Annotated in this window: 116 protein-coding genes, 1 tRNA gene, 6 pseudogenes and 2 riboswitches (1 of these 125 running past the window's edge); of the genes and pseudogenes, 87 read left to right on the top strand and 36 right to left on the bottom strand. The window is 42.2% G+C overall.

All coding sequences use genetic code 11. From position 1 onward, the window contains the following. The 21 genes and pseudogenes from mobQ to CK1_RS13115 all read left to right on the top strand — a co-directional run. A protein-coding gene (gene mobQ / locus CK1_RS13225; protein ID WP_015526707.1) for a MobQ family relaxase crosses the window boundary here: on the top strand, positions 1-1,291 show its 3' portion. Its footprint begins 74 nt before the window's first position; 1,291 of the gene's 1,365 nt are visible here — the last part of the coding sequence; its start codon lies beyond the left edge, outside the window; its stop codon occupies positions 1,289-1,291. Next, entirely contained in the window at positions 1,291-1,560 is a 270-nt protein-coding gene (locus tag CK1_RS13220) for a hypothetical protein (protein WP_306288924.1), read from the top strand. Before mobQ ends, CK1_RS13220 begins: the two co-directional genes overlap by 1 nt. A gap of 45 nt (positions 1,561-1,605) precedes the next feature. Then, positions 1,606-3,480, top strand: a complete 1,875-nt coding sequence (locus CK1_RS13215; RefSeq protein ID WP_015526705.1) for an AAA family ATPase — start codon at positions 1,606-1,608, stop codon at positions 3,478-3,480. A 140-nt stretch (positions 3,481-3,620) separates the two neighbouring features. Next, positions 3,621-4,088, top strand: coding sequence for a helix-turn-helix domain-containing protein (locus CK1_RS13210; RefSeq protein ID WP_044961321.1), 468 nt, complete (start codon positions 3,621-3,623; stop codon positions 4,086-4,088). Positions 4,089-4,142: 54 nt separating this feature from the next. Then, positions 4,143-4,454 carry a hypothetical protein gene (locus CK1_RS13205; protein ID WP_306288923.1) on the top strand — a complete coding sequence of 104 codons (312 nt, stop codon included), beginning with the start codon at positions 4,143-4,145 and terminating at the stop codon, positions 4,452-4,454. A 526-nt stretch (positions 4,455-4,980) separates the two neighbouring features. After that, the gene (locus tag CK1_RS13195) at positions 4,981-5,316 is read left to right on the top strand and encodes a hypothetical protein (RefSeq protein WP_243151962.1); all 336 of its coding nucleotides are present in this window, start codon (positions 4,981-4,983) and stop codon (positions 5,314-5,316) included. Between the two features lie 91 nt (positions 5,317-5,407). Continuing rightward, complete coding sequence (locus tag CK1_RS13190) at positions 5,408-5,617, top strand: DUF6462 family protein (RefSeq protein ID WP_005609464.1); 210 nt, start codon at positions 5,408-5,410, stop codon at positions 5,615-5,617. Positions 5,618-5,710: 93 nt separating this feature from the next. After that, positions 5,711-5,881 (top strand): hypothetical protein, encoded by a 171-nt coding sequence (locus CK1_RS13185; RefSeq protein WP_015526701.1) that lies wholly within the window; start codon positions 5,711-5,713, stop codon positions 5,879-5,881. A 35-nt stretch (positions 5,882-5,916) separates the two neighbouring features. Next, a complete protein-coding gene (locus CK1_RS13180; RefSeq protein WP_015526700.1) occupies positions 5,917-7,152 on the top strand; it encodes a site-specific integrase in 1,236 nt (411 codons plus the stop codon). A gap of 140 nt (positions 7,153-7,292) precedes the next feature. Further along, complete coding sequence (locus CK1_RS13175; RefSeq protein ID WP_227574222.1) at positions 7,293-7,796, top strand: methionine--tRNA ligase subunit beta; 504 nt, start codon at positions 7,293-7,295, stop codon at positions 7,794-7,796. Positions 7,797-8,110: 314 nt separating this feature from the next. After that, positions 8,111-8,593, top strand: a complete 483-nt coding sequence (locus CK1_RS13170) for a helix-turn-helix domain-containing protein (protein WP_015526698.1) — start codon at positions 8,111-8,113, stop codon at positions 8,591-8,593. A gap of 438 nt (positions 8,594-9,031) precedes the next feature. After that, positions 9,032-9,241, top strand: a complete 210-nt coding sequence (locus tag CK1_RS13165; protein WP_176815408.1) for a DUF6061 family protein — start codon at positions 9,032-9,034, stop codon at positions 9,239-9,241. 749 nt (positions 9,242-9,990) lie between these two features. After that, positions 9,991-10,377, top strand: coding sequence for a hypothetical protein (locus CK1_RS13160; RefSeq protein WP_242999646.1), 387 nt, complete (start codon positions 9,991-9,993; stop codon positions 10,375-10,377). Positions 10,378-10,582: 205 nt separating this feature from the next. After that, entirely contained in the window at positions 10,583-10,933 is a 351-nt protein-coding gene (locus CK1_RS13155) for a hypothetical protein (RefSeq protein ID WP_306288922.1), read from the top strand. Positions 10,934-10,956: 23 nt separating this feature from the next. Next, positions 10,957-11,121 carry a hypothetical protein gene (locus CK1_RS13150; protein WP_015526696.1) on the top strand — a complete coding sequence of 55 codons (165 nt, stop codon included), beginning with the start codon at positions 10,957-10,959 and terminating at the stop codon, positions 11,119-11,121. 143 nt (positions 11,122-11,264) lie between these two features. Beyond that, positions 11,265-11,594, top strand: coding sequence for a hypothetical protein (locus tag CK1_RS13145; RefSeq protein WP_306288921.1), 330 nt, complete (start codon positions 11,265-11,267; stop codon positions 11,592-11,594). Then, positions 11,563-12,443, top strand: a pseudogene (locus tag CK1_RS18440) (DUF6560 family protein). The gene CK1_RS13145 and the pseudogene CK1_RS18440 overlap by 32 nt, the downstream one beginning before the upstream one ends. Before the next feature lie 31 nt (positions 12,444-12,474). Beyond that, positions 12,475-13,041 (top strand): hypothetical protein, encoded by a 567-nt coding sequence (locus CK1_RS13130; protein ID WP_015526695.1) that lies wholly within the window; start codon positions 12,475-12,477, stop codon positions 13,039-13,041. 184 nt (positions 13,042-13,225) lie between these two features. After that, a complete protein-coding gene (locus tag CK1_RS13125; RefSeq protein WP_015526694.1) occupies positions 13,226-13,675 on the top strand; it encodes a hypothetical protein in 450 nt (149 codons plus the stop codon). A 33-nt stretch (positions 13,676-13,708) separates the two neighbouring features. Continuing rightward, a complete protein-coding gene (locus tag CK1_RS13120) occupies positions 13,709-13,915 on the top strand; it encodes a hypothetical protein (protein ID WP_015526693.1) in 207 nt (68 codons plus the stop codon). Positions 13,916-14,302: 387 nt separating this feature from the next. Beyond that, the gene (locus CK1_RS13115; RefSeq protein ID WP_005334769.1) at positions 14,303-15,034 is read left to right on the top strand and encodes a hypothetical protein; all 732 of its coding nucleotides are present in this window, start codon (positions 14,303-14,305) and stop codon (positions 15,032-15,034) included. Between the two features lie 219 nt (positions 15,035-15,253). Here the strand turns inward: CK1_RS13115 and CK1_RS13110 are convergent, their stop codons facing one another. From CK1_RS13110 to CK1_RS13090, 5 genes are all read right to left on the bottom strand, one after another. Further along, the gene (locus CK1_RS13110; RefSeq protein ID WP_008369915.1) at positions 15,254-15,964 is read right to left on the bottom strand and encodes a DUF6040 family protein; all 711 of its coding nucleotides are present in this window, start codon (positions 15,962-15,964) and stop codon (positions 15,254-15,256) included. Beyond that, positions 15,942-17,345 carry a MobA/MobL family protein gene (locus CK1_RS13105; RefSeq protein WP_502685109.1) on the bottom strand — a complete coding sequence of 468 codons (1,404 nt, stop codon included), beginning with the start codon at positions 17,343-17,345 and terminating at the stop codon, positions 15,942-15,944. The genes CK1_RS13110 and CK1_RS13105 overlap by 23 nt, the downstream gene beginning before the upstream one ends. Beyond that, the gene (locus CK1_RS18910; protein ID WP_502685108.1) at positions 17,342-17,662 is read right to left on the bottom strand and encodes a MobA/MobL family protein; all 321 of its coding nucleotides are present in this window, start codon (positions 17,660-17,662) and stop codon (positions 17,342-17,344) included. The genes CK1_RS13105 and CK1_RS18910 overlap by 4 nt, the downstream gene beginning before the upstream one ends. A gap of 416 nt (positions 17,663-18,078) precedes the next feature. Then, complete coding sequence (locus CK1_RS13095; RefSeq protein ID WP_015526691.1) at positions 18,079-18,303, bottom strand: hypothetical protein; 225 nt, start codon at positions 18,301-18,303, stop codon at positions 18,079-18,081. A gap of 140 nt (positions 18,304-18,443) precedes the next feature. Next, complete coding sequence (locus CK1_RS13090; protein WP_004843519.1) at positions 18,444-18,674, bottom strand: helix-turn-helix domain-containing protein; 231 nt, start codon at positions 18,672-18,674, stop codon at positions 18,444-18,446. Positions 18,675-18,845: 171 nt separating this feature from the next. Between CK1_RS13090 and CK1_RS18905 the strand changes: the two genes are divergently transcribed. The 27 genes and pseudogenes from CK1_RS18905 to CK1_RS12965 all read left to right on the top strand — a co-directional run bounded on the left by CK1_RS18905 (position 18,846) and on the right by CK1_RS12965 (position 42,568). Then, complete coding sequence (locus tag CK1_RS18905) at positions 18,846-19,196, top strand: helix-turn-helix domain-containing protein (protein ID WP_502685107.1); 351 nt, start codon at positions 18,846-18,848, stop codon at positions 19,194-19,196. Then, entirely contained in the window at positions 19,082-19,474 is a 393-nt protein-coding gene (locus tag CK1_RS18900; protein ID WP_502685136.1) for a hypothetical protein, read from the top strand. Before CK1_RS18905 ends, CK1_RS18900 begins: the two co-directional genes overlap by 115 nt. Before the next feature lie 86 nt (positions 19,475-19,560). Then, a complete protein-coding gene (locus CK1_RS18895) occupies positions 19,561-20,220 on the top strand; it encodes a site-specific integrase (RefSeq protein WP_015526689.1) in 660 nt (219 codons plus the stop codon). 38 nt (positions 20,221-20,258) lie between these two features. Beyond that, positions 20,259-20,855, top strand: a complete 597-nt coding sequence (locus CK1_RS18890; protein ID WP_502685106.1) for a site-specific integrase — start codon at positions 20,259-20,261, stop codon at positions 20,853-20,855. Between the two features lie 557 nt (positions 20,856-21,412). Beyond that, positions 21,413-21,619, top strand: a complete 207-nt coding sequence (locus CK1_RS13075) for a helix-turn-helix domain-containing protein (protein WP_008789334.1) — start codon at positions 21,413-21,415, stop codon at positions 21,617-21,619. Between the two features lie 17 nt (positions 21,620-21,636). Beyond that, positions 21,637-24,033: a type I restriction endonuclease subunit R gene (locus CK1_RS13070; protein ID WP_015526687.1), complete on the top strand. Its 2,397-nt coding sequence runs from the start codon at positions 21,637-21,639 to the stop codon at positions 24,031-24,033. Positions 24,034-24,074: 41 nt separating this feature from the next. After that, positions 24,075-24,821 carry a hypothetical protein gene (locus CK1_RS13065; RefSeq protein ID WP_015526686.1) on the top strand — a complete coding sequence of 249 codons (747 nt, stop codon included), beginning with the start codon at positions 24,075-24,077 and terminating at the stop codon, positions 24,819-24,821. An 11-nt stretch (positions 24,822-24,832) separates the two neighbouring features. Further along, positions 24,833-26,467: an HsdM family class I SAM-dependent methyltransferase gene (locus CK1_RS13060; RefSeq protein WP_015526685.1), complete on the top strand. Its 1,635-nt coding sequence runs from the start codon at positions 24,833-24,835 to the stop codon at positions 26,465-26,467. Then, a complete protein-coding gene (locus tag CK1_RS13055; RefSeq protein WP_015526684.1) occupies positions 26,460-27,704 on the top strand; it encodes a restriction endonuclease subunit S in 1,245 nt (414 codons plus the stop codon). The genes CK1_RS13060 and CK1_RS13055 overlap by 8 nt, the downstream gene beginning before the upstream one ends. Before the next feature lie 38 nt (positions 27,705-27,742). Then, entirely contained in the window at positions 27,743-28,537 is a 795-nt protein-coding gene (locus CK1_RS13050) for a hypothetical protein (protein ID WP_015526683.1), read from the top strand. A gap of 43 nt (positions 28,538-28,580) precedes the next feature. Beyond that, positions 28,581-29,213 (top strand): GyrI-like domain-containing protein, encoded by a 633-nt coding sequence (locus CK1_RS13045; protein ID WP_015526682.1) that lies wholly within the window; start codon positions 28,581-28,583, stop codon positions 29,211-29,213. Positions 29,214-29,248: 35 nt separating this feature from the next. Beyond that, positions 29,249-29,569, top strand: a complete 321-nt coding sequence (locus tag CK1_RS13040) for a TfoX/Sxy family protein (protein ID WP_015526681.1) — start codon at positions 29,249-29,251, stop codon at positions 29,567-29,569. Between the two features lie 38 nt (positions 29,570-29,607). Next, on the top strand, positions 29,608-30,591 hold the full coding sequence (locus tag CK1_RS13035) for a helix-turn-helix transcriptional regulator (RefSeq protein ID WP_015526680.1): 984 nt from the start codon (positions 29,608-29,610) through the stop codon (positions 30,589-30,591). Positions 30,592-30,622: 31 nt separating this feature from the next. Then, positions 30,623-31,741, top strand: a complete 1,119-nt coding sequence (locus CK1_RS13030) for a PDDEXK nuclease domain-containing protein (protein WP_110103191.1) — start codon at positions 30,623-30,625, stop codon at positions 31,739-31,741. Positions 31,742-31,776: 35 nt separating this feature from the next. Then, complete coding sequence (locus CK1_RS13025; RefSeq protein ID WP_015526678.1) at positions 31,777-31,908, top strand: hypothetical protein; 132 nt, start codon at positions 31,777-31,779, stop codon at positions 31,906-31,908. 167 nt (positions 31,909-32,075) lie between these two features. After that, on the top strand, positions 32,076-32,450 hold the full coding sequence (locus CK1_RS13020; protein WP_015526677.1) for a GntR family transcriptional regulator: 375 nt from the start codon (positions 32,076-32,078) through the stop codon (positions 32,448-32,450). Between the two features lie 2 nt (positions 32,451-32,452). Then, positions 32,453-33,301, top strand: a complete 849-nt coding sequence (locus CK1_RS13015) for an ABC transporter ATP-binding protein (RefSeq protein ID WP_147603685.1) — start codon at positions 32,453-32,455, stop codon at positions 33,299-33,301. Positions 33,302-33,371: 70 nt separating this feature from the next. Further along, positions 33,372-33,969, top strand: a pseudogene (locus CK1_RS13010) (ABC-2 transporter permease). Between the two features lie 155 nt (positions 33,970-34,124). Further along, positions 34,125-35,483, top strand: coding sequence for an MATE family efflux transporter (locus CK1_RS13005; RefSeq protein ID WP_015526673.1), 1,359 nt, complete (start codon positions 34,125-34,127; stop codon positions 35,481-35,483). A 147-nt stretch (positions 35,484-35,630) separates the two neighbouring features. Further along, positions 35,631-35,804, top strand: a riboswitch (cobalamin riboswitch). A gap of 136 nt (positions 35,805-35,940) precedes the next feature. Continuing rightward, the gene (locus CK1_RS13000) at positions 35,941-36,870 is read left to right on the top strand and encodes an ABC transporter permease (protein ID WP_015526672.1); all 930 of its coding nucleotides are present in this window, start codon (positions 35,941-35,943) and stop codon (positions 36,868-36,870) included. Positions 36,871-36,885: 15 nt separating this feature from the next. Continuing rightward, entirely contained in the window at positions 36,886-37,434 is a 549-nt protein-coding gene (locus tag CK1_RS12995; RefSeq protein WP_015526671.1) for an ABC transporter permease, read from the top strand. After that, the gene (locus CK1_RS12990; RefSeq protein ID WP_015526670.1) at positions 37,431-37,748 is read left to right on the top strand and encodes an ABC transporter permease subunit; all 318 of its coding nucleotides are present in this window, start codon (positions 37,431-37,433) and stop codon (positions 37,746-37,748) included. The genes CK1_RS12995 and CK1_RS12990 overlap by 4 nt, the downstream gene beginning before the upstream one ends. Continuing rightward, positions 37,729-38,520, top strand: a complete 792-nt coding sequence (locus tag CK1_RS12985) for an ABC transporter ATP-binding protein (RefSeq protein WP_015526669.1) — start codon at positions 37,729-37,731, stop codon at positions 38,518-38,520. Before CK1_RS12990 ends, CK1_RS12985 begins: the two co-directional genes overlap by 20 nt. A 65-nt stretch (positions 38,521-38,585) precedes the next feature. Continuing rightward, on the top strand, positions 38,586-39,467 hold the full coding sequence (locus tag CK1_RS12980; protein ID WP_306288917.1) for an oligopeptide/dipeptide ABC transporter ATP-binding protein: 882 nt from the start codon (positions 38,586-38,588) through the stop codon (positions 39,465-39,467). A 29-nt stretch (positions 39,468-39,496) separates the two neighbouring features. After that, positions 39,497-41,065, top strand: coding sequence for a nickel ABC transporter substrate-binding protein (locus tag CK1_RS12975; protein ID WP_110103192.1), 1,569 nt, complete (start codon positions 39,497-39,499; stop codon positions 41,063-41,065). Positions 41,066-41,068: 3 nt separating this feature from the next. Further along, the gene (locus tag CK1_RS12970; protein WP_015526667.1) at positions 41,069-41,797 is read left to right on the top strand and encodes a class I SAM-dependent methyltransferase; all 729 of its coding nucleotides are present in this window, start codon (positions 41,069-41,071) and stop codon (positions 41,795-41,797) included. A 24-nt stretch (positions 41,798-41,821) separates the two neighbouring features. Beyond that, complete coding sequence (locus CK1_RS12965; RefSeq protein ID WP_015526666.1) at positions 41,822-42,568, top strand: class I SAM-dependent methyltransferase; 747 nt, start codon at positions 41,822-41,824, stop codon at positions 42,566-42,568. A gap of 11 nt (positions 42,569-42,579) precedes the next feature. Here CK1_RS12965 and CK1_RS12960 read toward each other — a convergent pair whose 3' ends face one another. Continuing rightward, entirely contained in the window at positions 42,580-43,353 is a 774-nt protein-coding gene (locus tag CK1_RS12960; RefSeq protein WP_015526665.1) for an alpha/beta hydrolase, read from the bottom strand. A gap of 171 nt (positions 43,354-43,524) precedes the next feature. On the opposite strand from CK1_RS12960, the gene CK1_RS12955 reads away from it, so the two are divergent. The 5 genes from CK1_RS12955 to CK1_RS12935 all read left to right on the top strand — a co-directional run bounded on the left by CK1_RS12955 (position 43,525) and on the right by CK1_RS12935 (position 47,550). Then, a complete protein-coding gene (locus tag CK1_RS12955; RefSeq protein WP_015526664.1) occupies positions 43,525-44,400 on the top strand; it encodes an FKBP-type peptidyl-prolyl cis-trans isomerase in 876 nt (291 codons plus the stop codon). Positions 44,401-44,486: 86 nt separating this feature from the next. Beyond that, complete coding sequence (locus CK1_RS12950) at positions 44,487-45,869, top strand: hypothetical protein (RefSeq protein WP_173722995.1); 1,383 nt, start codon at positions 44,487-44,489, stop codon at positions 45,867-45,869. A 23-nt stretch (positions 45,870-45,892) separates the two neighbouring features. After that, entirely contained in the window at positions 45,893-46,246 is a 354-nt protein-coding gene (locus tag CK1_RS12945; RefSeq protein WP_306288916.1) for a hypothetical protein, read from the top strand. Further along, positions 46,180-46,959 (top strand): U32 family peptidase, encoded by a 780-nt coding sequence (locus CK1_RS12940; RefSeq protein ID WP_502685105.1) that lies wholly within the window; start codon positions 46,180-46,182, stop codon positions 46,957-46,959. Before CK1_RS12945 ends, CK1_RS12940 begins: the two co-directional genes overlap by 67 nt. A gap of 108 nt (positions 46,960-47,067) precedes the next feature. Further along, on the top strand, positions 47,068-47,550 hold the full coding sequence (locus tag CK1_RS12935; RefSeq protein WP_015526660.1) for a GNAT family N-acetyltransferase: 483 nt from the start codon (positions 47,068-47,070) through the stop codon (positions 47,548-47,550). A gap of 118 nt (positions 47,551-47,668) precedes the next feature. On the opposite strand, the gene CK1_RS12930 is transcribed toward CK1_RS12935, so the two are convergent. After that, positions 47,669-48,688 carry a LacI family DNA-binding transcriptional regulator gene (locus CK1_RS12930; protein WP_015526659.1) on the bottom strand — a complete coding sequence of 340 codons (1,020 nt, stop codon included), beginning with the start codon at positions 48,686-48,688 and terminating at the stop codon, positions 47,669-47,671. A gap of 393 nt (positions 48,689-49,081) precedes the next feature. Here CK1_RS12930 and malQ point away from each other — a divergent pair, with 393 nt between their 5' ends. Then, entirely contained in the window at positions 49,082-50,590 is a 1,509-nt protein-coding gene (gene malQ, locus CK1_RS12925; protein WP_015526658.1) for a 4-alpha-glucanotransferase, read from the top strand. A 276-nt stretch (positions 50,591-50,866) separates the two neighbouring features. Further along, on the top strand, positions 50,867-51,496 hold the full coding sequence (locus CK1_RS12920) for a metal-dependent hydrolase (RefSeq protein ID WP_015526657.1): 630 nt from the start codon (positions 50,867-50,869) through the stop codon (positions 51,494-51,496). Between the two features lie 8 nt (positions 51,497-51,504). Here the strand turns inward: CK1_RS12920 and CK1_RS18430 are convergent. Continuing rightward, a pseudogene (locus tag CK1_RS18430) lies at positions 51,505-51,693 on the bottom strand (DUF6783 domain-containing protein). Between CK1_RS18430 and CK1_RS18425 the strand changes: the two are divergent. Continuing rightward, positions 51,631-51,774 (top strand): annotated as a pseudogene (locus CK1_RS18425) (DUF6783 domain-containing protein); the annotation flags it as partial. The pseudogenes CK1_RS18430 and CK1_RS18425 overlap by 63 nt on opposite strands. Positions 51,775-51,865: 91 nt before the next feature. Here the strand turns inward: CK1_RS18425 and sstT are convergent. From sstT to CK1_RS18415, 3 genes are all read right to left on the bottom strand, one after another. Then, a complete protein-coding gene (gene sstT / locus CK1_RS12915; RefSeq protein WP_015526656.1) occupies positions 51,866-53,074 on the bottom strand; it encodes a serine/threonine transporter SstT in 1,209 nt (402 codons plus the stop codon). 235 nt (positions 53,075-53,309) lie between these two features. Next, positions 53,310-53,714 carry an MATE family efflux transporter gene (locus CK1_RS18420; protein ID WP_015526655.1) on the bottom strand — a complete coding sequence of 135 codons (405 nt, stop codon included), beginning with the start codon at positions 53,712-53,714 and terminating at the stop codon, positions 53,310-53,312. Continuing rightward, a complete protein-coding gene (locus tag CK1_RS18415; protein ID WP_015526654.1) occupies positions 53,708-54,502 on the bottom strand; it encodes an MATE family efflux transporter in 795 nt (264 codons plus the stop codon). Before CK1_RS18415 ends, CK1_RS18420 begins: the two co-directional genes overlap by 7 nt. A 400-nt stretch (positions 54,503-54,902) precedes the next feature. On the opposite strand from CK1_RS18415, the gene CK1_RS12905 reads away from it, so the two are divergent. After that, on the top strand, positions 54,903-56,060 hold the full coding sequence (locus tag CK1_RS12905; RefSeq protein ID WP_015526653.1) for an FprA family A-type flavoprotein: 1,158 nt from the start codon (positions 54,903-54,905) through the stop codon (positions 56,058-56,060). A 96-nt stretch (positions 56,061-56,156) separates the two neighbouring features. On the opposite strand, the gene CK1_RS12900 is transcribed toward CK1_RS12905, so the two are convergent. The 3 genes from CK1_RS12900 to CK1_RS12895 all read right to left on the bottom strand — a co-directional run bounded on the left by CK1_RS12900 (position 56,157) and on the right by CK1_RS12895 (position 59,181). Continuing rightward, entirely contained in the window at positions 56,157-57,776 is a 1,620-nt protein-coding gene (locus CK1_RS12900) for an amylosucrase (protein ID WP_015526652.1), read from the bottom strand. Further along, a complete protein-coding gene (locus tag CK1_RS18410; protein WP_015526651.1) occupies positions 57,773-57,991 on the bottom strand; it encodes a hypothetical protein in 219 nt (72 codons plus the stop codon). Before CK1_RS18410 ends, CK1_RS12900 begins: the two co-directional genes overlap by 4 nt. 161 nt (positions 57,992-58,152) lie before the next feature. Then, entirely contained in the window at positions 58,153-59,181 is a 1,029-nt protein-coding gene (locus CK1_RS12895) for a LacI family DNA-binding transcriptional regulator (RefSeq protein ID WP_015526650.1), read from the bottom strand. A 296-nt stretch (positions 59,182-59,477) separates the two neighbouring features. Here CK1_RS12895 and CK1_RS12890 point away from each other — a divergent pair, with 296 nt between their 5' ends. The 9 genes and pseudogenes from CK1_RS12890 (at position 59,478) to queF (ending at position 69,122) form a co-directional block, all read left to right on the top strand. Beyond that, entirely contained in the window at positions 59,478-60,416 is a 939-nt protein-coding gene (locus tag CK1_RS12890; RefSeq protein ID WP_015526649.1) for an ABC transporter permease, read from the top strand. An 11-nt stretch (positions 60,417-60,427) separates the two neighbouring features. Next, positions 60,428-61,324 (top strand): carbohydrate ABC transporter permease, encoded by an 897-nt coding sequence (locus tag CK1_RS12885; RefSeq protein ID WP_015526648.1) that lies wholly within the window; start codon positions 60,428-60,430, stop codon positions 61,322-61,324. A gap of 107 nt (positions 61,325-61,431) precedes the next feature. Continuing rightward, the gene (locus CK1_RS12880) at positions 61,432-63,024 is read left to right on the top strand and encodes a type 2 periplasmic-binding domain-containing protein (protein ID WP_015526646.1); all 1,593 of its coding nucleotides are present in this window, start codon (positions 61,432-61,434) and stop codon (positions 63,022-63,024) included. Positions 63,025-63,076: 52 nt separating this feature from the next. Then, entirely contained in the window at positions 63,077-64,600 is a 1,524-nt protein-coding gene (locus CK1_RS12875; protein ID WP_015526645.1) for a glycoside hydrolase family 32 protein, read from the top strand. 122 nt (positions 64,601-64,722) lie between these two features. Beyond that, complete coding sequence (locus tag CK1_RS12870) at positions 64,723-66,378, top strand: YecA family protein (protein WP_015526644.1); 1,656 nt, start codon at positions 64,723-64,725, stop codon at positions 66,376-66,378. 307 nt (positions 66,379-66,685) lie between these two features. After that, complete coding sequence (gene queD, locus CK1_RS12865) at positions 66,686-67,162, top strand: 6-carboxytetrahydropterin synthase QueD (RefSeq protein WP_306288915.1); 477 nt, start codon at positions 66,686-66,688, stop codon at positions 67,160-67,162. Further along, positions 67,159-67,826, top strand: a pseudogene (queE, locus tag CK1_RS12860) (putative 7-carboxy-7-deazaguanine synthase QueE). Before queD ends, queE begins: the two are co-directional and overlap by 4 nt. Positions 67,827-67,845: 19 nt before the next feature. Next, positions 67,846-68,562 (top strand): 7-cyano-7-deazaguanine synthase QueC, encoded by a 717-nt coding sequence (gene queC, locus CK1_RS12855; protein WP_226844513.1) that lies wholly within the window; start codon positions 67,846-67,848, stop codon positions 68,560-68,562. A 65-nt stretch (positions 68,563-68,627) separates the two neighbouring features. Continuing rightward, positions 68,628-69,122, top strand: a complete 495-nt coding sequence (gene queF, locus CK1_RS12850; protein WP_015526640.1) for a preQ(1) synthase — start codon at positions 68,628-68,630, stop codon at positions 69,120-69,122. An 86-nt stretch (positions 69,123-69,208) separates the two neighbouring features. Here the strand turns inward: queF and CK1_RS12845 are convergent, their stop codons facing one another. Both CK1_RS12845 and CK1_RS12840 read right to left on the bottom strand, forming a co-directional pair. After that, positions 69,209-70,288 (bottom strand): NAD(P)H-dependent flavin oxidoreductase, encoded by a 1,080-nt coding sequence (locus CK1_RS12845; protein ID WP_015526639.1) that lies wholly within the window; start codon positions 70,286-70,288, stop codon positions 69,209-69,211. A gap of 268 nt (positions 70,289-70,556) precedes the next feature. Further along, positions 70,557-70,976 (bottom strand): PPC domain-containing DNA-binding protein, encoded by a 420-nt coding sequence (locus tag CK1_RS12840; protein ID WP_015526638.1) that lies wholly within the window; start codon positions 70,974-70,976, stop codon positions 70,557-70,559. Between the two features lie 353 nt (positions 70,977-71,329). Here CK1_RS12840 and CK1_RS12835 point away from each other — a divergent pair, with 353 nt between their 5' ends. From CK1_RS12835 to CK1_RS12820, 4 genes are all read left to right on the top strand, one after another. Further along, positions 71,330-71,635, top strand: a complete 306-nt coding sequence (locus CK1_RS12835) for an L-rhamnose mutarotase (RefSeq protein ID WP_015526636.1) — start codon at positions 71,330-71,332, stop codon at positions 71,633-71,635. Between the two features lie 34 nt (positions 71,636-71,669). Beyond that, the gene (locus tag CK1_RS12830) at positions 71,670-72,719 is read left to right on the top strand and encodes a uroporphyrinogen decarboxylase family protein (RefSeq protein ID WP_015526635.1); all 1,050 of its coding nucleotides are present in this window, start codon (positions 71,670-71,672) and stop codon (positions 72,717-72,719) included. A 14-nt stretch (positions 72,720-72,733) separates the two neighbouring features. Continuing rightward, positions 72,734-73,549, top strand: coding sequence for a methyltetrahydrofolate cobalamin methyltransferase (locus tag CK1_RS12825; RefSeq protein ID WP_015526634.1), 816 nt, complete (start codon positions 72,734-72,736; stop codon positions 73,547-73,549). Between the two features lie 146 nt (positions 73,550-73,695). After that, entirely contained in the window at positions 73,696-74,334 is a 639-nt protein-coding gene (locus CK1_RS12820) for a cobalamin B12-binding domain-containing protein (RefSeq protein ID WP_015526633.1), read from the top strand. 120 nt (positions 74,335-74,454) lie between these two features. Here CK1_RS12820 and CK1_RS12815 read toward each other — a convergent pair whose 3' ends face one another. Next, positions 74,455-75,702, bottom strand: a complete 1,248-nt coding sequence (locus tag CK1_RS12815; protein ID WP_015526632.1) for a uroporphyrinogen decarboxylase family protein — start codon at positions 75,700-75,702, stop codon at positions 74,455-74,457. Between the two features lie 219 nt (positions 75,703-75,921). On the opposite strand from CK1_RS12815, the gene CK1_RS12810 reads away from it, so the two are divergent. The 12 genes and pseudogenes from CK1_RS12810 (at position 75,922) to CK1_RS12760 (ending at position 90,396) form a co-directional block, all read left to right on the top strand. Continuing rightward, positions 75,922-76,107 (top strand): LacI family DNA-binding transcriptional regulator, encoded by a 186-nt coding sequence (locus tag CK1_RS12810; RefSeq protein ID WP_015526631.1) that lies wholly within the window; start codon positions 75,922-75,924, stop codon positions 76,105-76,107. After that, entirely contained in the window at positions 76,101-78,224 is a 2,124-nt protein-coding gene (locus tag CK1_RS12805) for an extracellular solute-binding protein (protein ID WP_015526630.1), read from the top strand. The genes CK1_RS12810 and CK1_RS12805 overlap by 7 nt, the downstream gene beginning before the upstream one ends. A gap of 167 nt (positions 78,225-78,391) precedes the next feature. Continuing rightward, positions 78,392-79,984, top strand: a complete 1,593-nt coding sequence (locus CK1_RS12800) for a response regulator (RefSeq protein ID WP_015526629.1) — start codon at positions 78,392-78,394, stop codon at positions 79,982-79,984. 3 nt (positions 79,985-79,987) lie between these two features. Further along, positions 79,988-81,796, top strand: a complete 1,809-nt coding sequence (locus tag CK1_RS12795) for a cache domain-containing sensor histidine kinase (protein WP_015526628.1) — start codon at positions 79,988-79,990, stop codon at positions 81,794-81,796. 255 nt (positions 81,797-82,051) lie between these two features. Then, positions 82,052-82,300, top strand: a pseudogene (locus tag CK1_RS18405) (substrate-binding domain-containing protein); the annotation flags it as partial. 17 nt (positions 82,301-82,317) lie between these two features. Continuing rightward, a complete protein-coding gene (locus tag CK1_RS12790; RefSeq protein WP_353611171.1) occupies positions 82,318-82,797 on the top strand; it encodes a sugar ABC transporter substrate-binding protein in 480 nt (159 codons plus the stop codon). A gap of 155 nt (positions 82,798-82,952) precedes the next feature. Beyond that, positions 82,953-84,509 carry a sugar ABC transporter ATP-binding protein gene (locus CK1_RS12785; RefSeq protein WP_015526626.1) on the top strand — a complete coding sequence of 519 codons (1,557 nt, stop codon included), beginning with the start codon at positions 82,953-82,955 and terminating at the stop codon, positions 84,507-84,509. Continuing rightward, positions 84,497-85,537, top strand: coding sequence for an ABC transporter permease (locus CK1_RS12780; protein ID WP_015526625.1), 1,041 nt, complete (start codon positions 84,497-84,499; stop codon positions 85,535-85,537). Before CK1_RS12785 ends, CK1_RS12780 begins: the two co-directional genes overlap by 13 nt. Beyond that, positions 85,534-86,559: an ABC transporter permease gene (locus tag CK1_RS12775; RefSeq protein WP_015526624.1), complete on the top strand. Its 1,026-nt coding sequence runs from the start codon at positions 85,534-85,536 to the stop codon at positions 86,557-86,559. Before CK1_RS12780 ends, CK1_RS12775 begins: the two co-directional genes overlap by 4 nt. An 82-nt stretch (positions 86,560-86,641) precedes the next feature. Continuing rightward, positions 86,642-87,898: a sugar ABC transporter substrate-binding protein gene (locus tag CK1_RS12770; protein WP_015526623.1), complete on the top strand. Its 1,257-nt coding sequence runs from the start codon at positions 86,642-86,644 to the stop codon at positions 87,896-87,898. 138 nt (positions 87,899-88,036) lie between these two features. Beyond that, complete coding sequence (locus CK1_RS12765; RefSeq protein ID WP_015526622.1) at positions 88,037-88,786, top strand: alpha/beta hydrolase family protein; 750 nt, start codon at positions 88,037-88,039, stop codon at positions 88,784-88,786. Between the two features lie 239 nt (positions 88,787-89,025). Further along, on the top strand, positions 89,026-90,396 hold the full coding sequence (locus CK1_RS12760; protein WP_015526621.1) for a putrescine aminotransferase: 1,371 nt from the start codon (positions 89,026-89,028) through the stop codon (positions 90,394-90,396). Between the two features lie 473 nt (positions 90,397-90,869). Here CK1_RS12760 and CK1_RS12755 read toward each other — a convergent pair. From CK1_RS12755 to CK1_RS12705, 11 genes are all read right to left on the bottom strand, one after another. Beyond that, a tRNA-Ser gene (locus CK1_RS12755) sits at positions 90,870-90,957 on the bottom strand. Between the two features lie 796 nt (positions 90,958-91,753). Beyond that, positions 91,754-93,439 carry a sulfate adenylyltransferase subunit 1 gene (locus CK1_RS12750; RefSeq protein ID WP_015526619.1) on the bottom strand — a complete coding sequence of 562 codons (1,686 nt, stop codon included), beginning with the start codon at positions 93,437-93,439 and terminating at the stop codon, positions 91,754-91,756. A 1-nt stretch (position 93,440) separates the two neighbouring features. After that, positions 93,441-94,355: a sulfate adenylyltransferase subunit CysD gene (gene cysD, locus CK1_RS12745; protein ID WP_330383055.1), complete on the bottom strand. Its 915-nt coding sequence runs from the start codon at positions 94,353-94,355 to the stop codon at positions 93,441-93,443. Between the two features lie 44 nt (positions 94,356-94,399). Continuing rightward, entirely contained in the window at positions 94,400-94,711 is a 312-nt protein-coding gene (locus CK1_RS12740) for a 4Fe-4S dicluster domain-containing protein (RefSeq protein WP_015526617.1), read from the bottom strand. Beyond that, positions 94,695-96,401 carry an adenylyl-sulfate reductase subunit alpha gene (locus CK1_RS12735; RefSeq protein WP_015526616.1) on the bottom strand — a complete coding sequence of 569 codons (1,707 nt, stop codon included), beginning with the start codon at positions 96,399-96,401 and terminating at the stop codon, positions 94,695-94,697. Before CK1_RS12735 ends, CK1_RS12740 begins: the two co-directional genes overlap by 17 nt. Positions 96,402-96,406: 5 nt before the next feature. After that, entirely contained in the window at positions 96,407-96,814 is a 408-nt protein-coding gene (locus CK1_RS12730; RefSeq protein ID WP_306289104.1) for a M67 family metallopeptidase, read from the bottom strand. A gap of 72 nt (positions 96,815-96,886) precedes the next feature. Next, entirely contained in the window at positions 96,887-97,693 is an 807-nt protein-coding gene (thiF, locus tag CK1_RS12725) for a thiazole biosynthesis adenylyltransferase ThiF (protein WP_015526615.1), read from the bottom strand. Further along, positions 97,693-97,824 carry a sulfur carrier protein ThiS gene (gene thiS / locus CK1_RS18400; RefSeq protein WP_353611252.1) on the bottom strand — a complete coding sequence of 44 codons (132 nt, stop codon included), beginning with the start codon at positions 97,822-97,824 and terminating at the stop codon, positions 97,693-97,695. Before thiS (CK1_RS18400) ends, thiF begins: the two co-directional genes overlap by 1 nt. An 89-nt stretch (positions 97,825-97,913) precedes the next feature. Continuing rightward, complete coding sequence (locus CK1_RS12715; protein WP_015526613.1) at positions 97,914-98,159, bottom strand: sulfurtransferase TusA family protein; 246 nt, start codon at positions 98,157-98,159, stop codon at positions 97,914-97,916. Beyond that, complete coding sequence (locus CK1_RS12710; protein ID WP_015526612.1) at positions 98,152-99,015, bottom strand: ferredoxin-like domain-containing protein; 864 nt, start codon at positions 99,013-99,015, stop codon at positions 98,152-98,154. The genes CK1_RS12715 and CK1_RS12710 overlap by 8 nt, the downstream gene beginning before the upstream one ends. A 40-nt stretch (positions 99,016-99,055) precedes the next feature. After that, complete coding sequence (locus CK1_RS12705) at positions 99,056-100,321, bottom strand: O-acetylhomoserine aminocarboxypropyltransferase/cysteine synthase family protein (protein ID WP_353611170.1); 1,266 nt, start codon at positions 100,319-100,321, stop codon at positions 99,056-99,058. Between the two features lie 277 nt (positions 100,322-100,598). On the opposite strand from CK1_RS12705, the gene CK1_RS12700 reads away from it, so the two are divergent. From CK1_RS12700 to CK1_RS12685, 4 genes are all read left to right on the top strand, one after another. After that, positions 100,599-101,789 (top strand): sensor histidine kinase, encoded by a 1,191-nt coding sequence (locus tag CK1_RS12700; protein WP_288161968.1) that lies wholly within the window; start codon positions 100,599-100,601, stop codon positions 101,787-101,789. Then, on the top strand, positions 101,790-102,503 hold the full coding sequence (locus CK1_RS12695; protein ID WP_015526611.1) for a response regulator transcription factor: 714 nt from the start codon (positions 101,790-101,792) through the stop codon (positions 102,501-102,503). It begins immediately after the preceding gene. A 199-nt stretch (positions 102,504-102,702) separates the two neighbouring features. Beyond that, positions 102,703-103,506, top strand: coding sequence for a hypothetical protein (locus tag CK1_RS12690; protein WP_015526610.1), 804 nt, complete (start codon positions 102,703-102,705; stop codon positions 103,504-103,506). Positions 103,507-103,646: 140 nt separating this feature from the next. After that, a complete protein-coding gene (locus tag CK1_RS12685) occupies positions 103,647-104,012 on the top strand; it encodes a hypothetical protein (protein WP_015526609.1) in 366 nt (121 codons plus the stop codon). A 211-nt stretch (positions 104,013-104,223) separates the two neighbouring features. Here CK1_RS12685 and CK1_RS12680 read toward each other — a convergent pair whose 3' ends face one another. Continuing rightward, a complete protein-coding gene (locus CK1_RS12680) occupies positions 104,224-105,240 on the bottom strand; it encodes a sulfate ABC transporter substrate-binding protein (RefSeq protein ID WP_015526608.1) in 1,017 nt (338 codons plus the stop codon). Positions 105,241-105,710: 470 nt separating this feature from the next. Here CK1_RS12680 and CK1_RS12675 point away from each other — a divergent pair, with 470 nt between their 5' ends. Next, positions 105,711-109,511, top strand: a complete 3,801-nt coding sequence (locus CK1_RS12675; RefSeq protein WP_015526607.1) for a leucine-rich repeat protein — start codon at positions 105,711-105,713, stop codon at positions 109,509-109,511. Between the two features lie 50 nt (positions 109,512-109,561). On the opposite strand, the gene CK1_RS12670 is transcribed toward CK1_RS12675, so the two are convergent. From CK1_RS12670 to CK1_RS12640, 7 genes are all read right to left on the bottom strand, one after another. Next, complete coding sequence (locus CK1_RS12670; RefSeq protein ID WP_015526606.1) at positions 109,562-110,410, bottom strand: RpnC/YadD family protein; 849 nt, start codon at positions 110,408-110,410, stop codon at positions 109,562-109,564. A gap of 335 nt (positions 110,411-110,745) precedes the next feature. After that, entirely contained in the window at positions 110,746-111,909 is a 1,164-nt protein-coding gene (gene thiH, locus CK1_RS12665; RefSeq protein WP_353611251.1) for a 2-iminoacetate synthase ThiH, read from the bottom strand. Positions 111,910-112,153: 244 nt separating this feature from the next. Continuing rightward, positions 112,154-112,939 (bottom strand): thiazole synthase, encoded by a 786-nt coding sequence (locus tag CK1_RS12660; protein WP_015526604.1) that lies wholly within the window; start codon positions 112,937-112,939, stop codon positions 112,154-112,156. A gap of 163 nt (positions 112,940-113,102) precedes the next feature. Next, a complete protein-coding gene (gene thiS / locus CK1_RS12655) occupies positions 113,103-113,306 on the bottom strand; it encodes a sulfur carrier protein ThiS (protein ID WP_015526603.1) in 204 nt (67 codons plus the stop codon). 246 nt (positions 113,307-113,552) lie between these two features. Further along, positions 113,553-113,660, bottom strand: a riboswitch (TPP riboswitch). A gap of 413 nt (positions 113,661-114,073) precedes the next feature. After that, a complete protein-coding gene (locus CK1_RS12650; RefSeq protein ID WP_015526602.1) occupies positions 114,074-114,196 on the bottom strand; it encodes a hypothetical protein in 123 nt (40 codons plus the stop codon). Next, complete coding sequence (locus CK1_RS12645) at positions 114,193-114,519, bottom strand: hypothetical protein (RefSeq protein WP_306288913.1); 327 nt, start codon at positions 114,517-114,519, stop codon at positions 114,193-114,195. The genes CK1_RS12650 and CK1_RS12645 overlap by 4 nt, the downstream gene beginning before the upstream one ends. A gap of 203 nt (positions 114,520-114,722) precedes the next feature. Next, positions 114,723-115,190 (bottom strand): fibronectin type III domain-containing protein, encoded by a 468-nt coding sequence (locus tag CK1_RS12640; protein ID WP_306288912.1) that lies wholly within the window; start codon positions 115,188-115,190, stop codon positions 114,723-114,725. Between the last annotated feature and the right edge of the window lie 153 nt (positions 115,191-115,343).

The raw sequence follows: 115,343 nt of genomic DNA, 5'->3' as shown, positions 1-115,343 counted from the left end.
TATTTCCGGGCAAAAATTGTATAACGATTATTATGGACAAGTCCATGATTACACGAGGAAATCCGGTGTGATGTTTACAGAAATCCTCAAACCGGATTATGTGCCGGAACGATTATCAGACAGGGAAACATTATGGAACGAGGTAGAGAGAGCAGAAAAGGGCAAGCGGGCACAGCTTGCCTATTCTTTTGACATTGCATTGCAGAATGAACTGACGTTAGAGGAGAATATCCAACTGGCGAGAGAATTTTGCCAGGAACAATTTGTGGCACGTGGCATGATTGTGGATCTGGCAGTTCATGAGGGAAAATCAAAAGATGGAGATGAACCGGATAATCCTCATTTTCATGTACTTGCTCCAATTCGTCCTTTTACAGAAGAAGGAATTTGGGGAAATAAACAGAAACGGGAATATGTTTTAGACGAAGAAGGAAACAGGATAAAAGATGCCAAAGGAAAGTATGTCTTCAATGCTGTTTCTACTACCGGTTGGAACGATCCTGAACTTTTAAAGGAATGGAGAAAGGCATGGACCGAGAAAGTGAATGATAAATTCCGGGAGTGTCATATGGCAGCAAGAATCGACCATCGTTCCTATAAAGAACAGGGAATTGATCTGATCCCGACAATTCATGAAGGGTACGAAGTCAGAGCAATGGAGAAGAAGGGAATCAAAACAATCATTGGAGAGTTGAATCGGGCGATCCGGCAATTCAATCAGATGTTCATTTCCTTAAAAGAATCTATCCAGTGGATGAAAACAGCCTATGAAGAAATGAAAATGGAACTGGATCGAAGGCAGCAGAACCCGACGCTTTTGGAGAGTCTGCAAGATTATTATGATAAAAAAACGCAGAATAGCCCGAAACTTTCAAATTTTTATGCGGAGATGGAACGAAGGGGAAAGAAAATTTCAAACTTACAGGAGTTTGCAAAATCCATCAATTATCTTCAGGTACACAACATTGAGACAATGGACGATTTACAAACACGAATTCAGGAACTGAATGGAATTATTTCTGCCAGCAAAGCTGAAATCAGTGAAAAGAGAGAACAACTGAAAAACCTGGAAGATTTGGAAAAGAAGATGCAGGTATTGAAGCAGAATCAGCCGTTGATAGATGAATACAACCACTTCTTTTTCCAGAAAAGACGGGAAAAGTTTTATACGGAGCATAAAAAAGCGATCAATTATTATCGTAAATGTGAGCGTGAACTAAAACCATACCGGGATAAAAAGGGACGGCTGCCAGAATCCAGATGGAAAAAGAAAAAGAAGATCTCCGTATAATGATTGAAGAATTAAAAGCTGATAATCAGCCCTATCAGGATGAGCTTGCCTTTGTGAAAAAGGTACAGAGATGTGCTGATATTGCCAGGCGAGATCGTGAAATGCCAGAAACAGATACTTCCGGGCTTTCAGAAGAAAAAAGAGAAATGCCGGAGCAGGAATCGAAACAGAAATCTTCTATTCATGGCAGACTGGCGGAGAACCAGAAACTGATTGAGGAAGAAAAAGTGAAAAATCGACAAATGAAGAAAAACGAAGTAATGAGATAAGTTTATAAAAATCTGTTGCAGGACAGACGGGAAAGGATGATGAAAATGCAGTATACAGAAGAACAGATCGCAAGAGCAAACCAGACAGATCTTGCTTCTTTTCTGAATGCACGGGGAGAACAGTTGGTAAAAAGTGGCAGAGAATACCGTTGGAAAAAGCATGACAGTGTAACGGTATCAGGAAATCGCTGGTATCGTCATAGCCAGAATAAGGGTGGCTATCCGGTGGATTTTGTGATGGAATTTTATCATGCCACATTTCCGGAAGCGGTGAAGATGTTGATCGATGAAGAAGGCGAAGGCAGGCAGAAGTCCTGCCTCGCCCCGTCACCTGACTTCCGGTTACCGGAGAAAAGTGAAACGAATGAGACGGTCATAAAATATCTGACAGAAATCAGGAGGCTTGAGAAAGATCTGGTGGAGGAATGGATTGCCGGTGGGAATATTTACGAAGAAAAGAAACACCATAATGTTGTATTTGTCGGCAGAGATGCAGACGGTATTCCGAGATATGCGCACTGCAGGGGAACTGGCGGGATAAAATATCGGGGAGATGTAGCTGGTTCGGATAAATCTTATGGATTCTGTCACAGAGGAGAGGATAATCAACTGTTTGTATTTGAAGCAGCCATTGATCTGCTGTCATTTATCCAGTTATTTCCAAAAGACTGGAAGAAACGTAGCTACCTGAGCCTGGGCGGAGTCTCCAGTGTGGCACTGATGACTTTTCTTTCTGAACGCCCTCAGATTACTTCGGTTTTCCTGTGCCTGGATAATGATCACGCAGGAAATGAAGCTTGTGAAAAATTGGCAGGAGAAATTCCGGATGGATATCGTGTGATCCGGTTGAAACCTGCCAGAAAAGACTGGAATGAAATTCTCTGTGACGAAAATGCTGACAGAAAGAAAGTGATACAGGAAACCGTTACAATGAAAATGCAGGAGAAAGAAGCACTGGTGCCGATGTTATGTTATAAAGATATTGAACAGACCAGTGTGGAATGGCTGTGGTTCCCTTATATTCCATTTGGAAAACTAACAATCATTCAGGGCAATCCGGGAGAGGGAAAAACCTATTTTGCCATGATGCTGACAGCAGCGTGCACGAACCGTAAGTTGTTTCCAAACATGGAAGATATTGAGCCATTCAATGTGATTTACCAGACAGCAGAGGATGGCATGGGCGATACTATTAAGCCAAGACTGGTGGAAGCAGGAGCAGATCTGAGCCGGGTTATGGTAATTGATGATTCGGAAGAAGTATTGACCTTATCCGATGATCGGATTGAAAAAGCGGTCAGACAGAATCATGTCCGGCTTGTAATCATTGATCCGGTACAGGCATTTATCGGAGCAGATGTGGACATGAACCGGGCAAATGAAGTTCGTCCGGTATTTCGCAAATTGGGTATGATTGCAGAGAAAACCAGTTGTGCTATCGTACTGATTGGTCATTTGAACAAATCTTCTGGGACACAGAGTACTTACCGGGGGCTTGGCTCTATTGATATCATGGCAGCAGTAAGAAGCTTGATTTTTATTGGAAAAGTGAGAAAAGATCCGACAACGAGAGTGTTGATTCATGAAAAAAGTTCTCTTGCACCGCCAGGGGAGACAATGGCTTTTAAACTGGGAGATGAAGAAGGTTTCCGATGGGTGGGAGCTTATGAAATTTCGGCAGATGAATTGTTAGATGGAAAAGAAGGAAAAGCAACCGAAACAAAGCTGGAACGAGGAGCAAAGCTGATTCAGGAACTGCTTGTTGATAAAAACGAAATTTCAATCAGGGAATTAGACGACAAAGCAAAGGAACAGGGAATATCCGGGAGGACAATGCGTGATGTAAGAAGCCGGATGAAGAATGAACTGGAGTATTGGATAAATGAGAAGCAGGAAAACTGTATTCGGTTAAAAGTGTGATTAATATTAAAGAATAATCCAACCAATCAGAACCGTTTAACAATTGTATAGATCGTTGAATTTAATGCTACATTTTAATGCTATAAAAATTGACAAATGTAGCATTAAAATGTATGCTTGATTTTAGGAGGTGAGATTCTTTGGACACGTACACAGTAAAAGAAGTTGCCAAAATGATGAATACGTCTGAAGAAACTGTTAGAAGATGGATTCGCTCAGGGAAATTAAAGGCTAATATGGATTCGCGGAAGAAGGGGAGTGTTATCACTGATGCAATGTTGAGAGAATTCACAAGGAATACGCCTAAATATGCTGCTGCATTGGCTAATCCGATAGGAGGAATTGTTGCTGCCTCGACATTGTTGTTAGGAACTTTTGTAGCAAAGAATATTGAAAAAGGTGAAGCAATAAAGAATTCTACTGTTGATTCGGAGGAAATAAAAAAGATATTGAAAGAGAATCTTGTAACGGTTAATGCAAATATAAAAAATAAGAAGAAGGCTATTGCCCAGCTTGAACAGGAAATAGTTGATGAAGAAACAAAGGTAAAAAGCCTGGAATATTTATTGAAAAACATTGAGAATGTAAAGGGGGATGCAAATGAGTGATCTTAGTAAAAAATAACAGAGTTATTGTCTAATGAATGTAAAGCTGCACCGGATATGACGCATGGTCTGAAAAATATCGGTGATGGGGATATGAAAGAGGGAATGAAAATTATGGTAGATTTTTTTGAAGAAAACGGTATGAGAAAAGGCGCATTGCTTGGTGCAACAGCAACTCTTGCTGGGGTAGGACTAATAGTTGGAGCAAAAAAACTTTATTCAATGAAAAAAGTTCATAAAGAAAAAGGTGAGAAAATTCTTAATGGATTAAAACAGGGAATAGAGAATGAACTGACGGAAAGCATTGAAGATTATGAGTGTACTAAAGAAAGTGAAAAAGCAGAAAACATTCAGGCAGATAATGTGTGATGTAAGAGACCGAATGAAGAATAAACAGGAATATCTGATTAAAAAACGGATGGTGGCAGACAGATTAAGAAGGTACAGCGTTTTATAGATACCTTATCTGCCGTCTGCCACCTGCCGGCGTATGGATATTTTTAAGTGTATAGGAATAAGTAAATTTGGATTGACAGAAAATATAGAAAAGCGTATTATAATAGCAAGAGGTGGGATTTCCCACACAAATGCTTGCGTAGGAGGTGTTGATAATGGAAGCAATGAAAGATTATGTTGCTCATCTGGACAATAAAAAAGGATTACCCTCAGAGGAGCTGCTTATCAGTATTATAATGTAAAAGAATATGGAAATGGCTGCATTATTCTGGAACCTCGGGAACTGGCAGTGCCAGAGAGCATTTCAGCCAGAACCCTGGCAGATATGGATCGTGCAGTAAGTAACTTTAAAAGAGGAGATGTTTCTCCGGCTATTGACCTGTCAGATTTTTAAAAGGAACAAAGAATGAACTTTAATATACGAATGGGAATCCCTGAAATGCAGGAACTTTGGCTAGATCTGCAGGAGAAATATCGTTCTGGGAATATAAAAAAGAAGGAAGAACAGTTGTATAAAAAATGGGGAAAGGCTTTAAAGCTGTTATCGGCAGATCCAGGGTATCCAAGTCTTCAAACCCATGAGATAGAGCCATTGTCCAGACGTTATGGAATGAAAGTGTGGCAGTCTTATCTGGAAAACAAAACCAGTGGCGCAATGAGAATGTACTGGGTTTATGGACCAGACCAGAAAGACATTACGATTATCGGACTGGAACCACACCCGGAAGATAAGAAAAATGGCGCATATGACCGAATTTCACTGTCGGATTTATAGAATAAAACTGAATATGGAACTTAACACGAGCAGTTAGTCTATGAAAAAATAGGGTAGCTGCTTTTTTCATGCCCAAAAGGAGGTGTCGTGTATGGGATATGCACGTAAAGATGTAGAAAAGACAAAGAAAATAGCCAAGAAATTTGTCCGTTATCAGGAAGGGGCAGAACTTTACAGCATTGGGCTGACAAAATTCCAAGAGCTGGCAAAAGAGGCGAAAGCAGTGTACAAGATTGATAAAGTTGCGCTTGTAAATTGTGAGATCTTTGAGAAATATCTGGAGACATTTCGGATTGCGTAGAAAACAGAAGAAACTTGCGGAAGGACGAAAAACAGGGATTGACTTTTTGTCATACGAAAATTATAATGTGGATGTGGAGGAATAAGAACAGATATGGCGAGAACAGGGAGACCAAAATCGGAAAATGTAAAAAAGAAAGTATTGAGTATCCGGGTGGAAGATTCTATGTATAAGCGTATCTGTGATTATGCCGGAAAACACAAAATGACTGTGACAGAAGTTGTCTTGCAGGGACTGGAGAAAGTTTTGAACAGACCTGAATAATATGGAGTCCTTCCTTTATTTGAAGGAGGATTTATATGGCACAGACAAGAAAAGATCTGCGGGGCAGAGTCCTGCGGAAAGGTGAATCACAGAGACGTTCCGATGAGAGGTATGTATATACTTATACGGACCCACTTGGAAGACGTAAATATGTTTATGCACAAGACCTTGTAACGCTTCGGGAAAAAGAAGCACAACTCTTGAAAGATCAGATGGACGGTCTGGATATCTATGTTGCCGGAAAGGCTACTGTAAATTTTGTATTTGACCGTTACATGAGTCTCAAAAACAATCTGAAACCGACGACCAAGAGCAATTATCTGTATATGTATGACCGCTTTGTGCGAGATACATTTGGAAAGCGGAATATAGCAGAGATCAAGTATTCAGATGTAGTGCAATTCTATAATTACCTGGTTGAGAAACAAGAATTGCAGATCAATACACTGGAAACAGTTCATACGTTACTGCATCCGACTTTTCAACTGGCAGTGAGGGATGACATTATCAGAAAAAATCCTTCGGATGGTGTCATGGCAGAGTTAAAGAAAAATTTGGGTATGAAAACCGGTGTGAGACATGCACTGACAATTCCACAGCAGAGAGCATTTATTGAATATATTGCCACGCATCCGATTTATTATCACTGGTGGCCAATCTTTACCGTTTTTCTTGGAACTGGCTGTCGTATCGGTGAAGTGTTGGGATTGAGATGGGAAGACATCAATTATAAGAAGCGGATTATCTGCGTTAATCATAATCTGACGTATTATCCGGTAGGTGAGGATCGTGCCTCAGAAAATCACATTTCAACACCGAAAACAGAAGCTGGGATGCGGACGATTCCTATGCTGGATGCGGTAAAAGATGCTTTTGAAATGATCTGGGAAGAACAGAAAGAGAAAGGCTGGACGGATGCAGAGATTGATGGAATGACAGGATTTATTTTCTGTAACCGTTATGGAAATATAATGAATGCACAGTCAGTCAATCGGGCAATCAAGAGGATATCTTCTTCCTACAATGCGACGGAAGAAGTAGAAGCAAGAAAAGAGCATCGAGAGCCAGTGCTGCTCCCCAACTTTTCGGCACACAATCTGAGACACACTTTTTGTACAAGACTTTGTGAAAGAGAAACCAATCTGAAGGTTATCCAGTCGATCATGGGGCATAAGGATATTCAGACTACTATGGATATCTATGCGGAAGCGACCGAGGAGAAAAAACAGGAAACATTTGAACATTTGGCTGCAACAATGGATGTATTTTAAGAAGGGCTTATGAAGACTTCCATCTGACAACAGAAAGAACCAAATGACATCAAATTGACAACAAATATAATTTGACAATGGTTCATCATGAATAATGATGAAGAGAAGACAATTTAATAGAAACAGCCCAGCGAAGCGTTATGAAGAATAACGAAGAAATGCTAAAAAAATTCCCGACAATGAAGTCCCTGGACGCTGATAAGAAAGCTTCCAAGACTTCCGAAGCAGCTCCGGCAGCTGCAGAAGTGAAAGCTGAGCCTGAAAAGATTGATTTTTCTAAGGTAAAGATTGAGCCTTTGTTTGAGGAAGCAGTTGATTTTGACACATTCAGCAAGTCAGATTTCCGTGCAGTAAAGGTTAAAGAGTGTGTTGCAGTACCGAAGTCAAAGAAACTCTTACAGTTCACTCTTGATGACGGAACAGGCACAGACAGAACTATTTTAAGCGGTATTCACGCTTATTATGAGCCTGAAGAACTGGTTGGAAAGACGCTTATCGCTATCACAAATCTTCCACCGAGAGCTATGATGGGCATTGACTCTTGCGGTATGCTCCTCAGTGCTATCCACGAAGAAGAAGGCGAAGAAAAGCTCCATCTTCTGATGGTTGATGACCATATTCCAGCAGGTGCAAAGCTCTATTAAGATGATGTAAAGATGTACCGTTTTACCGAATAGACGGGACGTACTTCATTTGATAAAAAACTAAAAACAGCGATTTACATCAAACTTACATCATTTGATGCAGAAATCGGTGCAAGCAAGAAAAAATCGCATAATTAGTACAATGAGTGGGCAATTCCAATCGGAGTTGCCCATTTTTAAAACAAATAGAAATACAAATCGGAAGTTTACGGTCTGTAAAAGACCTTTGACACACGGAAAACATAGATGTCAATGCACTTTGATAGCGAAAATAAGACCTTTCGATTAGTATGAGTATGCAAGGAGGTGACGAGATGGAACTTGGAAAGCAAATAAAAATGCATCGTCAGGAAGCACATTTATCCCAAGAGGAGTTAGCCAATCGTGTTTATGTTTCAAGGCAAACAATCTCAAATTGGGAAAATGATAAAAGCTATCCAGATGTGAATAGTTTGGTATTACTGAGTGAAATCTTTCAAATTTCCCTTGACAATCTAATCAAAGGAGATATTGAAGTTATGAAAGATGTAATTCAAAAAGAAGAAATTGAAAAGATGAATCGCTATGGAAAATCCTACACTATAATGCTAATTGCAACTGCTGTTTCTGCAGTTCCGCTATTTATGTGGCTTGGTGTTTGGGCATTCATTCCTTGGGGAATCATTTGGGCAATCTCTATGTACTTTGCCTTTAAGGTTGAAAAGGTAAAAAAGATAATGATGTTCAAACCTATAAAGAAATTGTCGCATTTTCTGAGGGAAAACTTTTGGATGATATTCATAAGCAACGAGAAATAGGCAAACGTCCTTATCAAAAAATTCTTTTAGTTATAGGTACTGCGTTGACAACATTTGTTGTTTGCGTTTTAATTGGTTTTCTGATGCACATCCTTTTGAACTAATAGTGATGGAACGCCAAATTCCAGTTGATATTGCACTTATTTTAGGAAATTTAATAACTGTTATATTTGATTATCAAATTCTTCGCAAACCCTTGAAAATACTAAGTTTGTAGCAAGTGAGCTTTCCCTTACTCTTTCCTTTGTGTTATATTCTCCCATTAGCTTTCATGAATCTTAATATGGGAAAAAATAAGGGAAAGAAAATTTCATAACACAGTATAACAATAACGACATGGTGAACTGATTGAAATGTTTTCGATATTTAACTCTATAACTGATTATTAAAAGAAAATAGAGATAAGATACGATGAGAACAATTTATGCATAATACAACATAAAACACGATAGTATTGATGTTTACACAAGTGTTGGATATATGCTTCGCATTGATTGCTGGGGAGCTGAAAAAGATTTAAAAACCACATATGGATCAGAATGTGCGCTTACTTCATTGGCTGTGGATGAGCCTTTAGAATATGCAAGATTATATCTCGATGGCAATTTACAGATGTGGATAGATTCAGAAGATTCACTTGAATTATAGAACAAGAATAACGGGTAGAAAACTTCTGATGCCCATTTTACAAGGGGGTCGAGTTTTTTATGTCTGCTGGAGTACTATTTTCGGGATAATGGCGAAAGGCTTTAGCGGTATAGTTAGAAGCACCGTTTCCATATTTTGTATTGGTTATGGTTTTTATATAATCGCTGGAATAATAGTCAATTGTAGAGCAAATGAAATAGACACAGGGGATTAAGGAAGAGTTGAAGGCAGATAAACAGATGGAATGGGTAGCAAATAAATACTATACAAGAGTGTGAAAAGGGAATTTTGAATAAGGAGATGATTTGGCAATAAGGTGCAGTAATCTGGTGGAAAGCAAGTCTGAAAATGGCTTGCTTTTTGCTTTACAATGTGGTTAGTTGATGTATATAATTATGATAAAGAGATAAAATTGATTTTTATATTTTGGTTCGATATTGTGATGCAGTTTTTCTATATTAAAAAATATACGAGGTTATAATGAAGAATAAAAGTTATGATTATATCTTTGGAAATGGAAAATTTAATACTTGGTTCAACATTATAGTTAGTATTATTAGTTGTTCAGCAATATCGTTTTGTTTAACCGAACTTTTGTTTTCCTTTGATTTTAAAGTGAGTTTTCAAAAAGCACTGATTTTTACCATACTTTTTGTGATTTTTTATTATTGTTTTATTACTTTATAAAACAACGTACTTATAAACTATTCGATCAAAAAATAACATATGGATTTAGGGAACGAAAAATTTTGTATGCGGATATCCATTCATTAGTTTTTACACTATCCTCCAGACCTAAAGGAATATATGATATTGGACTGGGAGAACCATACCTATACATAAAAGAAAATGGGAAGAAAAAATATATATGCAATATTACAATTTATTTGGCATATCCAAGTGTTATACAAAAAAGATATGATATCAATATAAGCAATGGGCAGATAGGAATGTCTCCTGCCTACAGTTTTAACTGTTATGATATAAAAAGTATTTTCAATTTAATACATCATTCAAAAGCAAATATTTATGTGACGAAGAGTTTTCTTCTCTTTAATAATTGGACAATAAACAGATTTTGCAAAGAATACAATATCTCTATGGAAATGGTTCAGCTTATAAATGATGGAAACTAATGTAAAAAATTTGTATTGTATTGAACTTTAGAAAACCTTTTTATGAGAAAGGAAAGCATATGCAAGAATATTATAAAATATATTTTCCTTATTCCAAAGAATATTTATTGGAACAGATTAAGAAGACTACAAAACCATTATGTATTTCAAACCAGGCTTATAGAGATATGGCACTTGCAGCCTACAAAGAAGAGGATAATACCTTATGTATCGGATATGCAGCAGGAAGTATGACAGGCGGTGGCTGGGAAATGCTCCAGACACATATAAAAAGCTATGGGGGAGATGTAATGCTGGAAGGTACGTTTGTGCTTTTGCCATACATAAAAAAGCTGCACTATTTTTTCTGCTCATAGTGATTTTATTTGCATTGTTTTTTTCTCAGGGAGATTTATTGATTTTAACAGAATGTTTGATTTTATTTATGTTTCCATTATATCTGCTGTATAGGAATATTTCTAAGATAGGAAAATGTGAAGAAGGGCGACGGCTTGTTTTATTATATCTGGAAAAGGTGCTTCATGCAAATGTGGAAATATCCGTAGAGGAAGAATAAAGAAATGATAGGGGAAAACGAGAATGAAAAAGATTAATGAACAAACAAAAAGTTTTTTACTATACGGTATAGAAGATGTGATTAAGCTGAAAGAAATCTACAAATTAGATGGAGCAATCTTGTTTCTAGTATTTTATTTTCTTTTATCTGAATCAGCTCCATCACCGTTTTTTCAAAAGTATTTTTAGTTATTGTTTATCTTGGATTCGTGATTCTTAGTTTTTCAAGAACAGAAGTGACAGGGAAAAAGGTTTTTTGGATCATTGGAATACAAAGTCTGACGTTTTCTATTTTGTTCTGTTGGGCAGCAACTATCCTCATGCTGACAACTATGAAAGAAGAATATTATAAGAGGTATCTAACCATACTCGTTATCATTTACATACTGGTAATCGCTGCATACATTTTTCTTATAATAACTTTGATTAAAAAAGATATCTACAATCCATCTTCTTCCAAAAAGCTGGCTGGAGGATGGTGTATTACTAGTTTTGTATTGCTTGGAATGGGTGTCGCAAAAGTACTTAGTAGCAGCGTTGAATATACAGCCATGATTAGAATTGCAAGCCTTTGTTCCTATTTTTGTTCTTTGGGTTCTATCTTAGGAGTTTTTCACCTGGTAAAGTATTTTGCTGTCAAAAAATGGGAGGTTGAAAAATGAATATTTTTATGAAAAGAATATAGATGAAAATAATTATAGCATCCAGGAAGAAGGATGGCTGGGAATTTTATTTTTGGTTGGAACTATATTTTTCTCAGGATTACTTTTGTATGGTTTTATAGACGGACAGGCGGATTTTTCAGTTATAGTGGCGTATGGAATATTGATTGCTTTTTCTGGAATCTGTACCCTGCATTTGTTCCTGTGGAGAGTCAAGATAAATCATGATGTAATTGAATACCGGTCGTTTTTTGGAAAAAATATTATAAATTTTCAGATATAACAAGAAGTGTACATAAAGAAAATGGTACATTGGAAATATATGCAGGGGACAAAATAATATTCAAATTTGATGAAAACATAAGCGCATCATTGTTTGCAAATAGTCTGTCTAAGCATAAAATTTCACAAGAAACATGGTTGAGTTGTAGAGATAAAAAGTGCATCATAAGACCAAAAGAAAGCCACTATGTTCTGCCAGGCATTTTCTTTTTATATTTGGTTTACAATAGTGTGATACTTGTATTCAATGCAAAAGAAACAGCTTTTGTTTTCCTTTTATTCTCTCTTGTACCGGGAGGTATATTTTTCTATTTTTTAATGGACAAAACAATTGTCAAGGATGGATGGCTATATAGAAATGGATTTTTAAGGAAGAACTGTAAAATAAGATTAACGGATATTACCCAGATGAAAAGAAAAAAGAATTTATTTGGAGAAGCTCTTATTTTATATAAAAATCAGAAAAAAATCGCTAAAATTTCTGCCCGAAATAGAAATGTGGACTGGCTGCAAGTAAAGATTGCAGAAATAAAAAAGGATAAGAAGAAATTAGAACGTAAAAAATGAAAAATGTGAATCATATAGGGAGATTGAGTTTATGGATAATGTCATTAGATTAAGTAAATTTGTAAAAAATTTAGGAATAGTAACAACAGTTCTTTTTTTAATAATCGTACTGGTAACATTTGTTACAGGAAATATGGGGGTTGCGATATGTTTTATGCCTTTTGTATTTTTAGGTATTGCTTTAATTTTGGCATACAAGAAACAAATAATTGTAGTAAATGAAGATGAAATTGTATTTAGCTATCTGGTTAAGAAAACTCAGCATATAAAATATAATGATATTCGTTGTATTTTAATGATTCCATTAAATGGTAGAACAGATGTCATATTAATTGATAAGATGTACAATAGACTTGTTACTCTGGAGCAAGTGTATGTAAATTATGATATTTTATATGATACACTTATAAAACATGAAATAGATCTTGTGGATTTTGGTGAGTTAGTTGAACAGAACAAAGATGTATCAAAGTATGTACCTGCTTTAAACTGGATAGAAAAGAATTTCTATAAATCTATATGTAATGAGAATACAACTATCAAAAATATGTCAAAAACAATAGAAAAAGAAAAGCGTAAAAAACAAAGCAATTTTTAAAAGCTTTAGGTTGGATTCTAATAATTGCTGATGCGGTAGCATTTTTTATTGGTGGCAAAACAATGTTAGTTATATTTATAATGGTTTTGATGATTACATATGCAGTGTATATAAAATATTATCCATATATATTTATAGAAGTCACCACAAAAAAGGACAAGAACTGGCGTATCAATTACCATTTATGGGTGCAGCAATAGCAATGCTTTTATCCCTGAATACGAGTAAACTCTTTAATTATGAATTTGGAAACTATATGAAGATTACGGCAATTATTACTGCTTTACTTGCACTGCCATTTATTATTAAATCTTTAAAAACAGATGTACCACAGAAATTTGGACGTAAACTTTCAGTTGTATTTGCTGCTTTTATAATCGCATTTACAATTAGCTTCCCAATAAATTTTTTATTTACATTTGATGGGGCAACTCATGAAATTGCAATTGTAACAGACAAAAAGATTAGCAGTGGTAAAACTAGAGATAGAGAGTTATATGTAAGTTGTAATGGTAAAAGAGAAATATATACTGTTTCAAACAGTGAATATGAAAATACATCAATAGGCGATAGTAAAAGAATTTGTAGAAGAAAAAGTGCATTAGGATTGGAATATAGTACGATACATGATTAATATTTATTTAAAGATAAGGAAGGAATATATAAGATGAAAATATTGTTAGCAGTAGTTGGAGGATTATTATTACTGATATTCCCTTTTATAGTTATGAAAAAAGCAAAAGTAACAAAAGAAGAAAATACTGATGAAGCAAGGAAAAAATTTAATGTGTTTCTCATTTGTATGATACCTGTTCCTCTAATAGGCTTCATATTTCTTTTAATAGGGCTTAGAAGTTTTTATAAAATTAAATAAAGGAGAAAAATGTTAAAAACAATGATATATCAATACCAGAAGCCTGCTATGCAGATTTATGTAAGGTGGGTTTTTTTGAAAGAAAACAGGTTAAATTAACAATTATATGGAATGAAAAAATAAGCAGAAATAAACAAATACTTACACTTAAGAAGTTATATCCTGAATTAAATAAAGTGTCTACAGTTGAAATCTATAAAATTACAAAAAAACGAAGAAATGGCAATTTGCAGAGATGGGATGGGGATTTGCTGTTGACTTTTCGCATAAAGCAGAAAAAGCGGGGATAAAAATATTGTTAGAAGAATAACTAAAAATCTTGCTAATGTATAAGTTAAGTAAAAAATAGAATGAAAAATAATCATATAGCAGAGGAGATTGGGTAATATGAAGGAACAAAAGAAATCTTCTTGGGGAGCGGTTCTGGTGTCATTTTTAAAGGAATTTCTATTAAACTCATTCGAAGCCCCAGGTCATCTTTATTATGATGAAAATTTAACTAATGAAGGAAAAAGAAAGAAAAATTATATTTGGAGGGTGCTTCTACTGGTGACTGCGGTAGGAGTAGCTTTGCTTCCTGTTATAGCTTGGAACATGTTTGTTCCAGATGTGCTATGGGCAAAAATAGTTACCGTTGTAGTGTGTGAAGGCTATGTTGTTTTTATAGTAAGTATGGAGATTATCCAAATAAAGGATGAGCTAAAGGAAGATATGTTAAAAATAGGGGGATATAAAATTACTCCCAAAGGAAGTATTTCCCTATTTAAAGAAATTGATTTTAAGATTGCTCAAACAGAGTATTCTTATACAATATTGATTTCTAAGAAACCTTTAAAATGGCTTTATAAGAAGTTTTATGTTACAATCTATGGAAGACATGGAAAAGTAAAAAAGATTGAATTGGTTCGAGCAGACAAAAAGTATTCTACGAAATATGAGACAATGAATGGTACAGTCTTAGAAAAGTTGCAAGAAGAAAATAATAGGTTTTTAAGGAAATGCTTAGGTACTCCCAGTAAAAAGAGTATGACAGGCGTCGAATATTATTATGAGTGGGGACAAATACAATCCTTCTATGATGATCGTTCTTGTCAAACAGGAATTGTAATTATGTTTTAAAATAAGGAATATTGTATCTCTTGCTTCCGTATGCAGAAAGATTACATCGGTACAGAGAAATGTGGTAGTGATACACCAAAGAACACAGGCGAAACCTTATATCTCGGTTCCACAAGTAGCGAATCTTTCAAAAGAGAGAGATGGGTAAAACTTCGCTGTTTATATAATAGTAGGGGACGATGTTTTATCCCCTGCTATTATACGTTTTTTAGCATGTTTTCACCAATATTGCTTGGTACCTAACCGATTTTTCAAATAACATCTGATTCCAAGATATACTCCCTGAGAAAGTACGAAAAGCAATAGAAGATTTACGGAAAGTGCTTTTTTAATTGCTTCTCCAAAATAAATGATGACAGCAGTACTTGTCAGTATCATCAGTAGAGTAATAACATCCCAACAGTTTTTCTTATATAATTCTATAACCTTTATTTCTATCAGTATCGCCAGTATCCCTGTCCCTGCCACACATATTCCGACAACCAATATCAGAAATAACCAATATACCATTCCGGCTATAAAAGGATTTGGAATTTTTGTGCTAATCTGTGCCACAGATTGCCCGGCATCAATTGTCCAACCGATAAAAGTTTGTAGGAATGACGCTGCATCATGGAAGAATGATTTACAATCGGAAAGGAACACATCGGACTGTACTGCCTGAAAAAGAGTGGTTGTCAGCGAATACCATGCAAGAAGGAACAAGGTTGTTTGGAACATTACCGTTTTTGCTTTATACTGTCCGGCAAGTCGCTCTTTTTGTGTTCCGTATTTCGCTTTTTCATTCTGATAGGCTGTCCGGTCACAGGATTCACATTTTTCATAGAGTACCGGCTTTTCTACCGGTATCTCTACGATTTTCTGATGTGTCCGGGCATAATCCCGTTGTTGTGTTAAACAGCGTATTTTATTTTGATATTCCCCGATCATGACGTTTGCGCTTCGCAGCTTCTCTTTCTCGTTCCGCAATGCTCTGTCTGCCAGCTTCAAGTCGTTCTTTAATGCTTGAATATTCCCGGCTCTGTTCTCTTTGTTTAATTTCTCGTTCAAGATCAGAGATTCGTTGAGCTGCGTCTTCAGTTCCACGATAAGCTGGTCTTTCTGTTCCAGTTCTTCTTGTATCTCCTCGGTCAGGAGCAGAAGCTCTTCCAACTGTTCGGCGTTCTTTAATTCTCTGGATTCGTTCATCTATATCACGTCCTTTCTCTATCTGCTGTTCCAGTTCAGCAATTCGGTGTTCTGTTTCAGTAATAAACTGTTTTCGCTGTTCAGCTTCTGTGCCAATTTCTGCCATTGCTGATTTTCGTTTTCCAAAAGTTCTATCTTCGTTTTCTGTTCTTCCATCTTGGAAAGCAGTTCCTCGGTATTTGGCAAAATGTTGAGCAGCCCGGATAACTCGCTGTTTAATTTTTGCAATTTCTGATTCTGTTCCTGCATAAGAGAGAGTTGGGTGTCCCGGTTCTGCATTTCCAGAATCATTTCTGCCATTAAGGTCTGCTGTTCTTCGATTTGCCCAATCATGGATTCCATTAAGGGTATAATTTCCCGGCTTTCTTCTAATGTCATTTAATCGCTCCTTCCATAATGATAATGCACCCGATACTTTCCCAAAGGTGTCCAGTATCTTTTGCAATAACGTGTTTTGTTGTTTTATGATTTGATTTTCCGCTACTTTCCACGAACCTTTTATTTCCTGCCCGGCAAGAAACTTTTGTTCAATCTTTCTTGCGTCAGCGCCTTCATGGATGGTAGGAATCTGGAGTTTTCCCTGTTTTTCATAAGAACGGTGATCGACCTGATTCTGCAAAGGCAGATGTTCATTACATACCTTTGCCCATTCACTCCGCCATAGTTCACAGTTTTTTGGATTGTTCCATCCAGTAGCATCGGTCAGCACCCGTTTCCATTGCAAGCGGTTTCTTGCACCAATCTTCTGGATTCCGTTTTCGTCTAATACAGGGATACGGATTCCATGACGGTCAGGGTTTTTCTTATCCTGCCACCAGTTCGGATGGGATTCATCAATCACGATATTTCCGTTTTTATCTCTGACAAATTCCCAATCCTTGACTTCTTTCTTTCCCCAAGAATGATCCGGGTTAAAAGGGCGCATAGTCAGAAGCAGATGGACATGAGGATTGCCATCCCCTTTGTCGTGGATACTCCAATCAGCGCACATTCCTTTATCCACAAATGTTTTTTGGATATAGTCGGCTGTATATTGAATCTGTTCTTGTCTGCTCCATTCTTTTGGAAGGGCAAATTCAAATGACCTGCCAAGTTGGGCATCCGCACTTTTTTCAATCTTCAATACCTCATTCCATAACCTCTGTTTTTGAAATGTGATTTTAAATTTTTTATAGCAGCTTCTTTATCTTCTGACCTTTTGTATCGGACAGACTTTTGAAAGCGTTTTATATTTTCCTCTGGTACTATCTGCCATTCAGAAGGTGCGTTTTCGCACATCATCAGACTGGTGTAGACCACTTCTTTTTTAGAAGTGTAATAACTGATACTCCCGGTTTCTTCGTTTTTCATCACATCCCCATTGAGATATGCAGAAGCGGAGATAACAGATTTTCCTTTACTTCGTCCGACTATTTTGATTGTGTAATGAAAAATCGCCATGTCTGGATTCCTCCTTTCTGCACATCCGGCATAGATTTCCGGCAACATTGCTTTCAATTTTAGAAAAAGCAGCATTGCCGGAACGCCCTCTGCGTAAGAGTGCCCTGCGCATAGCAGTCTGCATGGAATGCGCCCCTCTGGCGAAGAGTGCCTCCTGCGGCATGAGCAGGTCTGGCTGAAAGCCCCGCCGACGGAACGAGCCCGGCAAGCGTGAGCGCAGACCGGTTGTCACTTGTGGCAAACTTATTGGGACGACCTCTGGTTGTCCATAAGTGCGCCCTTCATGAAAAAGCAATGAAGGGAATGAAAAACTCATCCCCTCCGCCATTACACTTCCTCCATATCGGTATTGGCTTCTTTCTGCATTGCCTTTGAGAAAAACTTCCCATTGGCTTCCTGCCTTTTCAGAAAACCAATCAGCTTTGGGATGTCTTCCTCCTCAATAGGTGCACCAAGAACGGATTCCACTGCACCGCCAATCTGACAGAGCCTATGGGTTCGTTTTTACTTTCTTCGGCTTTCTTTCGTTTCAGAAGTTCTTTCTTCTGTGTTGCATATCTTTTCGCCTTTTCAAGGCTTTCCTGTTCCTTCTTTTCCATTTCAAGCATTCGTTCTTCATAACTTTTTGTTGATTTTGCCATGATTACATTCCCCTTTCTTTTGCAAACATAAGTTCTCGGTTGCGTATCAGAAGAAGCACATGGTATAATCTTCTTGCGTGTAGGTATATCATGGCTTCGGTCTGATAGAACCTTTGGCGGTTTCTTTGGAAGCCGCCTTTTTAATTTGCCGCAGTTCTTGTTACGGCTTTTACATTTCCTCTATCCCTCAAATCACGACCTTCATTCGCTTCCATAAACATTTCCAGAATATCGGTTTTAATCAGGACTTTGCGACCAACCTTTAATACTGGAAGTTTCTTCCATTCTACAAGCTGTCTTAAGGTATTTCTGCCGATTCCCGTATAATCAGCAGCTTCTTCGATGGATAATGCGATTTTTCTTTGCGTCATATAATCACCTCCTTATAAATTGCATTATGCAATTCTTGTGATGTAAGTATATCCTTTCCAAATCTTTTTGTCAAGCGTTACGAAATATTAAAAATAATTTTTATATTGCATATTGCAATTTCAGAAAAACAATGCTATAATTCATACATACCGAAAAAGGAGGCAGTCAGCATGAAAGATAAAGAACTACGCAAGCTGATAGGCAGCAGAATAAAACAGCGCCGTCTGGAATTGAATCTGACACAGCCTTATGTCGCAGAAAAGATGGGTGTTACCGCTTCTACAATCCTGCGTTATGAGAATGGTTCGATTGACAATACGAAAAAATGGTGCTGGAAGGTCTTTCGGAAGCACTCCATGTATCCGTGGAATGGCTCAAAGGGGAAACAGATGAATATGAAACCGACATTACGGATAAGAGAGAATTACAGATTCGTGATGCGATGGGAGATATTCTGGAACAGTTACCGCTTGCCCTTACCAAAGAAGAAGATGCTTTTTCAAAAGATTTATTACTGCTGATGTTAAAACAATATGGTCTGTTTTTGGATTCCTTCCAGTTCGCCTGCAAAAACTTCAAGGGAAATGCTGGTCAGACGGATATTGCCAAAACAATAGGGTTTGAATCGAATGATGAATATAATGAGATTATGTTCTTAAGGGAAATCACTCCTACCATCAATGCTTTTAATGAGATGGCAGACATTGTAAGGCTCTATTCCAAGAAACAAAAAACAGCAGAACAAAGGCTTGCAAATCTTTTATCAGAAGTCTTATACGAAGATTCCGAATCGGTATAGTAAGACAACCGGAGTTATGATATACTTACACGCACGAAGCATTTCATCAGTTCCGATTGTCTAATATCGAAAGGAGACATACGATTATGGCAAAAGGATCTGTAAGAAAAAAAGGAAAGAAATGGTACTACCGCTTCTATGTAGAGGACGCAAGCGGCAATCTTGTTCAGAAAGAATGCGTTGGAACAGAAAGCAAAAGTGGAACTGAAAAGCTGCTCCGTCAGGCAATGGATGATTATGAGAAAAAGAAATTTGTTGCCAAAGCGGAAAATCTCACAGTCGGACAACTTCTGGATGTGTGGGCAGAGGAGGAATTAAAAACAGGTACGCTCAGCAATGGTACGGTGGAGAATTACCTCGGAACAATCCGAAATATTAAGAAACACCCATTGGCAGAACGGAAACTGAAAAATGTAACCTCTGAACATTTGCAATCCTTCTTCGATTTGCTTTCCTTCGGGGGAGTTCATCCCGATGGAAAAGAGAGAAAGGGGTATAGCAAAGATTACATCCATTCTTTTTCCGCAGTCATGCAGCAGTCCTTCCGTTTTGCAGTATTTCCAAAGCAGTATATTACGTTCAATCCCATGCAGTATATTAAACTGCGGTATCAGACGGACGAAGTTGATTTGTTTTCGGATGAGGACATGGACGGAAATATCCAACCAATTTCACGAGAAGATTATGAAAGACTGCTTGCGTATCTTCAAAAAAGAACCCAGCCGCAATACTTCCAATCCAGATAGCCTATTATGCCGGACTCCGTATTGGAGAAGCCTGCGGTTTGGCATGGCAGGACGTAAATCTGGAAGAACAATGCCTTACCATAAGACGCAGCATCCGATATGATGGTTCAAAGCGCAAATATATCATCGGACCAACCAAGCGGAAAAAAGTGAGGATTGTTGATTTTGGAGATACGCTGGTAGAGATTTTCCGTAATACCCGGAAAGAGCAGTTAAAAAATCGAATGCAGTACGGAGAACTTTATCACACGAACTACTACAAAGAGGTCAAAGAGAAAAACAGAGTGTACTACGAATATTATTGCTTAGACAGAACAGAGGAAGTCCCGGCAGATTATAAAGAAATTTCTTTCGTCTGTTTAAGACCGGATGGTTGTCTGGAACTTCCAACTACTTTGGGAACTGTTTGCAGAAAGGTGGCAAAAACATTAGAGGGATTTGAAGGCTTTCATTTCCACCAGTTACGTCACACCTATACAAGCAACCTTTTAGCAAATGGAGCAGCCCCAAAAGATGTGCAGGAATTGTTAGGACACTCAGATGTCAGTACCACAATGAATGTCTATGCTCACTCCACAAGAGATGCTAAACGAAAATCGGTTAGGCTTCTTGATAAAGTGGTAGGCAATGATTAAAGAAATTCCCTTATTTCCCTTGTAATTATCTCATAAGGGCAAAAATAAGGGAAACTACATATCATTTCACTAATGGACAGGCGGGAAAGCCTATAAAATGGGGAAAGTTAGAGGAATAATTATATAAATATCAGTTTGTCAGGTTGCCCTTTGAGAGAGGAGAAATCCTTTTCTCAAAGGGCTTTTTCTATTTATACGGATATTCGCAAACTACAAGATAAAGCCAAAACTTCATATACTCTAAGCACAAGGAGGTTGAGGTTTGGCTATGAATAACAGTTTAGCAAAAGTACACCCGGAGCTTGTTTCGGAGTGGTCGGAAAAGAATTTAACGCTTGCGATGAATGTTAATAATAGAATGTATAATTGAGGTGCTTCGGCATCTCTTTTTTATTATTCTTTAAAAGAGTCGTATTAGGTGTTTGTAAAAAGTGACACCTTGCCGGATAGGAGTTGCGAATAAACCCCTATATCTTGAAAAAATAGATTATTTATAGTATAATGTCAAATGAGTAACTGTAACCAAAAGGAACGGAGAATACGAAGGAGCGTTACAGATGAGAATAAGCTACAATAAACTTCAAAAACTTATGATTGATAATCAAATGAAAAGACAAGATTTAATGCGTGCTGCGGAAATTTCATCGTCTGTTGCAACAAAATTAAATAAGAATGAAACAGTATCCCTTGATGTGCTTATGAGAATTTGCAAAGTATTTCATTGTGATATTGGCGATGTATGTGAAGTCATATTAGACGAATGATATGAGGAGGTCTGAAGATGGCGGCAAGTGGTAAGAAAAATATGTTTAACGAAGCTACCCGTGTCCAAATGCCAGCAATGGTTCATTTGACACGCCTTGGTTATACTTATTTTGGAAAAATAACTGAGGATATGGCAGGGACAGTATATGACCCTGATACCAATATCTTAATAGATGTTTTTAAGGAGCAGTTTGCACGGCTTAATCCTACTCACGTAGGAGAAGCGGAACAGACATTGAAAACTATTAGGCAGGAATTAGATAATGATGATATAGGACGCAGTTTTTACGAGCGTTTATCGTCTGTTTCGCCTGTTAGATTGGTGGATTTTGAAAATCCCCAAAATAATACATATCATTTTACCGCTGAGTTCACTTGTAAGCGTGACCAAGATGAATTTAGACCTGATATTACGTTGTTTGTAAATGGACTTCCACTTGTGTTTGTTGAAGTAAAGAAGCCGAATAATCACGGCGGTATGGTTGCAGAAAGCAAGAGAATGAACCAAAAGAGATTTCCTAATAAAAAATTTAGGAGATTTTTGAATATTACACAGTTGATGATTTTTTCTAATAATATGGAATATGACACTATGGGTGGTATTGTTCCGGTTCAGGGGGCATTCTACTGTACGACGGCAAAACAGTCTGCACCGTTCAACTGTTTCAGAGAAGAAAATCCTACTAATTTGGATATTGCACCTTATAATGCAGATTTCCCATATAAGGATATTGACTCGATTGTTGAAAAGAAGATATTGACTGACTTTAATTGTCAGGTTATTCATACTTCTCCGGAATATCAAACAAATTTAGATACCTATACACCAACCAACCGTGTACTGACATCTATGTGTAGTCCTGAAAGATTGCTATTTATATTAAAATATGGAATTGCCTATGTTCGTTTTCATAAAGAAATAAATGGCAAGATAGAGTTTATTGAGCAGAAACATATAATGCGTTATCAACAGATGTTTGCTGCCTTAACAGTAAGAAGTAAGATTGATGAAGGTGTTAATTCAGGTGTTATATGGCATACTCAAGGTAGTGGAAAGACAGCCCTTTCGTATTATCTTACTTATGTTCTTTCTGACTATTTCAGCAAACAAAATAAAGTTGCAAAGTTTTATTTCATTGTTGACCGCCTTGATTTGCTGAAACAGGCTTCAGAAGAATTTGAAGCTCGTGGATTGGTTGTGAAAACGGCAAGTTCCCGTGCTGAACTTATGGAGCAGTTCCGTAACAATCAAGCACAAGAGGGAAATACGGGAAAACCTGAAATTACAGTAGTAAATATACAGCGTTTTGCTGAAGATAGGTCAAAAGTTGACCTTCCTGCGTATGCAACGAATTTGCAGAGAGTGTTTATTATTGATGAAGCACATAGAGGATATAAACCAGAAGGCTCATTCTTGGCTAATCTTCTTGATGCGGATAAAAATGCGATTAAGATTGCGTTGACAGGAACACCACTTTTGAAAGAAGAAAGAGAATCTTGGAGAGTTTTTGGTAATTATATTCATACATACTATTATGACAAATCAATTTTAGATGGATATACGCTGAAAATTATCCGTGAGGATATAGAAACGCAGTATAAGGAGCGACTTTCTGAAATTTATGAAAAACTTGAAACCTTGGTAGAAAAGAAAGACGTAAAGAAAAGTCAGATTGTTGAACACGATAACTATGTCAAAGAGTTGCTTAGATATATTATTTCTGACCTAAAGAGATTTAGACAAATTCAGGGAGATAATACGCTCGGCGGTATGGTCATTTGTGAAACAAGTGAGCAGGCAAGGAAGCTGTTTGCGTATTTTGATGAAATTCAAGCAGAACTTAATAAAGACGCTTCTATGAAAAGTCATTTGCGAGCTGGACTTATACTTCACGATAGTGATGACAAAGATACAAGAGATAAGATTATTGATGACTTCAAAAATAATATGACAGTTGATATTCTTATCGTTTTCAATATGCTTCTTACCGGATTTGATGCACCAAGATTGAAACGCCTGTATTTTGGTCGAAAATTGAAAGACCATAATTTGTTGCAGGCAATTACAAGAGTCAACAGACCGTATAAAGAAAACCATTATGGTTATGTCATTGATTTTGCAAATATAAAAAGGAATTTTGAGGAAACAAATGAAGCATACCTCAAAGAGCTGAACCGTTTTAATGACCCTAATGAAGTTGGTGCGGGAAATGAAACAGATACATTCAAACAGGTTATTGAAGACCCGGCAGAACTCATTAAACAAATGCAGGAAGTGCAGCAGGTTCTTTTTAACTACACCACAGATAATGCAGAAGAATTTAGTTCAGAAATATCTACGATTGAGGATAAGCAGGAATTGCTTAAACTTAAAAAATTCTTATTGCTGCTCGTGACTGTTGTAATTTGGTAAGAACCTTTGGCGATGATGAATTGAAGGAAACATTTGCAAAAATGGAATTAACAAAGTTGCCTTCATTGATTTCAGAGGTGCAACATCATATTGATAACATAAATCAGAAAGAACTTTTTGCAAGTGATGATACCACGAAATTGCTTGTCAATGAAGCAATGGAGGATATTACATTTAATTTCAGCAAAATCAGTGAAGAAGAATTGAAAATTGTCGGTGGTAAAGACGCGGTAACAGAAAAGTATAAAAAGACTGTTCGTGCTTTTACACAGAATATCGACCCTGATGACCCTGAGTTTATTACTTTGCAGGAAGCATTTTTGCTTCGTTTCAGGCAACACGGTTTTGAACCTAAGAGTGTATTTGAGATTGAGGAGCAAGGAAAAGAACTGGAAGATATTCTGAAAAAGCTTGATGAATTGCAGAAGAAAAACACGGTTCTGCTGAGAAAATATAATGGAGATGCGAAATTCGCAAGGGTTCATAAAAGAATCAGGGAAGAAAATCTTGCTCGAAAAGCAGCAAATAAACAGCCGATTGTTTCAGAGTATGATATGTCTATTATGAATGTTTTGCTTTCTATTAAGTCTGATATTGACCAGAAAGTGTATGACAGAAACGATATATTGAAAAAAGACGCATATTTTGAGAGAACGGTTATGACACAAATAAAAGCAGGCATTGATAAGTTGGGAATAGCGAGTGCTCGTGAGGATAGAGTATTTATACAGAGCAGGATTACAAAACAGTATCTTGATCAGTATAACCAGACTTATTCAGTTGCATAAAGGAGAACACAATGGAAGAAACAAAGACGATAAAAGAAAAAACCATAGAGTTGATAGATGCCTTAAAAGCAACTTGTCAGACCTATGGTATGGGAAACGATGGTAACGAATATAAAATCATCACACAGGTTTTCCTTTATAAGTTCCTTAATGATAAATTCGGATATGAAGTAAAAAAAGTAAGTCCGGTTCTTAAAAATGCTGAAAAATGGGAACTTGCTTATGCAGAAATGTCAGAAGATGACCGCTTGGATATTTTTGATAGTTTACCGTCAGATATTCCATTACTTAACCCGGAACATCTTATTGCCAACTTATGGAATCAGCAGGCAAAAGGCGATTTTGATTTAATCTTTGACAGCACGATGACAGATATAGCAGATAAGAATATTGATATATTTTCAACTCAGACTGCTCAGAATACAAAAATACCGCTTTTTGAAAAGCTGACACAGTATGTAACGGACGATACGGCAAGAGCACCTTTTGCCCGTGCGTTGGTTGACAAGTTAGTAAATTTCTCTTTTGAAGAAGCATTTGAAAAGCACTATGATTTCTTTGCGGATATATTTGAATATCTGATAAAAGATTACAATACCGCAGGCGGTGGTAAGTATGCAGAATATTATACTCCTCACGCTATTGCAACGATTATGGCAAGATTGCTTGTTGGTAATGCAACTGATTTACATAGCATTGAGTGTTATGACCCATCTGCCGGAACAGGAACACTTTTGATGGCTCTTGCTCACAAAATTGGAGAAGATAAGTGTACGATTTTTGCTCAGGATATTTCACAGCGAAGTAATAAAATGTTAAAACTTAATCTTATCCTAAACAGCTTGGTATCTTCTCTTGACCACGCAATTCAAGGAGATACGCTGATTGCTCCATATCATAAGAGTGATAATGGACAGGAATTAAGAACTTTTGATTATGTAGTTTCAAATCCGCCTTTTAAGATGGATTTCTCAGATACAAGAGAACGTATAGCAGCAATGCCTGTTCGTTTTTGGGCGGGAGTTCCGAAAGTACCTGCCAAGAAGAAAGAGAGTATGGCAATTTATACGTTGTTCATTCAGCACGTTCTTAATTCATTGAAATCAACCGGAAAAGGTGCGATTGTAGTTCCTACTGGATTTGTAACCGCAAAATCAGGTGTAGAAAAGAAGATACTACAACATATTGTAGATGAACATATTGTTTATGGCTGTATTAGTATGCCGTCAAATGTATTTGCTAATACCGGCACGAATGTATCAGTATTATTTTTTGATAATTCAAGAAAAACAGATAAGGTTGTACTGATAGATGCTTCAAAACTGGGAGAAGAATATAAGGACGGTAATAATCAGAAACGCAGACTTCGTGATTTTGAGATTGATAAAATTGTTGATACATTCCTTAATAAAGAAGCTGTTGATGATTTTTCAGTTGCTGTTACCTATGATGAAATCAAAGAAAAGAAGTATTCACTTGCGGCTGGACAATATTTTGATGTAAAAATCGAATATGTTGAATTGTCACAGGACGAGTTTAATGCTCGTATGAGTGCTTATGCGGAGAAATTGCAGGAATATTTTGCAGAGGGCGACAAACTGAAAACGGAAATTATGGAACAGTTAAAGAAGGTAAAGTATGAATAGAATGAAACTTGGAGAAATACTATCCGTAAAGCATGGTTGGGCTTTTAAGGGAGAGTATTTTGCAGAAGATGGAGAACAAAGTATTTTGACTCCGGGAAACTTTTTTGAAAAAGGTGGATTTAAGCCTAATAATGGGAAAGAACGTTACTATACAGGAACTTATCCAAAGGAATATTTGTGTCATAAAGGCGATTTGATAGTTGCCATGACACAACAGGCAGAGGGACTTTTAGGAAGTACAGCGTTAGTTCCTGAAAATAATAAATACTTGCATAATCAGCGAATAGGACTGATTACTTGTGATGAAAAACGTTTGAACAAATTATTTGCATATTATCTTTTTATGACCAAAAGTGTAAGAGAGCAGTTAGAACGTAGTTCATCAGGTACGAAGGTAAAGCATACATCGCCTGAAAAAATTTATGATGTTGAGGTTGAAATTCCCGATGTGATTTCTCAACAAAAAATTGCAAATTTGTTATGGTCTATTGATGAAAAAATTGCCAATAATAATGCGATAAACGATAATTTAGAGCAGCAAGCTAAGCTACTTTACAATTATTGGTTTATTCAATTTAACTTTCCAGATGAAAATGGAAATCCATATCATTCATCAGGAGGACAATTAGTGTGGAACAAAAATCTCCAACAAGAAATACCTCAAGATTGGCGTTCCGGTAATCTTTATGATATAGCGGATTATATCAATGGAATTGCATGTCAAAAATATCGTCCATTTGACGAAGAACATTCATTGCCAGTTGTAAAAATACGTGAAATGAATGGTGGCATTACTAATGACACTGAGCGTGTATCATCAACAATTCCTGCTAAAAATATTATTTCTTCAGGAGATATTTTATTTTCATGGTCAGCATCTTTAGAGGTAATAATGTGGTATGGGGTTGATGCAGGATTGAATCAACACATCTTTAAAGTCGTTCCTAAAAGCTATTTTTCTTCAGAATATGTATATTTGCAGTTGTCAGAATATCTTATACATTTTATAAAGATAGCTGAAGCAAGAAAAACAACAATGGGGCATATAACTAGTGAACATTTACAGGACAGCCACATTATATTGCCTCCAGCTAATATAATTAAAAATTTTTCTGAATATGTACGACCTATATATCAAATGAAAAAACAAATCGCTAATGAAACTAGTGAGCTAATTAAATTGCGTGATTGGTTGATACCTATGCTGATGAACGGTCAGGCTACCATCAGTGATTGATGTGGTAAATTATCGTTTACAGTAGAAGGGAAAACTATATGATAAGTGTTTCAGATTGGATAAGTATTATTTGTGCGGTGGTTGCCTTAATAGTCACGGTTATTATTGCAGTCCTGCAAATAAGACAAAGCAACCGTATGGAGAGGTTTGAAAAAAGGCAGGACAAGCGAGATGAACAGCGTCATCAAGAAAGCGTAAAAGCACAAGCGGTTTCATTCATCTCTAAATATTATAAGGATAGAGGGCTTATTCCATTATGTGCAATAGCCACGATGTATAATGATTTGTTTTATTACAACAGAGAGATGTATAGAGAATTTTGCTGTTGTACTAAAGAGGTTCAAAATAGAATTTTGGAATATTGCGGTTTGGATTTACGAGTCAGTGAGTACAGTATTTATGAAAAGTGTTTGGTTGCAATAGAAAGTGTGCTAAATAAACGCTTCCCTGATGATAAAAGTGTTTTTTACGATGGAGGGAAGTATTTTACTCGTAGCTTAGAATACTATGCTGCTAAACCAATTCCACATCAAGAGTTTGAGTATCAAAATCATATTACAGATGTTTTGGCTAATGCGTTTAATAGTAATGACAAAAAGGCTACACCAATTCAGCAGTTGTCGGTAGAATATAATTTTGAAAGTTGCGAAGGAATAGAAACATGCCAGTTGGTTACTGTTATTGCAGAGTTTTCAGCAATCTATGGGAATAAAAATAAAAACATTGATAAATCATACGGTTCTCCGGGAGGATACGATGGAGAAGTCATAGAAACAATGGAAGATTTATTCCTATTAGCCTTATTTGAAATATATACAAATTGTGTTTTATAAATTATAAGGTAAGTAAAATGATTTTTCAGAGAGGAAATGATGAATGGCATTCGATTTTAAGAAAGAATATAAAGAATTTTATATGCCGAAGAATAAGCCGCAGATTGTGGCAATTCCAAAGGCAAATTATATAGCAGTACGAGGTAAAGGAAATCCTAATGAAGAAGGCGAGGAATATAAAACTGCTATTGGTGTTTTGTATGCTGTTGCCTATACTCTCAAGATGAGTTATAAGACGGATTACAAAATAGACGGATTTTTTGAATATGTTGTACCACCGCTTGAGGGATTTTGGTGGCAGGACAATGTTGAAAGTGTAGATTATACCAACAAATCAGCTTTCAACTGGATTTCTATTATTCGTATGCCTGATTTTATTGCAAAGAAAGATTTTGATTGGGCGGTGGAAACTGCTTCAAAAAAGAAAAAGATGGATTGCTCTGGTGCAGAGTTCTTGAGTATTGACGAAGGTTTGTGCGTACAAATAATGCATATAGGAGCTTTTGATGATGAACCTGCAACCGTGGCAATGATGGATAAATATCTTGAAGAAAACGGTTATGTAAATGATTTTACTGGTGAGCGACGCCATCACGAAATCTATTTATCAGACCCAAGAAAAGTTGCACCGGAGAAATGCAAAACAGTAATAAGACACCCAATAAAGAAGGCATAAATTGAGTAAAATGAAATTAGGTCAGAGGACAACTAATGGCATCAAGTAAAGAATATTTGGAATTTGTATTAGAGCAGTTGGCAGAATTGGACGAGATTACTTACCGTGCGATGATGGGCGAATATATTATTTATTATCGTGGTAAAATTGTCGGCGGAATTTATGATGACAGATTACTTGTAAAACCGACAAAATCAGCAATTTCATATATGCCGACAGCGACTTATGAACTGCCGTATGATGGGGCAAAGGAAATGCTGCTTGTAGAAGATGTGGATAATAAGAAATTTTTAACAGGACTATTTAATGCAATGTACGATGAATTACCAGCACCTAAGCCTAAAAAGAAAAAGTAGACAGATACTATTGATGGAGCGATAGGTATATAAAAATTATGGAAACAAAGCCAAGGATTTTATATTTACAAAAGATTTTACTGGAAAGAACTGATGAAGAAAATCCTCTTTCCACAACACAGTTAATCAATATATTGAATGATGAATACGGAATATCTGCACATAGAACAACGGTCACAAAAGATATTGCTGCACTTCAGGAGTTTGGAATGGACATTGTTACTATCCATTCTACTCAGAGCAAATACTTTGTAGCCAGTCGTAAGTTTGAATTGCCGGAACTGAAACTGCTGATTGACGCAGTAGAGTCATCGAAGTTCATTACAAAGAAGAAAAGTGAAACTTTGATTGAAAAGATACATACGATGACCAGTCCGGGGCAGGTGGCAAAGCTGAAGCGTAATAACTATGTGGTCAATCGCATTAAGCCGGATAATGAGCAGATATATTACATTATTGACGCTATAAACGACGCCATCAATGCAGGTAAGCAGATTTCTTTCCAGTATTATGATTATACCGGATTAAAGAAAAAGGTTCTGAAGAACAAGGGCGAAGTGTATAAGCTCAGTCCGTATAAACTTCTCTGGTGTGGGGACTATTATTATGTTCTCGGATATTCAGAGAAGAAAAGCAAGGTTATCAATTTCAGGGTAGACCGTATTGCTTCCAAGCCGGAGATATTGGATAAAGACATTATTCCTATGCCTGATGATTTTGATATTGAGAATTACACAAAGGAAGTGTTCTTTATGTTCTCAGGCGAGAAAGTTCTTGTGGATTTACGGTGTGATAACAGTCTGATGAAAACAATGGTTGACCGCTTCGGAGAGGATGTGACAACCCTTGCGTATGATATGACGTCTTTCAGAGTACAGACCGAAGTATCAGCTAGTCCCACCTTTTTCGGTTGGGTGTTTGGCTTTAATGGCAAGGTACAGATACTTGCACCGGAAAGTGTGAAGGAACAGTACAGACAGATGATTGCAAAAGCTGATGAGGATATGCAGGAAAGCGAATAATTTGAAAATGAAATCCAAAGGAGCAATGGCTATGGAGAATAAATTGGAAAAAATCGGTCAAAATAATTTTATGGATAATTTTGTTAAAACCGATGACATTTTAAAAGATATGTGTGGGATTATCGAGTCCTCACAAAAAGCAGCATATCGGGCGGTCAATACAACGCTTATACAGAGAAATTGGCTTCTTGGTTATAGAATCGCAAGTGAAGAATTGCAGGGCGAGGATAGGGCAAAATATGGAGCTGAAATTATAAAAAAGTTAGCAAAAGAATTATCGGCTGAATATGGAAAAGGTTATACAAAGTCGAATCTATATAGCTTTTATTCTTTCTATAAGACCTATCCTGAAATTTTCCAGACATCGTCTGGAAAATCTGTTGGGTTACTGTCTTGGTCGCATTATGCAACATTATTACAGGTTAAAGAGAAGGCAGCTCGCGACTGGTATGAGAAAGAAGCCGCAAAACAGACTTGGAGTGTCCGTACTTTGCAGAGGAATATTTCTTCTCAGTATTATTACCGTATGCTCAAAACTCAGAAAAAAGAGCTTGTAGAAAGTGAAATGAAGGAACTGACTGCACCGTATCAGAATGATAAGTTGGAGTTTATCAAGAATCCGGTAGTTGCGGAGTTTTTAGGCTTTTCGCAGAATACAGATTTTACAGAGAGTGACCTTGAGAAAAGTATTCTTTCCAATTTGCAGAAATTTTTGATGGAGCTTGGAAAGGGATATGCTTTTGTGGCAAGGCAGCAGCATATCCATACGGAGAAACAGGACTATTATATCGACCTTGTGTTTTACAATTACATACTGAAATGCTTTGTCCTCATCGACCTGAAAACAGAAAAGATAACACATCAAGATGTAGGACAGATGGATATGTATATCCGTATGTATGATGAATTGAAACGTAGTGAGGGCGATAACCCAACAATCGGTATTGTTCTTTGTTCCGATACAGATGATGATATTGCCCGTTATTCTGTTATGCATGGCAATGAACAATTATTTGCTTCCAAGTACAAATTATACCTGCCGACAAAAGAAGAACTGAAAGCGGAGATTGAAACTCAAAAGGCAATGTTTTATCTTCAGCAGCAGGATAATGAAGACAGAAACAAAAACTATACTTTTAACATTGAATGAGTTAAAAAGAAATAAAATAAGAGCATTTGATCAGAATGAATTCCTTCATGATGGGAATCGATTCCGAGGGTATGCTGATCTCAGCAGTACCTGAGGAAGATGGTCATGAAGGACTGAACCTTCTGATGGTAGATGACAGAATCCCGGCAGGTGCAAAGCTGTACTAAAATTAGATATAAAACAAGAGCACTTCTCAGAGTTAATAATCAGAAAACCGAGAGGTGCTTTTTTCGTGCTAAAAAATATATCCCGGCAGTCAACTACTGCAAAACAGTATATAACAGTTGACAACAGTATTATACTGTTATATACTGTTTGCAACAGGAGGGAACATATGAAGATTATAATCAATAATACATCGATGGTACCAATTTATGAACAGATCATGGAGCAGATCAAGGCGCAGATCATCTCCGGAGAGTTAAAAGAAAATGATATATTGCCGTCCGTGAGAACAATGGCAAAGGAATTGAAGATCAGTGCACTTACTGTGAAGAAAGCATATGACAATCTGGAAGCAGAGGGCATGACAGTCACAGTTCATGGGAAAGGAACGTATGTAGCGGCTTCGAATACACAGCTGATGGAAGAAGAGCGCAGGAAAGAGGTTGAGGCGGATCTGGAAGCAGCAATTCAGAAGGGAAGGCGCTGCGGAATGAAAGAGGAAGAGATCCGTTCGTTGTTTGAACTCATCATGGAGGATGAATGATTATGTTGGAGATCAAAGGAGTAAAGAAAAGCTACGGTGAATTTCAGTTAGACTGTTCGTTAAATGTAGAAAAAGGAAGAATCACCGGTCTGGTTGGAGAGAACGGAGCCGGTAAGAGTACTTTGTTCAAGGCAGTGCTCGGACTCATTTCTTATGATGCCGGTGAGATAAAGATCCTGGGAAAAATACCGGAAGAGTTAAGTGAAAAAGAGAAAGAAGAGCTGGGAGTTGTCCTGGCAGAAACCGGATTCAGTGGATACTTGAAAGGGAAAGATGTTGAGGCAGTCCTTGCCAAATTATATCCAAAGTTTGAAGCAGAAAAATTTCATCAGATGTGTGAAGAATATCAGATTCCGTTGGATAAATTTATAAAAGAGTACTCAACAGGAATGAAAGCAAAGCTGAATCTGATCATTGCATTGACACATCAGGCAGAATTCCTGATGCTGGATGAGCCGACAGCAGGGCTTGATGTCGGAGCGAGGGAAAGGATGCTGGATATTTTAAGAGAGTATATGGAAGAAGAGCCGGAGAGAAGTATCCTGATCAGTTCACATATTTCTTCGGACTTAGAACATCTGTGTGATGACATTTATGTGATACATAAAGGAAAGATCATACTTCATGAAGCGATGGATACGATTCTTGAAAAATATGCAGTGTTGAAAGTCAGTGAGGAACAATATCAGGCAGTGGATAAAAGGTATCTTTTGAAAGAGAAAAAAGAGTTTTTTGGAGTTGCCTGTCTGACGAACGAGAAGCAGTATTATATAGAAAATTATCCGGAAATCGTAGTAGAGAGCGGATCACTCGATCAGGTGATCCTGATGTTGACAGGGGGCGAAAGATGATGAAAGGAATCAGAGGGCTTTTGGAAAAGGATTTTCGATTGTTTTTTCGACAGGGTGGTAATCTTTTTTGGTGTTAGTGTTTGTAGCATTGTTTTTTATACTTACAGGAAAAACGGCAGCTGCTTTCATTGCAATGTATATCCCATCTGTTCTGGCGATATATTCAGGTAATACGATCAGTTATGATGAAAATGGCCATGGTTACACATATTTATTTTCTTTACCCGTAAATAAAAAATATATGTCAGAGAAAAATATATTTTTCCTTTATCATGACAGCATGTGGATGGTGCATTGGAATGATCTGTGCAGGAATTATGGTACTCATAAATCCTGAAGAGGTGTTTGATCTGGAAATGCTGGCAATGGAGTTGATCACATTTTTTGTGTTTCAGGCAATTGCGGGAATTATGATCGCGATCAGGATAAGGTTCGAAGGAGAGAAAGGGCGAATTGTGCTGCCAATCGCAATTTTAATTATTTTTGCAATTTGTTATACAATTGGATTTTTTGTGAAGGCTAACTTGGGATTAAAAGAAATTATTCTGCATGTGATAGGTGGAATAGGGGATCTTGAAATTGCGATTGCCCTTATTGTGCTAAGTCTGCTTATATGGTTTGCTTCGTATAAGTATAGTATGAGCGCTATGAAGAAGAAAGAGTTTTAAGATAGGCGTGGCAAAAATGATCCATTAAAAATAATGATCATAAAGATGTAATAGCTACCAAAAATATGAGAAAAACTTTGTGAAAAAATAGGCTTGTGTTTCGTAAGAGTCCCTTGTAAAATAGCGGTCAAGGATGAAAAGAAAAGGAGACTCTTATGGGAACTAATGAAAAAGATATGACTGCCGGATCTCCCGGAAAACTGATCATAACTTTTGCCATACCAATGATGCTTGGAAATATTTTTCAGCAGTTTTATACAATGGCAGACACCATGATCGTCGGACAAGTGGTAGGAGTTAAGGCACTGGCGGCAGTAGGTGCCGGAGATTGGCTGGTATGGCTGGTGTTGGGGATCATGACAGGTATCACACAGGGTTTTTCTATTCTTGTATCTCAGTATTATGGAGCAAGGGAAAAGGAAAATCTGAAATGTGCAGTAGCGAAAAGCTATATCATGACAGCATTACTGTCTGTGGTCGTACTCGCAGTAAGTGAAGGTACAGTTTATCATGTTCTTTTATTTTTACAGACACCGGATAATGTCATTGATCTGACAATGCTATATTTGCGGCTGATTTTTGCGGGAATCCCGATCATAGCTGCTTATAATATATTTGCAGCGATCCTTCGGGCACTTGGAAACAGCAGATCTCCGTTGATCGCAATGACAGTGGCGGCAGTGATCAATGTGGGACTGGATCTGTTGTTTGTGGCGGTTTTTGGCTGGGGTATAGCCGGAGCAGCAGTGGCGACCGTTATCGCACAGGGATTTTCAGCCTTGTACTGTTTGATCGTATTACGTAAAATCCCGGATATCCGCCTGGAAAAGAAGGACTTTTACAGGCAGCCCTCTATGAGCCTGCGGCTTTTGGAACTGGCGGTTCCTCTTGCGATACAGAATGTGATCATCTCCGTGGGAGGACTTGTGGTACAGTATGTGATCAATGGATTTGGTTTTCTGTTTGTGGCGGGATTTACGGCATCGAACAAGCTGTATGGGGTTTTGGAGATGGCTGCCGTTTCATATGGATATGCTATTACAACCTATGTGGGCCAGAATCTTGGTGCAAAAAAATACCAGAGGATTCGAAAAGGCGTGCGCAGCGGCACTTATATGGCAGTGCTCACTTCGGCTTTCATTTCCGGCATGATGGTACTGTTTGGACGTAATGTACTGTCCCTGTTTGTATCCGGTGAACCGGATCAGACCCGACAGGTATTGGATATAGCATATAAGTATTTGTTTATCATGGCTGTCTTTTTGTGGGTGCTGTATCTGCTGTATGTGTATCGTTCTGCTATCCAGGGCCTGGGTAATACTTTGATTCCGCTTGCCAGCGGCATTGCAGAATTTATAATGCGTGTCAGTGTTGCGCTGCTGCTGCCAAAACTGATCGGTGAAGATGGAATATACTATGCAGAGATCTGTGCATGGAGCAGCGCAGCTGTTTTATTATTCGTAAGTTATATGATCATTATACGGAAATATAAAGAAGTCACCGTTCATACATAATGTTATTTACTTAAGAGATTTATAATAATACAGGCAGAAAATATCCGGGTTTCACTATGAAATGTTCAGATATTTTATATTTGACAAAAAACTATTTATATAAAAAGAAAAGTATGATATTATAATATTTATTCATTGCAACTATGAAAATTGAATAGTCAGAAGGGTGTACAAAGTACTTAATAAGGAATCTGGTGAAATGCCAGAACAGCCACCGCTACTGTGACAGGGACGAAAACCAAAATATCACTGGAGAGATCCGGGAAGATGGTAAGTAGGAAGAACTGGAGTCAGGAGACTTGCCTTTTTGACAGAAGAATTCTGATTCGGATGGGATACAGAAGGAATAAGCTCTGCCTGAGGTAGAGGTTTGTTTTTTGTGCTGATATGATGCTGGATCATATCAGCTTTTTTTATTTTAACCGAATAAACAGATGAAAAATGAGGAGAAATGAAAATGGGAAAAGTAATTGCAAAGCGTTTTATATTTATGATTCCGGTAGTGCTGGCGGTTACATTTATTATTTTTATGCTGAGTTTTATATCGGCAGGTGATGCGGCCAGAGTGCTGGCGGAGAAAAAATATGAGCATCCGTCACCGGAGCAGGTAGAAGAAGTACGGCATGAGGAAGGACTGGATCAGCCGGTGCTGGTACAATACGGGAAATGGCTGGATCAGGCACTTCATGGCGATTTTGGAAAATCATATTCTACCAGAAAACCGGCTTTTGAGGAATTAAAAAGATATTTTCCACAGACATTTAAACTGGCAGTTACTTCGTTTTTATTGTTGATGATCGTGTCAGTCCCTCTTGGAATTTTGTCGGCAATTTATGAAAACAGAGTTCTGGATAAAGTCATTCGCATTTTGTCGTCCCTCAGTGTATCTATGCCGTCTTTCTGGATCGGTCTGATGCTGCTCTATATATTTGGAGTAAAGCTAAAAGTGATTTCCGTGATCGGAGGAGATGCCGGAGGCATCCCGATTCTTGCGGCATTTGCCATGGATATCAGTTTCTTTGGAATTATGACGAGATTGATCCGTACCAATATGATACAGGTGCTGAAGCAGGATTACATACGTGCCAGCAGAGCTAAGGGATTGTCATCTGTAAATGTAATTTTGCGTCATGGTCTGAAAAATATCCTGATTCCTGTGCTGACACGTCTGGTATCAATTGTGATCGGTTTTTTCTGTGGCTCAGCTGTGATAGAAAGTATTTTTTCAATTCAGGGAATCGGAAATCTGGCATTGAAATCCGTGATCTCAAAAGACACTCCGGTGCTGCAATGTTTTATCTTTATTCTGGCTGTTGGCATTGTAGTATTAAATTTTCTTGTGGATATCGCCTATTCTGCGATTGACCGGCGAATCCAGTTAAAGTAAAGGAGAGATCATAGAATGGGAAGCAGAAGAAAGCAGAAAACAGAAAAAAGCATGATCCAGAATCTGTACTGGAAACAGGTATTCCGGTCACCGAAAACAAAAATAGGATTGATGGTGGTCATAATTTTTGCATTGGCAGCTATTTTTGCACCTGTACTGGCGCCGCATGATCCACTGCTTGTGGATGTTTCGATAAAATTAAAGAATCCGTCGGCGGCATATCCTTTAGGTACTGATCAGCTGGGACGATGTATTTTATCAAGACTTCTCTGGGGCAGCCGGTATTCACTGAGCTATAGCTTTACGGTGCTTCTGATCACTGTATGTGTCGGGGTGCCGATCGGACTGTTTGCCGGATATGTAGGTGGAAAAATCGATTCCATAATTATGAGGATCATTGATGTATTTATGGCTATGCCGGTCTTTATTGTGGCACTTGCCATTGCAGGAACCGTAGGAGCCAGCGGCGCTCATCTGATTCTGTCCTTATCGGTCGTATCCTGGGCAGAATATGCAAGGCTTGCCCGAGCATTGACACTTCAGGAAAAAATAAAAATTATATGACCGCACTAAAAGCCGGCGGCTGCGGCCACGCAAGGATCATATTCAGGCATGTATTGAGAAATATCCTGCCATCTGTGATCGCACTGGCAACAATGGAAATCGGTTCGATCATTCTGTCAATTGCCGGTTTTTCCTTTATCGGCCTTGGTGTGCAGGCACCGACACCGGAATGGGGGATCATGCTCAGTGACAGTAGAAGTTATATCCAGACTTATCCAAGACTGATGTTTTATCCGGGCATACTGATCATGATCATTGTTCTGGCATTTAATTATCTGGGGGAGGGAATACAGAATGGAACAGCCCAAAAATGATGTCCTAAGGGTAAAAAGACTACATGTGGAGTTTCAGACATCTCACGGAATGGTTCATGCAGTAAAAGATGTCAGCCTGGAAGTAAAACGCGGAAGGATCCATGCTCTGGTGGGAGAAAGTGGAAGCGGCAAGTCAGTTACCTCTCTGACGATCATGAATCTGCTTGCAGGAAATGGAAAGGTGATATCCGGAGATGTGACACTGAACGAAAAGAGTCTTCTGAAGTTATCAGGAAAAGAAAAACGACAGTTATACGGAGACAGGATCGGAATGATCTTTCAGGATCCGACTGCTGCTCTTGATCCGCTTTTTACAGTTGAACAACTGCTTCTGGAAGGACTGAGAAAACATCGCAGAATGAGCAAAAAACAGGCAAGGGAAGCAGCGTTGGAAAGTCTGCGGATGATGAATCTGCGTGATCCGGAAGAACTGATGAAGAAAAAACCTTACGAATTGTCTGGTGGTATGTGCCAACGTGTTATGATCGCCATTGCCATGTCCATGAAACCGGATTATCTGATCGCAGATGAGCCAACGACAGCCTTGGATGTAACCGTACAGAAGCAGATCCTGGAAGAAATCTATCAGCTATCCAGGAAAGAAAATCTGGGCGTGTTATTTATTACGCATGATCTGGGTGTGGTGGCAGAGATCGCAGATGATGTTTCGATCATGAAAGACGGCGAAATAGTGGAAAACGGAACGGTTGAAGAGATCTTTTATCATCCGCAGCATTCATATACAAAAAAACTGTTGGATGCAGTTTTATAGGGGAAAAGTATGAGTACGTTACTAAAGACAGAACATTTAAAAAATATTATGGCAAGAAAAAAATTGTGAAGGCAGTGGATGATGTAAGTCTGGAAATCCATGCAGGATCATCCATGGCCCTGATCGGTGAAAGTGGAAGTGGTAAAACTACATTCGGAAAGCTGATCGCCGGCCTGGAGAAACCTACAGATGGAAAATTCTGGTTTCAGGGACAGGAAATGCAGGATTTGTCTGAAAAGCAGTTTCGTCCATATCGCAAGAATCTTCAGATGGTCTTTCAAAGCAGCAGCGGGGTATTTGATCCCGGTTATACCATTGGAGAAAATATTCTGGAAATTTTGAAATTACATGAAAAACTGCAAGAGGGTGAGTATGAAGAGCGAGTAAAGGAGGCTTTGATCCAGACGGGGCTTGATCCGGATATCCGCAACCGTTATGTTGGACAGATTTCAGGAGGTCAGTGTCAGAGAGCTAATATTGCGAGAGCATTGGTATTAAGACCGGAACTTGTGATCTGTGATGAACCGGTATCCAGTCTGGATTATTCCATACGAAAGCAGATCCTGCATCTGTTAAATGAGCTGCAGGAAAAATATGAGATGACCTATTTACTGATCACTCACGATCTGTCCAACGTTCCATATCTCTGCAAAGAGGTGGCTATTATGTATCAGGGACGCGTGGTCGAGTTTATTGATCATACGGACAGCTTAAAGGAGACTGCCGTACATCCTTATACAAAAGATCTGTTTGATTCTATTCCGGTAAAAGAACCGAAAATGCGAAGAATCGGATCGCAGGAAAAGAAAATATTTTCAGATACCATTCCGGAACAGGGCTGCCCATATCAGAACCGGTGCAGAAGATGTACAAATATATGCAGAGAGCATATACCGGAATTGACAGAAATTGAAACAGGACATTTTGCGGCATGTCATATGCTGTAAAATATAAAACAAACAAAGGAGAGGAAGAAATGAAGAAAAGACGTGTAGCAAAATTGATAGTATTGAGCATGGTGGCGGCAACTTTACTGACAGGTGTCAATGTACAGGCAAAAGAGGAAAAAGTAGTTACGGCAATGACATCCATTGATCTGACTCCTGAACTTTGTGACCCTATAAAAAGTGGTCCGGACTTTCGTCTTTATGAAATGATCTATGATCCACTGGTGCGTTATGGAGAAAATGGAGAAATTAAACCGGCATTGGCAGAATCTTGGGATATCAGTAAAGATGGCACAACCTATACGTTTCATTTAAGAAAAGATGTGAAATTCTCAGACGGTACAGTGTTTAATGCAGACAATGTGATGTGGAATTATAACAGATGGGTGGAACAGGATGTGACCGGTAACTTTTCAGCCAAACTGGAAAATGTTACAAAGGTAGATGATTATACTGTAGAATTTAAGTTCGCAGAACCATGCTATACACTGCTGATCGAATTCAGCTATCCAAGACCATTCCGTTTCACCTGTGAAAGTGCACTGGATGAAGACGGAGAATTTTGTCAGGAAGTGGGTACCGGAATGTGGATGATCGACAGTTATGAAAGCGGTCAGGAGGTTGTCCTGGTACCAAATCCTAATTATTACGGTGAGAAACCAAATATTGATAAAGTAGTTCTGAAACAGGTGGTAGACGGTGATGCCAGAGTGATGGCGCTTCAGAGTGGAGAGGCAGATCTGAATCTTCAGGATATTCCATCCGAAAGCTTCAGTATTATCCAGGCAGATAAAAATTTATCGACAGAACAGCAGGTTTCCACACTTTCTTACTATCTGATTGAAAATTATGATACACCGGCGCTTCAGGATATAAACGTACGTCAGGCACTGAATTATGCAACAAATAAAGAAAGCATTGTAAATGATCTGCTGGATGGTTACGGCAATCCGGCAACCGGACTTATGTCTCCGACAGTTCCTTATGTAACAGAAGAAAACAGCAAGGGCTATCCATATGATCCGGATAAAGCAAAGGAACTGTTAAAGGAAGCAGGATATGAGGATACAGATGGAGATGGTATTGTAGAAAAAGACGGAGAACCACTGAGCCTCAGACTGGTATTCCAGACTGAAGAATATGCTTCATGGAAATCTCTTTGTGAATTCCTGAAATCTGAATATGAGAAGGTCGGTGTAGGTATTGAACTGGTAGAAAAAGAATCCGCAGCTTACTATGATGAGATCTGGAACACCAGAGATTACGATCTGTGCATTTACCGCAGCTATGAAGATTCCTGGATGCCTCATGGATTCCTAAAATCAATGTTCTATGCGGAAGATGGAGCAAAGGCAGTAAACTGGTACGATGAGGAGCTGAACAAAGATCTCGGAGAAGTATTAAAGACACAGGATGAAGAAAAGCGTACGGAATTATACGATAAGATCCTCACACGTATCAATGATCAGGCAGTAACAGTGCCGCTGTATTATCCGAACCGTGATTATATCTATAACAATACCAGACTGACCAATGTAGAGCTTGCACCGACTGCCTATGAAGGCATTAACTGGGCAACACTGGATGTAGTGGAGTAAAAAATGTTTGAAAAGATCGAGAATAAATGGACAGAAGATTCCGGTGATTATGATGATATGATCCAAAAACAATTGAGTAACAAAAGAACGGTATCTTACTGGACAAAAGAATTGAAAAGACTTCTTGGACCTGAGCCCCTTCGTATTTTAGAAGTGGGCTGCGGCCCGGGTTTTATGAGCATCATAGCAGCGCGTCTGGGACATGATGTAAAAGCGATCGATGGTTCATCAGGAATGGTAGAAAAAGCCAGAAGGAATATGCGGCAGTATCATCAGCAGGTGGAAATCTGTGAGGAAGATGGTGTAACTTTGCCATTGGAACAGGAACAAAGCTATGATGTGATACTTTCCAGAGATGCGGTGTGGACATTATATGATCCGGAAAAAGCTTTCAGACGCTGGAAGGCTGTATTAAAACCAGGTGGAAGGATCATTTATTTTGATGGGGACTATCGGACCGTCGAACCCACATTAAAAAATAAGATCCATATGAAAATTGCTGATTTTCTTATTTATGTTACAGAAAGAAAAACATATGGATCTGACGTGAAGGAAAACAGCGGAATTTATGAAAAGCTGCCATTTACATCGCAGAAGCGTCCGGAAGCGGACTTTCAGATATTAAAAAAGGTACGCTTTGCCAGGATCCAGATCAGAGAGAACCGCTGGCTAAACAGACCATGGACGATGGATTTCTGGAAATACGGATATCAGGGAAAAAATTTATTGTAGTAGCCACAAAGAAGGAGAAGTGACATGCAAAACGATAAGATCAAAGAGTACTGGGAAGGAGAAGCTGGCATTTACAGCGAAGGGATCAAGGCAGAATTGAAAAGTGAAACAGCAGAAAACTGGAAGAATCTGATTCTGGAGTATGCGCCGGAAAAAGAACATCTGGAAGTACTGGACGTAGGCTGCGGGCCGGGATTTTTTGAAATTATGCTGGGAAAAGAAGGACATCATGTGACCGGGATCGATATTACTGAAAATATGATCCATGAAGCAAAGGAAAATGTAAAGGCAGCAGGTTTATCCGCAGATTTGATGACTATGGACTGCCACAATCTGAATTTCCCGGATGAGACATTTGATATGGTTATCTGCAGAAATATCACATGGACGCTGGACGATCCACAGAAGGCTTACAAGGAGTGGCTGCGTGTACTGAAAAAAGGCGGACGTCTTTTGGTATCGGACGCCTGCTGGTATCTGCATCTTTATGATGAAGAAAAGAAAAAGATTTACGAGGCACATGATGCTGCTATGTGGGAAAAATATGGAAGAGGTATCCATGCTCATGAAGATGCGGAAACAGGGAAAGAGCTCAGCAGTAAGCTGTTTATGAGTGATAAAAAGCGTCCGGTATGGGATCTGGATTACATGATGGAGATCGGCTTTTCCAAAGTGTTTGCCCTGAAGGACATCAGTGATATTTCCAGAACTTCCATGGAACGTGAGCTGAATAAGCTGACACCTCAGTTTTTAGTGGGTGGAGAAAAATAAGCGGACCGGCGTTAAATAAAACGCTGGACCCGCTCCATTGTGGTTTTTAGAATAAAGATATCCGTCAGTACATCACCGGTTTCCAGAGAATGGTTGGCGTTTTGGGTGAGAAAGAGAGGTACATCTTTCTGTGCTGCCAGTTCTCGGATGGAATTGGTTTCGGCCCAGGGATCTGCGGTGCCGTGGAAGGCGATGCTTCCGGCAAGAGGGAAGGAAAAGGTCTCTGCAAGAGGCGTGAACAGGATGCTTTTTACAGTCAGATCGTGTCGGGAAGCATAGGCAGAGGAGATGACTGTACCAATGCTTTTGGAAATAAACAGAATGTTGCCATAGGAATTCCAGTCGATGCTGCCTAAGGAGCGTTCTGTTTGTTCCAGGGCAAGGTCAAAGGCCTGTTTCATTTTTTCAGGATCTCCTTTGACATTTTCCGGGAGGTTGTCATAGGATACCGTGCGGATCTGGTAGCCTTGTTTGCTGGCAAGGCGGCTGGTATAGTACAGAAGCGGCTTGTCGGCAGTGTATCCGATGCCCGGAAAAACAACTGCTAATTTCGGGGCATTTTTATCTGCTCCGGCTGTATGAGCGGAAACTTTTGCATAGAGCATCTGCAGCTGAAGCTTTTCCTGAAGTTCCTTTAAGGTAATGGAGATCGTACAGGAATCGGATGGAAGATAATCATAATCGGTAACAATGTCGTCCTCTTCCATGGAATAAACAATGTGTGAGGAACCCATGAGTTCCATGTCTTCTTCAATATCTGAAAGTAATTCTTCGTATGATTTCATTTTAGTTCAAACCTTCTTATTCAAAAAATCTTTTATTTTTACAGATGCTTCTATTATACTGGATTCATTGAATGACAGCAAGAGCCGGCAGAGAGAAGTTAAACCTTGCTTTTATCCTGCCTGCACGATATACTAATATAATACATATCTGACTAATGGAGGGTTTTACAAATGAAAATTGCAGCAACATACGATAATGGAAACATTTTTCAGCACTTTGGAAAAACGGAGTTTTTCAAGGTATATGAGGTGGAAGATAACAAGGTTGTTTCCAGTGAAGTGATCAGCTCCAATGGCACCGGACATGGTGCACTTGCAGGACTTCTTGCAGAGCAGGGAATCAGCGTTCTGATCTGTGGAGGAATCGGCGGCGGAGCACAGAGTGCACTTGCTGAGGCTGGCATTGAGTTATGTTCCGGAGCACAGGGAGATGCAGACACAGCTGTGGATGCTTATCTGAAGGGCGAGCTGGTATCCACAGGTGTGAATTGTGATCATCACCATCATGAGGATGGACATTCCTGCGGAAGCCATGAGAATGGACACTCCTGCGGCGGTCATGAAGACGGACATTCCTGCGGAGGCTGTGGCGGAGGATGTGGTTCCCAGCCATCTATCACAGGCCCTAATGTCGGAAAAACCTGCCGTACACATTACAGAGGAACCTTTAATGACGGAACACAGTTCGATTCTTCCTATGACCGTGGCGAGCCACTGGAATTCATCTGCGGAGCAGGACAGATGATCAAAGGCTTTGATGCGGCAGTTGCAAACATGGAGGTTGGCCAGGTGGTAGATGTTCATCTGATGCCTGAGGAAGCTTACGGTATGCCGAATCCGGATGCGATTTTTACACTTGAGATCGAACAGCTTCCGGGTGCTGAGGATCTTACTGTAGGACAGCAGGTATACCTCTCCAATCAGTATGGTCAGCCGTTCCCGGTTAAAGTTAACGCAAAAGATGAAAAAACCATTACTTTCGATGCTAATCATGAGATGGCAGGTAAAGAGCTGAATTTCAGAATTGAATTAGTAGAAGTGAAATAAGAAGGAACAGTGGGAGGTGCTGTATGGGAGCATATGGCATCTCCTTTTTTGCCTGAAGGGAGGAAGCTTTCCTGATGAGGATCTCTATGATACCATTTGGATTACTGTCCGGTTTTATGGATAGCAAAGAAATCCGGATCACAGAGCTGGGTGAAGATGGATTTCGATTTCGGCTGGCAGAGGAATGCCCGGAACCGGAGCAGTTTCTGATCTGTTTTTATGATATGAAAAAAGCCGGGTACAGGAGAGTGGAGATCCGGAGGTTTGGGATGAGTGCAGCAGAGGAGCAATGCCTGCAGGATCAACAGCCAGTTGAAAAGAAAACCGGAAAATATTTTTACAGGGAATATTCTGTGAGAGTGGAACAGAAGGATTATGTACAGGAGGTTCGGCGTCTGGCCGGAGAGTACAACAGATATATCCGTCTGAAGCTGGATGGAGACGATGGAGAGCTGGCGAAATCACTGACCGGTTATCCTGCGGAGCTGGATGAGATGCATTGCAGGAGTCTGGAGGAACAGAAGAAGCGGTGGTTTTTTAGAGAAAATGAAAAGGCTTCCGGAAATCCACAGGATACAATGGGTGCAGAAGAATTAAGGCTTTTGGATAATGCAGAGTTTGCCCTGGAATTAAACTGCACTTCCCTGTATGAAGAATATCTGTGCCAGCCGCTGCAGGCTTTTCTGGCGTCTTACTGGCAGAAGAATTATCTCACTCACAGTTATTTTGCAGGCCGGATACCGGACAGATTTTATATTGGAAATCAGTTCTGCCATAATTTGTTTCCGATAGAAGAGCAGCTTTTTTCTATCATGGATAAAGTGTATTCGGAGGGATCGGAGATCACACTGGTATTTTCTTATATCCGGGAATTTATGCTTTTGTCTGTGGGAAAGCTTCTGGAAAAGGTGGATAACTGGTGCTGTATTCATGGGGTGAATGTGGAAATCGTAGTCAATGACTGGGCCATGGTGGAAATGCTCTGTGGAAAAACATCCCGCCTGCATCCTGTTCTGGGCACATTGCTTAATAAACGAAAAAAGGATCCGCGAATGAAATATAAATCCGGTGATACCTTATTATTTCAGCAAAACAGCCTGAATGCGGGGTTTTATCGGGATTTTCTGGCTGAAGAATTTCATATCCACAGATACGAGTGGGAGTCCTGTGGATATCCACAGGAGCTTCCCCCGGGAAAAAACAGTCTGCATCTGCCTTTTTATCAGACAAACACTTCGCAGTATTGTCCATTGTATGCTTTGTGCACCACTGGGGATCGTGGTACACAGCAGCTTGCGGAGCACTGTCCGAAATTTTGTGAAAAATACACACTTCTTTATCCGGAACATTTACACATGGCAGGGAGGTATAATTCCCTGTTCGGTGTGGATAAAACATTTCCGGAGATACCTGAAATGTGGAAAAATATAAAAGGCACAAAGCCGGATCGCATTGTTGTTAATATATGACAGGTGATGAGCAGGCTGTGAAGGTGGAGCACGAATATCTGTTTGACAAGAATACATTGCAGAAAAAGGAACAGGACATGGATAACAGTATGAAAATAACAGCCGGGTTAGGCTCCATAGATGAATATGAACGTTTTGTGCAGGCAGGAGCAGATGAATTTTTCTGTGGCTATGTACCATTTTCCTGGGCGGAAAAATATGGCACAGTAATGCCGTTAAATCGCAGGGAGGTTCTCTGTTGTAATGTTCAGCTTGGAGCATACAGTGAGCTGGAAATTCTTTCCCGGATGGTAAAAAATATAAAAAGCCGGTGCATCTCACCTTCAATTCCCTGTATTATCTTCCGGAACAGTATCCGGAGATCGGAGATATCATAGAAAAGTGCATGGGAATTGGATTTCGAAGCTATATCATTGCAGATCCGGCGCTTCTTGTTTATCTGAAAAACAGGGGGATTTCCTGTGAGATCCATCTCAGCGGAGAGACAGGGGAAGTGAACAGCGAAATGCTGAAGATGTTCCGGCGCTTTCCTCTGAAGAGATTGATCTTTCATCGGAAAAACACGTTCCGGGATATGCAGTCTGTTATTGCATCTCAGAGAGAAGTGGAAAAACAGGCCGGGATCCGACCGGAGGCGGGAATGGAGTTCGAGCCCTTTGTGCTGAATGAAATGTGCCAGTTTACGGGAGCATTCTGTAATTCTCTTCACTGTGATGAGATGGGATATCTTTGCAGGGTGTCCTATTGGCTTGGAACTGTACGGAATGGTGATGCTGTTCCGGAAAAAATAATGGCTCTTCAGGAGCAGGCGTGGGATCAGGAACCGGATCTGAAAGCATATGATGAATCCGGATATCTTTGTGGTGAGACAGGCTGTGGACTGTGTGCACTGTATCAGCTGAAGCAGGCAGGGATCACGCATCTGAAGCTGGTTGGCCGGGGAAACTATGTGGATCACATGGAAAAAGATATCCGGAATTTGCGAAAAGCGTTGGAAATCCTGGACGCTGCAGAAAATGAAACAGCGTTTCAATGTATGATAAAGAGAATATTGTTTCCACATGGGTGCAGTGAAAAGTGTTATTATTGATGGAAGAATATAAATATTCACAAAACCGGGATCTGGGCAGAATATACTTTCAGGAGAAATCCTGGAAATATCAAATTGCTAAGATAGTGTGAGGAGAAAGGATATAAAATGAATTTCGAGCGTGTAAAAAGAGAAGAAGCAGATACAGTTCTGAAGCTGTACCGTTCATTGCTGGGGACGCCCTATTGTGTGTGGACAGAGGAGTATCCTTCAGAAAAAGAAGTGGAATTTGATCTTTCCAGAGATGCGCTGTTCTGTATGCGGGACGATACGGGAAATATCGCAGGTGTGATCTCCATTGATGATGATCCAAATGTGGAATGTCTCACATGCTGGTCAGAAACCATGGTGCCGTCAGTGGAGGTCTCCCGGGTGGGAGTATGTCAGGAATTCCAGAATCAGGGGATTGCCGGGAAACTTCTTAAGGGTGTGATGGAAGAGCTGAAGAAGCGGGGCTATAAAGCTGTACATCTTCTTGTTGCGAAGGACAATGTAAAAGCACTCCGTTCTTATGATAAGCTGAATTTTGAGAACGTGGGAGAGTGTGAACTCTGGGGACATATGTACTGGTGTTATGAGAAAGCATTATAAAAAATGAAAAACAGGTATCTTTTTGCCGGGTGGTAGATCGACCACCAATGTCAGATCGATAAGTGGTGGTCAATACACAGTCAGCGGAGAAGATACCTGTTTTTTGTTTGAAAGCAGATCAGATCCTCCGGCAGCTGTCCCTTTCGATCAGCTGGTGAGGTACAATGATCTTTGTGGCCGGAAGGCTCGGATTTTCGATATGACTGATCATCTGCGTGGCTGCTTCCATTCCAAGCTGCCCGGAGTTAATATCAATGGAGGTCAGCTGAGGCGAAGTCAGTCTGGCAAAAAGTGAGTTGTTAAAGGAAAGAATGGACAGATCCTCCGGTATGGAGATATCTGCTTCCATACAGATCCTTTCCAGAGAAAGCGCCAGAATATCATCACTGACAAGCACAGCTGTAGGACGATCCTCGCTTAAAAGCAGCTTTCGAAGCTCCTGAAACTCATCCTGGGAAGCTGCCGAAACCTCTATACAGTATTCAGGCTGTACGGTTAATCCGTGACTGATCAGCGCAGTCATGTAGCCGGTTTTGCGGTCTGCGGAAAAGACCAGGGAATTATCTACACCCAGATAAGCGATCTTCCGGTGGCCCAGAGCATAAAGATACTCCGTTGCCTCCTGTCCGGCCAGAAGGTTGTCATTATCGATATAGATCGTATGATTGGTGTATTGTGCCGGTTTTCCGATCAGGATATAGAGAAGTCCTTCACTGAAAAGAAAATCAATAACAGGATCATTCACACGGGAATAAAGAACAATAAATCCGTCAACCTTACCGCTTCTGGACATGGAACGTACTGCGTTAAGGATCTCTTCTTCATTCTGACCGGTAACAATGGTGCTGATATACTGATGTGCGTTACAGTAGTGGCTGATCCCCCGGATCGTCTCAAGGTAAAAGGAATTCTCGTATGTCTCCTTTGGGGATGGAGGCAGGATGATACCGATGGAGCGGGAAATCTGTGCTGCCAGGTTGCTGGCCTGGAAATTCGGCTCATAGCCAAGCTCCACCATGGCTCTGCGTACACGTTCCTTGGTTTCTTCACTGATAGATGGATTATTTTTGCAGGTTCTGGAAACGGTGGACGGGGACACCCCGGCCAGAGCTGCCACATCTTTGATGGTTACTGCCATAAATTTGCCTCCTCACGGATATGCCGGATCAAAGCGGAAGTATGCCTCTGATCCGGCTTTTTTATCTCAGTCTGATAGAGATATTGTAGTTCATAACAAGGATACTGTCAAACATATTGCACGGAAAATTGCATGAAATTGCGTAAAAACAGATGCACAGAAAATCAGGTAGTGAGATGCAGACAGATTCTGTTTGATATAATAAAAAACTGCACAAAATCAGGATGTAAAAATTGTAAGAAAGGTAGAAAAGACAAAAACGCATTGCACTTCATGCAAAACGGACGTATAATTTACGCAAACGGTTGCGTAGATTATATGAATATGCATCCGTGAGAGGATAATAGATAAGATGCTCTGAGATGCAGGGCTCAACATAAGGAGAGAAAAGATATGGATAAAAGAGCAGCCGGCATTCTGATGCCGATCACAAGCCTGCCGTCAGAGTACGGCATCGGATGTTTTTCAAAGAGTGCCTATGATTTTGTGGACTGGCTGAAGGAAGCGGGACAGAGCTACTGGCAGATTCTTCCGCTGGGACCTACCAGTTACGGAGATTCTCCGTACCAGTCCTTCTCCACTTTTGCGGGAAATCCGTATTTTATCAGCCTGAAGGCACTGGTGGAGGAAGGCGTCCTTACAAAGGAGGACTGTGATAAGGTCAGCTGGGGAAGAAGAGCAGACAGCGTAGACTATGAAAAAATCTACAAAGGCCGTTACAAGCTTCTCCGCAAAGCTTACGAAAACAGCAACATCAGCGAGAATCCGGATTATCAGAAATTTGTTGCAGAAAACAGCTGGTGGCTTTCCGACTATGCACTTTTTATGGCAGTAAAGGATCAGTTCGGCGGTGTTGAGTGGACAAAATGGGCAGAGGATATCCGCCTTCGCTGGGCAAATGCCATGGACTACTATCGCAGAGAATTATATTTTGATATTGAATTCCAGCAGTATATGCAGTTCAAATTCTATGAGCAGTGGATGAAACTGAAAAAATATGCCAACGAAAAAGGCATTCAGATCATCGGAGATATCCCGATCTATGTAGCTATGGACAGTGCAGATACCTGGGCTCATCCGGAACTTTTCCAGCTGGATGAGGAGAATGTGCCGGTGGCTGTAGCCGGATGCCCGCCGGACGGTTTTTCCGCAACAGGACAGCTTTGGGGAAATCCACTGTACCGCTGGGATTACCACAGAAATACAGGATATCAGTGGTGGATCTCCAGACTGAGCTACGTATTCCGCCTTTATGACGTGGTAAGGATCGATCATTTCCGTGGCTTTGACGAGTATTTTTCCATTCCGTACGGTGCAGAAAATGCCATTGGCGGTCATTGGGAAAAAGGTCCCGGGATCGATCTGTTCCGCAAAGTGGAGCAGGCCCTTGGCTGGAAGCAGGTCATTGCGGAGGATCTTGGCTATGTGACAGATTCTGTGCGTCAGCTTGTCCATGACAGTGGATTCCCGGGAATGAAGGTCCTGGAGTTTGCGTTTGATTCCAGAGATTCCGGCTGTGCCAACGATTATCTTCCGCACAACTATCCGGAGAACAGTGTGGCATACACAGGAACCCATGATAATGAGACCATCGCCGGATGGTGGAAGAGCATTATGGCAAAAGAGCGTAAGCTTGCCAGGGATTATCTCTGTGATAACTATACACCGGATAAAGAGCTGCATAAATGCTTTATCAGCCTGGTTATGAGAAGCAGTGCAAAGCTCTGTGTGATCCCTATGCAGGATTATATGGGACTGGATAACAGCTGCAGAATGAACCAGCCTTCCACAGTAGGAAAGAACTGGAAGTGGAGGATACGCAAAAGGGAGCTGACTGTGAAGCTTCAGAAAGAGATCCAAGGTATTGCACTTCGCTACGGACGTATGAACTGGTCTGATTAAAAGAGAGATCCAAGAGACATATTCCATTTAAACGGGACGTGAAAGAAAGTAGAAAGATTTTAGATAGAATCGTAATTTTTTATGTGATATAATGCTGTTTCGTGGAGGCAGCTGTCAGTAAAAGGTAAGGCTGACAGCTGCCTTATTGTATTTTTAGATCTGCGGTAAATGATAAAGTGATACATTTATATATGCAGAAGATCAGAAGAGAGTGTCTGATCTGTAGCAGTGGATAATCCTGAATAACGGAAGATTTTTTACAATAAGGGGAGAATTATGACAGGAAAAACACACGCGGCAGTCGGACTCGGAACAGTGCTGGCAGTTACACAGCCCTCTACGGTTTCCGGTCTGGTACTTGCGGCAGGAACAGGAATGCTTGGAGCATTGATCAGCGACATTGATGTAGGAACCTCCAAATCCCATAAGGATGCGGACCGGATCACACTGATCGCGGTACTGCTTGTGGCAGCAGAGATCGCATTGAATTATTTTTATGATTTTTCTATCTGGGAAAAGATCCGCAATAACCAGTCTATGGCGCCGGTTGCCATGGGAGTTATTATTTTTATCGCAGTCTGCGCCTTTGGAAAAAATCAGCCGCACCGGTCATTTATGCATTCGATCATGGCTATGGCCATTTTAAGTGCAGCCATATCCATGGTGTCCGTGAAGCTGGTCCTTTATTTTGTGGTTGGATTCGTATCACATCTGGTGCTGGACTGCTTTAACCGGAAACGGGTACGGATCCTGTATCCGCTGCCGGGAGGCATTGCGCTGGATTTCTGTAAGGCAGGAGGTCTTGTGGATTCCCTGCTTTTTAAGCTTGGATCTGTAGCTGTGATCTTTGAGATCGTATATCTGGCTGTGCAGATGGGAGAGAACTGGAAGCTTTTTCGAATGTAGAGGATGTTTTATTTACCGATTACGGATAATTTTATATGGGGCAGATATTGCAGGAACTGAAGGTTAGAGCGTGTTTGAAAAATCATTCCCGTAATCTGCACGCCCCACTTTGCGGTATATTTTACCCGAATTCAGTTGCCGTAGCCCGCTACGGCGCCCTCATCCGGACAAAATCTCCCACAAATTGTGACGCACATCTTGCAGAAAGCCTTTTTCAAACACGCTCTAAGCCAAAAAAGGAGCAGATTTTCCAAATACGGAAGATCTGCTCCTTTTAACCGAATCAAGGGAGTCCCCTGCTTCAATTACAAATATCTGCCTGACTCAAATGCGGATCAGGAATATCCGACTGACGGTTTATAAGTGTGATCATTTATTCTTTCTGATCCTGCAGGCACATGCTGTGTAAAGTACGTCTGTGGAAGAGTTCAGTGCTGTCTCACAGGAATCCTGGATCACGCCTACGATGAAACCGACACCAACTACCTGCATGGCAACATCATTGGGGATTCCGAAAAGGCTGCAGGCCATCGGGATCAGAAGAAGAGAACCGCCGGCAACTCCGGAAGCACCAGCCGCACTTGCAGCAGCCAGGATGCAGAGGATCAGAGCGGTCGGGAAGTCTACGCTGATACCGAGTGTATGTGCAGCTGCCAGAGCCATGATGGAAATGGTGATCGCTGCACCACCCATGTTGATGGTTGCACCAAGAGGGATGGAGATGGAGTAGGTATCCTCATCAAGTCCGAGATCCTTGCACAGCTCCATGTTTACCGGAATGTTGGCGGCAGAGCTTCTTGTAAAGAAGGCTGTGATACCACTGTCCTTCAGGCAGCGCAGAACCAGCGGATACGGATTCTGGCGTGTGCAGATGAAAGTAATGATCGGGTTGATCACCAGTGCAACAAAGAGCATGGTTCCCACCAGTACACAGATCAGACGGCCATAGCTTAACAGTACACTAAGTCCCTGCTCGGAGATGGTTGTGAAGATCAGGCCCATGATACCAAATGGAGCAAGGCTGATGATCCATTTTACGGCTGTGGAGGTTGCATCGGAAATGTTTTCGATGACAGTCTTGGTAGTTTCACTTGCGGCCTTCAGTGCGATACCGAAGATGATGGCCCATGCAAGGATACCGATATAGTTGGCGTTGACAAGTGCGTCAACCGGGTTGGAAACAATGTTCATCAGAAGGTTTTTGAGGACCTCTGCAACACCGCTTGGCGGAGTGACGTCGGAAGTATTTGTACTTTCGGAAAAAGTCAGCATGATCGGGAACAGGCGGCTGGAGATCACAGCTGCCAGTGCTGAGAGTATATTTCCCAGAAGATAAAGTACAACAACGAATTTCATGTTTGTTTTCTGGCCTTTTCCCATGTGGCACAGAGAGCTCATTACCAGGAAGAACACCAGAAGCGGAGCAATTCCACGAAGAGCACCGACGAACAGATCACCGAGAATGGAGATCACAGATGCCTGAGGGATCGCAAGTCCGAGAATGATACCAACGATCAGACCACAGATGATACGCTTGATCAGGTTGATGCTGTTCCATTTTTGAATCAGGTTTTTCATAACTAGTTTCCTCTTTCCTATTGTGTGAGTGTGCTAAAAAAATGCTGAGCCGCAAAGCAACGATCCAGTGTAAAGGGCGGATCGTTCTAAGCCGGTATTACTGCATCGCGTAAAAGCACAACAGGATAATTATATACAATTATGTCCGCCTTGTAAAGACAAATGTACATAAAACGCGAGAAAGATATAAAAAGCGCCAGATCAATGCTTCGTCTGGCGCTATATATTTGAAGTATCAGGTCCGAATTTTCCGGAAGCTTACAGCAAAGAACAGAACCTCCGCAAAGCCTGTAATTCCCCATGAGAAAATATACAGGAGATAAAGTGAGGAAATGGTCTGGAAGTGTGCAAACACCGTATAGAACCAGATGACACGGAATACACAGGATCCCAGAATGATGATGATGGTCGGTGGGATACTTTTTCCGATGCCACGGGAAGCGGCGATACTGCAATCCATAAAACAGCTGAAGGCATAGCTGAAGCCCATGATCCGGATCCTCTCCATGCCGGCATCGATGACTGCCGGTTCTGTGGCAAACAGTGACAGAAACTGCGGACCGAAAACAAGAAGCAGTCCACCAAGGATCGCGCCTGCGATGAAGGCATAGGTAAGGCTGATCCCATAAGTTTTCAGCATACGTTTTTATTTCCGGCACCCCAGTTCTGACCGATGAAGCTTGCGCATGCAGTATAGAAAGCAAACATGACGTTGTAGATCAGAGAGTCTGCATTTGCGGCAGCGGCATTTCCGGAAACCGTGACTGCATCGAAGGAGTTGACACCGGCCTGTACGAACAGATTTGCAATGGCAAAAATTCCATTCTGCAGACCTGTGGGAATACCAAGAAGCAGTACTGCTTTACAGGCCTTCGGGTGAAGACGGAGCTTACGCAGGGATACCCTGCATTCGTCTTTTCTCCGAAGGAGGTGGATCATTACCAGCGCTGCGGAGATATACAGTGCGATCGCGCTGGCAGTTGCCACACCTGCGGCGGCCATATGACAGACGATAACGAAAAACAGGTTCAGAAGAACGTTGATCACTCCGGCAATGGAAAGATAGATCAGCGGTCGCTTCGTATCGCCGCGGGCACTTAATACGCCGTTACCGAAATTGTATACAGCCATGGCCGGCATACCCAGAGCATAAATCTTCATATATAAAACAGCCTGGTCCATCAGCTCCGGTTTCGTATTCATCATGGACAGCATCTGTCCGGAAAACAGAAGACAGACGACACAGACCAGAAGTCCTGCGATGGCACAGAGAAGAAGAGATGTATGAATCGTTTCTTCGGTACCTTTTCTGTTTTCGGCACCCAGCTCGTGTGCTACACGAACATTGACTCCGGCGCCCATGCCGATCAGGATTCCGGTAAATAAAGTGACCAGCAGAGTTGTGGAACCCACAGCTCCAAGTGCCATGTAATCTGCAAATCGCCCTACAACCGCAACATCACTTAAATTAAAAGAACCTCCAACACCTGGGACCCCATCAGGGGAAGGCTAAAGAGGAGGATATTTTTCCAGAGAGAGCCGGAGGTCATCTCAATGGAAGACGTTTTCTTTTTTTCATTTTTCACACATAGTTTACCTCATAAAAATTATAAAAAATTCCTTCATCCAAGGTATACAATACTATGTTGGAATAGGTTTGTAAAGAGGGGAAAATAGCTCTTTTACCAGGCGCAGAGGTTTGTTTTTATTTATAGATTCTACATTGATTTCAGTACGAACAATGATATAATAAATGAGAGCAATAAGAAAGTATTTTCAGAAATATTGGAAATATAAAATACAGCAGACTAAGGAGGAACTCAATACAATGAAAATCGGAAATGATATTTATTATGTAGGAGTAAACGATCATCAGGTAGACCTGTTTGAGGGACAGTATGTAGTGCCAAACGGAATGTCCTACAACTCCTATGTGATCAAAGATGAGAAGATCGCAGTTATGGACACTGTAGATGCCGGCTTCACAGAAGAGTGGCTGGGAAAAGTTGCAGAGGTTCTGGATGGTGCGAAACCGGATTATCTTGTAGTCCAGCATATGGAGCCGGACCATGCAGCAAATATTGAGAATTTCATGAAAGCATACCCGGATACAACTGTTGTTGCCAACACAAAGACCTTTACCATGATGGAGAATTTCTTCCGTGGAATGGATCTGGAAGGAAAGAAACATATTGTAGCCAACGGTGACACCCTGACACTTGGAAAACACGTTCTTACTTTCGTATTTGCACCGATGGTTCACTGGCCGGAGGTTATGGTTACATATGACAGCACAGACAAAGTTCTGTTTTCCGCAGACGGCTTTGGCAAATTCGGAGCTCTTGATGTAGAAGAGGACTGGGACTGCGAAGCACGTCGCTACTATATTGGAATCGTCGGAAAATACGGTCCGCAGGTACAGAAGCTTCTCAAGGCAGCAGCAACTCTTGATATCCAGACCATCTGCCCGCTTCACGGACCGATCCTTACCGAAAATCTTGGACATTATCTGGAGAAATATGATATCTGGTCTTCTTATAAAGTAGAGAGTGAAGGAGTAATGATCGCCTACACATCTGTATACGGACATACAAAGAAAGCCGCAGAGCTTCTTGCACAGAAGCTGGAGGAAAAGGGCTGCCCGAAGGTTGTTGTCTGCGATCTTGCAAGAGAAGACATGGCAGAGGCAGTGGAGGATGCTTTCCGCTACGGCAAGCTGGTACTGGCCAGCATTACATACAACGGAGAAGCATTCCCGTTTATGCGTACATTCATCGAGAACCTGACAGAGCGTAATTACCAGAACCGCACCATCGGCCTCATTGAGAACGGAAGCTGGGCACCGACTGCAGCTAAAGTCATGAAAGGAATGTTCGAGAAGAGTAAAAATATCACATGGCTTGAGAACAATGTAAAGATCATGTCTTCCCTCAGTGATGAGAATGCGGCAGAGATCGATGCAATGGCAGAGGAGCTCTGCAAGTAATTTCTGAATACCAGAACAGCTTATAAAAATAAAGATATAACATAATAAAAAGACGTGGATCCGTAAGGCCACGTCTTTTTATTTACCAAGTAACAGTTACATCCTCTTACACCACATAAATCCATAAGCCGGAAGCTCCACATCCTTAAGCTCCAGTGTCTGGTCAGTGATCAGATCGCGGAAGGTTCCTTCCTCCTGCATCCAGGCAGTTTTTTCGCTGTCACTGAAATTGAAGATTCCGATGAAACGTTCGTTTCCTTTCTGGCGGAGGATGCAGAGAATGCTGTCATCATGAACATCGTATGTATATACATCACAGTCCTTATCAAAAACAGATTCCTGGCTGCGGATCTGCTCCATGCGGCTAAGAGTCTGGAAGATCTGTCCCTCAACGGAGGATTTGGAGTTTCTTTTTCCGGCAAGCTCCCACTGGAAAGCACCACGGTGGATATAGCGGGAATCTGCAGCCTTATCCGGATCCTCTTTATAGGAATAATCATTGAGACGTCCGATTTCATCGGAGCTGTAAAGCATCGGGATTCCGGACTGGGTAAGCATATATGCGTGAAGCATCAGATCCTCGCGGATACCCCTTTTCAGCTTCTCGTCATCTTTTTCAAAAAGAGCAGCCTCGATCCCGCACATGGAAGCAGTAGTTCCGCAGAAACGGGCATCCTGAGTTACCGGGTCATCATTATAGAGCTCTCCGCGGCTGTCGCTTCCCGGATGCTTTCCTGTAAAGAAATCATTCAGGTAACGCTTATGAGATGGCTCATCCATGCCCCAGTCTTTCAGAGTGGCGAAATCAAGTCCCCAGCCGATATCGTCATGGCAGCGGAGATAATTCAGGAAGGTGTACTGCTTCGGAAGGCTGTTTACAACGTCCATCTGTTTTTTCAGAAGGCGGATATCGCGGGTGGCAATGCTGTTCCAGGTTGTAGCCATGGTGGTTACATTGTAAAGCATATGGCATTCAGGTTTCTCTACAGTTCCGAAATAAGGAACAACCTTCTCCGGCTCCATAACGACCTCACCCAGAAGAACAACACTGGGGCAGACGATTTCAGCGATCATACGCATCATACGGACGATGGTATGAACCTGTTTCAGGTTACGGCACGGAGTTCCAAGCTCTTTCCAGATATACGGAACCGCATCAATACGGATCACATCCATTCCCTGGTTTGCAAGGAAGAGGAAGTTATACATCATCTCATTGAAAACACGGGGATTGCCATAGTTCAGATCCCACTGATACGGGTAAAAAGTAGTCATGACATAATGACCGATATCCGGAAGCCAGGTAAAGTTTCCCGGAGCAGTGGTAGGGAACACCTGAGGTACGGTCTTTTCGTACTCGTCCGGGATCTCACGGTTGTTGTAGAAGAAGTAACGGCTCATATATTCGCCGTCACCCTGGCGTGCCTTTTTGGCCCACTCATGATCCTCGGAAGTGTGGTTCATAACAAAATCCATACACAGGTTCATTCCGTTTTTGTGGCATTTATCTGCAAGGGCAGCCAGGTCCTTCATAGAACCAAGGTCCGGGCGGACTTTGCGGAAGTCGGCTACTGCGTAACCACCGTCGGAACGGCCCTTCGGAGTGTCCAGAAACGGCATCAGATGCAGGCAGTTCACGTTGCATTCCTTAAGATATGGAAGCTTGGCAGAAACTCCCTTGATGTTGCCGGCAAAATTGTCAATATAGAGCATCATGCCAAGCATATCCTTCTGGCGGAACCAGTCCGGATTTTTTCTCTTTCCAGGTCGCGGTTTTTGAGCGCGCGTCGGCGTGCTGTAAAATACTGGTACATCTGGTCGCAGAGCTCTGCAAACATATCGTCATTGTGATAAAGCTCTGTGTACAGCCATCGAAGCTCGTCGTGATGATGGTTTAAACGTTCCTGAAAAATTTCCTGATCTTTTTTCATGATTTCCTCCCTGAATAGATATTTATAGATGTCGGGAAAACTGTAAAATATTTCCCGGCGGTAATGGTTATCTGACATTTTTCTACAGAATTATAGCATGAAGTTTCCAGTACATGAATATACGGGTTGTTATGGAATATGGAAAAATGTTGTAAGTATTTTCAGTCTCCGGTTGTCTGTCGTCGTATCAGAACAGGAGTGATCTTTTTGTGGATCGGTTTTTGAAGCGGTGCCGGTTTTCTTTTCTTCATTTCGTTCATCTGTTCCACAAGCAGTTCCATGGTAGTCTGTGCGATCACATCAATCTGCTGTCCAATAGTAGTGATCGGAATGATGGACTCCGCAGCAATGGGTGAATTATCGAATCCGATGATCTGATATTCATCCGGCAGACAGTTGTATTTCTGGAAGATCAGATTGAGAAATATATTTGCGTAAGTATCATTGGATAAAAATATGCCTTTTTTCTGACCGGAATATTTACTGTCAATATCCTGAAAGATCACACGCATCTGTTCAAAAAGCTCCTGATAGGAATCACCGGAAACATTAAGGTTCAGTTCATAAGGAACATGATATTCCCGGCATGTTTCCTCAAAGGCACGGATACGGTCATAAGCCGGAATATTCTCAGGTACATGGACATTGATGTGGATCAGTACATCACACTGATTACGTATCAGCAGAGAAGTAGCCTGCATGCTGCCCATGTAATTGTCTGTTGTAACGCTGCATATATGTTCTGCTTCACGTTCAATGGCGATCACAGGAATATTATAGGAAGCCAGTTTTTCAGAGGAAAGAGTATGGCTGAGAACAATAAGTCCTTCAATCTTATAAGCCATCAGCTCGTCCAGATACTGCATTTCTTTCTCCGGGCCGCCATCACTGACAAAAACCAGAAATTTGTAATGATAATCGGAGTAACTTCGAAGAAGCTGTGTCAGCATTTCGGAATAATAATGAAGATAAAGGTTCGGGACAATGATCCCTACAAATTCGCTTTTTCCATTGGCAAGAACCCTGGCAAGCTTGTTTTTTCTGTAGCCGAGCTCATCAAGGGCTTTTGCGATCTTTTCCTGATTTTCCAGGGTCAGAGAATCCGGATGATTGAAATATCTGGAGATCGTAGTCTTGGAAAAACCAGTGTATTCTGCAATATCGGCAAATGTTACCTGTTTTTTAGCCATAAAAAAATAGTCTCCTTTTAACAGCAGAAAGTTATGATACGGAATGCAGATGTGATCATATAAGAGAAATCTGCAGACCGTACAGGATAATTGGATTGATGTAATTAAGTATAACAATACAGACGTTAAATAGCAATAAAAAATAACCAGTTAAGTTACCGGTAACTTTTCTTGAATAAATTAACAAAAAAGGTTGACAGAAGCTATGTCATATAGTAGTATCAAATTATAAAGTAACCGGTTACTTTACCGGTTACTAAACAAGAACGAAAGAACAAAAACGGGAGGAAAAGAGAATGAAAAAAGGTTCTGCGAAAGCTGTTCCGGCAGGAAAAAGAACTGCTGCAGAAAAGCTTCAGTATGTGAAAAAGAACTGGCAGCTGTATGTGTTTTTTCTGCTGCCTGCACTTCTTCTGACGATCATCTTCAAATACGTGCCCATGGGTGGCGTACTGATCGCTTTTGAGGATTACAATGTCATTGATGGTGTATTTGGAAGCAAATGGGTAGGACTGGAATACTTCCGGAGATTTCTGGCATCACCGGATTTTATGAATTATCTTGTGAACACTTTGAAACTGAGTATTTACGGACTGCTGTGGGGATTTCCGATTCCGATCATCCTGGCACTTCTTCTGAATCAGATCCGGAGAGCCGGGATCAGGAAAAAAATTCAGCTTCTGATCTATGCGCCGAATTTTATTTCCGTTATCGTACTCTGTGGTATGGTTCGTATGTTTCTTTCACCGGTAGGTCCGCTGAATAAACTGATCGGTTCCGATGCCAATTGGATGACTATGCCGGCAGCATTTCGTACCATTTACATAGCCAGCGGAATCTGGCAGACAGCCGGATGGGCATCCATTATGTATACTGCAGCACTTGCCAATGCAAGTAAGGATCTGGAAGAGGCAGCAGTGGTGGATGGAGCAAATATCCTGCAGCAGATCTGGTATGTACAGCTTCCGGCTATTAAAAACATCATTGTGATCCAGTTTATCCTTCAGGCCGGAAATATTATGAGCATTGGTTTTGAAAAAGCATATGCACTGCAGACAGATATGAACCTTCCTGCATCTGAGATTCTTTCTACTTATGTATACAGAATCGGTCTTCTGAATGGAGACTATGGATATTCTACAGCAGTGGGGCTGTTTAATTCAGTGATCAATGTAATTCTTTTGATCTTTGTAAACTGGGTAGTCAAGAAACTGAATGACGGAGAGGGATTATAGGAGGTGCTGTTATGGCAAAAGCAAAGAAAAAGAAATATTCGGCATCTGACAAAGCCATTTTAGGAATCGGATACGTACTTCTGGGTGCATTTGTACTTTCCATTCTGGTTCCGCTTTTATATGTTGTGATCGCATCCTTTATGGATCCGAATGTGCTGAACAGCCAGGGGATCAGCTTTGATGTGCGGAAGTGGACGATCGATGCGTACCGCAGAGTTCTTGAAAATAATATGATCTGGAGAGGTTTTGCAAACTCATTTTTTTATTCCCTGGTGTTTACCATTATTTCAGTTTTGGTAACTCTGCTGGCAGCATATCCAATGTCCAAGAAAGAATTTGTGGGAAGAAATTTCTTCAATGTTATTTTTCTCATTACCATGTTTTTCGGTGGAGGAATGATCCCGACTTTTATCCTGATCAATCAGCTGCATCTGGTAAATACAATCTGGGCAATCCTGCTTCCGGGTGCGTTTAATGTCTGGAACATGATCCTTGCCAGAACCTATTATCAGTCTATCCCCAAGGAACTCAGAGAGGCATCTGCCATTGACGGTGCCACGGAAATCGAGCATTTTTTCAAGATTATGATGCCGGTATGCAAACCGATCATCGCAGTGCTTGCACTGTGGTCCTTTGTAGGAATGTGGAACAGTTATTTTGACGCTATGATTTATTTGAATGATGCGAAACTGCAGCCATTGCAGCTGGTACTTCGTTCCATCCTTGTACAGAATACACCGCAGCCCGGAATGATCGCAGATATCCAGAGTACTGCACAGATGGCAAAGGTAGCGGAACTTCTGAAATATGCTACGATCATTGTATCAAGTTTACCGCTTCTGATCATGTATCCATTCTTCCAGAAATATTTTGACCAGGGCATTATGGTTGGTTCTGTAAAAGGCTGATGACAGGAGGTTGATAATGATGAAAAAAGAATGAAGGCATTATTGGCAATCGGGCTTTCTGCAATTATAATGGTATGCAGTGCCGGATGTGGAAACGGAAAGAACACATGAAAGCAGAAACAGATCCGGATATCCCGGTGGAAGATGTGTCCTTTCCTCTGAAAGAAAAAGCAGAGCTGTCTTTTATTACCAGTGCACCTGCAACATCTACACAGGAACCTAATGAAAGAACGATTTTTAAAAGACTGGAAAAGCAGACCAATGTCCACATTGACTGGACCTGTTTTGTATCGGATCAGTTTGATGACAAAAAAAATCTAGCGCTGGCACAGTTCGGAAATCTTCCGGATGGACTTTTTAACGCAGGGATGAGTGATTATGATCTTCTTCGTTATGCCAAACAGGGAATCATTATTCCGGTAGAAAATCTCATTGATAAATACATGCCGAATCTTAAGGCTGTATTTGAAAAATACCCGGAATACAGAACAATGTGTACAGCACCGGACGGACATATTTATTCTTTCCCATGGATCGAGCAGCTTGGTGCGGGGAAAGAAGCCATTCAGGCAATTGGAGATATTCCCTACATTAATAAAAAATGGCTGGATTATCTGAAGCTGGACGTTCCGACTACAACTGAGGAACTGGAACAGGTTCTGGTCGCTTTCCGCGACAATGCAGATAAACTGGAAAAGAAATTCAACATTGAGGGTGGTGTGATCCCGATGTCCTTTATCATCAATAATGGTGATCAGGATCCTGCAATTCTCATCAACGGATTCGGAGAAGGATATGGTGACACCGGTGATCATTTTGCAGTGAAAGATGATGGAACCGTTATTTATACAACTGTACAGGAAGGCTATAAAGAAGGTATTCAGTGGCTCCATCAGTTGGTAGAAGAAAAGCTGGTGGATCCGGAGGCTTTTACCCAGGAATGGTCAACTTATGTTGCAAAAGGTAAGAACCACAGATATGGTCTGTGTTTCACCTGGGATATTGCAAATATTGATAACAATGAAGATTATGTAATGCTCCCGGCGCTGGCCGGTCCGGATGGTCTTGTAAATATCACAAGACAGAATAACAGTGAAACCAGTGGCTTTGACAGAGGACGTTGCGTTCTGACTACAAGCTGTCGGAATACGGCACTGGCAGCAGCATGGATCGATCAGATGTATGCACCGATCCAGTCTCCGCAGAATAACTGGGGTACTTACGGGGAAAAAGATTCATTTAATATCTTTGAGATGTCCGAGAATGCAGAAGGTGGTCAGATGCTGAAACATATGGATCTGGGAGATGCATCTCCGGTAGAGGTTCGTGAAGCACAGTCTGTAAACGGACCGTTGGCAATACTTAACGAGTATTACGATGTATATGTAACAGAGCCGGCAGATGCAAAATGGCGTCTCGACAATATGCATGAAACATATCTTAAGGATATGAACAGTAAATATGTGTATCCGAATGTATTTATGAGTATTGATGATACCAATAAGGTATCTCAGTACGACACAGATATCAAGAAGTATGCGGAACAGAAAAAAGCAGACTGGATCCTGAATGGCGGCATCGATAAAGAATGGGATTCCTATCTGAAAAAGATGGAGCAGTATGGACTGTCTGATTATCTGGCAATCAAACAGAAATATTTTGACCAGTATCAGAAGTCTCTTAGTGAGACAGAGAAATAAAAACAGAAAAAGATACCGGTCAGAAACATAAAAAAGAAAGAGAGAGCAGAGTATGAGTGAAAAACTTGTAAAAGCACGTCTTTATGAAATAGAGGAAGCAAAAAATATCCCGCAGGAAGAGAAACCGGCCTTTCATGTATCTGCACCGGTTGGCTGGATCAATGATCCCAATGGATTTTCTGTTTTTAAAGGAAAGGTACATCTTTTTTACCAGTATCATCCTTACAGCCGTGACTGGGGCCCTATGCACTGGGGCCACAGTGTGACGGAGGATATGATCAGATGGGAGCAGCTTCCTACAGCGCTTGCACCGGATCAGGAATATGATCGAGAGGGATGCTTTTCTGGAAGTGCTATTGAAGCGGATGGCAAACAGGCTTTGATCTACACAGGAGTTACAACAGAAAAGCTGCCTGATGGAAAAGAAGAAGTCCGGCAGAATCAGTGCATTGCCTGGGGTGACGGAAAAGATTATGTAAAGGCAGAGAAAAATCCGGTAGTCACCGGGGATATGCTTCCGGAGAAATGTAGCAGAGTTGATTTCCGTGATCCGAAGGTATGGGAAGATCACGGAACATACCATATGCTCGTAGGATGCCGCAGCGAAGAAATTCCTGGACAGGTAGTTCTGTTTTCCAGTAAAGATCTGAAAGAATGGAAATTTGAAACAATTCTTGCGGAGAACTCCACAGGAGAAATCGGTGTTATGTGGGAATGCCCCGATTTCTTTCCGCTCGGGGATAAACATGTGCTGATCTGTTCCCCGCAGCATATGCGTGCAAAAGGGTATGAGTTTCATAATGGACATAATTCCCTGTATTTTACGGGAGATTATGACAGCGAAAAACATACATTTGAAAAAGACGCACCGGTAAGTCTGGACTACGGACTTGATTTTTATGCGCCGCAGACAACCCTTCTTCCAGATGGAAGAAGAGTGATGATCGCCTGGATGAAATCCTGGGATAGCTGTGTGATCAAGGAAAAGCAGAGATGGCAGGGAATGATGACTCTTCCGAGAGAGCTGGAATATCGTGACGGAAAGATCTGGCAGAAGCCGGTCCGAGAAATTGAGAATTATCGGAAAAACCGTTGCTGTTATGAGAATGTAAAAGTGGGTGAGAGCTTAAGCCTTGAAGGCGTCCGTGGCCGAATGATCGATCTGACTGTGGAACTGCAGAACGCAGATGGCATCATGGATGGAAGCAGGAACTCTGGAAATCCAAATCAGGAAGCATTGGATGTGTACAATGAGTTCCGGATTGAGCTTGCACGCAATGAAGAATATACAACGGTCTTTACCTATGATCGAAAAAGACAGATACTGGAAATCGACAGAACCTGGAGCGGGGTGCAGCGTGATGTTGTATGTACAAGAAAGCTCCAGATCACAGATGACAGACAAAATCTGAAGCTGCGTTTTATCCTGGATCGAAGCTCCATAGAGCTTTTTATCAATGATGGAAGCAAAACTGCGACTACCGTGATCCCAACACCAGTGGAAGCAGATGAGATCCTGTTTCACAGTGACGGAAATGCTGTGATCCAGGTTGAGAAATATGATATTGTGTTGTAGAAGCCTCTCAAATATTGACAATTTCTCTATTTTTGTATAACATAGGGGAAGTTGCTTACGCCGGATCAGGAGTTATTCGTATCTCCTGATCCGGCATATATTTACAGGAGAGGAACACAGGAATGTTTTATCAGTTAAAAATCACAAGAAAAGGAACGAAACCGCCGGTATGGAGACGTTGTACTGTTGCGGCTGACGTTACATTTGCAAAGATGGCAGCCATGCTTGAAAAACTGGTTCAGTATCCGGCAGGCAGCCTATATGAGATTGAATTTTTTCAGAAAAAAGTACAGATCCGTGAGAACGGTGACGGAGAAGCAAAGAATAATTTCACATTATTAAATGCAGGCGAGACAGAGACTGCAGAGCTTATGGATTCCGAGAAATGGTTTACCTTCCGTCAGTATGGTGCGGATAAGGAAGCTCCGGAATACAGAGTTGATATTGAGAAGAAAGACGAGGGAACAGCAGAAGCTCCTTCTATTATAAAAGAAGTAAAGGGTGAGGATGATCCGTACTGGACAGAGGCACCAGAGCTGGGATGCACTGCAGCAGTTGAAACTGAGGTGGAAACAGCCAAAGCATCTGAAGACATTGCTGCAACAGTAGCGGCAGTAGAGGCAGCAGCCAGAGCTGCAAAAGCAGATGAGGCAGCCACAGGCAGCAGAAGAAATCCTACAGTAAAAGATTTCCTCATGTCCTATCGTAAAGAAGACCTTCTCAGCATTGCAGGTGAGCTTGGACTTCACTGCAAGGGAATGGATCAGGAAGAGATCGCCGCAAAGGTTGCCGCAGAGGTTCTTAAACCGGAGGTTATGAAAGCAAGCTTCCTCGTAGCAGACGATCAGGAGGTACTGGCTTTTGAGGCAGCTATTCAGAGAAAATGCTTCCATGTTGCAGAGGATGAGTGGAATACGTTAGAATGGCTGAACGATATGGGCTACCTTGTTTCCTACAGTGATGATTACGCAGAAGTTCCGGCAGAGGTTGTAGCTGTTTACGATCAGATCAATACACCGGAGTTCCAGACACTTCGCAGCCAGGTAAACTGGCTGAAGGATTGCCTTATTATGGTAAGCTATCTGTATGTATCTGCACCGGCAAAGACCGTATATGAGATGTTTAAGCAGAGAAAAGGCTTTGACATCGGATATGACAGCTTCATCGAGCTGTATCATACCATTCCGGAGAAGGCCTGCATCTGTGAGCTTGCGGAGGATCAGCTGATCCTGAAATCCGCACTGGTCAATAACATCTACAAGGATATCGAGAGACGTCAGGGTGGACGGAAATTCTATATTCCGTCTGTAGATGAGATCCTGGATTATTCCGAAAACGGGTATCCGACAAAATCTGCTTCTTACCAGAGACTGGGCAGATTCCTGCTGGATGAGATGAAGGTTTCCGATGCAGTGAAGGATCAGGTACTGTTCTTTATTTACAAAGAATGCTCCATGGATGGCAGAATGTCAGCGATCATGGAAAACCTGAACCAGAAGGGGATCCAGTTTAACGATGAGCAGCTTGAGAAATTTACAAAGCTGATCATGGAGGCAAACAATAACACAAGAATGCTGGAATTCCGCGGTTACACACCGAATGAGATCTCAGGAGCAGTATGGCCGTTTGCCACAGGCAAGCCGCACACTGCAATGCCGAACAGCTTTGTGCCGACAGCAATGCCGATGCAGCCGGCATCTGCAAGAAAAATCTATCCCAACGATCCGTGTCCGTGCGGAAGCGGTAAGAAATATAAGAAGTGCTGCGGAAGAAGATAATTCTGCAGAAAATTTACCGTAATTCCGGAGTTGAAAGTTCCCATAGATCGTTGCGGAGCGACTGCGCTCATGAGTGAGCAGCGAACGCGGATGATCTGGTCCGATTTATCGTTTGATGCAGTATCTCCGGAAATACCATACAAATTAATATAAGACAGTTCGTTTGTACCATCCTGTCTATAAATAAAACCAGGGCTGAAGAAGATGTGAGAATCAGGGCAGACTCGTGGCGGGGCTGCCCTTTTTTACTTTAACTGGATCAAGGCCGGGAATCCCGGTTTTTTATTTATGGAAATATTCGGGTGGTGTGACAGATCCAGAAGGAGGAAAAATTTATGTATCAGTTAAAACAGAAGCAGATTTCGATTCGGCACACTTTCTGTCCGGTTACACCGGCAAATGTTCCAACATCCATGGTCATCGCTGGCATGTGGAGATTGAGATCGAAAGCCGGAAGCTGGAGAAAAACGGTCAGGGGCGAGGGATGCTGGTAGACTTCGGAGATCTGAAAAAGGATCTTCGGGAGCTGGCAGATTCCATGGATCACACGCTGATCTATGAAGAAAATACATTACGTCCGAAAACGCTGGAAGCACTGGATGAGGAAGGCTTTCATCTGGTGAAGGTTCCCTTTCGCCCTACAGCAGAGAATTTTTCAGAGTATTTTTTCAGGAAAATGGAAGAAAAGGGCTATCCTGTAAAAAGAGCTGTTGTTTACGAAACACCAAATAACTGTGCAGCTTACCGGGAAACGGAAGAAGAAACGGAGGCGGTATGGCTATGAGTACCTATCAGGTTGTAGAGAAATTTGTCAGCATCAACGGAGAGGGCAGACGGGCAGGAGAGCTTGCCGCTTTTATCCGGTTTAAGGGCTGCAATCTTCAGTGCAGCTATTGTGATACCAGCTGGGCAAATGAGCCGGGATGTGAGAGTGAAAGGCTGACAGAAGAAGAGATCCTTTCCTGGATCCGTGAAACAGGCGTAAAAAATGTGACACTTACAGGCGGGGAACCACTTTTACGGAAAGGCATGGAGGAGCTGATCGAGGCAATCCTGGAGGATCCATCCCAGCGGGTGGAGATTGAGACCAATGGAAGCGTAGATCTGAAGCCTTATCATATATTAAAAAACGTCCGTCCTTTACCATGGATTATAAAGCACCGGACAGCGGCATGGAAAAAGAGATGCTCCTTTCTAATCTGGAGCTTCTGGGCAGTGAGGATACGCTGAAATTCGTGGTCAGCAGCCGCAGAGATATGGAAAAAGCCCTGGAAATCCTGGAAAAGTACAGGCTGGTCGGAAAAACGGCAGTTTATTTCAGCCCTGTATTTGGCAGGATCCAGCCGGTGGAGATCGTGGATTTCCTTATGGAAAAAAAGCTCAACGATGTAAAGCTTCAGATCCAGCTTCATAAGGTGATCTGGGACCCGCAGAAACGGGGAGTATGACAGGAAAACATATCACAATATAACAAGAAATACCGCAGAAAAGGAGAACGCTATGAAAGCACTTGTACTTGCAAGCGGCGGTGTGGATTCTACCACCTGCCTGGGGCTTGCCGTAAACAAATATGGAAAAGAGAATGTAATTGCATTAACAGTAGCTTACGGACAGAAGCACACAAAAGAAATCGAGGCTGCCAGAAAAACAGCAGAATATTACGAAGTGGAGCATCTTTATCTGGATCTGGAGCCGATCTTCCGGTACAGTGACTGCTCGCTGCTGAAGCATTCAGACAGAGAAATCCCTCATGAAAGCTATGCAGAGCAGCTGAAGGAAACCGATGGATCACCGGTGTCAACCTATGTGCCGTTTCGGAACGGATTATTTCTTTCCTCAGCAGCAAGCATTGCGCTGTCAAAAAACTGCAGTGTGATCTATTACGGAGCGCATGCGGATGATGCTGCCGGAAATGCGTATCCGGACTGTAGCAGTGCATTTCACAATGCGATCAATGAGGCAATTTATCAGGGAAGCGGCGGTCAGCTGAAGGTTGAGGCACCTTTTGTCAGCTGCACAAAGGCAGAGGTCGTAAAAACCGGCCTGGAGCTTAATGTTCCTTATGAACTGACATGGAGCTGTTACGAAGGCGGCGAAAAGCCCTGCGGTGTGTGCGGAACCTGTATTGACAGAGCAGAGGCATTCCGTCTCAATGGAGTGAAGGACCCGGCACTTGACAGATAGATCGGTCATGAGTAAGTAACGAAGTGGATCGCAAATATCCGCCTGACCATAGAAAGGAAAAAAATATGAGCAGAGAAAACCTGGAAAAAGAAGGAATCACCCTTCTCGGAAATCAGAAGGTAAAATATCCGGACAATTATGCTCCGGAGGTACTGGAAACATTTTTGAACAAGCACCCAGACAACGATTACTTTGTAAAATTTAACTGTCCGGAATTTACAAGCCTTTGTCCCATTACCGGACAGCCGGATTTCGCGACGATCACAATATCCTACGTACCCGGTGAAAAAATGGTGGAGAGCAAATCTCTGAAGCTGTATCTTTTCAGCTTCCGCAATCACGGAGATTTTCATGAGGATTGCGTGAATATCATTATGAAGGATCTGATCCGTCTTATGGACCCGAAATACATTGAGGTCTGGGGAAAATTTACTCCGAGAGGCGGCATTTCCATTGATCCCTACTGCAATTACGGAAAAGCCGGAACCAGATGGGAGGAGATTGCCTGGAAACGCCTGACAGAGCATGACATGTACCCGGAGAAGATCGATAACCGGTAGAAAAACAAAAAGTCCCTGTTTTCACTGCGAAAAGCAATGAAAGCAGGGGCTTTTGGTTTAGTGTGCCTGACAGCGTAGGTTTATCTTTATGACAGCCGGATGCATTCTGATTCTGTGCCAAACAGATCAGCGATCACGTCGTGCACGGTTTCGATCTTATCTGCCATATAAGCCTTTGCTCCGCAGAACAGCAGGCCGTTTTCCACGTCGCCCTTTACGGCGGCGATCAGCTTGTCTGTAATGCAGTAAGGGATCTCGCCGGGGGAACATTTGGCAAGGCAGCGGTGGCATGGGCTGTGCGGGATTTTTTCACCGGCCATGACGTGCTGCATGAAGGGATTCATAATGGCACGTCCCGGCATACCTACCGGGCTTTTTACAATGGCAATGTCGTCCTTTGCGGCGTGGATCAGGGATTCTTTCAGCCGGATGTCTGCGTCACATTCTTCCGTTGGGATAAAGCGGGTGGCGACCTGAACGCCGTCCACACCAAGATCAAGGACATGCTTTACATCCTCGTGCGTGGCGATGCCGCCGGCAGCTACTACAGGGATTTCCGTGCCGAATTTTGCTGCATAGCTTTTTACAGTCTGGACGATCTTTCGGATCTCATTGTCGTAGGTTTCCGGGGTATAGGAATCCAGCTCTTCCTTGTGGAAGCCCAGATGACCGCCTGCCTGGGGACCTTCGATCACCACAAGATCTGCAGTGCGCTTGTACTTTCTTTCCCAGTATTTCAGGATAACCTTTGCAGATTTGTCCGTTGAGACAATGGGGGCGATCTTTGTTTTGCTTCCGCTGACAAGAGCAGGGAGCTCTGTAGGAAGTCCTGCACCGGAGATGATCAGGTCAGCACCGGCCTGGACAGCTGCCTTTACATGAGATGCATACTCCTTCAGTGCAACCATGATGTTGTAGCCAATGATACCGTCAGGAGAAATCCTGCGTGCTTTTTTCATCTCGGACAGGATAGCCCGCTGGTTGGCTTCTTCGGTATTTCGGTCGAAATCCTCTTCGCGGTAGCCGATCTGAGCGGTGGAGATGATTCCGATCCCGCCTTCCTTTGCAACAGTGCCTGCCAGCCGGCCAAGGCTGATGCCGACACCCATTCCACCTTGGATCAGGGGAAATCTCGTAAGTTTATCACCGATTTTAAAATTCTTCATAATGATCAGATCCTCACATTCATTTGCGTTCTTTAAATGATTTTAATATAAAATAGTTTTATCATCAAAGTATATCATAACAGGGAAATTTGTCAATGTATATGTAGGAAGGTTGGCTCAGGGAGATGTGGTGATTTGTTGGTATAGCTTTTCGGAATAAGAAAAGGGTGAGCTGACAGCATTACGCTGTGTAGTCTCACCCTTTTTATGTGTGATGAAATCTAAAACTGTAAAGCAGTAGACTGTAGCTGAACTCCGTCTGGCAAAATCAGAATTTAAACAGATTCAGACCGATCTCTTCGCTGAACTCACGACCGATTTCTCCGTCGATCATCTGGATCTGGATCTCGGCGGTAGCACTGATGATGGCACGGTTCAGATGGCCGCCGTGTACAAGGCCTTCTTCGTCACCGGCTGCGATATGGAGATGAAGATAAACGTCACCGTCCTTGCGGGTAACGGTACCGGTAAGAGAAACAATCTCATAAGCTCCCTGAAACTGGATAGAGTGGTATTCCTTTGTTACAGTGTTGTATACACCTGCGGTGAAATCATTGATGGCACCAAGGCCTGTGACCTGTGCAAGGCGGATGTTCTCTTTCTCTGCAACCTTGCCGATCTCCTCCAGGATCTCTTCCTTCGGATCAAGTCGAAGATAGATCGTGTTTCCAAAACGTCTGTATTCCATGATAAAAAACCTCCCTGTAAATTCTTTGATTTTCCCATTGTCTGAGTATGATTTCAGTATAATACATTCCTGTTTTTATTCAATAGTTACATTAATCAGATTACAGCACTTCCGGAAATTATTGCATCATGCTCTGTCCAACTTCTTTTTAATGTATTAATTTCTGGAATTGCTATAGGTGTATTTTTTACATGTTCAGATTTTTACATGAAAAAAAGGACTAAACCGATGAAAATATTGAATTTATATTTTTACCGGCTTTTTTATAATGATTTTCATAAAGAACGGAATGTAAGAACTGTAAACTGGAAGCAGCAGGGAAAGGGTGAAAGTATGAAAAAAGATTTGGTCAGATGATCAAGGTAAAACCGGAAAAGCTTGCCGAATATAAAAAATGGCATGCAAATCCAATGCCGGGCGTAAATGAAATGATCAAAGAATGCGGCCTGAAAAATTATTCTATCTACAGCAAAGGAGAATATCTTTTTACATATTTTGAGTACGAAGGCGAAGATTTCGATGCAGATATGGCAAAGATGGCAGCAGATCCGGCAACACAAAGATGGTGGGATGTTGTAAAACCGCTGATGTCACCCCTTCCTGACAGAGCAGAGGGCGAATTCTGGTCAGATATGGAAGAAATTTATCACCTTAACTAATAAGCAAAAGCAATAGATATGGAGGAAAAGAAACATGAACAGTAGAGAAAGATTTATCGCAACTGTAGAAAGAAAACCGGTAGACAGACCGGCCTGCTGGCTTGGTGATCCGACACCGGAGGCAGTTCCTGCACTTTGCGATTACTACCATGTAGACAATATCAAAGAACTGAAAAAAGTATGCGGAGATGATTTCTACGCAGTAGAGATCCCGTACAAATCCCCGACATGCTCCGCAATTTTCGCGGCATTTGACTGGTATATGAACGGAAGCAATGTAGATACAGAGCACAGAACACTGACAGCAGACGGATGTTTTGCACAGTGTGAGGATCTTGAAGATGTGGAGGCAGTGAATTTCCCATGGCCGGATCCGGAGCTTTATATCGATCCGGAAGAATGCCGCCGCCTTGTTGATGAGGCACCGGATGATAAAGTAGTTATGGGTATGCTCTGGGCCTGCCACTTCCAGGATACCTGTGCTGCATTCGGAATGCAGACATGCCTTATGAACATGGTTGCAGAGCCTGAGATGGTACATTATGTAGATGATCATATTGTAGATTTTTATCTGAAAGCCCTTAAGATTTTCCTTGAGGCAACAAAAGGTAAAGTACAGGCAATCCTCATCGGTGATGATGTAGGAAGTCAGAGAGGCCTGATGATCAGCCCGGCTCTTATCAGCGAGTTCGTTATTCCCGGAGCAAAGAAACTTATCGATCTGGCACACAGCTATGGCGTAAAGGTTGTATATCATTCCTGCGGGTCTATTGTTGAAGCTATCCCGCTTCTCATTGAGGCTGGCGTTGATGTTATCCATCCGATCCAGGCACTTGCAGCAGGTATGGATCCTGCAAACCTGAAAGATAAATTCGACGGAAAGATTTCTTTCTGCGGCGGTGTTGATACACAGGATCTTCTTCCGAACGGAACACCGGAGCAGGTAGCTGCAAAGGTTAAAGAGCTTCGTACCTACTTCCCGACAGGCCTTATCGTATCACCAAGCCATGAGGGATTACAGCCGGATGTTCCGCCAAGCAATATCAAGGCGCTGTTTGACGAAGCAACCAAGATCTACGAATAGGGAGGAAGAAAAATATGATTATTATTGGAGAAAAAATCAACGGTTCCATTCCTTCTGTTGCAGAGGCTATTGCAAAAAGAGATGCGGAGTTTATCAAAGACCGTGCAAGAAAACAGGCAGAAGCCGGAGCAACATTTATCGATTGCTGTGCATCTGTTCCGGAGGAAGAGGAAGTTGAAACACTGAAATGGATGATCGACTGTATTCAGGAAGTAACAGACCTTCCGATTTCTGTGGACAGTCCAAGTGCTGATGTACTGATCCAGGCTTATAAATTCTGTAAACGTCCGGGACTTTTCAATTCTGTATCCGGCGAGGGCGACAAGATCGACAAGATTTTCCCTGTTATGGCACAGGAAGAAAATAAAGGCTGGGAAGTTATCGCTCTTCTCAGTGATGATACCGGAATCCCGAAAAATGCAGCAGACAGACTTCGCGTATTTGATAAGATCATGGCAAAAGCCAAAGAATACGGAATCGCTCCATCAAGGATCCACATTGATCCGCTGGTAGAGATGCTTTGTACATCTGAGAACGGAATTGAGACAAATATCGAAGTTATCACTTCTGTTCGTGAGCAGTATCCGTCCATTCACATTACAGCAGCGATCAGCAATATTTCTTTCAACCTGCCGGTTCGTAAGCTGATCAACCTTGGATTTATGGTACTGGCTATGAATGCCGGACTGGACAGTGGAATCCTTGATCCGACAAACAGAGACATGCTTGGCCTTATTTATGCAACAGAAGCTCTTCTTGGAGAAGATGACTACTGTATGGAGTACATCGGAGCATACAGAGAGGGTCTTATTGGACCTGTAAAAAAATAATCAGGATCCCTTCAGGTTTGCAGAGCCTGCGGAGGACTCTGCAAACGAATCCCATAAAAAATACGATAAAAGCTGAGATGAGTGCGAAAAATTATCAGCCTGTCCGTAGCAAATAATGAATATACATAATATTTGGAGGTAGAACAATGTCAAAAATCGAAGAAGTTGCAAAATTAGTAGAAATCGGTAAAGCGAAACTGGTAGGAAAAGCAGTGCAGGAAGCTCTTGATGAAGGCTGCGATCCACAGGAGATCTTAAATAAAGGTATGATCGATGCCATGGCTGTTGTAGGCGAGAAGTTCAAAAATAATGAGATCTTTGTACCTGAGATGCTGGTAGCAGCAAGAGCCATGAAAAAAGGTGTTGAGGTTCTGAAACCGCATCTTGCATCCGGAGCTACAGGCGTAAAGGGTAAACTTATCATTGCAACAGTAGCAGGAGACCTTCATGATATCGGCAAAAACCTTGTTGCCATGATGATCGAGAGTGCAGGCTTCGAGGTTATCGACCTTGGTGTTGACGTTTCCAATGACAAGATCATCGAGTGCTACAGAGAGAACCCGGATACAAAGATCATCGCTCTTTCCGCTCTTCTTACAACAACAATGCCTGCACTTCGTGATGCTGTAGATGCACTGAACAAATCTGATTTCAGAAGCAATATCAAGGTTATGGTCGGCGGAGCACCGATCACTCAGGAATTCGCAGACGAGATCGGCGCAGACGGATATTCCGAGGATGCTGCAAGTGCTGCAACACTGGCAAATCAGCTGATCGGAGCATAACTGAATAATCCAACCGCTTATGATAAACCTATGCCATCAGGGATACCGTATGGAACAGAATTCAGAGATTCTGTTCATGCGGCATCCCTTTTGGGGTTTTAGAAACATATTGTCTGTACTTTATCTTCTGGCATCCTCAACAGCTTTATACATAGCCATGATATTCTGAGGAGGAACATCACCGAGGATGTTGTGCTCCTGGTTGAATACGAATCCGCCATCCTGGAAGAAGATATCGATCATGCGTCTGCAGTAGTCGTAAACCTCTTTTTCAGTTCCCATGTTCAGAATTTTTCTGGTGTTGCATCCGCCGCCCCAGAAGGTGATATCTTTGCCGTATTCCTGTTTCAGTCTGGCAGGATCCATATTGGCTGCTGATGTCTGAACCGGATTAAGGATATCGAAGCCTGCTTCTGCCAGATCTCCGATGACCGGGAAGATGGAACCGCAGGAGTGGAGGAATGTCTTCATGCTGCTGTGTTTATGTACATACTCATTAATTTTTGTATGATACGGTTTGAATAAGGTACGGTATTTTTCCAGGGACATGAACATGTTGTTGTTCATTCCGAGGTCATCACCGAAACGGACAATATCTACGATTCCGTTAAGGTACTTACATGTGTTTTCCAGGTTTTTCAGGTGGCGTTCCAGAAGCTGGTCATTAAGTGCAAGAACCTGCTCCGGTTCCTCATAAATATCCATGAGATAATTTTCCATTCTGCGAAGGAAAGTTCCCCACTCGAAGAAGTTGCATCCGCAGGTGATCATCAGGGCACGGTCTGTGCTGTTCTTCAGTACAAGACATCTCTCACGAAGTGTTTCCCAGAAATATTTTTCGTTGGAATGATCCCATGGACTGTGAACCATAGCACTCCAGATAACCTTTCCCATCTCTTTATCCAGATCATTGTAGTTTTCCGGATAATCTTCTTTATATGGGAAGTACTGCTGGTCAAAACACATTCCGCCGTTTGGCATCTTGGCAATGAGTGTGCCCTCGCAGTCAAAATATTCATAAGAGCCATCTTTGTTATGTCTCGGCCTGAACCAGCCCGGCCACTGTGCGGCAACGCCGTTTGATAAGGTTACATCGTACCAGTCGGAGTCTTCTGTGTTAAATACACGGCCAACGTCAAGGACGTCAGCTCCGATGATATCAAGAACCTGGATCTCAGGCTGAGCTACCTGCTGTACCACATCGTAAATACGGTTGTGGCCTGTTGTGATTCCAAGATATTCTTTAAATTTTCCGTAAGCCATACCACTGATTCCGGCACTTACGTTGCTTCCCAGATCCATTGGAAGGGAATCAGGATTCTGATGATTGACAGACGCCATTACACGTTCTCTGGGTGTCATTTTCATATATATTTACCTCCTGTAGTTTTTCATTTGCTTCAACTTATAACTACATTATGTGAAAAAAAAGTGTGTGTTTCAATATGATTGCCGGAATAAAAATCTAAACGTTTTACTACGAATTTTACTATGTTGAATGAAGCGGATCTCATAGGACTTATAATGAAAAACAGATAAAAACAGAGAGAAAAACGACGAAACAGAAGCGTTTGAAGGGACATAAAAATGATAACATTAAAAGACGTTGCAAGGGAAGCAGGTGTATCCATAGCAACCGTTTCCTGCGCACTGAGCGGAAAGAAAGCAGTCCGTCCGGAAACCTATACAAAGATAATGGACGCTGTGGAGAAACTGAAATATATTCCGAATTATTCTGCCAGAAATCTGAAAAAAAAGCCAGCAATATGGTAAGCGTGCTGCTTCCGGGAATGAGGAGCCAATTTTACTCAGGGCTCTTTGACGGAATATCTTCTTATCTTCAGTCCCATGGATATTCCATTAATATTGCGTTTTCCAATGATTCCGCAGATGTGGAATGTACGAAGATCGACGAATTTATTACCCAGAATTCAGCAGGGCTTATTATCGTGACGACACAGCCCGGTAATACAGCTTTTTTTCAGAACCACATTATGGATTATCAGATTCCGGCGGTTTTTGTTGAGCGTGAACCGGATTCCGTGTTCTGTAATTATGTAGGGTTTCGTCATTACGATACCTTTTACAGCATAACAAAACAGGTTCTGGAACAGGGATACCGGGATATCAGTATTGTCTGTGGTCCTCTTGAGTTTTCTTCTGAGCGGAATTATGTCCGGGCATGCAGAGATGCCATGGAAACACTGGGTGAAGATTTGGCACCGGAGAAGATATGTGCGACGAATTTTACCAGAGAAGATGCATTCAGCAGTTTTATGAAAACTTTTTCCAGGAAGCCGCCGGAGGTTTTGCTGTCAACAAGTCGTGAGATCACATATGGAATTCAGACTGCCATGGAATACTGCGGATTGCGAACCCCGGAGGATATTGTTCTGATCAGCTGTTCCGAGGAATCCTGGATCAACATCAATCAGAATGATGGTGTGATCAAAATCTCCAGAAACAGTACTGTTCTGGGGGAGCAGGCAGCCAGGATACTTTTGCAGAATATCCATAACCCAAGGCTGTATGAGCAGACTATACAGGAGATTGATTTTTCGGAAAAGGATATCCGGCTTGTGAGTCTGCCGGAAAAAGAAAAGCAGCAGAAACAGAGCTTCCGGATATCCTGCAGAGAGAAAATCCGCTTTCTGGCAGTGGACAATCCGACTATCCAGGCACTGCAGCTGCTTACCGGACATTTTGAAGCGGAAACCGGGATTCAGGTAGAGTTTCATTGTGTACCTCAGAACCAGCTGCTTTCCATGATTTCAGAGTCCTGTGCTACGCTGACGCAGACCTATGACTTTTATACCTATGATGTTCCGTGGCTGGAATATATGGTTCAAAATATGTGTCTTGCAGATATTTCTTCCTTTATTGAAAGTGAAAGCTTCAGAAAGGATCAGTTTTTTCAGTCAGGCTTCCGGAACTGCCAGTTGAACGGACGGTATTTCGGAATCCCGGTGAGCGGAGGAACACAGCTTCTTTTCTACAGAAAAGACCTGTTTGAAAACAGGGAGCTTCAGACTGAATACCAGAAAAGGAGTCTGATATCACTTCGGGCACCGAGAACATGGAAGGAATTTAATGATGTGGCTGCCTTTTTTACAAGGAAGGAGAATCCTGCGTCACCTACAGAATACGGAGCTTCTTTTGCGGGAGCGATCGATGAAGAACTGGCACCGGAGATCCTGATCAGGCTCTGGGCCTGCGGCGGAAAGCTGTGGGATAATTATCATAGGCCAACCTTTCATACGAAGGAGAACAGAATGGCTTTTGAGAGTATTCTCCATACGCTGGATTATATACCGGAGAAAGATATGAACAGATCTATCACTCAGACAGTAGATGATTTCTGTACAGGCAGGACAGCTATGCTGATCACATATTCAGAGTTTGCCCATGGAATAAACCGGCGGGTGAAAGAGAATGTATCCGGTCGGATCGCTTCCGGTATGGTTCCGGGAAAAGCACCTGCCAGTGTAGGATGGAATCTGGGACTGAATCCTTTTTCCTCACACAGAGAATCTGTCTGCCGATTTTTTTCCTGGCTGTGCAATAGTGATACGAATCTGTATCTGACTATACTGAATGGTGCGTCAACAGTTGTGACACCGTACCGCAACAGTGAGCTGCTGAAGCTGTATCCCTGGCTGGTCAGCACTGAGGAGAGCCTTCAGTATGCAAAAAGACGAAACAGTCCGTATCGAAAGAATCGCCTGATTATTCCTGTAGAGCAGATTGAGAAGATCATGTGTCAGGCTCTGCGAAAAACATATCAGGGAGATATCTCTGTTGAGGAGGCGCTGAAAGCAGCACAGGAAGAGGCGGATCACCTGTTCAGCATGTATGGATATCCAACGATTCACGAAATATTCAGAAGATGACGAAAAACCACGTTTAATAATTTTTGTAATATGCAATATACACAAGAATAATTGTGGGAAAAGTTGTAACTTTTGTGAAAATATAGTATAATCAACGAAAAAGTGCACGAAAAACAGACGAAAATTATATATAATCACGGGCAATGTACAGATGGGAGGGGAAGAAAATGTATACACTTCTGATTGCTGATGATGAACCTCTTATCCGCAATGGGGTGAAAAAGATCATAGACTGGGAATCTCTGGGATTTTCGGAGATTTTTCTTGCGGAGGATGGACAGGAGGCACTGGATATCATACGGAAAAATCATGTGGATCTTGTGCTGACAGATATTGTGATGCCGTTTATGGATGGTCTGGAGCTGACGGAGATCCTTTCAAGGGAATTTCCGCAGATCCATGTTGTGATCCTCACTGGACATGAGGATTTTCAGTATGCACAGAAATCTGTCGGACTTGGAGTGAAGAACTATATCCTGAAGCCTATCGGTGCCGAAAGCCTTTATAAGGAAATGAAGGAGATCTGCGAGAAGCTTCATATAGAGAACAGCCAGAGACAGTATATCCAGTCAATGAAGAATCAGCTTCGCCAGAGTCTGCCTGTACTTCAGGAACAGACACTGAACAAGATCGTCTGTTCTGCAGACCGTAATCTCAGGCTGTATCTGGAGAGGGCAAAAAGCCTTCAGCTGGATATGAGCCAGGCACCATATGAGATTGGAGTCATGGATCTTGATATGGAAAATATTTCAGGGGCAGATTATGATCTTTATCTTTTTGCATCCCGGAATATTGTGAAAGAATGTCTGGGAAAAGAGCATTATGTTTTTGAAGATGGAAAAGACAGAGTGGTAATTTTGTTTCGCTGCGGTACACTTGAAGCAGAATCGCATGATCTTATTTATGATGTCCTCTGTATTATCCAGAAGTCTATCTATAACACGATCCGGCTGAAAACCACCTGTGCACTGGGGACAACGGCAGCCACCCTGGATGAACTGAACCAGGCCTACCGCAATGCAAAGAAAGCACTGGAGTGTAAATATTCACTGGGAAGCAATAATGTTTATGATATTGAAGACCTGAATTATCTGGAGCGTTCCTTCTATTATCCGCAGCAGGAACTTCACCATCTTACTAAGAGTATCATGATCGGCAATACGGAAGAAATCGAACGAGCAGTACGTTCTGTATTTCATGACAATGGAAAGAACGGTTCCCTTTCCGGAAAAAATGTCAAGGTTATTTATATGGAGGCAATGAATGCGCTTTTGAGAGAACTTGCCGGGCTTAAGGATATCCCGGATGAAATGTGGAACAGAGGATTTGTATTATACCAGAAATTTGAAACATACAGTTCCCTGAGAGAGATGGAGGATGAGCTGATCCGATTTGCATGCAGTATCCGTGACGAAATGAATTCTGCTCAGACAAACAGTGGAATGCAGGTTATTGACAAGGTGAAGGATTATGTAATGAGAAATTATAAAAATCCGGAGATTTCCCTTACATCAGCAGCGGAATTTGCATCTGTCAGTACAGGATATTTAAGCGGACTCTTCAAGAAAGAAGCGGGAACGAATTTTGTAAAATATCTTACAGATGTCCGTATGGAAAAATCCATGCAGCTGCTTCGATCAACAGATATGAAAACCTATGAGATTGCTTATGAAACAGGATTTTCCAATCCTCATTATTTCAGTGTTTCTTTCAAAAAATATACAGGAATGTCTCCTTCCGAGTTCAGGGCAAAGGAGTAAGCCATGAAGAAAAAACAGAAAAGCAGCCTGAAAAACCGGGCCCTGAGTCAGACAGCGGTGCTGATTATTGTTACCATGTGTATTATGGTTACTGTTTTTTATATGGTCTTTCATTCAAGGGCATTTAATGAACGGGGAAAGTACGAAGAAGAAAATCTGGTAAATATGGAAGCCTATCTGAACAGCTATCTGGAGGAAGTGGATTCCATTGCAAAAAATGTAAATTATAATTATTATCTTCAGGATTATCTGGAAACTGTGATCAAAGAAGAAGATGATTATGTGGATAGCGGAATCGGAAAAAATATGCGTTCTTATGAGATGAGCTCCCAGGCATTCAGTGACACCTTACTTTCCAGGGCAGATATTTCCTCCATTATGATTTTTGGAAAGAAAAAAATGCTCCTGAACAGATCTATGTATACCTATCAGAAGGTCGCATTGGATTATTCCAAGCTGGACTGGTATGCGAAGGCAGTGGCAAAGCCGCAGGATGCAATTATCACAGGACCTAACAGACATTCATTTTTTGACACAGATGATGAGGTGATCTCACTGAGCAGGGAAGTCCAGAGCTATGAAAACGGAACCTTCCGAGGTGTGATCCTGATCAATCTGAATATGAATAAGATCACGGAGATCTGTAATTCTTTTCAGGAAAAACAGGAGAATTTTATATGTATTATAAATGATAAGGGCGAGCTGGTTTATGAGCAGCAAAATGGAAGAGAACGCTTCGCTTTTGATGAGAAGGAAAACCGTCAGGAGCTGAATACAGCACTTGGGAAAACGAAGGAGAGCTGTTTCAGGCTGAACTACAGAGGAGAGAAATATCTGGTAACCAGAACCGATATGAAAACAACAGGGTGGACTCTGGTAAGTATGGTTCCGTACAAGTCTGTGATGGCAGAAACAATGGCGATCAGTGGGGTAATGATCCTGGCTGTGGCAATTACTCTTATAGTAACCCTGCTTCTGCTTAACCGGATTCTTACAGGAGTAGTAAAGCCTCTGAAAAAACTGGAAAAATATATGGTTCAGGTTAATCCGGATAATATGGATCAGCGTATGGAAATTCTTACAGACGATGAGATCGGACATTTGTCAATGAAATTTAATCAGATGATGGACCGTATCCGGAATCTGAAAGAGCAGGTGATCGAAGAACAGGAAGATAAGCGAAAGTACGAGCTTCAGGCTCTGCAGGCACAGATCAATCCGCATTTTCTGTACAATACGCTGGATTCCATTATATGGATGGCAGAGACAAATGACTCAAATATCGTGGCAATGACAGAAGCACTGGCAAAGCTGTTCCGGATATCCCTGAACAAGGGAAATGAAGAAATCTCTCTGGAAAGGGAGCTGGAGCATGTGAAAAATTATCTGATCATTCAGAGTATGCGTTATGCAGATAAATTTACATATGAAATTTCAGCAGAGCCTGGTGTGGAACGGTGCAGGACGATAAAGCTGATCCTGCAGCCGATAGTGGAAAACTGTATTTATCATGGCATCAAAAAGAAACGAGGAACAGGAAAGATCACTATCCGGGCGTACAGGCGGGAACAGAATCTGATCATAGAAGTCAGCGATGACGGATGCGGAATGCCGGAAGAAATATGCAGGAAAATCCTTTCTGATGAGATCGAATCTGAGAATATCAGCGGTTCCGGAATCGGAGTCAAAAATGTAAATGAACGCATCCAGCTCCGTTTTGGAAAGAAATACGGTCTGAGCTATTCATCAGAAGAAGGCGTTGGAACGACAGTGACTTATGTTCTTCCATATAATGAGGGAGGCAGTATATGAATAAGAAGCATATGAAAAAAAGGCTCCTGATTTTTGCGGCGGCAATTTTGATGATAATAACGACAGTAACTGTTCATTATAAAACAGAAGTCAGATCTGAGGCAGCCGGTATAAAAACGCAGCAGGAAACAAAGAAAAAATAATCGGTGCCACTCTTGCATCCAGTCAGGCCAGTTATCAGTATGCTATTGGAAATCTTCTTGTTGCAGAAGCAGAGAAAGATCCGGATTATAAGCTGGAAATCCAGTATGCAGAATGGAATGTAAAAAACAGGAAGAGCAGATGAGGGATTTTATCCGGAGAAAAGTTGATGCCATCATTTTTTGTCCGGTTAATGCGAAATCCTATCTGAATGTACTTCGCGAGGCAAAGAACGCCGGAATCCCTGTGATCAATCTGAATATGAAAGTGGATACTGTATCTGCGGAATATATTACAACTTATGTAGGGGCAAGTATGTCGGAAGAGGCTGATCTGGCAGGTCAGTTGGTGGTGGAATGTCTTAATGGAAAAAAGGAAAAGTGGGAATCATCGAAGGTTCTCAGGGAACAGATCCCCAGATTTACAGAACACAGACATTTCTGGAATATCTGTCCAGTTATCCGGACGTTGAAGTTGTGGGGATTGAAGAAGCCAACTGGTCCCGGGCAAAAGCAGGTCTGGCAGCATCCAGACTTCTTTCCCGGAATCCGGATATCAATGTATTTTACTGCCATGACAGCAATATGGCACTGGGAGTTTATGATATGCTGAAGGCAAGGGGAATACAGGACAAGATCCAGGTGATAGGAATTGGAAATGAAACAGAGCATATGGAAGCGGTAAAGAGTGGAAAGCTTTATGGTATTGTAACCCAGCCACCGGAATATGAAGCGGAATATGCATGGAGCTGTGCAAAAAGAGCTGCTTCGGGAGAAATCCTGAGACTGTGGTACAAGAACCTGGTAGTAAGCCTTACAAAAGATAATATAGACACTTATTTCAGACCGTCACTGGATTAAAAAAAGGACTGTTACTGATGTGAAAAATAAGACTAAACCGATGAAAAAATTGAATTTCAATTTTCATCGGTTTTTCTTATTATACTAATAAATACTTCGTAATGATCGGATTTGTTACTCAGAAAGATGAACTGACATTGGCGGAGGTGTCATTCATGGGAAAGGAGATAAATATGAGCAGTGGAGTAAACAGCACGGGACAGACATACGCTCTGGATATGCAGAAGGTTTCAAAACGTTTTCCAGGTACACTGGCTGTTGATAAGGTAGATTTCCGTGTGAAAAAAGGTGAAGTGCATGCTCTGATGGGAGAGAATGGTGCGGGAAAATCAACTCTGATGAAAATGCTGAACGGTTTGTTTAATGACTATACAGGAGATATCTACATTAACGGAGAGAAGAAACTTCTCCATTCCCCGACAATGGCCAAGGAAGCAGGAATCGGAATGGTATATCAGGAACTTTCTCTTGCAAGAAGAATTTCCATTTATGAGAATCTTCTGGTGGGAAGACTTCCTAAGAAAGGTATTTTTGTAGATAAGAAGAAAGCAATTGAGGAGTCAAAGAAACTTCTTGCAAGAGTGGGACTGGATTATATTGATCCGACTATGGATGTTTCTGAAATCAGCCAGTGCGAAGCACAGCTTGTCGAGATTGCGAAAACTCTTGGCTTTAATCCATCCATTATTGTTATGGATGAGCCCACATCCGCTCTTTCCAGCGACGAGGTTGAACGCCTTTACAAGATCATCCGTCAGCTGAAGGCAGAGGGGCTTGCAGTGGTTTATATTTCCCATCACCTGGCAGAGATCTTTGAGATCGCAGACAATGTTACAGTTATGCGAGATGGTAAGCTGGTAGGCTCCTGTGCAGTAGCTGATACGAATCCGGATAAGCTGGTTGAGATGATGGTAGGAACTCCTGTAAAGAATTTCTATGAGAACCATAAATCCATGGTACAGGATGAAGTTGTACTGAAGGTTGAAGATTATACACACTGGGGATTTTTCCATCATGTAAACTTCGAGCTTCATAAGGGTGAAGTACTTGCTATCTGCGGACTGGCCGGGGCAGGAAGAACAGAGATCGCAAGAGCACTGATCGGTGTGGATAAGGCCGATGGTGGAAAAGTCTATATACATGGAAAAGAGACGCATTTCAGGAACTTCGGAGAAGCTATCGCCGGAGGACTTGGATATCTGACAGAGGATCGAAAAGTCGTAGGTCTGGCACTGAACCAGACAGTTGGTGATAATGTGACCTCCTGTATTATCGATCGGAATTCCAACGGTATTTTCTACAACCAGAAGAAACTGAACGGACTGATTGATGAGAAGATCAATGAGATGAGCGTTTATCCGGCAGACAGAGACCGTCTGGTAAACAGCTTCTCCGGTGGAAACCAGCAGAAGGTGCTGATGGCCAAATGGCTGGCAGCAGGTGTTGATATCCTGATCCTGGATGAACCTACACGAGGTGTTGATGTTAATGCCAAGCAGGTTATCCATAATGTAGTTAAGGATTATGTATCAAAAGGCAATTCCGTAATTCTTCTTTCTTCTGACCTTCCGGAAGTTGTGGGACTTGCAGACAGAGCAGTGATCTTACGTGAAGGACATACGATCGGAATGATCCGGAAAAAAGATATGACGGAAAATTCAATACTGATTGCAGCTAATGGGGAGGGAGAGTTCGTATCATGTCAGAAGTAAATAAAAATGGAAATACTGCCGCTCCAAAGGTAGATACAAGAAAAACAGAGATCAACAAAGCCAGCCTGATCTTTAATCAGCTTGGCATCTGGATCATTGTTGCAGGACTTATCATTCTGGGAATGATCATTTCGAAAGGACAGTTCTTCGGAAAAAGTAATATCCAGTCTATTCTGGAAGCAGTAGCCCTGACCGGTATGGTCTGTGCAGGACTGTTCTACGTTACATATTCAGGAAACATGACAGATATGTCTGTGCCGATCACAATGGCATTCGGCGGAGTTATGGCAGTACAGTGCATTAACTTCGGTTTTGTGGGATCTATTATTGCAGGACTTCTTGCAGGTGCCCTGATCGGTCTGATCAACGGTTTCATGATCGGTAAGATGAGAGCCAACGCCATCATCTGGACACTGGCGGTAAATCTTTTGATATCCGGTGTCATACGAGTAGTATGGCAGGGAAAAATGCTCTACGCAGAGGATATCGCGAAAGAGAGCATGCAGTCATCTGCTGAAAAGTTTTACGCGATTTCCAGAACCTATATCGGTGGAGCAATCTCCCTGATGGCAATCGTTATGCTGGTTATGTTTGTGATCTCATGGGTGATTCACACAAAAACAGCATTCGGACAGAAACTGAAGATCATCGGTACCAATTATGAGGTAGCGAAATTTTCAGGAATCAACTGTACAAAACAGATCATTATCGCATATGTGATCAATGGTCTCTGCAGCGCAACAGCTGGTATCTTTTATGCAGCTCTCAGAAAATGTGCTTCCTACGAAAACGGAACCGGTTATGATTTTGATGCTCTGACTGCGATCCTTCTGGGTGGCGTTTCCCTGAACGGTGGAAAAGGAAGTATTGTTGGAACCTTCGGTGGTGTTCTTGCTTATGGTATCCTCAACAATATTCTTTCCTGGATCGGTCTTGGAACATACACCAAGTATCTTGTCCAGGGTATCGTATTCCTGTTCATCGTATGGTTAAACACACATTCAAACAGAAAGTTGGGTAAAGCATGATGGAGAAGAAATTTAAGCTGAATGCAGCAATGATCAACAAAAACCGCGCATTTTTATTACTTGCGATCGTACTTTTCTGTGGACTGTTTGTGGACAATTTCTATACAGCCTACAATATCCGGGCAGTAACAGGTAACGGAAGTCTTGTTATCTGGCTGGGACTTGGATTTACTATCGTCCTCATTGCAGGGCATATGGATATGACAGTTATGTACATGTCAACCTTTGCAGCACTTCTTACACTTGGGCTTCACAGCAACCAGAAGCTTCCGTGGGCAATCTGCATTCTCATCGGTGCTCTGATGGGTGTTGTAAACGGCCTGATCATGGGACTGCTTGTTACAAAGCTGAAGATCCACGCATTTATCGCAAGTATCGGTATGCAGCTGGTTCTCAAGGGAATCATGTATGTGTACTGTAACGGAAGTGAGCTGAGTATCGGAAGAGATTATGATCTGAATGAGAAGCTGAATAATCAGCGGCTTCCATTTCTTCCATTCTCAACGTATTTTATTATCACAACACTTTTTGTAATCCTGGTAATTGTAATTCTTCGTTACACAAGACTTGGAAGAAATATCCATATGGTAGGTGGTAATGCAGAGACAGCATGGCTTGCAGGTATCCACAGTGACCGTGTTGTAATAGCAGCATTTATCATTTCCGGACTTGCAGCAGGACTTGGCGGAGCATTGAACGGAATCTATTCCGGCGCGGCGAATGTAACCATGGGTGAAAAAGGAATCTCACCTTTCTATATGGCATTTACAGCAACTGTTATCGGTGGAACAGATATCTACGGCGGCAAAGGAAGCGTAGGCTGGACCTACATTTCTCTTCTGATGATCGCGTTCCTGAAATCTCTCTGTAAATCCACAGAGCTTCAGGTACTGGTTATCGGTGCAGCACTTGTGCTTTGCCTGATCTATGAGACAGTTGCAAAATACAATAAAGATAAGATCCTTGGACGTCGTCCGAATCTTCATCTGGAACATCTCAAAGAGATGAAAGGTGCAAAATAAGTAATGAAAATAATAGGGGGAATTAAAAGCGGAGGGAGCTTTTAATAAAATAAAACTATATAAGGTATAGGAGGAAGAAAACATGATGAAAAAGAGACTGGCGGTTCTGTTATGTGGTGCTATGTTGTTAGGTACGGGGTCTGTAGCATTTGCAGAGGAGAACACAGACGCCCAGGCAACTGAGGCAGAGGCAAGTGATGAGAGTGCAGAAGAGGAAGCAGTAGAAGTTCCGGACGCTGCAAAAGATTCTTACGACAAACTGCAGGAAGCAGAGAAAACATTAAAAACAACAGATGACCATCTCATGATGGAAGCACCGCTTAGCTTCGATGTTCCGGAAGTAGACGGAGATGCTGCATATTGTGAAGACAATTACGAAGAGACAGATGCCAATCACTGGCATTACAAAGAGTATCTTGACTGGGACGAGGCAAATGATGCAAAATTCCCGGAGTCACCGGCAGATGGACAGGAAGGCAAAAAAGTTATCTTGATCGTTCATGGTGCACATGCCTGGACAACATGCTACACAGAAGCTTTCCAGAAAGCATGTGATGCAGTCGGAATGGAAGTAACTGTTTATGATCCAAACTGGGATCAGGGAAATCAGGACAGCTACATTGACCAGGCGATCAACGAGCATCCGGATGCAATCGCATTGATTCCGCTTTCCGCTGACCATGCAACACAGCAGTTCAAGAAGATCACAGACGCTGGAATCCCGGCATTCTGTGTAAATACAACACCGGAAGCAGAAGCTATGAACTACATCATTTCCTACACTGGCCCGAATGACTGGTACCAGATGAGAACACTTGCCGATATGCTTGGCGAGAAGATGGAAGGCAAAGGAGGAGTTGCTTACATTACACATAACGTAGGTGGATCTCCTTACTATGCACGCTGCTATGGACCTATGACAGAGCTTGCTGAGAAATATCCGGATATCGAGACACTTGATATCCAGTCTCCTGGATTTGAGGCTTCCAAGGTTAAACAGGTCGTATCCGACTGGATCACAAAATATGGCGATAAATTAAATGCTATCGTTCTTGCAGATGACTCTGACCAGGCTATCGGTGCAGCTGAGGCTTGCGAGGCAGCAGGACGTGACGATATCGTAATCGTTGCAGCTGGTATCTCCAAACAGGGTCTTGACCTTGTAAAAGACGGAAAACTTTATGGTATGTCCTATCAGACCTGCCAGGGTGATGCTGGTCTTGCAGTTCGTACAATCTCCGAGTGGTTCTGTGGCATTGATGTAAACCGTGTAAACTATCTGAGAACAGACGTTGTTACTTCTGAGAACACAGCAGACTTTGAGCCGTGCCAGTGGTAATAAAAAAGAATAAACATGTCTGCTGATGCGGATGTCTGGATGCCGTCTCCTTTGAGGGAGGCGGCATTTTCAAACTGTGGATTGTGAAGAGCTTATGCAGCAGTGGCTTGTGTGGGCATGAATAATGGAGGTAATGGGATGAAAGCAGAAGAAGTTAGGATCTCCGAATGGGAAGGATATCAGAGAAAGGATTTTAAACTGGATGGCCATGAGTGTATCCTGGTCATGCCGAAAGAAGTGCATCCGGGAAAACCATGGGTATGGCGCGCAGAGTTTTTCGGAGCTTTTGATTATGCAGACAGAGCACTTCTTGAAAAAGGCTGGCATATTGCATATATGATGATCAGCGACATGTACGGATGCCCGGAATCCATAAGCCTTATGGAAATGTTTTATCAGTATATCACAGAGGAAGAAGGCCTTAATAAAAAAGCAGATCTTTTCGGCTTCAGCCGAGGCGGTCTTTATTCTGTCAATTATACGGTGAAAAATCCTGAAACGATCTCCACGCTGTATCTGGATGCGCCGGTTATGAATGTGACGAGCTGGCCGGGAGGATATGGAGCAAGTGAGCGTTATTCAAAAGAATGGGAAGAGTGTAAGGCAGTTTATCATCTCACAGATGAGAATGCCCTGGAGTTTAGGGGGAATCCTCTGGACAAAATGCCTCAGCTTCTTAAAGCGGGGATCAGGATCATGCTGGTAGCGGGTGCGGTTGACAGTGTTGTGCCTTATCAGGAAAACGGTGCCAATCTGGCCAGATATTATGAGGAAAACGGCGGCCAGATCAAAGTGATCGTAAAACCGGACTGTGACCATCATCCGCACAGTCTGGAAGATCCTGCACCGATCGTAGAGTATATTGCAGATAATTTCGAGAGAAACTGAGAAGAGATATACTTAAAAACAAGTATGTCTACCAGAAACTAATCATAAACAGCCAGAAATTAAGAATTGTACACATTGGCTGACCGGGGTACAATATAGGCAATTCAAAAAACAATTAGACGAAATGCAAAGGCGCATTTGTTGTAGAAATACAGCGAATGCGCCTGTTTTTTACCAGAATGAACGCAGGATGCAGAGGCAGATCGCGGGATGATTTTTAGAAAGAGAGGGAATGTATTATGGCAAAGAGCGAACAGGTAATCAAAGATCTTGATAGAGTGATCGGACTGATCAACACAGATATGAAAGATATTCCGGCAGAGGAGAAAAAACAGATGGTGGCAGATACCATCGATCATTTTGACAACTATGTAAGCCCGGGCTGGCTGAAATACCGTAAATCTGTTTCTTCTGACTCTGAGCAGGGTGCAGTTCTTGAGTGGCAGGATGAAGGAGCTTACTGCTATGGACTGAACGGAGAAAAATTTATCGACTGTCTTGGCGGCTTCGGTATTTACACCTGTGGTCACAGAAATCCGGAGATTCTGAAAACCGTAAAAGCGCAGCTTGATCATCAGGCACTTCATTCTCAGGAGCTTCTTGATCCGCTTCGTGGATATCTTGCAAAAGCACTTGCAGATATCACACCTGGCGACCTGCAGTACTGCTTCTTCACAAACGGCGGTGCAGAGGCCGTTGAGATGGCTCTGAAGCTTGCACGTATCGCAACCGGCGGAAGATGGTTCATTTCCACAGTAGGTGCTTTCCATGGCAAGAGCATGGGTGCAATTTCCATGGGTGGTAAGAGTACATACCGTACTCCTTATATTCCGATGGTACAGCAGGTGCAGCATGTGCAGTATGGTATTGCAGATGATGTAAGAAAAGCGATCAAGAACCTTCAGGCAGTTGGAGAGAAGGTTGCCGGTGTGATCCTTGAGCCGATCCAGGGCGAGGCTGGCGTTATCGTTCCTCCGGCAGGATACCTTCAGGAGGTTCGTGAGATCTGTGATGAGACAGGTGTGGCGCTGATCTTTGATGAAATCCAGACAGGTATGGGACGTACCGGTACAATGTGGAGATGTGAGGCAGAGGGTGTTACACCGGATATCATGACATATGGTAAAGCTTTCGGCGGCGGTATCATGCCGATCACAGGTATCATCTGTAAACCGAAGATGTGGGTTCAGGATCTGATCGACAACCCATGGCTTCTTGGCTCTCCTACATTTGGCGGAAACCCGGTATGCTGTGCAGCAGCTATCGCAACTATCAAATATATGCTTGAAAATGATATCCCGGGTGTCTGCAAAAGTAAAGGTGAGATCCTGAAAGCAGGACTTCAGAGCCTTGCGGAAAAATATCCTGAGATCATCCAGGAGGTTCGTGGTACAGGTCTTATGCTTGCAGTTGAGTTCCATACATGTGAGCTTGGTTATGAGACTGCAAAGGGTCTGTTTGCAAGACGTGTCATGACAGCCGGTACTCTTGTTAATGCGAAAACCATCCGTTTCGAGCCTACAGCTGTTATCTCCGAACAGGATATCAAGGATGTTATCTCCAGAATGGACGAGGCTCTTGCTGATACAAAGAAAGAACTTAATGTATAAGATAAGACAGAATTTTACAGAGAGTATTTTTTATGCGGAAAGGCATCGGCTTAGCTGGGCTGATGCCTTTTCTGAATGAATTACAAAGCATTTATATTGATGGATATGCTGCAGAGATAGACGTGAATATCTGAGTTAATGATCAATGTATTTTTTCAGAAAGGGATGATATTATAAGATGAGCTTATGCAGAATAGAAGTCATCACAAGCCTTGCAAAATTTTCCAGCCTGAAATCTGCACTTAGTAAAGCCGGTGTCAGAGGTATGACTGTTATTGGCAGCGTCTTTCTTAATAAACGAGATAAACGAAATATTTTAAATCGTTTGTCAAGTACTTTTTTCAACTTTTTTCAAACTCTTTTTTTGATGAATCTCTGTCTCGCTGACAGCTTGTTTACTTTATCACATCCACAAGCGTTTGTCAACAAGTTTTTTCATTTTTTTGAAAAATTTATTTTTTTCAAAAAAATGACGGAGAAGGAGGGATTTGAACCCTCGCGCCGCGTTAGCGACCTATACCCTTAGCAGGGGCACCTCTTCGGCCTCTTGAGTACTTCTCCAGACTCCGAACTTATAATTTCTTATTAAATTGGAGTGCATTTCTTCTGTGTTTTCATCCGAAACGCATGGTTAATTATATCCGAAAGATATAAGTTTTGTCAACACCTTTTTTCATTTTTTTACATTAATTTTATCTTAGCGCGATTGACCAATCATATTATCCCCTTAGACAGGTGGCTACGCACGACACGCTGTCCGTGTGGACAGCGCAGGGAAAGTCCATCTCAGAGTTCCGAAGTCCGAGGGCTTCCCTGCCCCCCACCCTCTTGGGCACGGAACAAGCGCTACATCTTCGATATATAATGCGACTGACTTTTATTATGGAATCTTATGCCAAGCTGATTACTGTCTGAGCCGATATTATTCCGGAACGTTGTGCCGAGCTGATTCTTAGATACAACATTCCTCCTGAACAATTTCTGTATGACACTCTACTGCCATGCATCATTGAATACTATCTCGAACTGTTCACTTTCCGCAACCGGCCTGTGTGCACAGCCGAGGAGCTGGCATATGGGCGGGGCGCTCTGCAGGAGGTGTGACAACTACTTAGGCTCTGAAAGGTGGCGTTGTTTTTCAAAAGTTCGCTGTCTGAGCGCAGCGAGTTCGGACTTTTGGAAAACGCTTTTAGCCACCTTTCAGAGTCTTAGTAGTTTCCACCGACGAAGCCTGTCCCGCCCATATGCCAGCTCCTCGGCGTCCGTCAAACCACGAAATCCCGCAACACCCAAAGAAAAGAGGCCGCACATGCAGCCTCTTACACACATAACTATAGAAACTATAAGTAACCCAACATCAGATCATCCAGAAATTATCCGTGCAGACAATCCTCCTGTAAGTCTCAAACTTAAACCACTTATTATGAAACTCCGACTTATTATCAGCAGCCTCAAACTCCCTCAAAAACATCTGATAATCATCATTACTGCGGATCTCCAAGGCAAAACCTCTCTCATCCACAACAGGAAGCCCCATAAACACATACTCATCCAGCGGAATAATATCCTGCACCCTCTTATCACGGATCAGAACAGCCGCGCTATCCTCCAGAGACACAATATCAAAATAGCCCGGATACTCAAAGCTGTCACCCTCAACAGGCACCACATCCCCTACATGATAAGTCTTAACCTCTTTATCCGCCTTGGAAAGCAGCGCATTCTCAAGGTTAAAATAAAACTCCTCAAAAACATAACCGCCAACCTTCACATCATCCTTCTGGAAATAAGGCTTCTCCCCCTCAGTATCAACCGATTCCACAACACCACATGCAGAAGTCATATGACTCACACGGTCGATCAGGATCAGCTCACCAAGAGTCTTATTCCTCTTAAACTCATCCAGCACAACCTTATCAGAAAGACCGATTTTGCAAAGAGCGATCTCATTCTTCTCAATCGTATCCGCATGCAGATGCTCCCCGGTATTTACATCCGTCTTAAACTCAATACTCTTAACCACACCTGCGATCTTCTTGGTACCAAGCTTCACAAGATACTCCTTGCCCACTTCAAGCCTGGAATCATCCATCCATAGAAGCGTAGCCTCAAAGCTCTTTGCAACAGGGATCTCATTATTATTGGTAAGAACACATCCACGGCTGACATCCACTTCTTTATCCAGCTGAATCGTAACAGCCTGACCGGCAACAGCCTCTTCACGGTTGTCACTGCCCACCAGGATCGTCTTAACAGCCGCTGTCTCGTTGCTTGGGAGCGTTGTGATGATATCGCCTACATGAACCCGGCCACTCTCGATCTGGCCCTGGAAACCGCGAAATTCATGGTTTGGACGGGAAACACGCTGAACAGGCAGATAAAACTCGCTGACATTCTCAGCCTCGGAAACATCCACAGTCTCAAGATGATCCAGAAGAGCTTTGCCCGTATACCACGGCATATTCGGAGACTTCTTCGTTACGTTATCACCCTCTGTAGCACTGACAGGAATGATCACAACATCCTGAAGACCCAGAGTCTCAGAAAGCTCATTGATATCCTTCACGATCTCGTTAAAACGGCTCTCACTGTAACCAACAAGATCCATCTTATTAACAGCAAATACAAAATGATGGATACCCATCAGAGCGCAGATACGTGCATGACGCCTTGTCTGCACCAGAACCCCCTGCTTCGCATCCACAAGAATAATGGAAAGCTGAGCAAAGGAAGCTCCAACCGCCATGTTCCTTGTATACTCCTCATGTCCGGGAGTATCCGCAACGATAAAGCTTCTTTTATCGGTTGTAAAATAACGATACGCAACATCAATGGTGATTCCCTGCTCACGTTCTGCCATCAGGCCATCCAGAAGAAGAGAATAATCAATGGCACCACCTCTGGAACCTACCTTGCTGTCCAGAAGAAGGGCTTTTTCCTGGTCCGCATATAAAAGCTTGGAATCATAAAGAATATGACCGATCAGTGTAGATTTTCCATCATCTACACTTCCGCAAGTGATAAATTTCAGTAATCCGCTCATCCTAGAAGTACCCCTCTCTCTTTCTTTTTTCCATGCTGGCAGCTCCGCCGTCGGAATCAATAACACGTGTGGTTCTCTCAGATTCCACAGAGCTTAAGGTCTCGTCAATGATCTCGTCCAGTGTCTCCGCGTCAGACTCGATACCACCTGTCAGAGGATAGCATCCGAGAGTACGGAAACGGACCTTTTTCATCTGCGGCTCCTCCCCCGGGTTCAGGCGCATTCTGTCGTCATCCACCATAATGATGTTGCCGTCTCTGTATACAACCGGACGCTCTTTTGCAAAATACAGCGGAACGATCGGGATATTTTCTCTCTTAATGTACTGCCAGATATCAGTCTCAGTCCAGTTGGAGATTGGGAAAACACGGATGCTTTCACCTTTGTTGATCTCAGTATTGTAAAGCTTCCACATCTCCGGACGCTGGTTCTTCGGATCCCAGGCCTGCTCTGCATTACGGAAGGAGAAGATACGCTCTTTTGCACGGCTTTTCTCCTCGTCACGACGACCGCCGCCAAAAGCAGCTGTGAAACCATATTTCTTAAGAGCCTGCTTCAGTGCTTGCGTTTTCATGATATCTGTGTATGCGGAGCCGCTGTCAAAAGGATTGATACCCTGCTTCACACCATCCTGATTAATGTACTCAAGCATTTCGATTCCCAGATCCTTCGCGGTTTTGTCACGAAACTCTATCATCTCTTTAAATTTCCATGTTGTATTTACGTGAAGAAACGGAAATGGCGGTTTCTCCGGATAAAAAGCCTTCATTGCAAGATGAAGCATTACAGAACTGTCTTTTCCTATAGAATAAAGCATTACCGGCTTCTCGCACTCTGCTGCAACTTCACGGATGATATAAATTGCCTCTGCTTCCAGCTCATCCAAATGTGATAATCCACTCATATCTGATCTCATCCTCCTGTTCCGGCCGCCAGAACCGGCAGCGCTTATCTTCTGGTCTAATATTTATTCGAATTCCGTCGATCCACATCGATCACGGATGTAGAACCGTCCGTTTTTGTAATGATCCAATGAAGGATATCCCCTTCGCTTTTTACATTCATGATACTTCCGTTCCCGCCGATATCCGCACCAAGGAAAAAGTCGATGGCACCGGCTTTACATTCCTTTACACAGGAAACGCAGCCCCAGCAGTTTTTCGGATATTTCATCACGGCTTTTTTGTCTTCCATGACGATCAGGGTTCCCGGACATACTTCACTGCATTTTCTGCAGCCAACACATTTTTTCTGATCAATTCGTATGCTCATATGTGTCCTCCTTTACAATGTCGCGAAAAATCATCCTGATCTCGCCGTTTTCCAGTTTCGAATTTACATATTTATAAAATTTCTCATCTGTTTCCGGATGATCCAGATTTTCGTTAAAAGAATGCCATCTGGTCTCTTTGCGGTTTTTCAGATGAGCGATCAGTGAACGGCACACAATGAGACGCTCCCGAAGTTCGTATGCAAACATCAGCTCATGCATATCTGCTGCCGCTGTTTTTTCGGCAAGAGCCTGAAGCTGAAGGATTTTTTCATCTGCAAGAGCAAGCTGCTTCTCATTAAACTGATAATTAGAAGCAATTCCTCCCGCATATTCATCCATGACTTTCTGCATAGCCTCTTCCAGCTCTTCCACGGAAAATGCCGGTGCGTCTTCATTTCGGAACTTTTCGTACTGGGAAAGAATCTCCTCTTCCTGAACCTTGATCTCTGTCTCAGTCTGAACATCTGCTTCCTTCAGAGTTCCGGCCTTAAACTGTTTCACCATATCCAATGCTGCAAGCTTTCCTTCTGCAAGAGCTCCTGTTACATATTTCTGCGGACATCCACCTGCAACATCACCAGCTGCATATAGCCCCTTTACCGTGGTCTCACGGCCTGTGTTTACCCAGTAGCCGCTGGCTGTATGACCGCCTACGATATACGGCTCTGTTCCCTGGATCTCCACATCCTGCTCGCTGGGGCTCTTTCCGCTTTCGATCCATTTCAGAGTCTGGCTCGGTGCCATGTTGAGATAAGCCTTCAGAAGATCCTCATCCTGTTCCTTCGTGATCCCTGTAGTCTTCAGGTAACACGGGCCGTGGCCAAGCTGATTTTCCCGAACTGTTCCGTAAACTCTCTCGCTTGTGGTCAGTCCGTATTTTGTCTCATAGATCTCGCCAGCTGCATTGATCTGTTTTGCGCCGACACCCTGTGCGATGGTTCCCGTAGGAGCAATGGTATCCTTGCAGCGAAGTGCGATAAAACGCATCTCAAAGGACGTCATCTCCGCACCTGCCAGGATTCCCATTGCGTATCCGGCACCTGTGTTAAACGGCGGATACCACATCTTATGTCTGGAAAATCCCGGATTGTTCGGCTTATAAAGTCCGGCCGCTCCGCCTGTTGCAGCAAGAACTGCCTTTGCCCGGATAATGTATGCGGTTTCTTCCATAATAGAGAAACCAACCGCTCCGTAAACCTGTCCGTCTTTTACAAGAAGGTCTGTGATATTTACATAATTCAGAACGTCTACGTTCTCAGCTTTATGAACTGCATCAGCAAGAAGTGGTTTAAAATTTTCACCGTTGATCTTGATGTTACGGTTTCCTCTGGCTACATAATCACCATTTTCATCCTTCAGGATCACAAGCCCAAGCTTTTCCATCTTTGCAGTAACTTCGTTGAAATTCTCCGCTGCTGTAAGAAGAAGGTCCTGCCTTACGATCCCGGCGGCATCCTTTGTTGCATAATCTACATAATCCTGCGGCTTGCGGCCTTTTACAATATAGGCATTGATTGCATTAACACCTGCTGCCAGACAGCCGCTTCGTCTGATATTTGCTTTTTCTGCGATCAGTACCCTGCCGGCTTTCTGTTCTGAGAGAACCAGCGCCGCATAGCAGCCTGCGGTACCTCCGCCTATGATCAGCACATCTGTTGTAATTTCCTTTGTGTTTAATCTGTTTTTCATACTCATCACTCTGTTATCTGAAGCTCATGTACAGTTACATTTTTCTCTTTATCTACGCCAAAAGCCTTCAACACCGGATTTTCTGCATCCATAAGGGAGAGGATCAGATATTCGATGTTCAGGTCAAATGCAAGTCGTTTATCTTCTTCGGAAGGCCTTGACGGAGACTCCGGATGAGAATGAAAGTTTCCGATCATCTGATATCCGTTCTGACGGATATCTTTGATCGCGCTCAGCTGTTCCTTCGGGTCCATGGAAAAGTGCTCGTTGCTTTCATCGATATTTGTCAGCAGATACACCTTCTCGATGGTTTTTACATCGTCCTCAATGGTCCCGCCCAGAAGGCCGCAGGACTCATTGGGAAGTCCTTTTCTGCAGTGGTCTAATATTTTCTCGTAATCTTCTTTTTTAATTTCAGCATTTCTTCGCAGCCTCCAATGGGTTTCTATACTTAATTTATAACGTCTGCACCCGCAGACAATTCTTTAGTGTTTCAGCTCGCACACAGCCTGCTCATAATCGATCAGTTCTGTGATCGTCGGATCATCGCCGCATACCGGGCAATGATGATTCTTCGGAAGCTTCACGGTACGGAATGTCATCTTCAGCGCATCGTAGGTAAGAAGTCTTCCTGTAAGAAGATCACCCTGTCCGATGATATACTTGATCGCTTCCATTGCCTGAAGGCTTCCGATCACGCCGCCCATGGCTCCGATCACGCCAGCCTGCTTACAGGTCGGTACGGCGTCCTTTGGTGGCGGGCTCTGGAATGCACATCTGTAGCATGGTCCCTGTCCCGGGACGTAGGTCATCAGCTGTCCCTGGAAACGGATGATCCCTGCATGTGAAAACGGTTTCTCAGCCATTACACAGGCATCGTTGATCAGGAATTTTGCAGGAAAGTTGTCTGTTCCGTCAAGAATGAAATCGTAATCTTTGATCAGATCCATGATGTTGCTGGAATCTACAAAGGTATGATATGTATTTACAGTAACGTCCGGGTTGATTGCTTTCATGGTCTCAGCCGCAGACTCTACCTTCAGTTTGCCGACATCTGCAGTTGTGTGGATGACCTGTCGCTGAAGATTGGAAAGATCTACCTCATCTGCATCCGCGATCCCGATGGTTCCCACACCTGCTGCTGCAAGGTAAAGAGCTGCCGGTGCTCCAAGTCCGCCGGCTCCGATGATCAGAACCTTGGCATTCAGAAGCTTTTTCTGACCTTTTACTCCAACCTCCTTCAGGATGATATGGCGGGAGTACCGCTCAAGCTGCTCATTTGTAAAAGCCATTATCTTGCGCCTCCTCCCATGTAGTACAGGAACTCAACAACGTCGCCGTCCTTTACCTCTGTTTCCGGAACGTCTGCCTTGCTGATGAATTCATCGTTGATAGTTACGGTTACATACTCAGGACTTTCAATATCCTCTTTCTCAATAAGCTCTGTAAGCTTCAGTCCGTCTTCGTACTCTTTTTATTTCCTGCAACTGTGATTGTCATTTCTCTGTTCTCCTATTCTTCAACTTTTCTTACGATCAGTGTATAAGTTCCGTCTTCGTTGTCCTCGAGCTTCAGGATCTGATGTCCTTCTTCCTTCACGCTTCTCGGCACATTCTGTACCGGCTCGCCATCGTTCATTTTGATCGCCAGGATCTGTCCGTCATCCAGCTCCTCAAGTGCTACCTTTGCTTTTACAAAGGTTACCGGGCAGACCACATCGGTAATATCTACGGTATCATCAATCTTAATATCAGCCATTGTATGCTCCTTTCAAAACTTCCTGAAGTTTTTCAGCGCCTACCCGGTCGATGGTAAATTTAAAACGCTCTCCCGGATTTGCATAGTCATCAAAGAACTGGATCGCTGCATCGGTCACTCTGAAAAGCTGCTCCTCAGAGGTGATCAGCGGAAGGAATTCCTGTCCCTTGCTGATGTGATTTCCAAACGTTCCGCCAAAGGAAACGATATATGCTTCGTTTACATCCCATGCATCCACCGGACAGGATTTTGCACATCTGCCGCAGTAGTTACATTTCTCTGTATCGATCACCAGCTTGTCATCCTCAAAGGAGATAGCGTTTTCTCTGCAGGCCTTTTCGCAGACACCACAGTGGATACATGCATCCTCTTTCCAGCTGACCTCAGCTGCTCCCTTGATCCCTACATCATTCTCCTCTGCCTTCAGACAGTTGTTCTGGCATCCGGTAACACCGAATTTGAATTTATGAGGAAGCTCTCTTCCGAAATATCTTTCATTTAATTTCACTGCAATGTCATAGCTGTTGATATTTCCGCTTGGACAGACAGCGTTGCCCTGGCAGGCTGTAACTGTACGGACTCTCGGTCCGCAGACACCAGGCTTGCATCCGCCTTTTGCAAGATCATCCTTTACATCATCAATATCATCTAATTTAATGAACGGGATCTCAACTCCCTGTCTAGAAGTAAGATGTACATATCCGTCACCGTATTTCTCAGCTACTTCTGCGATCTTCTTAAGGTTTTCTGCGGTAAGTGTACCGCCTACACAGGCAAGACGAAGAGAAAAATTATTTTTCTGCTTCTGTCTCATGAAACCACCTTTTTTTAATGTAGCGTAATCTACTTTTGCCATAACGAACTCTCCATTTCTCTGCTGGTGCAGCTCTTAGATTTTATCGGTTATTTTCTATCGCTTGTTTGAAATCTTCTTTTAAATCTTCAATATCTTCAATTCCCACACTGATACGGATCAGATCCTCGAATACTCCGGACTGCAGCTTCTCTTCGTCGGAGATGTGTGCCGCGATGGTGGATTCCGGATGGATCACCAGGGTCTTCGTATCTCCGATATTGGAGATGATCAGCGGGATCTTCAATGAATTAATAATGGAAAAAGCCTTCTCCTTGCTTCCGGTTCTTACAGTTACGATAGCTCCGTAGCCATTACTGAACTGCTTTTCCGCAATTTCGTGATAAGGGCTTTCTTCCAGTCCCGGATAATTTACTTCAATGTCACCACCCAGGCCCTGTAAAAATCTCGCAAGCTCCAGTGCATTGTCACACTGTCTCTGCATTCGAAGTCCCAAGGTTTCCAGTCCCAGGTTATTAAGGAAAGCATTCTGCGGAGCAAGACACGCGCCAGTGTTCCGGAAAAGTCCGTTTCTAAGCTTGGCGATGTATGCAAATGGTCCGAATTTCCGGTATGGAGCAAGTCCCGGATATCGGTCAGGGTCCCATTTCAGACCCTTACCACAGACAAGAATACCGCTGATGGCATCGCTGCTTCCATTGATATATTTGGAAGAGGAATGAACCACAATGTCAGCTCCAAGCTTCAGTGGCTGGATCAGATACGGGGTTGCCACCGTGTTGTCTACGATCAGCGGTACGTTATGCTTATGTGCCACTTCCGCAACTGCCTGGATATCGGTAACATCCAGCTTGGGGTTGCCAATGGTCTCCGCAAAAACAAGTCGCGTCTTCTCTGTGATCTCTGCCTCAAAAGCTTCCGGCTTATTCTCTTTCACATATTTTACGGAAATCCCGAAAGGCTTCAGATCATCGAACAGTTCCACGGTTCCGCCGTACAGTCCGCAGGCTGCCACAATCTCGTCTCCCGCCTGAAGAATGTTCAGAAACGCATTGGTCAGCGCTGCCATTCCGGAAGCACAGGCCACACTGCCGATCCCATCCTCCAGCATGGTCACTCTCCTCTCAAAGGACTCTACCGTAGGATTGTTGATCCTTGTATAGGAGAAGCCCATTTTTTTATTGTCAAAAATTTTCTCCAGGTCTTCCGCGCTGTCATGTCGGAATGCGCTGCTCTGATAGATTGGAACCTGTGTGGCTCCCTGTGGATATTTCTCGTTGGTGCCGTGGAGCAGCCCTGTATTAAAGCCGTATTCGTTCATAGCCTCTTCCCTTTCTTTTGTTGACACTTATATTAACCTACTATTCATAGTATGTCAATAGGAAAACGGGATTAAATGTATTTTTTTGTGTACACAACTATACGACAGCATGATACAATTATAACAGTTACGATAATTACAGCACCAAAAGAAAGATGCCCGCAGGCATACAAACCTACATAAAGAACAGGAGGTGATCCTTATCAATATAAACCCGAAGCTCCGGAATATTTTTCACTCTTTATTCAGTCCCACCCTTGATTTCCGCGTCCGGCTGTTCAACATCCTCGCCTTGGGAGGTACTGTGATCAGCCTGATCATGGCCTTTCTCAGTCTCGGGACCGGTTCCTGGGGAAATGTACTGATCAATTTTGCGCTGGTTGCAATCTCCGGAGGGCTTTTTCTTTATTCCTATTACAGTGGAAAATATCAGCGCTGCTACCTGATCACCATTGTCGTGATCTTTCTGATCGTTTTTCCGGTGATGTTTTTTACCAGCGGCGGTTATCGTGGCGGCATGCCGGCATTCTTTGTGTTTGCTATTATTTTTACCGTGCTGATGCTGGAAAAAAGACGCGCTCTGATCGTTTCCCTGCTGGAGATCCTCCTTTATATGGGACTGTGTCTGGTTGCATACCATTTCCCGGACACTGTAACTCCTTTTGCCACGGAAGCAGACCGGCTGGCAGATATCCTTCTGGCGTTTGTCTCTGTAAGTATTGTCTGCGGCAGTGTTCTCTATTTTCATCTGAAGGAATATAACCAGCAGCAGCTCCTTCTGGAGGAACAGAATCTGCGACTGCGCTCCCTTGATAATGCCAAGTCCACCTTCCTGACCACCGTTGCCCATGAGATTAAAAATCCTCTGAGTTCCATTTCCCTCCACGCGCGGGACACCTCCGAGCTCCTTGAGGAAGAGCCTCTGGATTTCTCTCTTATGCAGGAAAATCTCCGCACCATTGAACAGTCGGTAATGCGGATCGACCGGATCGTGCTGGATCTGATGGATACGGTTTCCATTGAGCAGGGACGGCTTGCCCTTTCCCTTGTCCCATCAGATCTGTCCGGTCTTTTGTATTCTGTAAAAAAAGACTACTGCAGTCATCCAAGCTCAAAGAACAATCAGCTGGTCCTTACGACACAATCCGGACTCCCGGAAATCTCTGCTGATCCGGAACGGCTGATCCAGGTTGTCACCAATCTGATCTCCAATGCAGAGCGTCACACCCAAAACGGAACCATCACCATTTCTCTTACCGGCGAACCGGGCTGGCAGACCATCTGCGTCTCCGACACCGGAACCGGCATGTCAGAAGAAATGCGAAAAAACGCACTCAAGGGTTATGTTTCCGCTGATAAGGATTACTGGCGGCACGGCATAGGCCTCTATGTCTGTCATCAGATCATCACTGCCCATGGCGGCAAAATATGGCTGAAAAGTAAAGAAGGCGAGGGAACTCAGGTGTTCTTCTCACTTCCGGAGGAGGAATCATAAATGAATGAAATGAAATCACTTATCCTTATGGTCGAGGATGAAGAACAGGTGCTGAATACCAACTGCCGGATGCTGCGGCGCCGTGGCTACGATGTCCGCACTGCACAGACAGCCGCCGAAGCCTGTCATCAGCTTGAAGAACAGCTGCCGGATCTTCTTATCCTGGACATTATGCTTCCGGACGGAAACGGTCTGGATATCTGCCGCCGCTTCCGCGAAAAAACCATGAATCCGGTTCTTTTTCTCACCGGAAAAAGTGATATCCGGGATCGGGTAGAAGGACTTCAGCAAGGAGGCGACTATTATCTCACCAAACCTTATAATTTCGATGAATTTCTGGCCGTGATCCAAATGCTTCTGGAACGCCAGAAACGAATGGAAGAAAAAATAAAAGAAAAATTTCAGTCCTCCCGTCAGATCACCATCGGCAGCCTGCGGCTGGATCTTTCGGACGGCCATGCATATCTCAACAATGCCGACACAGGCCTTACCCGGACCGAATTCTCTCTGCTGCGTCTCCTTGCAGAAAACCAGGAGAAGATTTTTTCTGCAAAGGAGCTCTACGAAGCGGTATGGGGCAGCTGTGCAGGAACAGATACCAGCACGGTACGGCGGCATATCTTTAACCTCCGGACCAAGATCGGTGCCGAAGATACCGATGAGTATGACATTGTCTCGGTTTATGGGAAGGGATATCTTTTTACCTGCCGGTAAGCCGGCCTTTTCACGATCGGATAACATATTTCCAGACCTGTACGCAGCTTTCCGTAAATGTCTCTTTTTCTTCACATTTCCGGATATCGGGATCTGTCTGTTACAATATACTTAACAAACAGATCTTTTTTATTTGTAAAAATTTATGATCAAAGAATAGTACGCAGCTAACTGCTGCGCAATTTATCAGGAGGTGCCTATGCATAAAAAAATCTTAGTTCTTTTAACAGGCGCGATCGCTCTTTCCATATCTGCAGTCCCGGTCCTCGCTTCTGACCCTCCAACCGATGACGGTCAGTACATCTGGCAGGATGAAAACGGAGATTACTGGTACCGCAATGGTTCCGAGGATGAATATATCGGGGAAGGTAATTATGCCCCTGACCCGGATTCCGGTGAACTGATGGAAGGCAACGATGCCGGCTGGACCGAACAGGACGGTTATTTTGAGCCTCATTATTATTATGAGGACGGCAGTGTGTGGCTGGAAGATGCCACCGGAACCACATATATTGGCTCCAGAGATAAATATTATATTGATGACTACGGTAATCTTCAGGAATATTCCGATTCTGAAACTGATTCCTCCTCCGGAGATTCTTCAGAAGAATCCTCCGATACCAGTGGAAACTCCTCCTCGCAGGATTCCGATTCTTCATACCCAAATTCCTCTTCCGATACAAACACGGAGGATTCCTCTGAATCGGAAAAGCGCGGCGAGCTTCATATGCGGGTTGGATTCCCTGCCGATGATACGATCAGAGAATCCATGCCCGAAAAAGAAGGTTATTTCGAGCAGCGTTCCGTAAATGGCGGAAAAAGCACTGCCTTTGTTTTAAAAGTACCGAATTCCTCTCTGGAGGATTCTTCCCTGAAGGGTTTTCTGGCAGAATACTATCCGGTAAAGGGTGAGATCATCACCAAAAAGGATCTTACCTTTGAATCTTATCCTGCCACGAAATATCAATACTTAACCGAAGTCAACGAAGAAGAAAAAATGTAGATGCTCTTGTATGCCAGACTGACGATTATACATTCGGACTTTTTGTCCTGACTCCGTCAGACACCTATGATAAGGCCGCCGAAAAGGAAGCCACAGAGCTGATCAAATCCATAGATTTCGTTTACGCAGAGCGTGTGGATATGGCCATGACGGATTACTTCCAGGTCCTCACTCCGGAGCGCTGGAAATATCTCTGCCATTATGAAACAACCGAAACCGAAAATGGTGGATATAAACTGACTTATTACAATGAGGATGTTCCTGTACTGACTCTGGAAGCCAGATATTACGATGGCGAAGACCAGCCTCTGGACAGTGTATGGCAGGGCTATCTCGGCCGTATCGAAACCGTCGACGGCAAAAAATACGATCTTCTGTCCACCATCAGCCAGTACTCCAAGGACGCCTCTGATGAATGGAAGGAAATGTATGACACTTATCTGGATGTCATAAACGGGATCCGTATAATGGACGGCTGTTCCCTGACCGAAGGAAGCCATGCCTGATCCACCTTGTGATTCACATTGTCCCCTCTGCCGTTATTTTGCAGACCGGAAGATCCATAGCTGCATGAGATGTTGACAGTGCTATATATCAGATATAGATTTTCCAGTCGCAAAAGGCACATCATATTTACATAAAAGAAGCTGCAAACTCTGTTTTTTCACTGTTCTGCAGCTTCTTTGTGTTATTCCGTCCGACTATATCTTCTGCTGTCTATCCTTCGTAAATCTGATCAAAAATCCCTCCATCTGAGAAATGTGTTTCCTGTGCCTTTTTCCATCCGCCGAAATCATCAATGGTGACAAGATTGATGTCCAGATTAAACACATCGGAGTATTCCTTCAGAATATCCTGGTTTGACGGACGGTAATAATTATCACCGGCGATCCTCTGTGCTTCATCGGAATAGAGATAATTCAGATATTCCTCTGCCACATCTCTGGTGCCTCTTTTGTCTACGACTTTATCGACTACTGCTACAGATGGCTGTGCAAGGATGCTGATGCTTGGTGTTACGATCTCGTAGTCGTCCGGATAATCCTTTACGGAAAGATAGGCTTCATTTTCCCAGGCGATCAGTACATCACCCTGTCCGTTTTCCACGAAAGAGGTCGTTGCGCCTCTGGCTCCGGTGTCCAGGACAAGTACGTTTTTGTAAAGATCTCCGATGAATTCTTTAATTTTGTCCTCGTCTCCGTTATATTTATCTTTTGCATAGGCCCAGGCTGCCAGATAGTTCCATCTTGCTCCGCCGGAGGTTTTCGGGTTTGGTGTGATCACACCTACGTCTTTCTTTACCAGATCGTCCCAGTCTTTGATGTTCTTCGGATTTCCTTTTCTCACAAGAAATACAATAGTCGAAGTGTAGGGAGCGCTGTCCTCCGGAAATTCATCCACCCATCCGTCATCGATGAGTCCTGCATCCTGGATCGCATCCACATCATACTCCAGTGCCAGTGTTACCACATCTGCTTCCAGTCCGTTGGCAACCTCAAGTGCCTGCTTGCCGGAGCCGCCATGGGACTGTGTGATCTCCACATCCTGGCCTGTTTTTTCCTTCCAGTGTTCCTGAAAGATCTTGTTGTACTGCTCGTAAAGCTCTCTGGTCGGATCATAAGATACATTGGTGATGCTGACACTGTCCGCCGCATAGGTGGTTACACCTGTAAGGCTTCCGATTGTTGCTACTGCTGCAAGAGCTGCTACTGCTGATTTCCATCTTCTTTTCATAATACTTACCTCCTGTGTTTTGTTGTTGGGGCTATTATAAACATGAGTAAGTCCATATGAAAACTCTTAGATTGGAAACCGTTTTCAGGATTTTTCGGAAATATGGCTGTTTATGCGGATTTCACAGATTTTTGTGTTTGATCCCACCTGATATTATGTTGTTTTTGTTGATTTTGCCTCGTATTTTATTGTTCCCAGAGTATATGTGAAAACGTCATCAGTCTTGTAATTTCCGTATTTTTCGGGAATTTTGCCAAAGTATATCTTGTTTTTGCGGGATGTTTTCCTTCCTCTGTGAAATTTTGATCGGTGTCAGGCGGATATTTGCAATTGAAGCAGTGAACTTCCCTGATTCTGTTAAAACAAATCTCTTTGTACTTGTCCGAATGTGGAGTATTCTTATAGATTTTCAAAGACATTTCCTTTATAATCGAATTATAAATATCATACGTTTAAGGAGGAGTATGTATATGAAAAAGAAAACTCTTGCATTTTTATTATCCGCATGTCTGCTGACACAATCTGCAGGGTTCGTCTCTGCTGCTGATTTTTCTGCAGTTCCGGAAGAAGCTGCGAATGCGGAAGAAATTTTTTCTCCGGAGGCTAACGCCACAGATTCGGATCCTTCAGATAATCTGTCAGCCACCAGCGGTGATGATTTTTCTGACGAACATCCCAATCATATGACAACTACAGATTCCGGAGCAGTTTCCGAAGAATCCAAGGTTTCGTCGGACCTGGACGCAGATACAAATCCTGATTCCACAACAAACACAGAATCAGCTCCTTCCGTTTCCGACTCTATGACAAATCCGGAAACGGACCAGGACGTAGAACTGCTTCCAGAGGAAACCATGCCGGAAGATGTTGAACTGGAACCAGAAACTTCCTCAACCGAAAACGATTCCGAACTTTCTCAGGAGCTTCTTTTTGATGACGGCGAATCCGACACCTTTAACGATGGAAATGATTCTTCCTCCGTTGCATTCGCCTCATCCAAAATACCGGATCACGATATCTGGCTTGCCGATACAGTTAAGACCGGTCTTGTTGTTGATGGAAAAAATATCCAGACAAAATCTCTGTATAACCTTATCACCCAGCCTTCCGTAAAACCGGTTTATCAGGAGCTTGGCGAACGTATCCTGTCCAATAAGCCTATGCTTGTGCTTTCTTCCATCTGGAAGGGCGTTATCAAGCAGGAATTTTATGATGACCAAAAGCTGATCTATGAAGCTTTACTTGCGGATTATCTGCAGTTTGTAGATTCCACGGATTCCAAGGATTTTGATTCCTCACAAATTGAACGCGCCAATTCTTATCTGATAAAAATGTTTAATGACCTGTCCACGTATTATACCCAGAACGGAGTCTATAACTGGAAACCGGAAGATTTCATGAAACTTGATGCAGAAGAAGCCAATAAACTGCTTCAGTCTGTGGATTCCATGAAAACCGCAGTCTCTCTGGTAGGAGATGCCTGCTCCACCACAAAAGAGCTGGTAGAACTCTGCACAAAAGTAAATGCTTTCAAAAACGCAGCCGACGAGCGTATCCTTCTCATCCAGAAAGCACGAAATGCCGGCTCTTCCAATACCGCTTTTGTCGAAGCCTGCGACGCGATCCTTGCCCAGCTTGGTTCTCAGTCCATCGATGTCAGTTACCTGCGAAGCCAGAGTGCATCTGCAGCTATGAAAAAGTGTACAGAAACTATGATCAGTGAATTAAGCAAACAGAATCCTGCACTGAAAGCCTTAAGTTATGGTTCCAGTGCCATGGATATTTTGTTCAACACGTCCAGTATCAACTCTGACAACCTGAAGTTGTCCCTGCTTTATACTATGGACTGTTATTTTAATACTGCCCTGACCAGTTCTTCCTATACATATGCGCGGTATAAAAATACAGAAAACGCCAATGCTTTTGTAAAATGCTTCCAGGGATATACTACTTTCCAGATATACGCAAATAATATCGCAAAATCCTACATCTCCGGCGTTACTTCCGGTGGTGCCCTGAACCGGGCTTTTGCTGATATCTTTTACCGTGAGGGCGTTAAAAATGCGGAAAGCTGGAAAAATCTCTGCGATGGCCAGATCAATATTCGCAGAGGTATCCTGGATGTACTGGCAAAATTTTATCAGCTCTACAATCGTTTTTACCTGAAAGATGAATACACCAACGCTCTGAAAGACCAAATTACCGCTACACCTACTCCTACTCCAAGACCGTTGGTTCCGGTGGATTATGAGGTTACGGTACCGGAGAGTAAGAATCCGGTGAAGGAAAAATCTTCCGGATCTTCTTCTGTTAAATGGACACTCTTTGAAAATGGCAATTTATTCTTCTATGGAGAAGGCTCTATTAACGCAGATAATGATATCCGTCGCATTGTAACAGGAAGTGGTGCTCAATATAGTCAATTTATTAAAACCATACATGTTTCCGACGAAATAACGTCCATTGGCAACATCTGTTTTCTGGGTTTTTCAGCTTTAACAAATGTATCTCTTTCTGACAGTGTAACTCTTATCAGCAGTTCTGCCTTTAAGGACTGTAATTCGCTAAAGGAAATTAAACTATCCCAGAAATTAACAGAGATCTCATCAACTGCTTTTATGAACTGCAAAAATTTACAAAATATAACTTTTCCGGAAACATTAACTTCCATTGATGAACAAGCTTTTAAAGACTGTAGCAGCCTCAAAAATATTGACATTCCAAATTCTGTAACTCACCTTGGAAAATCCACTTTTGAAGGTTGTACAAATTTAAAATCCGCTTCAGTTTCCGGTTCTCTCAATGACAAATATTATTATTCTCGTAAATATACTTATGATAAAGAATATTACTATGGATTAACTGACTCTGTTTTTCAAAATTGTACCAGCCTGGAAACTGTTATATTCAAAAAAGGAAACTCGCTTAACTGTATTGGCAATAACTCTTTTAAAAACTGTTCCAAGTTAAAAAATATTACCTTTTCAAACACTATCGAGGTAATTGGTAATAACGCATTCTATATGTGTTCTGATTTGTCAGAAGTGAATTTACCATCCAGCATTCAAATATTACAAGAGGCCGCATTTAAAAGCTGTACAAATCTGAAAAAGGTTCAGTTTCCAGCTAATACTTTCTGTGATATAAAAGATGCAGCATTTCAAAACTGCAGTAATTTGGAAAATATTAGATTTTCAGGGAAAGTCGGAAAAGATGCTTTTAACGGATGCACAAATTTAAAGAAAGTTATTATATCCAATACTCAAGGATATTCTATCAGCGATAGAGCGTTCAAAAACTGTAAAAATCTTACATCTTTGACTTTGCCTGATAACCCTGATATTGGTGAAGAAACTTTTAGTGGATGCAGTAAACTAAAAAACATTTCTCTTCCTCACGGCGTATTTCACATGGGGCGAAGAGCATTTTATAATTGTTCCAGTTTACAAAGTATTGTCCTGAGTAAAGATTTTAATACTATAGAAAACGAAGAATTTATCGGCTGCAAAAGTTTAAGATCCATTACTTTTTTATTTACCGATCCTAATTATGGTATTTGCAAACGTTACCCTTCCATTGCTAAAACTTCTGTAAAAGGCTGCTCAAACCTGAAAATTATTTATGGTTATAAATATTTGCAGTTAGAATACGTTGCCAAAAATCTGGGGGCTAAATTTGTTGCTCTTGATAAAGCTCCAGCAACCCCGGTACTTACGGTTTCTCCTGGAAAAAACACTGTAAAAGTATCCTGGAAAAAATCTTCTGATTCCGAAGTTCGATACGAATTAGATTTGGATGAAAGCAGAAATTTTTCTTCTTATCATGGAACACAATATTTTTCCGGAAACTCTTCACCGACTTTTACGTATAAAAATCTTACTCCAGGTAAAACCTACTATTTACGTATCCGGGCATGCAAAATGTATGCAACTAACTGTTACAGCAAATGGTCCACTCCAAAAGCCGTAACCGTTCTGCCAATCAAAGTACTAACTGCATCCGCACCGGCCCTGAAATCCGGCAAACAGTATTTCCGTGCTTCCTGGAAAAAAACTTCCGGCACCAGTGGTTATCAGATACAGTACAGTTTATACAAAAACTTCAAAAAACCGGTAACCAGAACGCTCACCGGCAACACCAAGACCAGCATTACTGTATCCAGATTGAAACGCCAAAAACGATATTACGTTCGAGTCCGTGCATACAGAAATGCCAATTTCAAAAAATATTACGGCAAATGGTCAAAGACAAAATCCATTGTTGTAAAATAATCTCTTTGTCTCTATACACGCCCCGGAAGAACCTTCCGGGGCGTGTATCCTTATCTGCTATTATTTTGTAAATCCAACTCCTCCAGAAGTTTTTTACGATAGTCTTCATCCTCCATAGCACGCTTCAGGTCATCCATGCGACCTTTATCCATCAGATATTTTGTCAACTGAAATCCACGTTCCATACCACGTTCTATTCCACGTTCCATTCCACGTTCCATTCCCTCATCTAATAACATCTGACCAATTCTCGTCATCGCAACGACCTCCTTTATTTCGTCCAAATCTGCATTATCCAGAAATTTATCTGCCAATGTATATAACATTGCTGTTGTTTTCTCTGCGGTTAGATCTGTATTTCTTTTTGCCAGAATGATTGCTTCTCTGATCTTATCCTTCATCTGCATAGAGCCTGACATTAATGGTGTTAATGACAAGATTGCATAATCTTCTTTGGTCAGTTCTTCTCCATGCAGCTGCTTTTCTTTCATTCTGACAAAAACCTCATCTGCATTTTTCTCTTTAAGATAAACTGGCTGAATACGATAAGTAAACAAGCCCATGTTCAATTCAGCCTTTACTGACCGGATTCCTCCGGAATAAATCACGTATGTAATAACATTCTTTCCAGTCTTATGTGAATATACCGCATCATAGGCAAGAAATCTTCGTAAATCCTCTTCCCCCTTGTCTGTTGTCTGAAATTCTATATGAATATAAAATCCCTGTTTTGTGAGAAAGGTAAAATCCATATACATTGAATGAATAGTAAGCTCTACCAGCTCAGTCGGACCAACCTCCACAAAATCATAATCAATTCCGAGACTTTTCAGAATCGTATCACGAAAATAGTCAACACCCATTTTCATAACAGCATCTTCATGTTTTGCATTTGCCATAGGGCACCTCTTTTTTAGTTCAGTATTGTTATCTGATGTGCCTTGAAAATGCTTTTGTAAATTTTACACTGACTTTTTATCTTCTGTAAATCTTAATGCTCTCTGTAATCCTCCTTACTATATTCATTTTATCAGACCTGAACTGAAAAATCATCCTTACTCTGCCGACAAATTCTTCCAGTGATCCCCTCTGTTTGACAAAAAATTTTCTGCATTCATTTTTCTGAAACACTTATCCACACCCGCCCTAAAAAATCACCTTTTCGGGCGGGTGGTTTTCCACATATTCCACAGAAGTTATCCCCTGACGGCTGTGTTGTTATTTGATAATCGTATTACAGATAGATGTAGTCATTCATCACCGGCTGCAGGCCGTGGTCTTTCAGGGCGTTGAAGACTTCGTCCACAGACCTTCCGTCGGAAATCTCAAACTGATCATCACCTTTATCCTCAATATCATCCACATGGCTTCCGATTCCTGTGCTGACACCTGCAGAGATCTTGGTTGCTGCGATATTTACCAGGTTGTCACGGACACGCTCACATTCTCTGGTGGATACAGTAATACTTGCAAACGGCATAAACAGACGATATGCACAAACTACCTGGAGAAGCTGCGGTTCGTGGACATCCTTCGGGTTGATCCTGTCGTTGTTGATGATCGGACGAAGTCTCGGGCAGGAAAAAGCGATCTCTGCATGTGGATATTTTCTCTGCAGAAGATATGCGTGGTATCCTGTCGCAAAAGCATCCTTGCGGAAATCATCCAGTCCCAGAAGAGCCGCAAAACCAACCCCTCGCATGCCACCCTTCAGTGCACGCTCCTGGGTATTCAGTCTGTATGGGAAAATCCTCTTATGTCCTGCCAGATGCAGAGTTTCATACTTGTCAGAATTATAAGTCTCCTGGAAAACCGTCACATAATCTGCGCCGCATTTATGAAGATATGCATATTCATCGGAATTCATCGGATAAACCTCAAGGCCGATCACCTTGAAATATTTTCGCGCGATCTCACAGGCTTTTCCGATGTACTCCACATTGGATTTGGTTTTGCTCTCGCCGGTAAGGATCAGGATCTCCTGCAGACCAGTCTCGGCGATCGCTGCCATTTCCTTCTCGATCTCTTCTTCGTTCAGCTGTGCACGGCGGATCTTATTGTGGCAGTTAAATCCACAGTAGATGCAGTAATTCTCACAGTAGTTTGCAATGTAGATCGGTGTGAACATACAGATGCTGTTTCCGAAATGTTTCCTTGTTTCGATCCGTGCAGCCTGTGCGATTTCTTCCAAAAGAGGCAGCGCTGCCGGTGAAAGCAGTGCTTTAAAATCCTCCGGTGTACGGTTGTCATGAGCAAGCGCTCTCCGTACATCCGCTTCTGTGTACTTATCATAATCATATGCGTTCATTGCGGAAATAACCTGATCCATTACATCAGATTCTTCCAGCTGTTCCATATCCGGAAGGTACTTCATGTGATCGATACGGTTCTTTTTCATATCTTCCAGAATTTCTTCATTTACGATACTTTCATTAAAATGGCCGTCCTGCTGACTGGCCTGTACTGTCTCTGCCATTACTCTTATGTCGCTCCTCTCATATATTGCAGCAATACTCTGGTCCTCACTGCTGCATATCTGTAAACTCAATTTCGATTGAAACCAGACAATACCTGTGTTTCACTACACAGGCAGTGCCTGTCCCCCGCTTAGTGTTCTGCGTTCAATCATTCATTTATCAATTTTACTCATGAAGAAATCCGGTCAGCGGTGAGGATGCACTTGCACCTCTCTCCAGAGTTCTTCCCATACCGGAAAGATATGCACTTCTTCCTGCCTCAATAGCTTTCTTAAAGGCTTCCGCCATAACACGGACGTCTCCTGCAGTTGCAATGGCTGTATTTGCCATAACTGCTGCAGCACCCATTTCCATAGCCTCACATGCCTGTGACGGGCGGCCGATTCCTGCGTCCACGATGATCGGAAGGTCGATCTCGTCGATAAGGATCTGGATGAATTCTTTTGTACAGATTCCTTTGTTGGAACCGATTGGAGAGCCAAGTGGCATTACACAGGCAGCTCCTGCATTCACCAGATCTCTGGCTGCATTCAGATCCGGATACATGTATGGCATAACTACAAAGCCCTCTTTTGCAAGGATCTCTGTTGCCTTGATGGTCTCATAGTTATCCGGAAGAAGATATTTGGAATCATGGATAACTTCGATCTTTACAAAATCTCCACAACCAAGCTCGCGGGAAAGTCTTGCGATACGAACTGCTTCCTCTGCATTTCTGGCTCCTGATGTATTCGGAAGAAGAGTAACATCCTTCGGCACATAGTCCAGAATGTTCGCAAGTCCACCCTCATTTGCACGGCGCAGGGCAAGTGTTACGATCTGAGTTCCTGCTTTTTCAATACATGCTTTTACAAGCTCCAGAGAAAATTTTCCGGAACCAAGGATAAAACGGGAAGTAAACTCATGGCCTCCCAGGATCAGTTTGTCTTCATTTGTGTTTGCTGTTGTCATTTTTTATGTCCACCTTTCTTTATGTCTGTTTGCAGAAAATATTTCCACCGATTTATAACCAGCGCCTTCTTCTGCCAGATCATTCTTCATTTGCATTTTTTCAGTAACTTATCTGTCAGTTACTGCCGTGGTATATATACCTAATTTTATCTCTATAGCGACATCAGCAGCTTCCGCCGCCCATAAACTGCAGAATCTCCACAACATCGCCATCTTTCAGTACTGTTGTATCATAAGTGTCTCTCTTAATGATCTCTTCATTCAGCTCTACTACAACCTGCACCGGAACATAGTTACATGCTTCCAGATATTCTGTTACTGTCACCGGCTTTTCCAATGTTCTGCTTTCACCATTTACTGTGATCATGATCTCTCCTTTCCGGAAACTTCAAAAGCTATTCATCAATAAAAAGAGTTCACAAAGAAATACACCCGCGGTGGTGCACCCCTTCATGAACTCAGTTCACTCTCAAATTTCCCAATATTCAATTGTCGATACCGGGGTTAAAAGCATTCGCTCTTGATCCCTTCCCTGTAAATCCTGATCTTACGTATTCAATCGGATAAAAACATCCGCATCCAATAAAAAGGAGATACACCAAAGTATCTCCCGTAAATTCATCTTATACGTTCCTACGTTGGCATTATCCAAATCAGGTATAAGGGTCGAAGTTGAAGACTTCCTCTCAGCCTGCCATCACAAGCTCCCCTGTTATTTACATGAGTTAGTATAAGACGAATTATGATCAATGTCAAGAGTATTAAATTTTCTCACAATAGTTCCAATTTGTTCTAAACTATAGTACACTGTTAATGCTGCCAACCCTCCAGCAGAAAGGAGGTGAAGTCCAGTGTGCGAATTAATCATCACATTTTTTGTTTCTGTTACGGCGGATATAGTTAGCTACTATATTCGCAAATGGCTGGACAGAAACGACAGGCAGTAACAGCCTGAAAGGCTTAAGCCCCCTTACATAACGGCATAGAAAACCCCGGAAGTGTGCGAGACTTCCGGGGTTTTCGTTTTTGCCAATGTTTGAATTTCATCACATTTCTTAGCTACTATCATCTTATGCTTTCTATACTAATTTGTCAACCGAATTTTATTAACGGCATCATCATAGGATGTTACTGTTATTTATAAGCAGTGAATCCCAGATCTTTCATTGTCAGATTTAAATTCTTTTTCAGATAATCATTTGCTACTTTCATTGTCGCTTTCATCATAATATTGGAAGAATCCTGCAGATCTGTCATCGCTTTTTTCCGTTTGTATACAAGAAAGTCAGATTCTGACCTTTATAAGCAGATGCTTTTGTAGAAGAAGTCACCAGCAGAAAGACTTCATTTGTAGACAGGGCGGACTTCACACTGACCGTATCAGATTTCACACAGTTTCCGATAATATCCAGTCCGGCAAGGATTCCATCTGAAGGCATAGAGAGCATCATCCCAATATCTATCTTATCTTCTTTCTTCAGATAACCGATCATCAGAGTACTTTCTTTATCTACTTTGACATTTATAAACTGATTTCCGTCTTCAGTATATTTGCCTTTCTGACTGATGTATTTTTTCAATTTGCTATAATTCTGCGTCAATCTGGTATTAGCCGAGGTCGGATTCTTTACAGTAACCTTGCAGGTGAATTTTCTGCCACCAAGAGTCGCTGTGATAACCGCTGTTCCTGTTTTTACCGCGGTGATCTTTCCGACAGAAGTTATCTTGACAACATTTGTGTTGCTGCTCTTCCATGACGGTTTCAGACTGGTGCCTTTGATCTTCAGTGTATAAGTTTTTTCGATGCCAGTGTCAGGCTGGTCTTATTCAGGGTGAGATAATTCAGACCTGCGATTGCTGTCAGACCTTTTTCATTATATCTACTCCAGATCGTATTTTTTCCGGATTTCCGGTAAGCTCTCACTGTGTAAGTATAGCTTACTCCGGTACTTACTTTTGTATCGGTAAACGTAACATTTTTGCTTCCTGTGAGGGTTTTTACTGCTTTCCATCCGCTGTTTCCGGTCTTGCGGTATACCCGGTATCCGGCAACTCCTTTTACCTGTTTCCAGCTGAAAATAATCTTATTCCTGCCGGAGATCTTAATAGAAGACATAGCCGGCGTTGCTACGTTTATCGCCGCCTGTACTTCTGTCGCACTGATCAACTCCGGAACCGCAGCTGGTGCCGCCGTTGCAAGCATAAAACCTGTCAAAATGCCACATAAAGCTTTTTTCCAATTTCTTCTCATACGCTTTTTTCCTTTCTGCTTTGTGGTATATCTGGATTCCCTAACAAATATAGTATACATTATAAAAATTATTCCTGCTATGATATTTTTCGCCGAATCAGGGCTTTTGGTGAAATTCGGCAGTTTCTACAATGGCTTGACACTCCCCTCAAC

It is taken from the genome of Ruminococcus sp. SR1/5 (genome assembly GCF_000209835.1).
Classification (GTDB): domain Bacteria; phylum Bacillota; class Clostridia; order Lachnospirales; family Lachnospiraceae; genus Blautia_A; species Blautia_A fusiformis.
The sequence above is the reverse complement of the archived record's forward strand: the minus strand, read 5'-3'. Positions and strand labels throughout refer to the sequence as shown.

What these genes read in the sequence shown, in the direction of transcription:
- CK1_RS13205 (WP_306288923.1), top strand. Translation starts at nt 4,143, where the DNA reads ATGACGCATGGTCTGAAAAATATCGGTGATGGGGATATGAAAGAGGGA.
- CK1_RS12830 (WP_015526635.1), top strand. Translation starts at nt 71,670, where the DNA reads ATGAACAGTAGAGAAAGATTTATCGCAACTGTAGAAAGAAAACCGGTA.
- CK1_RS12760 (WP_015526621.1), top strand. Translation starts at nt 89,026, where the DNA reads ATGGCAAAGAGCGAACAGGTAATCAAAGATCTTGATAGAGTGATCGGA.
- CK1_RS12990 (WP_015526670.1), top strand. Translation starts at nt 37,431, where the DNA reads ATGACCGCACTAAAAGCCGGCGGCTGCGGCCACGCAAGGATCATATTC.
- CK1_RS13055 (WP_015526684.1), top strand. Translation starts at nt 26,460, where the DNA reads ATGAATAGAATGAAACTTGGAGAAATACTATCCGTAAAGCATGGTTGG.
- CK1_RS12935 (WP_015526660.1), top strand. Translation starts at nt 47,068, where the DNA reads ATGAATTTCGAGCGTGTAAAAAGAGAAGAAGCAGATACAGTTCTGAAG.
- CK1_RS13095 (WP_015526691.1), bottom strand. Translation starts at nt 18,303, where the DNA reads ATGGCAAAATCAACAAAAAGTTATGAAGAACGAATGCTTGAAATGGAA.
- CK1_RS12780 (WP_015526625.1), top strand. Translation starts at nt 84,497, where the DNA reads ATGTCAGAAGTAAATAAAAATGGAAATACTGCCGCTCCAAAGGTAGAT.
- CK1_RS13000 (WP_015526672.1), top strand. Translation starts at nt 35,941, where the DNA reads ATGGGAAAAGTAATTGCAAAGCGTTTTATATTTATGATTCCGGTAGTG.
- CK1_RS12870 (WP_015526644.1), top strand. Translation starts at nt 64,723, where the DNA reads ATGTTTTATCAGTTAAAAATCACAAGAAAAGGAACGAAACCGCCGGTA.
- thiS (WP_015526603.1), bottom strand. Translation starts at nt 113,306, where the DNA reads ATGATCACAGTAAATGGTGAAAGCAGAACATTGGAAAAGCCGGTGACA.
- CK1_RS12900 (WP_015526652.1), bottom strand. Translation starts at nt 57,776, where the DNA reads ATGATGCTCTATATTGACAATTTTGCCGGCAACATCAAGGGAGTTTCT.
- CK1_RS12880 (WP_015526646.1), top strand. Translation starts at nt 61,432, where the DNA reads ATGAAAGCAGAAACAGATCCGGATATCCCGGTGGAAGATGTGTCCTTT.
- CK1_RS13050 (WP_015526683.1), top strand. Translation starts at nt 27,743, where the DNA reads ATGATAAGTGTTTCAGATTGGATAAGTATTATTTGTGCGGTGGTTGCC.
- CK1_RS12975 (WP_110103192.1), top strand. Translation starts at nt 39,497, where the DNA reads ATGAAGAAAAGACGTGTAGCAAAATTGATAGTATTGAGCATGGTGGCG.
- CK1_RS12890 (WP_015526649.1), top strand. Translation starts at nt 59,478, where the DNA reads ATGAAAAAAGGTTCTGCGAAAGCTGTTCCGGCAGGAAAAAGAACTGCT.
- CK1_RS18410 (WP_015526651.1), bottom strand. Translation starts at nt 57,991, where the DNA reads ATGAAAAAAGATCAGGAAATTTTTCAGGAACGTTTAAACCATCATCAC.
- CK1_RS18415 (WP_015526654.1), bottom strand. Translation starts at nt 54,502, where the DNA reads ATGGCACTTGGAGCTGTGGGTTCCACAACTCTGCTGGTCACTTTATTT.
- CK1_RS12680 (WP_015526608.1), bottom strand. Translation starts at nt 105,240, where the DNA reads ATGAAAAGAAGATGGAAATCAGCAGTAGCAGCTCTTGCAGCAGTAGCA.
- CK1_RS13215 (WP_015526705.1), top strand. Translation starts at nt 1,606, where the DNA reads ATGCAGTATACAGAAGAACAGATCGCAAGAGCAAACCAGACAGATCTT.
- CK1_RS13030 (WP_110103191.1), top strand. Translation starts at nt 30,623, where the DNA reads ATGGAGAATAAATTGGAAAAAATCGGTCAAAATAATTTTATGGATAAT.
- CK1_RS12825 (WP_015526634.1), top strand. Translation starts at nt 72,734, where the DNA reads ATGATTATTATTGGAGAAAAAATCAACGGTTCCATTCCTTCTGTTGCA.
- CK1_RS12895 (WP_015526650.1), bottom strand. Translation starts at nt 59,181, where the DNA reads ATGGCTAAAAAACAGGTAACATTTGCCGATATTGCAGAATACACTGGT.
- CK1_RS12955 (WP_015526664.1), top strand. Translation starts at nt 43,525, where the DNA reads ATGAAAATTGCAGCAACATACGATAATGGAAACATTTTTCAGCACTTT.
- CK1_RS12740 (WP_015526617.1), bottom strand. Translation starts at nt 94,711, where the DNA reads ATGAGCATACGAATTGATCAGAAAAAATGTGTTGGCTGCAGAAAATGC.
- CK1_RS12750 (WP_015526619.1), bottom strand. Translation starts at nt 93,439, where the DNA reads ATGAGCGGATTACTGAAATTTATCACTTGCGGAAGTGTAGATGATGGA.
- CK1_RS18905 (WP_502685107.1), top strand. Translation starts at nt 18,846, where the DNA reads ATGAAAGATAAAGAACTACGCAAGCTGATAGGCAGCAGAATAAAACAG.
- CK1_RS13185 (WP_015526701.1), top strand. Translation starts at nt 5,711, where the DNA reads ATGGCGAGAACAGGGAGACCAAAATCGGAAAATGTAAAAAAGAAAGTA.
- CK1_RS12965 (WP_015526666.1), top strand. Translation starts at nt 41,822, where the DNA reads ATGCAAAACGATAAGATCAAAGAGTACTGGGAAGGAGAAGCTGGCATT.
- CK1_RS12690 (WP_015526610.1), top strand. Translation starts at nt 102,703, where the DNA reads ATGCATAAAAAAATCTTAGTTCTTTTAACAGGCGCGATCGCTCTTTCC.
- CK1_RS12845 (WP_015526639.1), bottom strand. Translation starts at nt 70,288, where the DNA reads ATGAAGAATTTTAAAATCGGTGATAAACTTACGAGATTTCCCCTGATC.
- CK1_RS12885 (WP_015526648.1), top strand. Translation starts at nt 60,428, where the DNA reads ATGGCAAAAGCAAAGAAAAAGAAATATTCGGCATCTGACAAAGCCATT.
- CK1_RS13020 (WP_015526677.1), top strand. Translation starts at nt 32,076, where the DNA reads ATGAAGATTATAATCAATAATACATCGATGGTACCAATTTATGAACAG.
- CK1_RS18420 (WP_015526655.1), bottom strand. Translation starts at nt 53,714, where the DNA reads ATGCTGAAAACTTATGGGATCAGCCTTACCTATGCCTTCATCGCAGGC.
- CK1_RS12920 (WP_015526657.1), top strand. Translation starts at nt 50,867, where the DNA reads ATGACAGGAAAAACACACGCGGCAGTCGGACTCGGAACAGTGCTGGCA.
- CK1_RS12875 (WP_015526645.1), top strand. Translation starts at nt 63,077, where the DNA reads ATGAGTGAAAAACTTGTAAAAGCACGTCTTTATGAAATAGAGGAAGCA.
- CK1_RS12970 (WP_015526667.1), top strand. Translation starts at nt 41,069, where the DNA reads ATGTTTGAAAAGATCGAGAATAAATGGACAGAAGATTCCGGTGATTAT.
- CK1_RS12795 (WP_015526628.1), top strand. Translation starts at nt 79,988, where the DNA reads ATGAAGAAAAAACAGAAAAGCAGCCTGAAAAACCGGGCCCTGAGTCAG.
- CK1_RS12985 (WP_015526669.1), top strand. Translation starts at nt 37,729, where the DNA reads ATGGAACAGCCCAAAAATGATGTCCTAAGGGTAAAAAGACTACATGTG.
- CK1_RS12930 (WP_015526659.1), bottom strand. Translation starts at nt 48,688, where the DNA reads ATGGCAGTAACCATCAAAGATGTGGCAGCTCTGGCCGGGGTGTCCCCG.
- CK1_RS12695 (WP_015526611.1), top strand. Translation starts at nt 101,790, where the DNA reads ATGAATGAAATGAAATCACTTATCCTTATGGTCGAGGATGAAGAACAG.
- malQ (WP_015526658.1), top strand. Translation starts at nt 49,082, where the DNA reads ATGGATAAAAGAGCAGCCGGCATTCTGATGCCGATCACAAGCCTGCCG.
- CK1_RS13040 (WP_015526681.1), top strand. Translation starts at nt 29,249, where the DNA reads ATGGCATCAAGTAAAGAATATTTGGAATTTGTATTAGAGCAGTTGGCA.
- CK1_RS12785 (WP_015526626.1), top strand. Translation starts at nt 82,953, where the DNA reads ATGGGAAAGGAGATAAATATGAGCAGTGGAGTAAACAGCACGGGACAG.
- CK1_RS12715 (WP_015526613.1), bottom strand. Translation starts at nt 98,159, where the DNA reads ATGGCTGATATTAAGATTGATGATACCGTAGATATTACCGATGTGGTC.
- CK1_RS12675 (WP_015526607.1), top strand. Translation starts at nt 105,711, where the DNA reads ATGAAAAAGAAAACTCTTGCATTTTTATTATCCGCATGTCTGCTGACA.
- CK1_RS12905 (WP_015526653.1), top strand. Translation starts at nt 54,903, where the DNA reads ATGAAAATCGGAAATGATATTTATTATGTAGGAGTAAACGATCATCAG.
- CK1_RS13110 (WP_008369915.1), bottom strand. Translation starts at nt 15,964, where the DNA reads ATGATCGGGGAATATCAAAATAAAATACGCTGTTTAACACAACAACGG.
- sstT (WP_015526656.1), bottom strand. Translation starts at nt 53,074, where the DNA reads ATGAAAAACCTGATTCAAAAATGGAACAGCATCAACCTGATCAAGCGT.
- CK1_RS13170 (WP_015526698.1), top strand. Translation starts at nt 8,111, where the DNA reads ATGGAACTTGGAAAGCAAATAAAAATGCATCGTCAGGAAGCACATTTA.
- CK1_RS13155 (WP_306288922.1), top strand. Translation starts at nt 10,583, where the DNA reads ATGTATCGGATATGCAGCAGGAAGTATGACAGGCGGTGGCTGGGAAAT.
- CK1_RS12650 (WP_015526602.1), bottom strand. Translation starts at nt 114,196, where the DNA reads ATGACAGATCTGCAGGATTCTTCCAATATTATGATGAAAGCGACAATG.
- CK1_RS12950 (WP_173722995.1), top strand. Translation starts at nt 44,487, where the DNA reads ATGATACCATTTGGATTACTGTCCGGTTTTATGGATAGCAAAGAAATC.
- CK1_RS18895 (WP_015526689.1), top strand. Translation starts at nt 19,561, where the DNA reads ATGGCAAAAGGATCTGTAAGAAAAAAAGGAAAGAAATGGTACTACCGC.
- CK1_RS12770 (WP_015526623.1), top strand. Translation starts at nt 86,642, where the DNA reads ATGATGAAAAAGAGACTGGCGGTTCTGTTATGTGGTGCTATGTTGTTA.
- CK1_RS12840 (WP_015526638.1), bottom strand. Translation starts at nt 70,976, where the DNA reads ATGGAATACAGACGTTTTGGAAACACGATCTATCTTCGACTTGATCCG.
- CK1_RS12660 (WP_015526604.1), bottom strand. Translation starts at nt 112,939, where the DNA reads ATGACAACAGCAAACACAAATGAAGACAAACTGATCCTGGGAGGCCAT.
- queF (WP_015526640.1), top strand. Translation starts at nt 68,628, where the DNA reads ATGAGCAGAGAAAACCTGGAAAAAGAAGGAATCACCCTTCTCGGAAAT.
- CK1_RS13035 (WP_015526680.1), top strand. Translation starts at nt 29,608, where the DNA reads ATGGAAACAAAGCCAAGGATTTTATATTTACAAAAGATTTTACTGGAA.
- CK1_RS12820 (WP_015526633.1), top strand. Translation starts at nt 73,696, where the DNA reads ATGTCAAAAATCGAAGAAGTTGCAAAATTAGTAGAAATCGGTAAAGCG.
- CK1_RS13130 (WP_015526695.1), top strand. Translation starts at nt 12,475, where the DNA reads ATGGATAATGTCATTAGATTAAGTAAATTTGTAAAAAATTTAGGAATA.
- CK1_RS12710 (WP_015526612.1), bottom strand. Translation starts at nt 99,015, where the DNA reads ATGGCAAAAGTAGATTACGCTACATTAAAAAAAGGTGGTTTCATGAGA.
- CK1_RS13115 (WP_005334769.1), top strand. Translation starts at nt 14,303, where the DNA reads ATGAAGGAACAAAAGAAATCTTCTTGGGGAGCGGTTCTGGTGTCATTT.
- CK1_RS12960 (WP_015526665.1), bottom strand. Translation starts at nt 43,353, where the DNA reads ATGAAATCATACGAAGAATTACTTTCAGATATTGAAGAAGACATGGAA.
- CK1_RS13120 (WP_015526693.1), top strand. Translation starts at nt 13,709, where the DNA reads ATGAAAATATTGTTAGCAGTAGTTGGAGGATTATTATTACTGATATTC.
- CK1_RS12815 (WP_015526632.1), bottom strand. Translation starts at nt 75,702, where the DNA reads ATGAAAATGACACCCAGAGAACGTGTAATGGCGTCTGTCAATCATCAG.
- CK1_RS12995 (WP_015526671.1), top strand. Translation starts at nt 36,886, where the DNA reads ATGGGAAGCAGAAGAAAGCAGAAAACAGAAAAAAGCATGATCCAGAAT.
- CK1_RS13045 (WP_015526682.1), top strand. Translation starts at nt 28,581, where the DNA reads ATGGCATTCGATTTTAAGAAAGAATATAAAGAATTTTATATGCCGAAG.
- CK1_RS18910 (WP_502685108.1), bottom strand. Translation starts at nt 17,662, where the DNA reads ATGGCGATTTTTCATTACACAATCAAAATAGTCGGACGAAGTAAAGGA.
- CK1_RS13145 (WP_306288921.1), top strand. Translation starts at nt 11,265, where the DNA reads ATGAAAGAAGAATATTATAAGAGGTATCTAACCATACTCGTTATCATT.
- CK1_RS13005 (WP_015526673.1), top strand. Translation starts at nt 34,125, where the DNA reads ATGGGAACTAATGAAAAAGATATGACTGCCGGATCTCCCGGAAAACTG.
- CK1_RS13190 (WP_005609464.1), top strand. Translation starts at nt 5,408, where the DNA reads ATGGGATATGCACGTAAAGATGTAGAAAAGACAAAGAAAATAGCCAAG.
- cysD (WP_330383055.1), bottom strand. Translation starts at nt 94,355, where the DNA reads ATGAGATCAGATATGAGTGGATTATCACATTTGGATGAGCTGGAAGCA.
- CK1_RS13195 (WP_243151962.1), top strand. Translation starts at nt 4,981, where the DNA reads ATGCAGGAACTTTGGCTAGATCTGCAGGAGAAATATCGTTCTGGGAAT.
- CK1_RS12810 (WP_015526631.1), top strand. Translation starts at nt 75,922, where the DNA reads ATGATAACATTAAAAGACGTTGCAAGGGAAGCAGGTGTATCCATAGCA.
- CK1_RS13070 (WP_015526687.1), top strand. Translation starts at nt 21,637, where the DNA reads ATGGCGGCAAGTGGTAAGAAAAATATGTTTAACGAAGCTACCCGTGTC.
- CK1_RS12775 (WP_015526624.1), top strand. Translation starts at nt 85,534, where the DNA reads ATGATGGAGAAGAAATTTAAGCTGAATGCAGCAATGATCAACAAAAAC.
- CK1_RS12735 (WP_015526616.1), bottom strand. Translation starts at nt 96,401, where the DNA reads ATGAAAAACAGATTAAACACAAAGGAAATTACAACAGATGTGCTGATC.
- CK1_RS12800 (WP_015526629.1), top strand. Translation starts at nt 78,392, where the DNA reads ATGTATACACTTCTGATTGCTGATGATGAACCTCTTATCCGCAATGGG.
- CK1_RS12670 (WP_015526606.1), bottom strand. Translation starts at nt 110,410, where the DNA reads ATGGCAAATGCAAAACATGAAGATGCTGTTATGAAAATGGGTGTTGAC.
- thiH (WP_353611251.1), bottom strand. Translation starts at nt 111,909, where the DNA reads ATGAAAAAGAACCGTATCGATCACATGAAGTACCTTCCGGATATGGAA.
- CK1_RS12765 (WP_015526622.1), top strand. Translation starts at nt 88,037, where the DNA reads ATGAAAGCAGAAGAAGTTAGGATCTCCGAATGGGAAGGATATCAGAGA.
- CK1_RS13025 (WP_015526678.1), top strand. Translation starts at nt 31,777, where the DNA reads ATGAATTCCTTCATGATGGGAATCGATTCCGAGGGTATGCTGATCTCA.
- CK1_RS13065 (WP_015526686.1), top strand. Translation starts at nt 24,075, where the DNA reads ATGGAATTAACAAAGTTGCCTTCATTGATTTCAGAGGTGCAACATCAT.
- CK1_RS12640 (WP_306288912.1), bottom strand. Translation starts at nt 115,190, where the DNA reads ATGAGAAGAAATTGGAAAAAAGCTTTATGTGGCATTTTGACAGGTTTT.
- thiF (WP_015526615.1), bottom strand. Translation starts at nt 97,693, where the DNA reads ATGGCTTTTACAAATGAGCAGCTTGAGCGGTACTCCCGCCATATCATC.
- CK1_RS13015 (WP_147603685.1), top strand. Translation starts at nt 32,453, where the DNA reads ATGTTGGAGATCAAAGGAGTAAAGAAAAGCTACGGTGAATTTCAGTTA.
- CK1_RS13090 (WP_004843519.1), bottom strand. Translation starts at nt 18,674, where the DNA reads ATGACGCAAAGAAAAATCGCATTATCCATCGAAGAAGCTGCTGATTAT.
- CK1_RS13220 (WP_306288924.1), top strand. Translation starts at nt 1,291, where the DNA reads ATGATTGAAGAATTAAAAGCTGATAATCAGCCCTATCAGGATGAGCTT.
- CK1_RS13060 (WP_015526685.1), top strand. Translation starts at nt 24,833, where the DNA reads ATGGAAGAAACAAAGACGATAAAAGAAAAAACCATAGAGTTGATAGAT.
- CK1_RS12805 (WP_015526630.1), top strand. Translation starts at nt 76,101, where the DNA reads ATGGTAAGCGTGCTGCTTCCGGGAATGAGGAGCCAATTTTACTCAGGG.
- CK1_RS13125 (WP_015526694.1), top strand. Translation starts at nt 13,226, where the DNA reads ATGGGTGCAGCAATAGCAATGCTTTTATCCCTGAATACGAGTAAACTC.
- CK1_RS13075 (WP_008789334.1), top strand. Translation starts at nt 21,413, where the DNA reads ATGAGAATAAGCTACAATAAACTTCAAAAACTTATGATTGATAATCAA.
- CK1_RS13180 (WP_015526700.1), top strand. Translation starts at nt 5,917, where the DNA reads ATGGCACAGACAAGAAAAGATCTGCGGGGCAGAGTCCTGCGGAAAGGT.
- CK1_RS12685 (WP_015526609.1), top strand. Translation starts at nt 103,647, where the DNA reads ATGGCCATGACGGATTACTTCCAGGTCCTCACTCCGGAGCGCTGGAAA.
- CK1_RS13150 (WP_015526696.1), top strand. Translation starts at nt 10,957, where the DNA reads ATGAAAAAGATTAATGAACAAACAAAAAGTTTTTTACTATACGGTATA.
- CK1_RS12835 (WP_015526636.1), top strand. Translation starts at nt 71,330, where the DNA reads ATGATCAAGGTAAAACCGGAAAAGCTTGCCGAATATAAAAAATGGCAT.
- CK1_RS13175 (WP_227574222.1), top strand. Translation starts at nt 7,293, where the DNA reads ATGAAGAATAACGAAGAAATGCTAAAAAAATTCCCGACAATGAAGTCC.